At 52.8% G+C, this 115343-nt stretch carries 82 protein-coding genes, 2 tRNA genes and 1 pseudogene (2 of these 85 cut by a window edge); 34 read left to right on the top strand and 51 right to left on the bottom strand.

Annotation, left to right across the window (positions count from 1 at the left end):
• Positions 1-113: the 5' portion of a DUF6268 family outer membrane beta-barrel protein gene (locus tag PLIM_RS22820; protein ID WP_013110346.1), read on the bottom strand. The gene continues 1126 nt to the left of window position 1, outside the view; only the first 113 of its 1239 coding nucleotides appear in the window; the start codon lies at positions 111-113; the stop codon falls past the left edge of the window.
• A 441-nt stretch (positions 114-554) separates the two neighbouring features.
• Here PLIM_RS22820 and PLIM_RS22815 point away from each other — a divergent pair, with 441 nt between their 5' ends.
• The 3 genes from PLIM_RS22815 to PLIM_RS10750 all read left to right on the top strand — a co-directional run bounded on the left by PLIM_RS22815 (position 555) and on the right by PLIM_RS10750 (position 5265).
• Positions 555-1892 carry a protein phosphatase 2C domain-containing protein gene (locus tag PLIM_RS22815; RefSeq protein ID WP_013110345.1) on the top strand — a complete coding sequence of 446 codons (1338 nt, stop codon included), beginning with the start codon at positions 555-557 and terminating at the stop codon, positions 1890-1892.
• Positions 1893-2193: 301 nt separating this feature from the next.
• Complete coding sequence (locus tag PLIM_RS10755; RefSeq protein ID WP_013110343.1) at positions 2194-3726, top strand: sensor histidine kinase; 1533 nt, start codon at positions 2194-2196, stop codon at positions 3724-3726.
• 147 nt (positions 3727-3873) lie between these two features.
• Entirely contained in the window at positions 3874-5265 is a 1392-nt protein-coding gene (locus PLIM_RS10750; protein WP_041403503.1) for a sigma-54-dependent transcriptional regulator, read from the top strand.
• A gap of 79 nt (positions 5266-5344) precedes the next feature.
• On the opposite strand, the gene PLIM_RS22810 is transcribed toward PLIM_RS10750, so the two are convergent.
• Complete coding sequence (locus PLIM_RS22810; protein WP_013110341.1) at positions 5345-7015, bottom strand: PP2C family protein-serine/threonine phosphatase; 1671 nt, start codon at positions 7013-7015, stop codon at positions 5345-5347.
• 513 nt (positions 7016-7528) lie between these two features.
• Between PLIM_RS22810 and PLIM_RS10740 the strand changes: the two genes are divergently transcribed.
• The 3 genes from PLIM_RS10740 to hisA all read left to right on the top strand — a co-directional run bounded on the left by PLIM_RS10740 (position 7529) and on the right by hisA (position 12201).
• On the top strand, positions 7529-10327 hold the full coding sequence (locus tag PLIM_RS10740; protein WP_013110340.1) for a hypothetical protein: 2799 nt from the start codon (positions 7529-7531) through the stop codon (positions 10325-10327).
• 306 nt (positions 10328-10633) lie between these two features.
• Positions 10634-11296 carry an imidazole glycerol phosphate synthase subunit HisH gene (hisH, locus tag PLIM_RS10735; protein WP_041403501.1) on the top strand — a complete coding sequence of 221 codons (663 nt, stop codon included), beginning with the start codon at positions 10634-10636 and terminating at the stop codon, positions 11294-11296.
• A gap of 167 nt (positions 11297-11463) precedes the next feature.
• The gene (hisA, locus tag PLIM_RS10730) at positions 11464-12201 is read left to right on the top strand and encodes a 1-(5-phosphoribosyl)-5-[(5-phosphoribosylamino)methylideneamino]imidazole-4-carboxamide isomerase (RefSeq protein ID WP_013110338.1); all 738 of its coding nucleotides are present in this window, start codon (positions 11464-11466) and stop codon (positions 12199-12201) included.
• 15 nt (positions 12202-12216) lie between these two features.
• On the opposite strand, the gene PLIM_RS10725 is transcribed toward hisA, so the two are convergent.
• From PLIM_RS10725 to tdh, 4 genes are all read right to left on the bottom strand, one after another.
• Complete coding sequence (locus PLIM_RS10725; RefSeq protein WP_013110337.1) at positions 12217-12873, bottom strand: trimeric intracellular cation channel family protein; 657 nt, start codon at positions 12871-12873, stop codon at positions 12217-12219.
• A gap of 28 nt (positions 12874-12901) precedes the next feature.
• Positions 12902-15259: a M60 family metallopeptidase gene (locus tag PLIM_RS10720; RefSeq protein ID WP_013110336.1), complete on the bottom strand. Its 2358-nt coding sequence runs from the start codon at positions 15257-15259 to the stop codon at positions 12902-12904.
• 74 nt (positions 15260-15333) lie between these two features.
• Complete coding sequence (locus PLIM_RS10715) at positions 15334-16518, bottom strand: glycine C-acetyltransferase (protein ID WP_013110335.1); 1185 nt, start codon at positions 16516-16518, stop codon at positions 15334-15336.
• A gap of 116 nt (positions 16519-16634) precedes the next feature.
• Positions 16635-17663, bottom strand: a complete 1029-nt coding sequence (gene tdh / locus PLIM_RS10710; RefSeq protein ID WP_013110334.1) for an L-threonine 3-dehydrogenase — start codon at positions 17661-17663, stop codon at positions 16635-16637.
• A 206-nt stretch (positions 17664-17869) separates the two neighbouring features.
• Here tdh and PLIM_RS10705 point away from each other — a divergent pair, with 206 nt between their 5' ends.
• Positions 17870-18460 (top strand): helix-turn-helix domain-containing protein, encoded by a 591-nt coding sequence (locus PLIM_RS10705; protein ID WP_013110333.1) that lies wholly within the window; start codon positions 17870-17872, stop codon positions 18458-18460.
• 101 nt (positions 18461-18561) lie between these two features.
• A complete protein-coding gene (locus PLIM_RS10700; RefSeq protein ID WP_013110332.1) occupies positions 18562-20682 on the top strand; it encodes an FAD-dependent oxidoreductase in 2121 nt (706 codons plus the stop codon).
• A 268-nt stretch (positions 20683-20950) separates the two neighbouring features.
• On the opposite strand, the gene PLIM_RS10695 is transcribed toward PLIM_RS10700, so the two are convergent.
• Together PLIM_RS10695 and PLIM_RS10690 are read right to left on the bottom strand one after the other, a co-directional pair.
• Positions 20951-21646 carry a DedA family protein gene (locus PLIM_RS10695; protein WP_013110331.1) on the bottom strand — a complete coding sequence of 232 codons (696 nt, stop codon included), beginning with the start codon at positions 21644-21646 and terminating at the stop codon, positions 20951-20953.
• A gap of 56 nt (positions 21647-21702) precedes the next feature.
• Positions 21703-22983 (bottom strand): adenylosuccinate synthase, encoded by a 1281-nt coding sequence (locus PLIM_RS10690; protein ID WP_013110330.1) that lies wholly within the window; start codon positions 22981-22983, stop codon positions 21703-21705.
• 600 nt (positions 22984-23583) lie between these two features.
• Here PLIM_RS10690 and cimA point away from each other — a divergent pair.
• The 4 genes from cimA to PLIM_RS10675 all read left to right on the top strand — a co-directional run bounded on the left by cimA (position 23584) and on the right by PLIM_RS10675 (position 29895).
• Positions 23584-25152: a citramalate synthase gene (gene cimA, locus PLIM_RS10685; protein ID WP_013110328.1), complete on the top strand. Its 1569-nt coding sequence runs from the start codon at positions 23584-23586 to the stop codon at positions 25150-25152.
• A 74-nt stretch (positions 25153-25226) separates the two neighbouring features.
• Positions 25227-28223: a valine--tRNA ligase gene (locus tag PLIM_RS10680; protein WP_013110327.1), complete on the top strand. Its 2997-nt coding sequence runs from the start codon at positions 25227-25229 to the stop codon at positions 28221-28223.
• 33 nt (positions 28224-28256) lie between these two features.
• Positions 28257-28466 carry a hypothetical protein gene (locus PLIM_RS24150; RefSeq protein ID WP_148227073.1) on the top strand — a complete coding sequence of 70 codons (210 nt, stop codon included), beginning with the start codon at positions 28257-28259 and terminating at the stop codon, positions 28464-28466.
• Between the two features lie 313 nt (positions 28467-28779).
• Positions 28780-29895 carry a twin-arginine translocation signal domain-containing protein gene (locus tag PLIM_RS10675; protein WP_013110325.1) on the top strand — a complete coding sequence of 372 codons (1116 nt, stop codon included), beginning with the start codon at positions 28780-28782 and terminating at the stop codon, positions 29893-29895.
• A gap of 50 nt (positions 29896-29945) precedes the next feature.
• Here the strand turns inward: PLIM_RS10675 and PLIM_RS10670 are convergent, their stop codons facing one another.
• The 8 genes from PLIM_RS10670 to PLIM_RS10630 form a co-directional block, all read right to left on the bottom strand.
• Positions 29946-31112 carry an MlaD family protein gene (locus PLIM_RS10670; RefSeq protein ID WP_013110324.1) on the bottom strand — a complete coding sequence of 389 codons (1167 nt, stop codon included), beginning with the start codon at positions 31110-31112 and terminating at the stop codon, positions 29946-29948.
• Between the two features lie 90 nt (positions 31113-31202).
• Positions 31203-32024: an ABC transporter ATP-binding protein gene (locus tag PLIM_RS10665; RefSeq protein WP_013110323.1), complete on the bottom strand. Its 822-nt coding sequence runs from the start codon at positions 32022-32024 to the stop codon at positions 31203-31205.
• Positions 32025-32054: 30 nt separating this feature from the next.
• Positions 32055-32903, bottom strand: a complete 849-nt coding sequence (locus tag PLIM_RS10660; protein ID WP_052301561.1) for an MlaE family ABC transporter permease — start codon at positions 32901-32903, stop codon at positions 32055-32057.
• Between the two features lie 173 nt (positions 32904-33076).
• Positions 33077-35629 carry a DNA translocase FtsK gene (locus tag PLIM_RS10655; protein ID WP_013110321.1) on the bottom strand — a complete coding sequence of 851 codons (2553 nt, stop codon included), beginning with the start codon at positions 35627-35629 and terminating at the stop codon, positions 33077-33079.
• A 390-nt stretch (positions 35630-36019) separates the two neighbouring features.
• Entirely contained in the window at positions 36020-36649 is a 630-nt protein-coding gene (locus tag PLIM_RS10645) for a phosphopantothenoylcysteine decarboxylase domain-containing protein (protein WP_041403497.1), read from the bottom strand.
• 74 nt (positions 36650-36723) lie between these two features.
• Positions 36724-38283, bottom strand: a complete 1560-nt coding sequence (locus PLIM_RS10640) for a hypothetical protein (protein WP_148227071.1) — start codon at positions 38281-38283, stop codon at positions 36724-36726.
• Positions 38284-38656: 373 nt separating this feature from the next.
• Complete coding sequence (locus PLIM_RS10635) at positions 38657-39307, bottom strand: bifunctional 4-hydroxy-2-oxoglutarate aldolase/2-dehydro-3-deoxy-phosphogluconate aldolase (RefSeq protein ID WP_013110318.1); 651 nt, start codon at positions 39305-39307, stop codon at positions 38657-38659.
• Positions 39308-39417: 110 nt separating this feature from the next.
• Positions 39418-39912, bottom strand: coding sequence for a hypothetical protein (locus PLIM_RS10630; protein ID WP_013110317.1), 495 nt, complete (start codon positions 39910-39912; stop codon positions 39418-39420).
• 718 nt (positions 39913-40630) lie between these two features.
• Here PLIM_RS10630 and PLIM_RS10625 point away from each other — a divergent pair.
• The 3 genes from PLIM_RS10625 (at position 40631) to PLIM_RS22805 (ending at position 42797) form a co-directional block, all read left to right on the top strand.
• On the top strand, positions 40631-40984 hold the full coding sequence (locus PLIM_RS10625; protein WP_013110316.1) for an STAS domain-containing protein: 354 nt from the start codon (positions 40631-40633) through the stop codon (positions 40982-40984).
• Between the two features lie 336 nt (positions 40985-41320).
• Positions 41321-41752 (top strand): ATP-binding protein, encoded by a 432-nt coding sequence (locus tag PLIM_RS10620; protein WP_013110315.1) that lies wholly within the window; start codon positions 41321-41323, stop codon positions 41750-41752.
• 205 nt (positions 41753-41957) lie between these two features.
• Positions 41958-42797 carry a SirB1 family protein gene (locus tag PLIM_RS22805; protein WP_013110314.1) on the top strand — a complete coding sequence of 280 codons (840 nt, stop codon included), beginning with the start codon at positions 41958-41960 and terminating at the stop codon, positions 42795-42797.
• A gap of 66 nt (positions 42798-42863) precedes the next feature.
• Here PLIM_RS22805 and PLIM_RS10610 read toward each other — a convergent pair whose 3' ends face one another.
• The 7 genes from PLIM_RS10610 to pheA all read right to left on the bottom strand — a co-directional run bounded on the left by PLIM_RS10610 (position 42864) and on the right by pheA (position 48585).
• Positions 42864-43415, bottom strand: coding sequence for a phosphopantothenoylcysteine decarboxylase (locus PLIM_RS10610; RefSeq protein ID WP_013110313.1), 552 nt, complete (start codon positions 43413-43415; stop codon positions 42864-42866).
• A gap of 285 nt (positions 43416-43700) precedes the next feature.
• A complete protein-coding gene (locus tag PLIM_RS10605) occupies positions 43701-43961 on the bottom strand; it encodes a DNA-directed RNA polymerase subunit omega (protein WP_013110312.1) in 261 nt (86 codons plus the stop codon).
• Positions 43946-44566 (bottom strand): guanylate kinase, encoded by a 621-nt coding sequence (gene gmk, locus PLIM_RS10600; protein ID WP_013110311.1) that lies wholly within the window; start codon positions 44564-44566, stop codon positions 43946-43948. The genes PLIM_RS10605 and gmk overlap by 16 nt, the downstream gene beginning before the upstream one ends.
• 92 nt (positions 44567-44658) lie before the next feature.
• A complete protein-coding gene (locus PLIM_RS10595) occupies positions 44659-45546 on the bottom strand; it encodes a YicC/YloC family endoribonuclease (protein WP_052301559.1) in 888 nt (295 codons plus the stop codon).
• A 185-nt stretch (positions 45547-45731) separates the two neighbouring features.
• On the bottom strand, positions 45732-46343 hold the full coding sequence (gene secG, locus PLIM_RS22800; protein ID WP_013110309.1) for a preprotein translocase subunit SecG: 612 nt from the start codon (positions 46341-46343) through the stop codon (positions 45732-45734).
• 177 nt (positions 46344-46520) lie between these two features.
• Positions 46521-47294 (bottom strand): triose-phosphate isomerase, encoded by a 774-nt coding sequence (tpiA, locus tag PLIM_RS10585; RefSeq protein ID WP_013110308.1) that lies wholly within the window; start codon positions 47292-47294, stop codon positions 46521-46523.
• Positions 47295-47433: 139 nt separating this feature from the next.
• Positions 47434-48585 carry a prephenate dehydratase gene (gene pheA / locus PLIM_RS10580; RefSeq protein ID WP_013110307.1) on the bottom strand — a complete coding sequence of 384 codons (1152 nt, stop codon included), beginning with the start codon at positions 48583-48585 and terminating at the stop codon, positions 47434-47436.
• 590 nt (positions 48586-49175) lie between these two features.
• Here pheA and dnaK point away from each other — a divergent pair.
• Positions 49176-51068: a molecular chaperone DnaK gene (dnaK, locus tag PLIM_RS10575; protein ID WP_013110306.1), complete on the top strand. Its 1893-nt coding sequence runs from the start codon at positions 49176-49178 to the stop codon at positions 51066-51068.
• Between the two features lie 321 nt (positions 51069-51389).
• Positions 51390-54005, top strand: a complete 2616-nt coding sequence (clpB, locus tag PLIM_RS10570; RefSeq protein WP_013110305.1) for an ATP-dependent chaperone ClpB — start codon at positions 51390-51392, stop codon at positions 54003-54005.
• A gap of 115 nt (positions 54006-54120) precedes the next feature.
• On the opposite strand, the gene PLIM_RS10565 is transcribed toward clpB, so the two are convergent.
• On the bottom strand, positions 54121-54597 hold the full coding sequence (locus PLIM_RS10565) for a hypothetical protein (protein WP_148227069.1): 477 nt from the start codon (positions 54595-54597) through the stop codon (positions 54121-54123).
• A gap of 74 nt (positions 54598-54671) precedes the next feature.
• Positions 54672-55343: a site-2 protease family protein gene (locus tag PLIM_RS10560; protein ID WP_013110303.1), complete on the bottom strand. Its 672-nt coding sequence runs from the start codon at positions 55341-55343 to the stop codon at positions 54672-54674.
• Positions 55344-55744: 401 nt separating this feature from the next.
• Here PLIM_RS10560 and PLIM_RS10555 point away from each other — a divergent pair, with 401 nt between their 5' ends.
• From PLIM_RS10555 to PLIM_RS10545, 3 genes are all read left to right on the top strand, one after another.
• On the top strand, positions 55745-57049 hold the full coding sequence (locus PLIM_RS10555; protein ID WP_196349569.1) for a reverse transcriptase family protein: 1305 nt from the start codon (positions 55745-55747) through the stop codon (positions 57047-57049).
• Between the two features lie 58 nt (positions 57050-57107).
• Positions 57108-57875, top strand: coding sequence for a hypothetical protein (locus PLIM_RS10550; protein WP_013110301.1), 768 nt, complete (start codon positions 57108-57110; stop codon positions 57873-57875).
• A 261-nt stretch (positions 57876-58136) separates the two neighbouring features.
• Entirely contained in the window at positions 58137-58748 is a 612-nt protein-coding gene (locus tag PLIM_RS10545; RefSeq protein WP_013110300.1) for a hypothetical protein, read from the top strand.
• Between the two features lie 121 nt (positions 58749-58869).
• On the opposite strand, the gene rho is transcribed toward PLIM_RS10545, so the two are convergent.
• Positions 58870-61257 carry a transcription termination factor Rho gene (gene rho, locus PLIM_RS23680; RefSeq protein WP_013110299.1) on the bottom strand — a complete coding sequence of 796 codons (2388 nt, stop codon included), beginning with the start codon at positions 61255-61257 and terminating at the stop codon, positions 58870-58872.
• Between the two features lie 1209 nt (positions 61258-62466).
• On the opposite strand from rho, the gene PLIM_RS22795 reads away from it, so the two are divergent.
• Positions 62467-66963 (top strand): amidohydrolase family protein, encoded by a 4497-nt coding sequence (locus PLIM_RS22795; protein WP_013110298.1) that lies wholly within the window; start codon positions 62467-62469, stop codon positions 66961-66963.
• Between the two features lie 142 nt (positions 66964-67105).
• Here PLIM_RS22795 and PLIM_RS10525 read toward each other — a convergent pair whose 3' ends face one another.
• The 5 genes from PLIM_RS10525 to PLIM_RS10505 all read right to left on the bottom strand — a co-directional run bounded on the left by PLIM_RS10525 (position 67106) and on the right by PLIM_RS10505 (position 72992).
• The gene (locus tag PLIM_RS10525; RefSeq protein ID WP_196349568.1) at positions 67106-68086 is read right to left on the bottom strand and encodes a thioredoxin family protein; all 981 of its coding nucleotides are present in this window, start codon (positions 68084-68086) and stop codon (positions 67106-67108) included.
• Between the two features lie 357 nt (positions 68087-68443).
• Positions 68444-69121, bottom strand: a complete 678-nt coding sequence (locus PLIM_RS10520) for an anthranilate synthase component II (RefSeq protein ID WP_013110296.1) — start codon at positions 69119-69121, stop codon at positions 68444-68446.
• 108 nt (positions 69122-69229) lie between these two features.
• Positions 69230-70666, bottom strand: coding sequence for an anthranilate synthase component I family protein (locus tag PLIM_RS10515; protein WP_013110295.1), 1437 nt, complete (start codon positions 70664-70666; stop codon positions 69230-69232).
• The gene (locus PLIM_RS10510; protein WP_013110294.1) at positions 70663-72132 is read right to left on the bottom strand and encodes a DUF6513 domain-containing protein; all 1470 of its coding nucleotides are present in this window, start codon (positions 72130-72132) and stop codon (positions 70663-70665) included. Before PLIM_RS10510 ends, PLIM_RS10515 begins: the two co-directional genes overlap by 4 nt.
• A gap of 77 nt (positions 72133-72209) precedes the next feature.
• Positions 72210-72992: an SDR family NAD(P)-dependent oxidoreductase gene (locus tag PLIM_RS10505; RefSeq protein ID WP_013110293.1), complete on the bottom strand. Its 783-nt coding sequence runs from the start codon at positions 72990-72992 to the stop codon at positions 72210-72212.
• A 692-nt stretch (positions 72993-73684) separates the two neighbouring features.
• Between PLIM_RS10505 and PLIM_RS10500 the strand changes: the two genes are divergently transcribed.
• From PLIM_RS10500 to ndk, 3 genes are all read left to right on the top strand, one after another.
• The gene (locus PLIM_RS10500; RefSeq protein ID WP_013110292.1) at positions 73685-74080 is read left to right on the top strand and encodes an ArsR/SmtB family transcription factor; all 396 of its coding nucleotides are present in this window, start codon (positions 73685-73687) and stop codon (positions 74078-74080) included.
• A gap of 236 nt (positions 74081-74316) precedes the next feature.
• Positions 74317-75468 (top strand): glutamine-hydrolyzing carbamoyl-phosphate synthase small subunit, encoded by a 1152-nt coding sequence (carA, locus tag PLIM_RS10495; protein ID WP_013110291.1) that lies wholly within the window; start codon positions 74317-74319, stop codon positions 75466-75468.
• 160 nt (positions 75469-75628) lie between these two features.
• The gene (gene ndk, locus PLIM_RS10490) at positions 75629-76093 is read left to right on the top strand and encodes a nucleoside-diphosphate kinase (RefSeq protein WP_013110290.1); all 465 of its coding nucleotides are present in this window, start codon (positions 75629-75631) and stop codon (positions 76091-76093) included.
• 123 nt (positions 76094-76216) lie between these two features.
• Here the strand turns inward: ndk and PLIM_RS10485 are convergent, their stop codons facing one another.
• Positions 76217-76687, bottom strand: a complete 471-nt coding sequence (locus PLIM_RS10485) for a RidA family protein (RefSeq protein WP_013110289.1) — start codon at positions 76685-76687, stop codon at positions 76217-76219.
• Between the two features lie 361 nt (positions 76688-77048).
• On the opposite strand from PLIM_RS10485, the gene PLIM_RS10480 reads away from it, so the two are divergent.
• Positions 77049-78125, top strand: a complete 1077-nt coding sequence (locus tag PLIM_RS10480) for a TlpA family protein disulfide reductase (protein ID WP_196349567.1) — start codon at positions 77049-77051, stop codon at positions 78123-78125.
• A 28-nt stretch (positions 78126-78153) separates the two neighbouring features.
• Here the strand turns inward: PLIM_RS10480 and PLIM_RS10475 are convergent, their stop codons facing one another.
• The 4 genes from PLIM_RS10475 to PLIM_RS22790 all read right to left on the bottom strand — a co-directional run bounded on the left by PLIM_RS10475 (position 78154) and on the right by PLIM_RS22790 (position 84637).
• Entirely contained in the window at positions 78154-80007 is a 1854-nt protein-coding gene (locus tag PLIM_RS10475; protein ID WP_013110287.1) for a TolC family protein, read from the bottom strand.
• Entirely contained in the window at positions 80004-81449 is a 1446-nt protein-coding gene (locus tag PLIM_RS10470; protein ID WP_013110286.1) for an HlyD family secretion protein, read from the bottom strand. The genes PLIM_RS10475 and PLIM_RS10470 overlap by 4 nt, the downstream gene beginning before the upstream one ends.
• Positions 81450-81561: 112 nt before the next feature.
• Complete coding sequence (locus PLIM_RS10465; protein WP_052301555.1) at positions 81562-83853, bottom strand: ATP-binding cassette domain-containing protein; 2292 nt, start codon at positions 83851-83853, stop codon at positions 81562-81564.
• A gap of 37 nt (positions 83854-83890) precedes the next feature.
• A complete protein-coding gene (locus PLIM_RS22790; protein ID WP_230849440.1) occupies positions 83891-84637 on the bottom strand; it encodes an ArsR/SmtB family transcription factor in 747 nt (248 codons plus the stop codon).
• Between the two features lie 76 nt (positions 84638-84713).
• Between PLIM_RS22790 and aroH the strand changes: the two genes are divergently transcribed.
• Positions 84714-85085 carry a chorismate mutase gene (aroH, locus tag PLIM_RS10455; protein ID WP_013110283.1) on the top strand — a complete coding sequence of 124 codons (372 nt, stop codon included), beginning with the start codon at positions 84714-84716 and terminating at the stop codon, positions 85083-85085.
• A gap of 30 nt (positions 85086-85115) precedes the next feature.
• Here aroH and PLIM_RS10450 read toward each other — a convergent pair whose 3' ends face one another.
• Both PLIM_RS10450 and PLIM_RS10445 read right to left on the bottom strand, forming a co-directional pair.
• Positions 85116-85970: a Swt1 family HEPN domain-containing protein gene (locus PLIM_RS10450; protein WP_041401575.1), complete on the bottom strand. Its 855-nt coding sequence runs from the start codon at positions 85968-85970 to the stop codon at positions 85116-85118.
• 272 nt (positions 85971-86242) lie between these two features.
• A complete protein-coding gene (locus tag PLIM_RS10445; protein WP_013110281.1) occupies positions 86243-87520 on the bottom strand; it encodes an ATP-grasp domain-containing protein in 1278 nt (425 codons plus the stop codon).
• A gap of 449 nt (positions 87521-87969) precedes the next feature.
• Here PLIM_RS10445 and PLIM_RS10440 point away from each other — a divergent pair, with 449 nt between their 5' ends.
• Complete coding sequence (locus tag PLIM_RS10440) at positions 87970-88158, top strand: DUF6800 family protein (protein ID WP_013110280.1); 189 nt, start codon at positions 87970-87972, stop codon at positions 88156-88158.
• A gap of 405 nt (positions 88159-88563) precedes the next feature.
• On the opposite strand, the gene PLIM_RS10435 is transcribed toward PLIM_RS10440, so the two are convergent.
• Positions 88564-90234, bottom strand: a complete 1671-nt coding sequence (locus PLIM_RS10435) for an MFS transporter (protein ID WP_013110278.1) — start codon at positions 90232-90234, stop codon at positions 88564-88566.
• Positions 90235-90516: 282 nt separating this feature from the next.
• A complete protein-coding gene (gene tilS / locus PLIM_RS22785) occupies positions 90517-91626 on the bottom strand; it encodes a tRNA lysidine(34) synthetase TilS (RefSeq protein ID WP_196349566.1) in 1110 nt (369 codons plus the stop codon).
• Between the two features lie 842 nt (positions 91627-92468).
• Here tilS and rny point away from each other — a divergent pair.
• A complete protein-coding gene (gene rny / locus PLIM_RS10420) occupies positions 92469-94010 on the top strand; it encodes a ribonuclease Y (protein WP_041403481.1) in 1542 nt (513 codons plus the stop codon).
• A 161-nt stretch (positions 94011-94171) separates the two neighbouring features.
• Positions 94172-94672, top strand: a complete 501-nt coding sequence (locus PLIM_RS10415) for a hypothetical protein (RefSeq protein WP_013110275.1) — start codon at positions 94172-94174, stop codon at positions 94670-94672.
• 40 nt (positions 94673-94712) lie between these two features.
• Here PLIM_RS10415 and PLIM_RS10410 read toward each other — a convergent pair whose 3' ends face one another.
• On the bottom strand, positions 94713-95873 hold the full coding sequence (locus PLIM_RS10410; protein WP_148227068.1) for a S1C family serine protease: 1161 nt from the start codon (positions 95871-95873) through the stop codon (positions 94713-94715).
• A gap of 183 nt (positions 95874-96056) precedes the next feature.
• Positions 96057-96833 (bottom strand): hypothetical protein, encoded by a 777-nt coding sequence (locus tag PLIM_RS10405; RefSeq protein WP_148227067.1) that lies wholly within the window; start codon positions 96831-96833, stop codon positions 96057-96059.
• A 387-nt stretch (positions 96834-97220) separates the two neighbouring features.
• Between PLIM_RS10405 and PLIM_RS10400 the strand changes: the two genes are divergently transcribed.
• Positions 97221-97292 (top strand) — tRNA-Cys (locus PLIM_RS10400).
• Positions 97293-97556: 264 nt separating this feature from the next.
• Here the strand turns inward: PLIM_RS10400 and PLIM_RS25015 are convergent.
• The 4 genes and pseudogenes from PLIM_RS25015 to PLIM_RS10385 form a co-directional block, all read right to left on the bottom strand.
• Positions 97557-98486 (bottom strand): annotated as a pseudogene (locus tag PLIM_RS25015) (tyrosine-type recombinase/integrase); the annotation flags it as partial.
• 163 nt (positions 98487-98649) lie between these two features.
• Complete coding sequence (locus tag PLIM_RS10395) at positions 98650-98868, bottom strand: helix-turn-helix transcriptional regulator (RefSeq protein WP_013110272.1); 219 nt, start codon at positions 98866-98868, stop codon at positions 98650-98652.
• Positions 98855-100150, bottom strand: coding sequence for a hypothetical protein (locus PLIM_RS10390; protein ID WP_013110271.1), 1296 nt, complete (start codon positions 100148-100150; stop codon positions 98855-98857). Before PLIM_RS10390 ends, PLIM_RS10395 begins: the two co-directional genes overlap by 14 nt.
• Positions 100151-100210: 60 nt before the next feature.
• Positions 100211-100621 carry a hypothetical protein gene (locus PLIM_RS10385; protein ID WP_013110270.1) on the bottom strand — a complete coding sequence of 137 codons (411 nt, stop codon included), beginning with the start codon at positions 100619-100621 and terminating at the stop codon, positions 100211-100213.
• A gap of 464 nt (positions 100622-101085) precedes the next feature.
• Here PLIM_RS10385 and PLIM_RS10380 point away from each other — a divergent pair, with 464 nt between their 5' ends.
• Positions 101086-105720, top strand: coding sequence for a dsDNA nuclease domain-containing protein (locus PLIM_RS10380; RefSeq protein ID WP_148227066.1), 4635 nt, complete (start codon positions 101086-101088; stop codon positions 105718-105720).
• Between the two features lie 876 nt (positions 105721-106596).
• Positions 106597-106662: transfer RNA gene (locus PLIM_RS24145), tRNA-OTHER, on the top strand.
• Between the two features lie 174 nt (positions 106663-106836).
• On the opposite strand, the gene PLIM_RS10375 is transcribed toward PLIM_RS24145, so the two are convergent.
• Positions 106837-107598 carry an HNH endonuclease gene (locus tag PLIM_RS10375; protein ID WP_013110266.1) on the bottom strand — a complete coding sequence of 254 codons (762 nt, stop codon included), beginning with the start codon at positions 107596-107598 and terminating at the stop codon, positions 106837-106839.
• Between the two features lie 347 nt (positions 107599-107945).
• Positions 107946-109058 (bottom strand): prenyltransferase/squalene oxidase repeat-containing protein, encoded by a 1113-nt coding sequence (locus PLIM_RS10365; RefSeq protein WP_013110265.1) that lies wholly within the window; start codon positions 109056-109058, stop codon positions 107946-107948.
• Between the two features lie 492 nt (positions 109059-109550).
• Here PLIM_RS10365 and PLIM_RS10355 point away from each other — a divergent pair, with 492 nt between their 5' ends.
• Both PLIM_RS10355 and glpK read left to right on the top strand, forming a co-directional pair.
• Positions 109551-110555 carry a hypothetical protein gene (locus tag PLIM_RS10355; RefSeq protein ID WP_041401566.1) on the top strand — a complete coding sequence of 335 codons (1005 nt, stop codon included), beginning with the start codon at positions 109551-109553 and terminating at the stop codon, positions 110553-110555.
• 93 nt (positions 110556-110648) lie between these two features.
• A complete protein-coding gene (gene glpK, locus PLIM_RS10350) occupies positions 110649-112220 on the top strand; it encodes a glycerol kinase GlpK (RefSeq protein ID WP_081440250.1) in 1572 nt (523 codons plus the stop codon).
• Between the two features lie 18 nt (positions 112221-112238).
• Here glpK and PLIM_RS10345 read toward each other — a convergent pair whose 3' ends face one another.
• The 3 genes from PLIM_RS10345 to PLIM_RS10335 all read right to left on the bottom strand — a co-directional run.
• Positions 112239-113510, bottom strand: a complete 1272-nt coding sequence (locus PLIM_RS10345) for a hypothetical protein (protein WP_013110262.1) — start codon at positions 113508-113510, stop codon at positions 112239-112241.
• Complete coding sequence (locus PLIM_RS10340) at positions 113510-114697, bottom strand: hypothetical protein (protein ID WP_013110261.1); 1188 nt, start codon at positions 114695-114697, stop codon at positions 113510-113512. The genes PLIM_RS10345 and PLIM_RS10340 overlap by 1 nt, the downstream gene beginning before the upstream one ends.
• 159 nt (positions 114698-114856) lie before the next feature.
• On the bottom strand, positions 114857-115343 hold the final stretch of the coding sequence (locus PLIM_RS10335) for an SPFH domain-containing protein (protein WP_013110260.1). Its footprint extends 641 nt past the window's final position; 487 of the gene's 1128 nt are visible here — the last part of the coding sequence; its start codon lies off the right edge, out of view; the stop codon is at positions 114857-114859.

Genomic DNA, 115343 nt, shown 5'->3' with positions numbered 1-115343 from the left:
TGAGCCCAGGAGGTGCTGGAATAGAAAATTGCTGCGATCAGAGTGATCGACATCAGTGCTGGAGCGGAGTTTGTTCCGCGATGGAAAGCACCCTTTTGATTTGGAGAAGACATGAATCCTGTCCAGCACAACAGTTTGAAGATCATTCAGCACAGGGGAGTTACGAGAAGATCGAGGCCAGGAGAGGAGAGGCGGGGAGAAGCCCAGGGAGAGACAAGCGGAGTTTGGTCATATCAGAAGTTCGCCTGTCCCATCAAGTGAAAGTCACCCGACCGATGCGATTTCAGGTTTATGTAACGGCATTTTCTGCCTGATTGGTTGTGAACTTGAAGGTTGTGTCATGGCGCTGCCACGTCGCTCGCATCATGCCGGTGACGCACTGATGGGCCTCTGGAAATTGTCGGTACAATGCTTACAACCTGAAACTCCAGGAAATTGACGAACTCACAGCTTTACCTGCGGTGATTCTTGCTGTTACAAATAATAGTCTAAACGAGCTGGCGTTCGTTAAATCCAGCAGGTGGAGATCATTTTTTAATTTCAGGAAGCAGGGCATGCTCTTTGAGCAGTCCGTTCAGTTCGCCAGTCTGAGTGATATTGGATTCAGGCGTCAGAATAATCAGGATTCCTTTGCGGTTCACATTTGTAAAGACCGCGAAGACTGGGTTCGTCGCGGCCATTTGTTTGTCGTTTGTGATGGTATGGGTGGTCATGCTGTCGGAGAGTTAGCCAGTAAGCTGGCGGTGGATACGATTCCGCATGCTTTCCAGAAATCTCTTGAACAGGATGTGAAAACAGCCCTCCTCAATGCCATCGTTGATGGCAATCGAGTGATCAATGAGCGTGGCACGCAGAATCGCGAATTTGAAAGAATGGGAACCACCTGTACGGCGCTCACACTGGGAAGTACTGGTGTGCTGATTGGTCATGTGGGGGATAGCCGGGCATATCGGGTAAGAGGCAGTCAGATTGATCAACTGACGGCAGATCACAGTCTTGTCTGGGAAATGATTCAGCAGCGTCGCGTGCATCCCAAAGATGCAAGTTCAATCGTTCCGAAAAACATTATTACCCGATCTTTGGGTGTCGAACCCACAGTCAATGTCGATATGGAAGGGCCCTTCCCTGCACTTTCTGGTGATGTGTATGTCCTGTGCTCTGATGGTTTGACGAACCTGGTAAGTGACCAGGAGATTGGCGTGGCTGTGCGGGAACTGGCTCCTGCGGATGCCTGTCGATTTCTTGTCAATCTCGCCAATTTGAGAGGTGGTATCGATAACATTACGGTGATCGCAGTTCGCCTGGGAGCCATGCCTGAAGGGGTCTCTCTCGATGGAATTCCTGAGAGTGAGTCTCGCGAGATTGATGGACGCTCATTCGCCCGTCTGGCATGGGTCATTGCCATGGTGGTCTCATGTGGTTTTGGAATGAGTCTGGTGATCAATGGGCCTGATTGGCGTGCCGCAGGTTTAGCGTTGATTGGATTATCTGTCTTTCTCCTTGCTGTTGGTTGGATCTTTCGTAAAAACCATGTGAGCCCAACTGATAAAGCGGGGGTTGAGGCCGATTCGATGGCGACTGTGCTCTGGCGGCCTTATCGAACAGCATCGGCTCGCGCGACACCGGAACTCATCGATCGGCTGGCCAGGTTGCATGCTGAATTGCAGAAGGCGGCCCGGGAAGAAGAGTGGTCCATTGATTGGGCTGAACATGATGATCTCATGCAGAAATTCACCCTCGCCACGATGGAGAAACGTCTCAGTCGGGCATTTCGGGATCTGACGAAAGTGATCGGCATGCTGATGAGTGGCGTTCAGGCACAGCGGCGGCGGCTGAAACGTGAGTCTCGCTGGGGGCCGGTACGCAAACCGAATGACACTTCAGGCAGTTGATCTTGGGTGATACTACCGAGTGATCACTGATGAGCAGCGGCTGATTGGTTCTCGTCCTTGTGATTCAGCAAACGGATCCTTACCGGCGGTTGACTGTGTAACAATCGCGGGTCGTAAGAATTCGACAGGCGAGATGATTTCTTCCGGAAATCGGTCTTGCTGGAGTTGGTCATCACCTTGTAATCTTTTCAAATCCATGAAAGCTCATCAGTGATTGGCACAGAAGCTGGTTGCTGCGAGAGAGTCAGGGCAGTTGAATCCCGGGCTTGATGGAATGGCAGGTTTACGGCAAGGAGGCCGGGTGTTTTTAACGCGTTCCATTCGTCGCAAACTGTGTATTGTGCTCTTCATCTCGGGAGGGCTGCTCACCGCTTTGTTTGGAGCCGGATTTCTGGGCCTGTGGTCTTATGGAAGTATGGTTCATGAGATCGAAAAAAATCTGAGGTCGAGTCCTCGTCGCTACGAAGTCCTCGCGGCAACTTCGAGATTGATGGACCCCACTCTGAGGCGAGACGCATTCACGCTTTCGAGGCATTTGGCCGATCTGGAATCGGCCATGGCTGACTACCGCTTGCAGCAGGCGAAGCTGCCGAATTCTCCCGAGAACCGCGAGCAAAGTGCAGTTGCCTTTGCCATTCTCCAGAAAATGGATGCGGATATTGCCCGCATGAAAGATAAGCTGCCAGCTCTTGAGAGTCAGCAGATTGCTTTTGTCGCCCAGCAGGAAATTACTGGGTCGCTGGCTTCTTTGCAGAAGAGTGCAGTCAGTCTTCCCAATCCGATTGAGGGGTTGCAGAAGCTCTGGCAGGATTCGCAATCGACTTATCAGGTCTTCTTCTGGATTTTGCTGGTCGTTGCCCTGTGTGCCGTCGTCGCAATTTTCATGGTGATGCACCTGATGATTCGCTGGATCTTCCTGCCCATAAAAGAACTGCACCGAAAGGCGATGAAAGTTGCTCGCGGTGATTTCAGCGTGCGAGTCAAACTCGACGGGCAGGATGAGATTGTCGATCTGGCACAGGCATTCAATGCCATGACCGAGCGATTTTGTGAGATTAAAGCTGACCTCGACAAACAGGTGAATGAGCGATCGAGACAACTGGTTCGCTCGGAGCGTCTGGCGGGTGTCGGTTTTCTGGCGGCTGGAGTGGCTCATGAAATCAATAATCCGCTTTCGGCCATCTCGATGGCTTCCGAATCGCTGGCATCTCGAGTAGCGGGTTCCAATGGCGAACCATTGTTGATCTCTGCGGAAGATGCAGAAGTCGCGAGGCAGTATCTGGAGATGATTCAGTCCGAGGCGGGTCGATGCGAAGAAATCACTTCAAGATTATTGACTTTTGCACGCGGGCAGGACGCTCCTCGCGGTCGGCAGGATCTGACGAAGATCGTTCAGGACGTCGTGCAGATGGTGGGTCACATGGGGCGTTTCTCGGGACATACGATTGATTGCCGTCCTGTGGAATCGGTCTTCGCTGAAGTTAATGGTGCGGAAATCAAGCAGGTGGTTCTGAATCTTGTGGCAAATGCCCTGGAATCGATGGGCGCATCTGGTGGGAAGCTCAGTGTGGAAATCAAAGAGCTTTCTGATGAGGTTTGTCTGGCTTTTAAAGATACCGGTTGCGGCATGTCGGCCCGCGTCCTGGAGAATCTGTTTGAGCCCTTTTTTACAGAAAGAAAATCAGGGCGTGGGACTGGTCTGGGGCTGTCGATCAGCCACCGGATTGTCGTTGATCATGGCGGGCGAATTGAGGCTCACAGTGATGGTCCTGGCTGTGGAAGTACCTTCCGTGTTCATCTTCCCAAAAGAGCTGTCCAGTCGATGGCGGCATGATGAAAAGCCCCAGTAATCGATGAAGGCGGCATTGCCGGGATTTGTGTCTTCTGTTAACAAGCCGATGTAACAATTTGCCAAATCAGCCTGATCAGGCCCTGAGGCATGATGCCTCTGGAAGGGCAAGGAGAAAGCCCGTTGGGTACGATGACATCAAACAAACTGCGTGTGCTGTTCGTGGATGATGAGGCGGCTATCCGCAGTGTGATGAAGATCGAATTGCCACGCATGGGGCACGATGTCACATTTTGCGAAGATGGTGAATCCGCACTCAAGGTGCTGGAGAATCATACCTTCGATGCTGCGATTGTGGATCTGCGGATGCCAGGGATCAGTGGCTGGGATGTGATTGATCACATCAAAAAAGTTTCTCCGGAAACTGAAGTGATTATCAGTACGGGTCATGGTGATCTTGAGGCGGCCATTCAGGCTGTTCGCAAGGGGGCTTACGATTTTCTGCCCAAGCCCTGCAAGCTGTTTGAGATTTCTGCTGCATTAAAAAGAGTTGCTGAAAAACGGACTCTCACCAATAAAGCGATTGCTCTGGAAACGCGATTGAAGGCGGTCGAAGGAGCACCAGATATCATTGGCAAAACGCCATCGATGCAGCGTGTCAAACGGATGATCGAAAAGATTGCTCCGACAGATTCGGCTGTGTTAATTCTGGGTGAGACCGGGACTGGCAAGGAACTGGTGGCTCGTCGGGTGCATGAGTTAAGCCATCGTGCTCAGATGCCGTTTGTGGCTGTGAATTGTGGAGCGCTCCCGGATAACCTGGTGGAGAGCGAACTGTTCGGCCACCGGAAAGGTGCCTTCACCGGGGCGGATACACCTCGGAAAGGACTCATCGAGGTGGCGAACGGAGGGACGCTCTTCCTGGATGAACTGGGAGAACTCGATAAGTCGATGCAGGTCAAGCTGCTGAGATTTTTAGAGTCTGGTGAAGTTCGTCGTGTGGGTGAGAACGAAGCTTTTCATGTGGATGTTCGCATCGTCTGTGCAACAAATCGTGACCTCGAATCGATGGTTCGCGAAGGAGCTTTTCGGGAAGATTTGTTCTTTCGTGTGAATACGTTCGAGATTCGGCTCCCTCCGCTGCGCGAACGGAAAGAAGATCTTCCAGATGTGTCTCGCAATCTGATTGCCAGACATCTCAAACGGCGTGACGTGCCACCCGAGATTCTGGCACCAGAGACGATCGAAGCATTGCAATCACACGACTGGAGTGGAAACATTCGTGAACTCGCCAATGCATTGGAGCATGCGGTGATTCTGGCTGACGGTGGAGTGATCCTTCCCGAGCATCTTCCCGGCGCGATCACCCGTCAGCGATCTGCCGTTCTGACTGGCAATAAGGCAGTAGAAGCTGCGTTTTCCAGCGGTTCTCCCAAGACCTTGCGGGAGATTGAAATGGAAGTCATCTATCAGGTTCTGGAGAAGCACAAAGGTGACAAAGTCAAGGTGGCTGCCGAGTTGGGCATAGCTCTTAAGACGTTATACAACAAGCTCAACGGTGATCAGACTCGTGCTGCCAGTTGATCACACCTGATTTCACGCCAGATTGGCGGAGCCTGTGTATCCGTTGTCTTGAATCGTAACTCTCTATGACAATCGAGCGTTAGCCTTTCGTGGCATGCGCGAGAGATGCTCCGATATTCAGCGGTATACTCGCTTCCTGCGGAGATCGCTTCAGCAAAAGACAGGTCAGGTCATCCACCGGGCCGCGTTCGCCGGCATGCCTCAGGACAGCCGTTTTGATCACACTCGTGAGGTGTTCAGCCGACTGGCCTTGCCCGGCATGCAGTAACTCGTACAGAGGCTGTGTCCCCAGAGCAAGTCCCGAGGTATCTGTCGTTTCAGTGATGCCATCCGTGTAAAGGAGCAGCAGACTGCCGGGCGGCAATTTCGTTTGTTCTTGAACGAACTGACAATGAGGATCAAACCCCAGCACGGGGCCAGTGGGTGACAGGGCTTGAGTTCCACCATCGGGGAATAGAACAACGCCCGGTTGACCTGCAGCGATGTAACGCAATTCGTGTTCTTCGGGAATCAGTCGAGCAAAAAACAGACTGACAAACCTGTGGCCGAGAATATCTCCATCGCAGAGAAATCGATTGAGACGTTCGGCAATGATCGCTGGATCGTGACCCACACTCAGATCAGCACGTAGAAATGCACGCGTCTGAGACATGAGGATCGAAGCACCCAGGTCGTGACCACTGACATCGGCAATCACCAGGCCAATCGATCCATCGTTATAAACCAGATAGTCGAAGTAATCTCCTCCCACAGCTTCTGCTGGGATTGAAAAACCTGCCACCTGATAGTTCTTGATGACTGGTGCTTCTCTGGGAAGAAGTGCCTGCTGCAATTGGCGAGCCAATTGAAGTTGGGCTTCGGTACTCAACATTTTGGCTTCGACCTGCGAGACACGAGAGTAATCGCAGAGCAGACCAATAAATGGGACGAGATAGCCGACGATCTTCAGATAATGAGCGATGACTGCCGCATTGTCGTCGAACCGGCGAGATCCAAAGGCCATATACATTTGCAGTAGAATATGGGGGATCACGCTCAGCAGCAGACCATGTGAGAACAGGCTGGGATACTGCTTGTAAAAACGTGGTAGAAAAAATATTCCAGTGATGAGGTAAATGATCAATGTGAACGCATCGAGAGGCCTGGGGATCGAAGATGCAGGGAACACTGTTTTGGGCAACTCCGGAATCCAGGCACAGAGTTCGACAATCGAGAATGCACCGAGTCCGAACACGATCGCGGCACAAATCAGAAAACCTGCGTTGCGGTTATTCCTGGATCCACTCCATTCGGGTGTGATGAACCCCAGGGCGAATGGAGCAGTCCCTAAAGTAATGATCAAGGCATAGGTCAGGCGCGTCATGGCATCAGTAAAGTCAGCAAATCGTGAGGGATCTGAAGCCGAGACCAGGATTCCATTGATCGCCAGTGCGTTGGCAGCATCCATCAAACCGCAGAACAACAGTGCTGTCCCAAGAATGGGTGTGGTGACATCTCCCCGGAGACGAAACATGGAAAACGCGCTGACGGCTGTCACAACACCGGTACAAGCAGCTGTCCATGAGAGCAGTGTGACAATGATCTCGCCACGAACCTGCTGAAGGGCCGGCCCTGCGTCAACCGGATTGATGCCCCAGCGAATACCGAAGAGATTGGTCACCAAAGGGAGTGCGCAGGCGATGACTAACCCCATGATGATCGATGGAGGAAGGACATCGGGAGGATTCTGTGAACGATTCCAGCTCGGCATCAGTTGTCTCATCGCATTGAAATCGGCCCCGTGATCGGCAACTCGGTTCCCTTGTAATTTCCAGTTCCTGCAGTGGAATTGCCAGTATCACTTGTTCAGCTTCGCGAAACATTCAACATTCCGTCCCAATCTGTCTCAGGCGTCTCCGGTGCCCATTCATGAGTCCTTCTGATCGATCCTCACTGGACAGGAATTGCCGTCTGCTGTGTGGCAAATTCTGCAAATAAAGCCTGGACACTGTCAAATTTTAACGATCAGGCAAAGAGTAAGGATTGTTCGTCGTATAACGACTTTAGCCAAAGTGCCACCTGAATCGCTCGTGACGCCCGCAGAACCGTGAAATTCGGTTTACTCGGAATGACGATCCAGAACAGTGAGCAGCATTGTCCAGGGCCAGATGTGTGGACGATTGCCGAATGGAACTGAATTGACAGCTCGGGTGCCAGGTGTTGAGCACCTGCACGACGCCAAAATGGTCAATCTGCCTGGTCTGTCGCGAGGAGTGCTTCTGCAATGAAAAAGTCGTCAGGGATGAATGACTATCGTTGGTTATTGACATGCGCAGCCGGGGGCATGCTGGCTGCGGCAACTCCTGCCGATGCACAGATCATCAGGCCTGGGTTCTTGCCTCAAGGGCAGAAAAGTTCGCCGGCTCGAACAACGCCTTTGACCAAATCGGATGACGTCAACTCAAAGCAGCAGACGGCGACGATTCAGCAGCCCTCGCAAGCGGCCAAAATCATTCCAGTGGGAAACAACTCGATTCAGGAAGAGTTAGAAAAACTCTATCGGGAAAGTGGTCGGGAAATGCCGGCCATGACTCTCGAATCAGCTACCCAGCAAACCAGCCCGAATTATCAGCGGCCTGGACAAACGCCGGGAAGTTCCGTCGCTGCCCCTGCTGGATCTCAACCCGCTCCAGCGGCACCTGCGACAAACTGGTATGCTCCAGGAGCGGCTCCAGCAAATCTGCCGCCCTCTGGGACTCCTGCTGTGGCACCTAAGGCAGCGGCAACGGCTCAGCCTGCCCCTGCTCCATCAGGGAATGCTGTTTCGCGATTCTTTAAACGACTGACACCCGGTCGAAAAGAAACCACGCCTGCCAGCTCACAACCTCCTGTACCTCCGGGAGTCACACCTTCTTATTCTGCTTATCAGGCTCCGTCAGTACCACCTGCCGAGTTGATGACGAGTGATGAAGTCCCGCTCCCCTCTGCAGCACCGAGCCGACTGCCTGCCGTGATGGCTCCCCCCCAGATTCAAGCAGCACCTTTGGCTCCCACAACTCGTCCTGTGGTGACATTGCAACGCCCATTACCTGCTCCTCAAAGTCAAACTCTGGGGCAGGTTCCGGCGCAAGCTCCACCACAGGCTGCCCGGGTGAATCCTGTCCCTGCTCCAGTGCCCGCTCCTGTCGCTGCTTCCAGCATTCTGGCGGTTCCGCAAGGGTTATCGCAGACTGTTGCGCCACCGGTGATGGCACCCGTGGATTCGTATGCGATTCCTCCATCGCCAGCACCTCGCCAAGCATCAGTCGCGGCCCCTGTTCAGGTGCCAGCTGTTCAGCCACCAGCCACAACTCAAGTTCCAGTGACTGTCCAGGCACCAGTCATCACCACGCCACAGGCTACTGTGGCAAAGATCCCTGTTGTGCCTGCGATTCCCGCAGTTCCTACACAGCCAGTGCCTCAGGTCGTGGTGCAAACTCCGCCAATGCAAACGCCACCAGTGCAGAATGCGCCAGTCGCTGCTGAACCAGTGTTTTCAATGCCTGTCCCACTCGGCACATTACCAGCCCCTGTTGAACCGACTGTGCAAAATCCTGGACGGATTCCAGCCACTCCCAGCGCAGCACAAGCGGTGCAGCAGCCTGTGGTGACAGAGACCAGGATTCCTGTGAACCAGGCCGCAATTCCTGTCGTCAAACCCGTCGCACCTGCCGTCGAGGCAACTTCTCAAGCAACACCAGTCGCTCAACCGGCAGTGGCTGCAGGACTGGACGATTTCCCAGATCCGTTTACCGAAGTCTCCGAAGCCATGGCGGATCGCGGCTTGCGTCGGGCTGAACCAGCACCACAGACGGCGGCTGTTGCTCAAGGAACCAATTCTGCCGCGCCAGTAAATTCGACAACTCTCGCAGCTGCTCCTGTACAGGCTGTGCCAACGCAGAGCACCACCCTGTCGAACGCGCCTGTGTCGAACACACCTGTGTTGCCAGTGGAAAAAACTCTCGCAAGTCCTGCACCGGTGGCATCACAGGTCGCAACTCCTGCAGCGGCACCAATGGCAGATGAAGTGGCAGATCCCTTCGCGGGAGTCGCTTTACCGCCACCAAGCTTGCCTGCCGCAGCCATCGAGAAAGCACCTGCATTGGCTCCCTCCACAACGACTGCTAAGGAGGCCTTAAAGAATGTGATTCCTAAAAAGCCGGGAGAGCCAGCTCTGGAGGATTGGGAGCTGGAAGATCTGGCCGAAGAGGCTGCCGAACTCGCAGATGAAGCTCGAAAGGCGAGCGAAGCTGCCAAAACTTCAGCAAATCCAACGGATACAGCAACTCCAATTGGCCAACCTGCAATTCCAGTGTCACCTGTCGTTCCACCTGCTGGACGAGCTTTGGATTTGCCTCTGGATACGGCCAAAGATGCGCAGCCAGCGGTTCCTGCCCAGGCACCTGCCCAGTCTCCTTCTCTGGCACCGGCTTTAATGGTTCCTGCAGAAGTCCCTGCTCTGGCGATTCCGCCAGCGGCTGAGGCCGTGCCACCCGCAGCAATTCCCGCTCCGGCATCGCCACCAGCCACGCCACAGACAAAAGAAGTATTACCTGGAACTTTGGCCACAGCCGCTCCGGTAGTTCCAGCAACACCGGCAGTTCCCACAACTCCGGCTGCTCCTGTCCATGCAGCCGTGGCACCGGCTCAGCTTCCAGCGGATGCACAGAACGATCCACGCATGAAGCAGATTTTCGCTCGTGAAGGAGTTTCGGGATTGAAAGGGTTCTGCCCAGTCGCATTACGCGATCAACGCGAATTGAAGGATATTCAGCCACAATTTGCAGCCACCTATCGCGGGCAGAAATTCCAATTCTCATCGGCCGAAGCCAAAGCCCGGTTTGAACAGGAACCCACTCGCTATGCACCCGCTGCTTACGGTGCTGACGTGGTTGTTCTGGCGAATGCCAAAGATGTGGTGGAAGGATCGCTCGATCATGCGGCCTGGTACAAGGGCAAATTGTATCTGTTCAGTGATGCCGAATCGCATCGGCAGTTCGTGATTGATCCCGCGAAATATGCCTCACCTGCCGGGTTGGAATAACTGTCGAGATCACTCCTGCATTGACCTGAGCCCTTTGGGGCGAATCTGTCAGGATCGATCACCCCTTTGGCCGGACCCTGCGACCGGCTGAAGGGGTGATTTTTTTGTGGTCACTGCTCATTCAGAGAGAATGACCTGAACCTTCCGCTTTGTGAAAGATCACATCAGTGCGAAGTGAAAGGTATTTGGAGAAGCTCGCCACGATCCAGTCGCTTTACGCGCGAATTGCCGAAAGCGTATGGTGGTGTTCAGTCATGAGGCCATGGTGAGACCCGTGTGATTGATAAAGTCGCGAAAGACAGTGAAATGATCGGGATTGTCGATTATGGAATGGGGAACCTGAGAAGCGTCCAGAAGGGCTTCGAAAAGGTTGGTTCTACCGCCCATATTGTGAGTACGCCGGCAGAGATTGCTGCTGCTGATCGATTGGTTCTCCCCGGCGTGGGAGCCTTCCGCGATGCGATCAGCGAACTTAAGCGTCTCGATCTGATCCCTGCGATCAAGGAGCATATCGCAGCAGATAAGCCATTTCTTGGGATTTGCCTCGGCCTGCAAATGCTGTTTGATGTGGGATATGAAGACGGCGAATATCAGGGCCTGGGGATTTTTCGTGGCAGCGTACAGCGTTTCGCTTCTCGTGAAGGGCTGAAGATTCCTCACATGGGTTGGAATACCATTGAACTTAAGAAAGCTGTCCCGCAACTGACTGGTATCCCCTCAGATGCTACCTTCTATTTTGTCCACAGTTACTTTGTGGTTCCAGAAGATCCATCCATCATTGCGACAACCACGACACATGGTGAGAGTTTTGTGTCCTCTGTTTCGCGAGGAAATCTGCTGGCAACACAGTTTCATCCCGAGAAGAGCCAGAACGCCGGGCTCAGACTATTGAAGAATTTTGCTCGAGGTCTGGAAGGTCAAGTTTCTGCGGAAACTTCCGATAAGTTGCCAGCCATCTCCGCTCAATGATCTGATGCCTAATGGCAAAAATTGTCTCCGAATACCGGCCGGGAGATGAGGGAGTCTCTTCGGCCAACAGGTCTCCGAGATTGAAGATTCCTGGTCTTTGGTTGACTTCTTCTGGCGCAAGTTGATCTGTCTTTTGAGAATCAGTGTCTGTAGTGAAAGTGATGGGGATGGAAATTCTGCCGGCAATCGATTTGCGTGGAGGCAAATGTGTGCGACTTCGCCAGGGTGATTATGCCCTGGAGACCGTTTTTGGTGATGACCCGGTCGCCATGGCCCAAAAATGGGCAGCCACAGGTGCAGACCGGCTTCATCTGGTCGATCTTGATGGAGCGAAAGCCGGATATCCGGTGAATCATGAAATCGTGAGAGCGATTGTCAGTGAGCTGTCGATTCCCTGTGAGTTGGGAGGAGGTTTTCGTTCCGAGGAATCCGTGCGATTCATGCTGGAAGATGTTGGCCTGGACCGCGCGATTATTGGTACACAGGCACTCAAAGAACCGGCGTGGTTCAAATCGTTAGTGGAAAAGTATCCCGGGAGAATTGCCCTGGGATTGGATGCTCGCGATGGCAAAGTGGCCACGGCAGGTTGGCTCGAAGTCTCGGCCGTTTCGGCACTGGAATTAGCTTCGCAATTTGTCGATCTCCCGCTCGCAGCTGTAATCTATACCAACATTGCCAACGATGGGATGATGCAAGGTGTCGACGAAGGGACCATTGCCGACATGCAGCGTCTGGCCGATCTGGGCTTTTCCGTGATTGCTTCAGGTGGGGTGACGACTCTGGACGATGTGCGGCGTCTGGAGGCTGTTCATAAGCAGCAGCCCAATCTGGTCGGAGCAATTATCGGTCGCGCGATTTACGAAGGAACGATTCGCGTCGAAGAGGCGGTGGCTCTCACGCGCTGATTCGAGCGGTCTGATTCATGCCACTGGTGGAAGCTTATCCTCTGATACGGTGTGCGTGTCTTCGTGCGTGCGGAATTCGGGAAGCCGCCAGCGATATCGAAGAGCAGCCAGTCTCAGGATGAGAATCAAGGCGGAGGAGACGATGAGATTGACGGGGTTGGGCCCCTGCACCAAGTGAAGTGTCAGATAGCAGCAGGCACCGCAAAAGGCTGCTGTCGCGTACCAGTAGAAATCAATGCGGAAGATGCTGGGGAACTCGCTGCAGAGGACATCTCGAATAATCCCACCAGCGACTCCGCTGGTTACGCCCATCACAATGCAGATGATTCCCGCATGCCCCAGCGATAGCGTCTTGGATGTCCCCACGATAGCGACAAACGCCAGTCCAGCGGCATCGGCGAAGATCAGGAGCTTCAGGGGAGTTTTGCGGTAACGTGCCGTCACGAACATCAGGCACGATGCAACCACCACCGTGTAAACAAAATTCGGATCTTTCAACCAGAAGACCGGGACGTCGAGAATCAGGTCTCGTAGGGTCCCTCCGCCAGTCGCAGTGACCATTCCGAGCACCAGAATCCCGAACAGATCGACTCGCTTTCCCCTGCCGGCAAGCACACCAGCAATGGCCCCAAAAGCGACAGAAAGATGCTCAAGAAAATACAGAAACGACATAATGAAGTATCAGGGAACTCGTGGTCGATCAGGTTTGCGAACCGGGTCTCCCAGGTGGCATCCAGGTGGGGAGATCTTTAATCATCTGGCGGGCATTTTCACTCGTGGGGACTCCCCAATATTGGAAAAACGGCCCTAAATTGCGATTCACTTTACGTGAAAACCGCACCATCCACTGATCGCGTTTATCCATTTCCGATTTGGGGTGCTCGTCTTTCTGAAGCTTTTCGTATTCCAGGAAGACATCACGGAAGGGTTGCCAGCCGAATTGTTCCTTGAGTTGGATGTACATGGTCAGAGCCAGGAAAGGATCTTCCTGCCAGGTGCTGAATGGAGCACCGTTCATGACATATTTGCGTTCGCGATTGTCACGCTCAGGCTGTTGAATCGCATCGTGAGAAAAAGCTTTGGGTGTGAGGGTGTCAATGACATACAGAGGTGTGAGGTTGTTCGTCACTTCACCTGTCCCCTGGAAAGTCCAATCTCCCTTTTGGTGATTATGGCCTAACTCGTGATAGAAACCCCAACCCCCTTTGTTCTCAAGGAAATTGAGATCGACAACTTCGGGTGCCGAGGGATTTGTAAAGCACATGATGGGATAACCACTGTGCATGAACCCGGCACTGATCTGATCGTCGAACACAAAGCGCTCGGCATAAGGTCGATTTCTCGAAATTGAATAGAGATCTGCACAGGCATCGAGGACTGCGGCCCAGTGGTTCATGAGCTTATCTGGAAAATCGAGCTTACGGACGAGTTCGCTGGGCACCGTAATGACAAGGTGTCTCGTCTCCAGTTCGGCCCAGGGGGCGGGATAGTTACGAATGGTAAATCGCCAGTCGCTGATATCCGTTTCGCCATGCACAAAATAGGGTGCATCGACCACATTCGAAAACTCGACTTCAAACTTTCCCGCAGGAGTTTTCTGGGGAACGACAACGTAGATTAACCCTCCATAAGCATTGCCAACTTCAAACTCGACTTTGTCGATGGGGAACTGGCGGATGACTGCCGGTGGTCGCCTCCATTCATCTTTCGACCAGAGGGAGTCGGAGTGACTGCCAATCTGGATTTCAAACTTCTGCCCCACAATGTTCCGGGGAACTTTGACCTTTACCAGCGTTCCCGGCGCTGCATACAGCCCTGTGCTTTTCCAGCGAGTGGTTTCGGTGTTGATCGTCACTTTTCGAGTGACCTTTTTAGCATTTGCTGGAACTGCCCCCGGAAAAACCGACGCCGTCGGAGCAGGCTTCATCTCTTCCAACGGAAGCTGCAGGTAGTAACCTGTCTGAAGACCAACCAGCAGCTTGGCGTCGGCCTGTTTGGCTTTGACCGGTTGTTTCGACGTAGGGACTGGGATCTGCTTTTTGAGATCTTCGACAAAAGCAATCAATTGCGAGACCACTCCGTGATCCATCTTCCAGGGAATGCCCACCAGTGCTGGTTCCAGAGTGGAGGCAATCATTGCCATTTCTTCGGCAGTGGGTGGGACTTTCGTCTCTAATGCATCCTTAAGATGCTGGGTGGCATAGCCGGCATTGGAAAACTTTGGAACCGGATTAATGACTTTGAAAATCTCATCCTGACCTTCTTGTGTGGCATCCAGCCAGACTATTCCGGCTTTTGAGAAGAGCTTGTTTGATTGGTTATCCGTGGCGGCGTTGCCCCCTTTGCCATATTGTTGCCACGCCCAGATCAAGGTGACGGAAATCAGTCCTCCGCCGTCCTTGACGAACGCTTCAAGTCCTCGAAGCTCGTCATCAGCAAGTCCATCAGTTTCAGCAATGATGACATCAGCTCCTCGAGTTTGTGCCAGCCAGTTTTTCCCTCCGACTTCAATGGCGGCGATCTTCGCGGACTGTAATTGTTGAAACAGATTTCGCTTCCCCATCACAGCCACCTTCACTGTTCCGGGAGCTTTTTCTTTGTGTCCAGCCCAGGCAATACAGTTGCTGATAAAGCGGCCAGTCATCGTGTGATTGGCTGGGCCTGAGCCAAGCAGATCATTGTGGCAAAGAGCCACAACTCGACCTTTGCCGAACTCAGCCGCCGCCGCTGCCACACTGGTTTTCCCTTTGTTGGTCGAAACCACCACAGGGAAAGATTCGGGGCCATAAGGGAGGATTGTTCCGGGAGCACCACCAATTTTGATCTCAGTGACACCTTCCAGAAGAAAATCCTGGTGAGGCTTCCAGAGTTCTGGATCAAACTTGGAGGTCTCTGTGCGGGCAGGAGCCCCTTTTTTGGATGAGGATTTGGCTGAGGGCTTGGTTGCCGGTTTCGTTGCCGCTGGCTTCGTACCTTGTGATTTTCCTGATTGCGCCAGGAGGTTTTCTGTCCATAGACAGCAGGCGAGGCTCAAAATCAGTACGTGTCGATATGACATGGAAAAACTCCGTCGAAGCCAGGCAGAATCAAGAATCGATTGATGGGGGTAATTCGCTAGCGGGATAACATCGCTTAGACAGCCAGCTCTTTCCAGACTTTAGTAAATGCTGCCGCTGCTGTTTCCAGATCGTGTTGCGAGTGAGCCGCTGAAATCTGTGTACGAATGCGGGCTTGTCCTTGAGGAACGACCGGGTAGGAGAAGCCGATGACATAAACTCCTTCGGCTAGCATGCGATCTGCAAATTGAGCCGCCAGGGCAGCATCACCCAGCATGACGGGGCAGATGGGGTGCGTCCCCGGAAGCACCTTCAGCCCCGCACTTTGCAGTGCATTCCGAAACCAGACCGTATTGGCCTCCAATTGATCACGCAAATGAGTCGATTCACTCAGAAGCTCTAATGCCTTGAGCGAAGCCGCAGCAATGGGAGGTGCGAGAGTGTTCGAAAAGAGGTATGGTCTTGAACGTTGTCTCAAGAGATCAATGATCGGCTGGCGTCCACTGGTATAGCCTCCACTGGCACCTCCCAGGGCTTTACCAAGCGTACCGGTCATAATGTCAATGCGATCCATGACGTTGTGGTATTCGTGCGTTCCGCGCCCGTTGGGGCCAGTGAAACCAACAGCATGAGAATCATCGACCATAATCATCGCATCGTACTTATCCGCCAGTTCGCAGATTGCGGGAAGATTGGCGATGTAACCATCCATGGAGAAAACGCCATCTGTCGCGATGAGGCGAAAACGAGCCCCGGAGGCTTCTTTAAGTCGTTCTTCCAGCTCGGTCATATTGTTGTTGGCATAGCGAAACCGTTGAGCTTTACATAAGCGGATGCCATCGATGATGCTCGCATGGTTGAGTGCATCAGAGATGATAGCATCTTCCGCCCCCAGCAATGTTTCGAACAGCCCGCCATTCGCATCGAAGCAGGAGGAGTAGAGAATGGTATCCTCCATGCCGAGAAACTTGCTGAGAGCACTTTCAAGTTGTTTATGTAGTCCTTGAGTACCACAGATAAATCTTACTGAGGCAAGCCCGTAGCCCCATTCTTCCAGAGCCTTGGCAGCCGCCGCCTGAACTGCGGGATGTTGTGCCAATCCCAGATAGTTATTCGCGCAGAAGTTCAGGACGGGCTTTCCCCCTGCAACTTGAATGCTCGAATTCTGCGGAGTCGTGATGACTCGCTCAGACTTATAAGTTCCGGCACTGCGAATCTGATCCAGTTGCCCGGAGATATGTTCGAGAAATCGTGTGGACATGGGGCGATCTCGGGAAGGCAAAGAGAGAGTCGTTTTAAACAGTTCATATTTACTGAGTAGGGTGCATTCCGTCGGAACTTCATGCACCCTGCTCAATATTCAATGCAAGGAGAGATTTAGGTTTCCCAGTCGAGCACGACTTTGCCGCATTGGCCGCTGAGCATGACATCGAAACCCTTCTGGAATTCGGTGTAGTGGTAGCGATGAGTAATGACGGGGGCGATCTGCAGGCCGCTCTGGAGCATGACGGTCATCTTGTACCAGGTTTCGTACATTTCCCGGCCATAGATGCCTTTGATAGTCAACATATTAAAGACCACGGTGTTCCAGTCGATGGCCATGGATTTTTCAGGGATGCCAAGCATTGCAATCTTGCCGCCGTGAGCCATATTGGCGATGAGACTATTGAAGGCATGTGGATTACCAGACATTTCGAGGCCGACGTCGAAACCTTCCTTCATGCCCAACTGTGCCTGGACGGCAGGTAAGTCCTGCTCCCGTGGATCAACAGCGACGGTGGCTCCCATCTTGCGGGCCAGTTCGAGGCGGTAAGGATTCAAATCGGTGACCACCACATGTCGAGCTCCGGCATGCCTCACAATGGCAGTAGCCATGATTCCAATCGGGCCGGCACCTGTGATCAATACGTCTTCACCGAGGAGGTCAAAGGAGAGGGCTGTGTGAACAGCGTTCCCGAACGGGTCGAAGATGGACGCCACATCCAGGTCTATGTCTGAGGAGTGATGCCACACATTCGACATGGGGAGCGAAATGTATTCGGCGAAGGCACCGGGACGATTGACTCCCACACCTTTAGTGAAGGCACACAGGTGCCTGCGACCCGCGAGGCAATTGCGGCAGCGTCCACAAACCACATGCCCTTCCCCACTGACGATGTCGCCAGGGTGGAAATCGACGACATTCGAACCCACCGCAACGATTTCACCCACGAACTCGTGTCCAACCACCATGGGAACGGGAATCGTCTTCTGAGCCCAGTCATCCCATTTATAAATGTGGACATCGGTGCCGCAGATGCCCGTCTTTTTGACACGAATGAGAACGTCGTTAATGCCGTATTCGGGCTTGGGAACATCTTCCAGCCAGAGTCCGACATCGGCCTTGCGCTTGACCAGTCCGTGCATGGGGTGCTTTCGTATGCTGGGTGTTTAATGAGATCAATAGAATTGATCGTCTGTGTTGTCGCCGAGAATTCTTTGTTTAGTATAGTGGAAATCGTCTCCGGTATGTTAGAATCTGTAAAGCATCACAACAAGCGAAAAATAGAATTATCTCTCGAAAAACATGGAGAGATGGTATTTCGATCCTCAAGACGAATGAAAATTACGCGATGACCTCTCTCTCATCGGATCTGCCCACGCCCAGTGACGCAATTAGTCAAATGCTTTGTCATCGTGTGCGAGAATTAAGACAGCAGAATGGCTGGTCACTCGATCAATTGAGTTCAGCGAGCGGTGTGAGTCGGTCCATGCTCAGTCAGATTGAGAGGAATCAGGCGAATCCTACCCTGGCTGTGACTGCGCGAATCGCTCAGGCTTTCGGGCTGACCATTGGCCAGTTAGTGGAAACACCACATGTGGTTCCAGGTATTCATGTCATTCGAGGGGATGACCCCGCGCATCTGTATCGAAGCGATGAAGATTGCGAGATTCGCACGCTTTCACCTTTGCCGCTGGAAAAGGACGTCGAGTTTTATCAACTTCGTATCAAGCCTGGGCGAGCGTTGCGGAGTGAGGCTCATTTCCAGAAGACCCGCGAGTTTATCACTGTCGAACAGGGGCGAATCTGTATTCACTCTGCCGGTGAACAACGAGAACTTGGCAAAGGAGATTCAGCGAGTTACCGCGCGGATGTCCCCCATGCGATTGAAAATCGAGGCAAAGGAGACGCTTTGACCTTTCTGGTCGTCATTTATGAGTAGGTGTGGAGAGATGTTTTTGGAGTACAAGTCTGTTATAAGCGGGTGTTGATCTGTTAAGTAACTGAGGTTCATTCAGTAACCGCATTCCAGAGGTACTCCCTATGATTTTGCCGCACCGTTTTCGCTTTCCAGTCATTTGGGCATTTACGCTCAGTGTGATCACTCTTCCGTTGGCCAATTCAGTGAGAGGTCAGGTCTCGCCAGGTATAGCCAAAACGTATGACATCGTGGTTTATGGTGGGACTTCGGGCGGGATTGCCGCTGCGATTCAGTCGGCCCGATTGGGAAAATCGGTTGTCGTCATTGAGCCATCGAATCATCTGGGAGGATTAACGACGGGTGGACTCGGTGCTACTGATATTGGAAATAAAGCGGCCATTGGTGGACTCTCGCGTGAGTTCTATCAGCGAGTCGGAAAGTGGTATGCCGACCCCAAAAACTGGGTGCACGAAAGCGCGTCTAAATACAATGAGCGGCGTAAATCGAGTGGTGAGAATGAAATGTGGACCTTCGAACCACATGTCGCGACGAAGGTTTATAAAGACTGGCTGGCTGAATACCCCACGATTCAAGTCGTGATGAATGAGCGGCTCGATCTCAAGAACGGTGTGAAGAAAAATCCCGCAACCAAAGCCATTGAATCGATCAGCATGGAATCGGGGAAGGTATACGCGGGTAAGGTGTTCATCGACGCCACCTATGAAGGCGACCTGATGGCCAAAGCTGGCGTGCCTTATCATGTGGGGCGTGAGGGCGAAAAAGTTTACGGCGAGACACTGAACGGGATTCGCGTGGAAAAATCGACTCACCATCAGTTCACACACAAGGTTGATCCTTATGTGATTCCGGGCAAGCCAGAGAGTGGGCTGATTCCTCTGATTCAGGCCGGCGGCCCTGGAGAAGAAGGTGCTGGTGATCATCGCGTGCAGGCTTACAACTATCGCATGTGTACGACCGATGTGGCGGAGAATCGCCGTGCCTGGCCAAAGCCCGAAGGTTATGACGAAAAAACGTATGAGCTGGTGCTCAGAAACTGTGAGGCGGGTGATCATCGCAAGTCGTGGAATCCTGTCTGGATGCCCAATCGTAAGACCGACACGAATAACAATTTCGCAGTTTCGACAGATTACATTGGGGCAAACTACGAGTATCCCGATGCCGACTATGCCAAACGGCAGGCCATCATCGATGATCACAAGCGATACCAGCAGGGTCTGATGTGGACGCTGGCGAATCATCCCCGCGTACCGCAGGAGATTCGCGATCATTTCCAGAAGTTAGGGCTGGCCAAAGACGAGTTTGTGGAGACCGATAACTGGCCGCCGCAGCTGTATGTGCGTGAGGCTCGTCGCATGATCTCGGACTATGTGATGACTCAGCACAATTGCCAGCGTAAAGTCACAGCCGAAGATTCCGTCGGAATGGGTGCCTATAATATGGATTCGCACAACTGCCAGCGGTATGTGACCAAAGAAGGCTACGTGCGGAACGAAGGCGATATTCAGGTGGGTGTCCCCCCCTACCCCATTTCCTACAAGAGCATTCGCCCGGCGAAAGAGCACGTCACCAATCTGCTGGTGCCGGTCTGCTTGTCGGCCTCGCACATCTCTTATGGTTCGATTCGCATGGAGCCTGTCTTTATGGTGCTCGGGCAGTCGGCAGCGACAGCAGCCAGCTTTGCCATCGATGGCAAAACCACCGTTCAAGATGTGGATTATGCGAAATTGCGGGAGAAGCTGCTGGAAGACAAGCAGGTGCTGGAATGGCAAGGTTCTCGCGGTGGAGCAGCGGGGATTGTGCCAAGTTCATTGCCTGGGGTTGTCGTCGATGACGCGTTGGCAAGAACCAAGGGCGAATGGACAGCCAGTGGTTCGATCAGCGGATTTGTCGGCAGTGGATATCAGACCGATGGAAACGAGCAGAAGGGGGAGAAATCGGCTCTTTTCGAACTGAAGATTCCCAAGACAGGGAGTTATGACATTCGTATGAGTTGGACGCCGAATGCCAACCGCGCGAGTAATGTCCCAGTGGTGGTTGAAGCAGGGACGTTACGAACCGAGACCAGAGTCAATCAGCGAAATGCTGCCGGGAAAGATGGCTTTCATACTCTGGGCCGCATGACGTTAAATGCGGGGCAGACGGTGAATGTCGTCATCTCGAATGACAAGACCGATGGCCACGTCATTATCGACGCAGTGCAGGCACTTCTTGCTCAAGACTAAGGACATTTGTTCGGGTCAGGCGAACGCGTTGAACGAATACTGATGTTTCAACAAAAAGATCCCGGTCAGAATTTTCTGATCGGGATCTTGGCTTGAATGCAGCGAATGAAACTGATTTCAGACGGGTTCCAGTATTCAACTGCGCTCCTTGGTCTGGGGTGGCTGGGGTTGAGCGTCTTCGCGAACCCCCAGTTCGTGCCAAAAATCGCTGGGGGTTCGAAGACTCAACCCCAGCCACCCGCCGCGCAGTTATTTATTGGAATCCGTATTAGACGGGTTCTTCGGGAGAAGATGTGGTCTCGGGTGCTGGTGCTGCTACTGCTTTTCGCCCACGGAGATAACCGGCAGCCAGTTCCCAGGCAATGGGCAGGACAGAGACAATAACAATGCCGAGAACGACCAGCGAAAAATTGTCCTTGACGAATGGCAGGCCGCCAAAGAGATAACCGGCGATCAGACAGGTGGAAACCCAGAGAATACCACCTGCAATGTTGTAAACAGAAAAGACGCGATAGGGCATTTTGCCCATGCCCGCGACAAATGGTGCCACCGTGCGGACAATCGGGACAAACCGCGCGATGACAATCGTTTTGCTGCCGTACTTCTGAAAGAATTCTTCCGTCTTCGTGAGATGTTCGGGTTTGACCAGCCGAAATCTTTTTGCGCTCAGTAAGCGTTCTCCAAACCAGCGGCCGACCAGGTAGTTCACGGCATCGCCTGCAATGGCCGCAATCGTCAACAATATCCACAGGGCCGGCAATGAGAGCGAACTGGCTCCCGCCAAGGCCCCTGCTGCAAACAACAGAGAATCCCCCGGCAGAAACGGCATGAAGATCAAGCCCGTCTCAGCGAAGACGATTGCGAAAAGAATCGCGTAGGTCCAGGTGCCGTAGTTTTCGATGAACCCCTGGAGATACTTATCAAAGTGCAGGACGAATTCGACGATCTGCTTGAGAGAGTCCATTCAAGAGCATCCTGCCTGCGCAAAGAGAAGTTTCAACCTAAAGGAATAGACCAGGATCAGCCAAGAATCGTTTGGGCACGATCCGGGCCGACAGACACGATTTTGACCTGCTTCCCCATCAATTCACCCACGGTATCGATGTACTTCCGCGCCCCAGTCGGGAGATCACCCAGACGGGTGATGTGGCTGATCTCTGTCTTCCAGCCTGGAATGGTGCGGTAGACAGGCTTCGCTGCTGCTAAATCTTCAACGTGAGCCGGGAAATCGGTCGTTCGCTCGCCGTGGATCTCATAGGCTTCGCAGATTTTGAGTTCATCGAGCTGACTGAGGACATCCAGCAGCATGAGGGAAATGCAATCGACGCCGCAGATTTTGGCTCCATGCCCTGCTGCGACGGCGTCAAACCAGCCGCAACGTCTGGGTCGGCCCGTGACCGTGCCATACTCCCGACCCACATCACGAATATGCTGGCCGATCTCATTGTTGAGTTCTGTCGGGAATGGGCCGCCACCAACTCGAGTGGTGTAAGCCTTGACCACTCCAATCATCTGTTCAATCAGACGTTCGGGCACACCACTACCGGGATGAATCCCGGCGGCTGAACTGTTGGATGACGTTACGAATGGGTAGGTGCCGTGATCGACGTCGAGCAGGCTCCCTTGGGCACCTTCAAAAAGGATATTCTTCCCGGCCCCAATGGCTTTGTGAAGCCAGGCGACGGTGTCTGTCACAAACGGCCGCAAAGTCTCGGCATACTGTTGGGTGAGAGTGAAGATTTCGTCAGAAGAGAACGGTTTGAATTCCGGGTCCAGTGCCGAAAGCACGTGATTTTTGGAATCGACAATGCCGGATAATCGCTGCTTCAGACTTTCGGGATGATAAAGATCGCCCACACGCACTGCCTGGCTGCGACCCGCCTTATCGCGATAGCAGTAGCCAATGCCTCTCCCTGTGGTGCCGATGGCATCCTTCTTCTGTGATCGCTCAGCAGCGAGATCTTCAGCTACGTGGTAGGGCAGAATCACATGGGCTCGATCAGAAAGGAGCAGATTCCCTTCGACCTTCACGCCTTGCGAGCGGAGAGTACCGATTTCCTTCAACAATGCTTCCGGGTTCACGACCACGCCGTTGCCAATCACAGCCGTCACACCGGGGCGAAGAATCCCTGTGGGGAGCAAAGAGAGCTTGTAGGTCTGCCCATCGAATTTGACGGTATGGCCCGCGTTATTGCCTCCTTGATAGCGAACGACGATTTCGTGTTCGTCCGTCAGGAGATCAACGATTTTCCCTTTGGCTTCATCGCCCCATTGCAGACCGACAACTGACGTAATTGCCACGAAACCACTCACTCATAAAGCTAATTTGGAAACGGCAGATTTGGGCTGATCCAGCCCCCAGTTCTCAGGCGATCGAAAATCTATTGTGGACTGTCAAGAACACAGACCACGTTTGGCTCTCAGTTCACCCCAAAGAAATCAGCGACAGTTTAGCTGTTACGACATGAACTCGCATCCGACTTTGAAACAGACTCCGGAAAATGAGCGACTGAAGAAAGGCAGATCTTTTGTAAAATCCATTACTTCTGACAAACTTCGCGTCGAAAACGTGGGCTGGAAACCCCATGAACCCCGCGAGGGTTTGACGTGTCTGCCTTCACTGGGTAATCTTCAATGACGTCAAGAAAACGGAAAAAGCATGTCGCTCACATTTGTATACACAGTATCGATTATTGGAATTACGACTTCCGGGGGCTAATGCAACCCAGGCCGTAATGATTCTGCCTGTTTGTGCCCCCGGTTATGCCGGGGGTTATTTTTTGTATGGCATCCGCTTCAGCTCTTCTTCAACAAGGCTGCAGGAGGTGCCCAAGTTCCGAGGCCGGGCTGAGATTAATGAAGTGTTTCATTGAGACAGCCACGGAAAGGGTTTGAGTAGAAATGGCTCGCATCCAGCTTTACGACACCACCTTGCGCGATGGTAGCCAGGGTGAAGGCGTTAACTTTTCGCTGCAGGATAAACTCCTGATTACTCAGAAGCTGGATGAAATTGGTCTCGACATTATTGAAGGAGGTTATCCTCTTTCGAATCCCAAAGATGCGGAATATTTTCAACGTGTGCGGGATCTGCCGCTCAAGCACGCCAAAATTTCCGCCTTCGGCATGACCCGACGCAAGGGCGTGACTGCCGATCAGGATACAGGCATGCTGGCACTGCGAGATGCCAGAACGCCCTGCTGTACCGTCGTGGGAAAGACGTGGGATCTGCATGTCTTTGAAGTTCTGCGTGTCGATGAAGCTGAAAACCTGGCGATGATCCGCGACTCGGTGGCATTTCTCGCAGCCGAAGGCCGGCACGTCATTTATGATGCAGAGCATTTCTTCGATGGATTCAAGGCCAATCCTGAGTTCGCATTGAAGACCTTACGGGCCGCAGCCGATTCCGGGGCAGCTCTGCTCTGCCTGTGTGATACCAACGGGGGGACGATGCCCGAAGAAATCGCGGCGGCGGTGAATGCTGTGCGCAAAGAACTCTCCACTCCCCTGGGAATTCACTGCCACAACGATTGTGAACTGGCCGTTGCCAACTCGCTGATCGCGGTCGATTGCGGAGCGATTCAGGTTCAAGGGACGATCAACGGCATTGGCGAGCGGTGCGGCAATGTGGATCTTGTGAGCGTGGCAGCCAATCTGGCACTCAAGAAACATCACGAGGTGCTCAAGCCCAATGGGATTGTCCATCTGACAGAGCTTTCTCGCTATGTTTACGAAATTGCCAACCTGCAACTTCGGCCAGGACAACCCTTTGTCGGTAGCAGTGCTTTTGCCCACAAGGGAGGGATGCACGTCCACGCTGTCAATCGCCTGGCTCGCAGCTATGAACACATCCCACCGGAGACTGTGGGTAACGAACGCAAGGTGCTGGTGAGTGAGCTTTCGGGCCGCAGCAACATCATCGCCAAAACAACGAAGTACCGCATTGCCGAGGATGACCAACTGATGCGGAACATCCTCGAACGCGTGCAGGATCTGGAGAACATCGGCTATCAGTTCGAAGCGGCCGAAGGATCCTTCGATTTGCTGGTGCGTAAAGAAGCGGGCCTGTACACGCCCAAGTTCCAGCGGCTGCATTATCGCGTGGGGGTCGTGACCGAAGAAGCACAGGTTCCAGTGACTGAAGCGACCGTCAAGCTGCGAGTCGGCGATGAAGTCGAGCACGTCGTGGCAGAAGGTGATGGCCCGATCAATGCTCTCGATACGGCCGTTCGACGTGCGCTTCTGCGTTTTTATCCGGCGCTCGAACAGATGCATCTGGTGGATTACAAAGTTCGCGTCATCAACTCGGCGGAAGGAACCGCGGCACGTGTGCGTGTGGTGATCGAAAGTCGAGATGATCACGATACCTGGAGCACTGTCGGCGTGAGTGAGAATGTGATTGAAGCGAGTTGGCTGGCACTGGTAGACAGTGTCGAATACAAGCTTTTCAAAGACGAGGGCCTGCCGGAGTAGTGGCCCTGCTCGACCTTAAATTCACTGAGATTCATCCCGCCCGGCAGTGCTGCGGCTTCACGAGAGTTTCCCTGATGACGACCGAAATTCCCAAGTCTTACGAGCCGCAATCGATTGAGTCGCATTGGATTTCTTTCTGGGAATCCCACGGCTACTACAATGCTGATCCCAGCGAGACCAAACCGCCGCATGTGATCATGATCCCCCTGCCGAACGTGACTGGGGCGCTACACATGGGGCATGCCCTTAACGGGACGTTGCAGGATCTCATCACCCGCTGGCGGCGGATGCAGGGGTATTCGGCACTCTGGATGCCGGGAACCGATCATGCGGGGATCGCTACTCAGTCGATGGTCGAGAAGCGGATGCTCGAGGAGGAAGGGCTCACTCGTCACGATGTGGGCCGCGAGGCACTCATCGAGCGCATCTGGAAATGGAAGGATCACTACGAGGCCCGCATTCTCGGCCAGCTCAAGCGGCTGGGGGCGAGCTGCGACTGGCGACGGACGCGCTTCACGCTCGACGAGGTCTGCTCGCAGGCCGTGCGGCGAACGTTCTTCAAGATGTTCCGCGACGGCCTCATCTATCGTGGCCAGCGGCTCGTCAACTGGGATGCCTTTTTGCAGACCGCTGTCGCCGACGACGAAGTCTATACCGAAGACATCGACGGGCAGTTCTGGACGTTCAACTACCCCGTGGTTGACGATCAGGGGGAACCAACCGGCCAGCGAATTTCATTCTCGACGACACGTCCGGAAACGATGCTGGGCGATACGGCACTCTGCGTCCATCCCACTGATGAACGCTATACGGCGCTGGTGGGGAAGCACGTCCGGCTGCCGCTCGTCGGCAGGCTTGTGCCGATCATTGCCGATGGACTGCTGGCTGATAAAGAGTTGGGGACGGGCTGTGTGAAGGTGACTCCCGCGCATGATCCCAACGATTACGCCTGCGGTCTGCGCAACAAGCTTCCGATGATCAACATCCTGCGGCCCGATGGCACCATCAATGAAGAAGGTGGCGAGTTCGCCGGGCTGGATCGTCTCGAAGCGCGCAAGGCCGTGGTTGCCAAGATGGAATCTCTGGGATTCTTTGAGAAGGTCGAAGACCGCAAGATTCCCATGAAGTTCAGTGATCGGTCGAAGACGCCCGTTGAGCCGCTGATGTCCGATCAGTGGTTCGTGAAGATGGACGACCTCGCCCAGAAGGCGATCGACGCCGTGACCGATGGCCGCGTGAAATTTTTCCCCGAACGGTACCAATCGAGCTATCTCGACTGGCTTGGAGAGAAGCGCGACTGGTGCATCAGCCGCCAGTTGTGGTGGGGGCACCGGATTCCCGTGTGGAGTAAGCAGTTCGCTAGCGCGGAGGAAGCCGAGTCGTATCTTGCGACTCTTCCCGACAGTTCGGCGGCTGGTGTTCTTTCCGCCAGCGATCCCGCGAGCGTGCTGATTTGCGTGGACGCTTCGGCAGCCGATGGAGAACAGACCCAGAATCAACTCGAAGCAGACGGATTTGAACAGGATCCCGATGTCCTCGACACCTGGTTCAGCAGTGCACTTTGGCCGCATGCGACGCTGGGTTGGCCGAATGAAACGTCGAATCCACCACTCAATGGCCAGCCAGATACAAGCGGCGACGGGAAGAATACGGTCCTCCCCTACTACTATCCGGGCAGTGTGCTGATCACCTCGCGGGATATCATCACGCTCTGGGTCGCGCGAATGGTGCTAGCAGGTCTCTACAACCTGAATGACATCCCCTTCAAACATGTGCATATCCATCCCAAAATTCAGGACGGATTTGGGCAAGGCATGTCCAAGACCAAAGGGAACGGTGTTGATCCGCTGGAACTGGTCGATCGTTACGGCTGCGACGGAACTCGCTTCACGATCGCCTCGTTTGCGGGTGAAACGCAGGACGTGCGCTTGCCGGTCAGCTACGAATGCCCCCATTGCCAGAACCTGATTCCCCAGGAGCAGAAGCACCTGAAGTTTTCGCCCGGAAAGCCGAAGATCAAGTGCCCCAAGTGCAAGAAGGAATCGCAGTACGCCTGCCCCTGGTACACACCGGATGAGGGCGAACTGGTGGCGGGGATTGTTATCGAACGCTTCGAGTTTGGCCGCAATTTCTGCAACAAACTCTGGAACGCCGCCCGTTTCGCCATGCTGAATCTGGAGGGCTACACACCTGCTGCTGTGGCCAAGAGTGAACTGGCGATTGAAGACCAGTGGATCGTCAGTCGCCTGGCGACGGTGACGAACGAAGTGACCTCCCTGCTGGGTGTCTACAAGTTCGATGCGGCAACGCGCGCCCTGCGGGATTTCGTCTGGAACGAGTTCTGCGACTGGTACCTCGAACTGATCAAGTCGCGGTTGCGTGACGAGACGACCAAGCCGGTCGCGCAGCGGGTGCTCGTGCATGTTCTCGATCAGATCCTGCGGTTGTTGCACCCGTTCACGCCGTTCATCACGGAAGAACTGTGGCATCGCCTCGCCGAGATCGCCCCTTCACGCGGCTTGCCTGAACCCCAGCCGGCGGAAGCCGCCTGCATTATCGCGGCCTGGCCCGTAGTGAACGACGCCGACATCTCCCCTCCCCTCGAACAGCGGTTCACCCGGTTGCAGGAGACAATCGGTGCGATTCGGAATATTCGCGCGACCTATGGCATCAGCCTCGGCCAATCGATTGCGGTTCATCTGAAGTGCCGTGCTGAAGCTGCCGCTGACTTTGAGGCCTTACGAGTCCAGATCCAGAATCTGGCCAAAGCGGAGATTGCGGCGACTGGCCCCGAGGTGCAGCGTCCCCCTGCTTCTGCGAGTTTTGCACTCGTGGGAGCCGAGGGCTTCGTGCCGCTGGAAGGCCTGATTGATAAGGCGGCAGAACTGGCCAAGCAGAAGAAAGAGGCCGAGAAGCTGCGCGGCTTCATCGCTTCGACCGAAAAGAAGCTGGGGAACGCCAGCTTCGTCGACAAGGCCCCACCGGAAGTGGTGGCCGAAGTTCGCCAGACGTTGGCGAATCAGAAGAGTCAACTGGCAAGTATTGAAGAGATTATCCGTCAGTTGCAGTGAGTTGTTTGTTGGTTGCGAGTGGATGGTTGTTGGTTGGAAGTGGCGAACACGGGTGGGTTGATTGCCAGCCGTATTGCCAACCATCCACCATCAACCCACGACCAACTACTTCCCCTACCTCCCCGGCAGGAAGCTAGGTCTCGTGGCCTTCTGCGCGGGATTCGTCCCATTCTCGCCGCTTTGCTCGATGAGTTCGGCAGGCGTGGCTGGGGTCAAACGTCCTCGTTTGCCCCCAGGTCATAGGGCGTTGATGTTCATGGCAATCATCATGGGAAGGAACGTGACAGGTGCAATCGTGCTTGCGAACATTGATGACCAGGGGGCGGATGCAGACATCCGACCCCTGCCACCCGGTCGATAACCATCCCCTTCCGCTGTGTTTTGTTTTTTGGGGCATCCAGGGTCATGGCACGCATGGCACGAAAAGTTGAGAATTCTAATTGGAAAATGGTGCATTCCGTAAGAACTCCATGGCACCCTACCTCGGTAATCCACTACGCTACGTGTCTGATTTTCATCTCAACCAACAGACTATTTTCAGCTTGATGAGGGTTGCATGGCCTTGCCTATTTCTCGACGCGATGCATTGAAGACCGCCTGTGTGGCCACTGCCGGTTTGATTTCAGGGGCTCCGTTCGTGCATGCTCAAAGTAAAGCGGATTCTCAGCCGCTGACCACTGGGCAAGGCGATTATCAGTACGCAGTGATTCACAACTGGGCTCAACTTCCCAGCGAGTTTACGTGGCAGACAACTCAGGCCGTGGTGGTGGATAAGAATGGCTTTGTCTATCTGAATCACACGGGTGACTTCAACAAGAAGAATCACCCGAATGTCTTCGTCTTCGATCAGGACGGAAAGTACGTCCGCTCCTTCGGCCAATACTTTCAGGGCGGCGCTCACGGGCTGGAACTTCGTGAAGAGAATGGTGAGGAGTTTCTTTACTTCTCGAATCCCGACCCGGTGCAGTCGATTGCTAAGACCAACCTCAAGGGGGAACTGATCTGGGAACGGTTTGCACCCATGGAATCGGGCATTTATCCCGAGGGTGAGAACACCTTGCCACAGCGTGTTCGTTCTGGTGAAGTTCCTCGCAAAGGAGTGGGTGGACCCAATCGCTATAAGCCGACGAACATTGCCTTTTTGAAGGATGGCGATCTGCTGGTGGCCGATGGATATGGTTCCAATTACATCCATCGCTATACAAAAGACGGCGAGTACAAATTGAGCTTTGCTGGTGCCGGCCCCAGTCCGGGAAAGTTCAGCACCAACCATGGTCTGGCCTTGGAAGCACGACCCGGGAAAGAAGAAATTCTCTATGTGACTGACCGCAGTCGCAACACGATTCAATGCCTGACGCCTGAGGGCAAATTTGTTTCACTCATCGACGGTTTTCAGAAGCCCTGCCACGTCGATTTCTACAAGGATCTGATGCTGGTGCCAGAGCTTCAGGGTCGTGTGACGCTCCTGGATGGCAACAACAAGGTTCTGGCTTATCTGTGCGATGACCATCAGAACGTCAATGCCGGTAAGGTGAATCGAGGTGACGCCAAGCAGTGGGCACCCGGCAAATTTGTCCATCCGCACGATGCCACTTTTGACCATAATGGCAACATTATTGTCAGTGAATGGGTCACAACGGGACGGATTACCTTACTCAAGAAATTGAGTTAATTCCGTCTGTCACAGCTCTCGATGCTGCGGCTTTCGATGATCGTCGCGGCTTATCTTCCCGGCAGGAAACTCGGTCGTACCGATTTCTGCTGGGTTTTGGGGGCTGTTCCGCCACTTTGCTCGATCAGTTCGGTATCGCGCAGGCCGTTGCTGGGTTGAATGGCTCCACCAACGCCGAGAATCTCGGGGCGGCGAGCGACTTTATCACTGAACTCCCGCATGTCCTGAACGATCGGTTCAATGCCGCGCAGGAGGACTGTCACCAGTTGGGCCGAACGGTTCAGGTTGTCGTAGAGCTGGGGATCAGCCGCCAGTTTCTGCAGTGTGCCATCCTGAGTATTCAGGGTCCGGACAAACCGACTGGCATCGGCCAGAAGACGATCCAGATTGGCCAGGCTGGTGTCGAGCCGGACAATCATATCGTTCCCTTTTTTGGCCAGTGGATCGGTGACCGATTCGAGGTTTTTCAGATTCTGCTGCATGCTTTCGAGCGTCGTGCGGGCTACGACAATGGTCTCTCGAGTATCATTAACCAGACGAGGGAGTGATTGAGCGGTCTGCTGGAGTGCTGCTTGAGTTTTGGGATCACCAACAATGCGATTGGCCTGCTGGATTAACTCAGTGGCGGATTTCATGGCCAGTGAAAGTTGATCCAACGAGTCGGCGGCCCGCTCGATGACCTGATCGATGTTCCCGCGTTTGGTTTCGAGAAGATTGTTGACGTTATGGGCGAGTGTGCCCCATTCCTTGCTCGTGGCGGCAAAGGAATCCATCGTGGCGGTGGTCTTGGCCTCAAGTCGAGCGACCAAAGCCATGGGATCACCAGCAGCTTGACCACTGATCACTGCGCCATGTTTGAGTGGTTCTTCCGACAGGCCAGGAATGATTTCCAGATGCCCCTCGCCCAAAAGGCTCACGGCCACCTGGGCAGTGGAATCAATCGGAAGTTTGTGCTTGGCGTCGATTTCGGCAATGACAATCACGCCTCGACGTTTGTTATCCAGGCGGACATCGCGAACATTTCCAATCGTCAGTCCGTAAAGTCGGACGGGTGCACTGGGATAAATCCCCCCGGCCGATTCAAACTGGATGGCGATACTGAAATCTTCATCCCAATAGGAATCCAGTTTTCCCGCGCGAACGAGCAGACCGACACCGATGGCCATGGCCACCAGCACCATCATTCCAACGCGAAACTGCAACTGACGCTCAGACACAACGAGTCTCCCATGACAGACGACTGTCTCGTGTCTGATGTAATGAAAGTTGCAGAATCTGCCGAGAGCAGTTCTGCCGGATTGATGGTTTCAGGCAGCAAAGAGTTCCTGCAGACGTTTCCCGGAGATTCCGTGAACAAAGTCGTGCACACGTTCGTCGGGATGATTAAAGGCCTGGTCGGCTGTCCCTTCAAAAATGATCTGCGATTCGTTCTGAGGGAGTCTTGCCAGAGGAAAGAGCATTACCACTCGAGTGGCTACCCGCTTCACGGTCGTCATGTCGTGGGTCACGACAATGCTGGTGACGGGGCGGGCACTGCGAGCCTGAAGAATCAGCTCGTTGATGACGTCACTCATGATCGGGTCGAGGCCCGTCGTTGGTTCATCGTAGATGATAATTTCAGGAGACATCGCCAAGGCTCTCGCAAGTGCAGCCCGCTTACGCATACCACCAGAAAGCTCGGAGGGAAACTTTTGAGCCGCACTGGCTGGCAGACCAACTTCCCGCAACCTGGTGAAGGCAATTTCCCGCATGTCGGCTTCCGACATTTTCCGGTTCTCGCGTAATCCGAAGACCACGTTCTCATAGACCGAGAGACTGTCGAACATGGCGCCGCCTTGAAACAGGTAACCCAGTTTCAAGCGATCCCGACGCATCTGTTCAGCGGACATCTGCGAGACTGGCTGACTATTCCAAAAGACTTCGCCAGAACTTGGTTCGAGCAGGTTCGCCAGCAATTTGGTCGTGACGCTCTTACCACAACCACTTTCGCCAATCAGCACGAGTGTTTCACCACGATAGACATTCAGACTGATGTCGCGCAGCACCTGCATGGCACCAAAACCACGCGAACAGCCACGCAGTTCGATGATTGGCGCAGATTCTTCAGGTGGAGTGAAGGTCTCAGTCATTGTTGGTGGCGAAGTGGAGTCTCTAAAGGTCTAAAGCAGAGGCGATCGCAGGGATGGCAACAGATGTTGTAGCTGAATAAAGAACACGCCGAGTAAGAAATCCATGGCGAGTACCAGAATGAACGAGCAGACAAAGGCCTCAGTGGCTGCCCGCCCGACACCTTCCGCTCCACTCGAACAATGAAATCCTCGATGGCAGGCCACCAGTGCAATGGCACCGCCGAAGAAGATGCTTTTGATGACCCCGGAGATGATATCCAGTGATGTGATGTACGAATCGGAATAGAACCAGTAGAGATGGCTGCTGATCCCTAAAACCTGCACGGAAAGATACCAGCCAGAAAGCATCCCGATCCCGTCGGCGAGAAGTGTCAATGCCGGGATGAGCAGCACACAGGCGAGAAAGCGAGGGCACACCAGGAACATGACCGGATTGGCACCCAGTGCCTGAAGGGCATCGATCTGCTCAGTGACTTTCATCGTGCCGATCTCGGCAGCCATTGCACTGCCGACTCGTCCAGCAAGCATTGTGGCCGCGAGTACCGGCCCGAGCTCTTTGACAAGCGAGACATTGACGACCGATCCCAGTCGCGATTGTAAGCCGATGGCCGCGAGTTGATCGAACGATTGCACCGCCAGCACCATGCCAATAAAACCTCCTGTGATGAGGATCACAGGCATGCTGCGGCAACCGATTTCGTAGAAAATGGGCCAAAGGATGGCACTGCGAGAACGGCGTGTCGCTAATCCTAAAGCGACCGTCGATGTGAAAATGGCTGCATCACCGACTGTGCGAACAGAAGTGAGCAGCATCCATCCCAGCCAATGGATAGGCGTCGTTCGATCTGTCGGGGGATTTCCAATGAGGCTACTGGCCAATGTCGTTCATCCATGAATGACGCTGTGACTGGATCGGCAGAAATCGCCACTGATTGTCTGGCAAACCACCAAATTCAGCAATACGGATTTGTCATCCGTTCGATGAAGTGCTTCCGCAAGAGAAATCGACCCATGGAGAAATATGATTTTTGGGGGTCGATTGCCTGTGGAAGTTACTTCATGACGCGACGATCTTCCCATTCTTCCATGGTCATGATCACTTCGCGGGCCTGGCTGCCGTTGTAACCGCCGACGATGCCATCTTCGGCCATGAAATCAATCAGCCTTGCACCGCGACCGTATCCGACGCCTAACGCTCTTTGAAGCAGTGAGACACTACCACGGCCTTCGCGAATGATGACTTCCACAGCCTGATCATAGAGATCGTCACGTTCACCGGCACTGGGGCCGCCCGCTGACGCTTTTCCTTCTTTAGCGGCCACTTTCAGTTTCTGAAGTTCAGGATCGTACTGTGTGGGCATGTCTTCAAAGAACTCGATGACTCCGTTGACTTCTTCATCGCTCACATAGGTGCCTTGAGCACGGGAAAGTGTGCTGGTGCCCGGAGCCATATAGAGCATATCCCCGTTGCCCAACAGCTTGTCGGCACCATTTTCATCGAGCACCACTCGGCTATCCATGCGACTGGCGACCTGGAACGAAATGCGTGCCGGCAGGTTGGATTTGATCAGACCGGTGATCACATCGACAGTCGGCTTCTGCGTGGCAAGAACCAGATGAATACCAACAGCTCTCGACTTTTGTGCCAGTCGAATAATGTGCCCTTCGACATCCTTACCGGAGGTCATCATCATGTCGGCCATTTCATCGGCGATAATCACGATGTAAGGCATAGATTCAGGGATCGACTGCGCTTCTTCGGAATCGGGATCGATTTCGAGACGATCCAGAACATTCGCTTTTCCGAGCTTGTTGTAATTGTCGAGATGTCGTACCCCAACGCGTGCCAGGAGGTCGTAGCGCTCTTCCATCTTTTCGACGGCCCAGCCTAACACGGCCTCCGCTTTTTTCATGTCGGTGATGACGGGATGCATGAGGTGCGGAATACGGTTGTAGGGGCTGAGTTCGACCATTTTGGGGTCGATCATCAGCATGCGAACCTGGTCAGGCCGTCGGGTCATCAGGATTGAAAGAATCAAGGTGTTCAGACAAACGCTTTTTCCAGTCCCTGTTCGCCCCGCAATCAGCAGGTGAGGCATCTTGCACATATCAACGACAAGAGGTTTACCGCCGACATCTTTGCCGAGATAGAGCGGAATCCGTTTATCTTCAAAGTCTTTCGGGGAAGACTGAATCAACTCTTTAAGGCGTACCATAACGCGAATGTCGTTAGGGACTTCGACACCGACAGTGTTTTTGCCAGGGATGGGTGCCACGACGCGTACCGATGGGACACGCAGCGCAATGGCAAGGTCATCTGCAAGGGCTGTCACTTTTGACAAACGCAACCCCGCCTCGAGTTCCAGTTCGAACTGAGTAATCACCGGCCCTGTGTCGATCTCGACGACTTTGACATTCAGGCCAAACTCTTTGAAGGTTTTTTCGAGAGTTGCAGCCGAAATCTGGGCTTTCTGAGCGAGTTGTTCATAGGGGAAGGCTTCACTCTCTTCCAGCAGTGCATGTTCGGGCAAGGCATAGCTGACTTGAGAAGCTGTGATGGCCTGAGGCTGGGTGCGATTGACACTGTAGGTCGGTGGTGTCGTCGTCAACGGACTCTGTGAAGTCGTTGTTGATGGTGTTAACGTGACTGGCGGGTTCACCTTGATCACACGTGCGGATTCAACGGAATTAGCTGGCGACGACGAAGCAGCCGTCGGGTCGTCAAAGGCAGCTAATCCAATCGGATCATCTGAATCGGCAACCTTTTGGAAGATTTCAGAGATCGTGGCGGATGGTGATTCGCTGGCCAGTGCACTCACCTGATGGACGTTTGGAAAAGTATTAAGGTCTGCTGCGGGGTTAGCCGCATCTCGCAAGCGTGCGAGAACGTCCTGCGGGCCGGCACTCACTGCAGATGTTGTCTGCATCGAGGTTGCTAAAGTGTGAGCAGTTGGTTTGGCGGAAGTTGTCTTTGCCTTAAAGAGACGAAGATTCAACCATGCGAAGTTGCTGCTGGCTGGCTTGGCCCCCTTCACTTTCGTTCTACGGAAGAAGAGGCTGGCTGGAATCGTAAACACGGAAAGCGCAATGGATCCCAACACCCCGATGAGGCGGAATTCGTCTGTCAGCAACAGGCTGGCCACCATCATGGAAATGAGCAGCGAAAACGTACCCATCCATGTGAAGTGTTGTGAAAGCAGGTCGGCAAAAATGGTTCCGAGATAGCCCCCTGCACCACTGGCAAGACTGGGCCCGCTCCAGGGGATTGCCAGTTGAATCATGGTGCAAACAGCACACAGCCCCAGCAGATAACCAGGGATATGCGTCTGGGCATCGACAGCACTGCTGTTCGTGAATAGCCGAAGATCGATCACCACGAGCATGAGCAGCAGAATCCATGCTCCGTAGCCGAGGTTGCTCAGTAATTGAAAAGCGATGGTTGCGCCCCAGGTACCGCAAAGATTCTGGGTGACGGCGCGAGCAGGATGCACAAGGTGAGAGGCGGCATCGGCAGGGTCATAGCTGACAAGGCTCAGGCCGAGAAACACGGCGAGCGCCAGCAATCCCAAAGCAATCGTGTCATTTCGCAGGCGAGCGAAGTCCACGGCGATTCCAGCAAAACAGGTGATTGAAAACTGCAATTCGTCAGGCTCGTCATTCGATTCGAGGTTCGGGCCGGATGTCTTTCAACGATCTGGCAGAGACACTCAAACGGAGTCCTACGATGCAAAATTACCACCTGCCGTCAGAAATGCTGCCAGAAGGCCACAGACTCGGGCAGAATCTCGTGTGTACTTTAACGGTTATTCCCAATGAGCCGGTGTTATCGACCCGTGCCATGAACTGCTGCAATCATGACGCTCCTCGCAAAGAACTCGGCGAGGTTTTTTTACTCCTTCTCCCGTTCTGACGGGAGAAGGCTGGGATGAGGGAAGCGCAAACGTATCTGGTGGGCGATCAACGAGCGGCTTCATCGCTGGAAGAGTAGCGATGATTTACTGGCGACTCAGATGGGCCTCAATCCATTCGATCAATCGCGCGGCAATATCTGTTTTGCTGCCTGAGTATTGTGCGATCGCGTTGCCTGATGGGGCAATGAGTTCGACGTCATTGGTATTGGAGCCGATGGCTGTTGGCCCATTGAGGACGATGATGTCGCAGTTTTTCTCTTTGAGTTTGCGCAGGGCGTTCTGGTGGGCAAACTCGGCAGATTCGAGAGCAAATCCCATAATCCAGCGATGAGCCTTGGTCTGACCAAGTTCGGCAAGCACGTCTGCTGTTTCGACAAGTTCCAGTTCTAAAGAAACGCCTGTCTTGGCCAGTTTCCCGGAGAATCGCTCGCGCGGCCGATAATCGCACACTGCAGCCGTCGCAATGACACCATCGCATGCTGGAAACGCTTCACGACATGCACCCAGAAGTTCATCAGTGGTTTCCACATGATGAACCTGGCAGTTTCTGGGAGGAGTAAGGCCCACTGGGCCGGTAACAAGAATCACCTGATGGCCGCAGGCAATGGCCGCCTCAGCCAGTGCGTAACCCATGCGGCCGCTGCTGGCATTGGAAAGGTAACGAACGTCGTCGAGGTATTCGCGCGTGGGGCCGGCCGTAATCAAGATTCGCATAAGAATTCCACTGTGCAGGAGAAGGCTTCGATGAAGCATCTTCGTTCAAACACCGGAATTCAACAACCACGCGATTAATCTCGGGGCATGCCGGGAGCCACATCCACGATGCGTGCCGACGGACGCTTAAGGTCAATCACTACGGGTTGAGTCGATTCGGCCTTGGCAAAGTTCCCTGCCGCATCGCGGGCGACCACTCGGACAAAGACCTGTGACGGCCCATTGGGAGGAAGTTCCCAGCGAAAGCTCCCTGTATCTGGTCGCCAGTCGCTGATCAAATTCCACGGGCCAGCCGGTGATGCGGCACCATAGAGCGAAATGGGTGTTTCCGAAAGGTTGGCATCCTGGACTCGCCAGCGGATTGTCACAAGGTTTTGTTGCATCCCCTGCCCTTGTTCAACAGCCAGCAGCTCTAATGTGGGGGCTGTCTGATCGACTTTGACTTGAATCGAAGGGGCTTCACCATTTCGTGGAGGCTCGGCCGATAAACCCGCCCCACTGTGAACTCGAATCTCAAAGCCATAGATGCCATCTTGTGGAACCTGAACATCGAACGGGCTCTTCAAGTCGGCATCTTCACCATAGCGGTACCACTGCTGGCCATTGTTCTGTGTGATAAAGAGTTCAACAGCACTCATCCCCGAGGGCCCAAGGTCGTCGATCTTGTAAGCCAGCTGAAACTTGCGAGTGGCAACAATGCGGCCTTTGAAGAGTGGGTCTCCAGCACCCATCCCAGCCACTTTGGCATTAGTTGGCTGCGGTGTGACTGTCGGTTGAACCGGAGGTTCATCAAAGTTTTCGGCCCCAGTCGTGTAGGGATTCTTCACGATTTCTGGACGAGATTGCACATCACTGGAGACTGGCCGACCCACCATGCCAGTGGATGGCTGGATCATTGGACCTGTCGATAATGCTCCCGTCATCGAGTTATTGGCGGTCTCCGTGGAGATATCGCGATTCATGCTGGCAATCGGTTGTCGAGTGTCAGGCATGGCTGCTTTTCCAGCACCGTCGCCGCCTCGAACTGTCGATTGAATCGTTCCTCGGCCAAGATTACCGGCTTGATCGAGAACTGAGCCACGAACGGCAACAATTCCTCCCTGCGGGACTGACCAGGTTGTTTGACCGGCAGAGCGTGGAGAGACACTCACTGTTTGCCAACCGGCAACACCCGGTTGAGAGTATTCCAGCTTGAGTGTGGAAGGATCAAGGTTCTGGTCGTGGAGATGCCACGAAAGCTGTACCTTGCCCTGCTGGACTTCCTGTAGTGCGAGATCGACACGAGGTTCACGCGTATCGACGATGACCATCAAGCCGGGCTCAAACACGCGGCCATTGGGCTGAAGCTGGTTATCACCATCCAGAGTTTTGACAGAGAACCAGAATTCGCCGTCTCCGGGAGACTGATACTCGAACTTGCCAATTTCCGGATTAATCGATTGGGCCAGACTCCAGGTCGCCCCCCGATCTGATGAAACATACAGCCTCAGTTCCTGCGCATTCATCCTCTGAAGAGCCGCAGGATCGACCTTAAACGGGATTCGAAAACGGTTCTTGGCCGTTACGATCGGATTCGCGGCGGAGGCAAACGTGGCCAGACCTGCCACCAGGCAGAGACTCAGACACGTTCGCACAAAGCTGCCCATTTTTGGCCTCGCTCAACTCAGGATTACCAAATATCAGCTTGTCGAACCTCGAAAGATCAGCAGCATCAATTGGGTTCAACTGGCATTTCACGCCATACAACCGCTAATTCCGCTACATTCGTTTCGTCTGTATCGACTCACTCGCGGTGCCGACTTCATGCAATCCTGATTGTCGATCGAGAACCAGGAGAAGCCTCTCCAGCACCACGAATGCAGTCTAGCTCACGATCCATCGGGTGTTGGCAAACTGTGTACGGTCAGACCGAAGTTTGGTCGAATCTGATTTCTGCAGAACGACTTAGCGTATCGTAATGAGCCGTATTTGCTGAGTGTCTACGGGTGGCGATGATCAATTTCACACTCAGGATTTACGGCGGACTTCAGCATATTTTGCCACAAAAGCGCGAGCCCTCCGCTCGGCTTCCGTGGCATCGCCACTCTGTGCAAGTTTCTGATCGATCAGGCTGGTGGCCAGGCCTACGGCAGCAGCACCTGCATTCACAAATGCCTGGAGAGAGTCGAGAGTGACCCCACCTGTCGGCACAATCATCGCCTGCGGAAATGGTCTGGTGAGTGCTGAGAGAAAGGTTGGCCCGACGGCATCAGCCGGGAAAAGCTTGACCATGGACGCTCCGGCTTCCAGTGCTGTGACCAATTCTGTGGGGGTTAAAATCCCGGGGAGAATCAACTTGTCATATCGATTGGCCAACTGGATGGTTTCGACATTCAGTGCGGGGGTCACCAGAAACTCTGCACCGGCGAGGATTGCCAGTCGTGCTGTTTCCGGGTCGAGAATGGTGCCAGCTCCCACGAGCACCTGTGAGCCCAACTCCTGATGAAGCTGGCGAATGACATCGAGCGCTCCGGGAACGGTCATGGTGATTTCAATGATTTGAATTCCACCACGGTGCAGTCCATGGCACAGCGAAATGAGCTTATCGGGTGAATCTGATCGCAAAATCGCAATTAACCCGGATTCGAGAACTCTCGTCACGCTGGAATGGCGACTCATGAAATCGATCCTTGCATTCATTTCACAACGGTGGGACTGGAACTTAGCGATTTAAACTTTAACGAGTGATGCTCAACTCCCCGATGGGATGATCCGCGTCACGTTCGGGTCTATCCCTGGGCGGCATAGCGTTCTGCGTATTGCACGACCCACTGATCGATGACGTTCTTCAGTTGCTCGGTGTTCACTTCATCGAGGAGATTGAACTCGTTCTTGCGAAGAATTTCTTTGTTGCGAATGGTGCCTCGCACCACCAGATCGATGATGCGTGCAGAGCTGTTGTAGGGCCGCACGAGAATTTCGAGGTAGGAATACAACTGCGTGACATCACGACGAGTGGTGCCGGAGACATCATCACGGCTGGCATGTGCGCCCCAGCCATCCGGCGAAATCACCGTCCGGAAGTTAAATCCCGGGAAGTGCTTGACCATTTTGCGAATTGCCGATTCGATCTGATCGGAGAGTTCGATACGCAAGGCGCCGTGCTGCTGGCGGTAATCTTCGTCCGTTCGAGCTGCTCGTGCTCGTTGTGAGCCCGCCTCTTCCCGCTGACGATTTCCCCTTTGGATGGCTTGAGAAAGGCGTTCTTCAAAATTCTCACTCATGCTCTCGTCCATTCGCCAGAATTTGATCCGTAGACTCTCAGCCGAAGATACAAGCTGTTCGATGTCTTGCCATGTGGCCAAGGTCATCTTGAAAAACATCGTACTGATTGAAGTATCGGCACTGGGGGATGTTGTGGCAACCCGTCAGAGGTGTATTCAGAAGGCTTCGGCGTCAATCGGGTCTGCTGGCTGCCTCAGGGGATTTTGACAGACTGAGGCAGAAATTTGCAAAAATCAGGCAACAAATATTGCGAGATGGTCGTCAGATGAATTGGGAAATTGACAAAAATGGTTGTTATTGAGGTGGCAGGATCGATGTCCTCAAAGGCTGAACATCGGTTGTCATCTGAATCGCAGTTGTCTCCGTCAACCGGAATGGTCAGTCAGGATATGCCCAATCACGTTGCAATCTGCTGGTGACACCTTTGAGGCCGGGTATGAGGGATCACGCTGGCTGGAGCGGATTCTCGGACTCTTTGTTCGCTAAGTTAAAGTCAGAAAACGGGATCAATTGCAGCAGGCCGAGGGGAGCGGTCGTAACCCAAGTCCGGGAAAACGCTTGACTTGCTGAGTCTATGAAACAATGATCCCCATTGAGGCAATTGTTTTATTCCGATAGAGCAGAATCTTTTGAAGTGGATTCGAGCTATATTGGAATTGTTTGCCAGGATCATTCTGGCCAGTTCTGGCTCGGTCTCATTCGAAATCAGGAAAACCCATGTCGAGTACAAGACGTCTGGACATCGAAGAAGTTGGTGATGTCACCGTGGCCAAGTTTGTCGATAAGAAGATTCTCGATGAGACCAACATTCAGTTGATCGGGAATCAGATGTTTGGACTGGTCGATGAAGACGGTCGCAAAAAGATCGTGCTCGATTTTTCCACTGTCGAGTACCTTTCCAGTGCTGCACTGGGCAAACTGATCACGATGGACAAAAAAGTGAAAGCTGCACGGGGTAAGCTGCGGCTCTGCGCCATTCGCCCAGAAATTCTTGAAGTCTTCCAGATCACTCGCCTGGATAAGATTTTCGATATCAAGTCGACTCAGGAACAAGCTCTCGACGGGATGTAACCTGTCGATTTGCGGGTTAGCAATCGTAAACTTGAAGGACGGGACATTGATCGAGAGCAGTGGAAACTGAGTACAATATTGGCCGTGCTCTTCGAACGATCTTTCTTCAAAAGCGATTGTGGTAACAACGTTCACTCAGCAACTCGTCGAAAATGTTCTCATGACGTTGGTGCATAACGCTAACTGCTTCACATTTTCGAATTCAATGGATGTTGCGCTATGAGTGGTTGTCTGCCAGGTCGACATTCTGGATTTTGATCCAGACGATCAATGCCGAGTTGTTTAAGCTCAAGCTTGTCTGGTAATTGCCTGATTCTCTTCGACAGCAGTGATGCCATGCCGATCTATGAACAGTTCGAGATTCAGATTCCGAGTGATACCGCAGAAGGTCAGGCCATTCAGGAGAAAATTATTGCTGCGATGGAAGCAGCGGAGTTTTCTCCTAGAGATGTGTTTGGCATGCGGCTGGCCCTCGAAGAAGGTCTGGTCAACGCCATCAAGCATGGTAATCGCATGGATCCTGATAAAAGGGTGCGAATTGCCTGCACGGTCAGCGATGTGATTGCCAGTATCGAGATCGAAGATGAAGGCCCGGGATTCGACTGGAACGATGTTCCCGATCCGACTGCCGAGGAAAATCTGGATCGTCCCTGTGGTCGCGGCATCATGCTGATGAGAGCTTTTATGTCGAAGGTCGAATACAATGACTCGGGGAATAAGGTAATTCTTGAAAAATTGAGAGTCACCCCGGAAGAGACTGCCAGTTAAGACAGTGTGGTTTGTCGCCTCTCTGAGTTCATGTGGGTGAATAGAAGCCTTTTTCACTTGGGCGTGAGGGAGACATTGCGATACGATACGTAAGAGGGTGACTCTCCCTAGCTGTTCAAGTTGTTTCGTGAAGAGTCTGAATTCCAACAGTTAGCGGTATTTGTCCGAATCATGAATATGTGCTTCTGTGGACGGATGTTTTCCGATGACCCTTAAGCTTGTATTTCCCGATGATGTTGAATTCACCAAGCTGATTCAGCGGGATCGGAATGCCAATCTGACAGTTGCTGCCCTGGAAGTGGCGCGAGAGGCTCAACCAGGTTTGAGCTTTCGACCCACGCTGGAGTGGATCTCCAAGCGTGCTCTTGAAGTACAGTCGATGCTTTCCGGGAAACATGATCCTCGAAATCAATTGCAGGCGCTCGCGCAATGTCTTTCGGGAACACATGGTCTGCATGGTAGTAGTTCAGCCTATGATCAAGCAGAAGCCAGCTATCTCAACCGTGTGGTCAGTACAGGGACAGGATTGCCCATCAGCCTGTCACTGGTCTGGTGGGAGGTGGCCCGGTCGATCGGTATTCCACTTCAAGGTGTCTCTGCACCGCTCCAGTTTCTCTTGAGGCTGGAGAGCGAGGAAGGCCCACTTTTTGTCGATGCCTTTCGTGGAGGACTGATTTTAGATTGGGAAGAATGCCTCGAATGGCTGACCGATTTAAGTCAACTTCCAGAGGACGAAGTGCGGCCGATGATGGATCCTGCACGTCCGCGAGAAATCATGACGCGCATGCTCAATAATCTGAAAGTTCTCCACGTCAAGCAGGGGCATTGGGAACTGGCCCACCAGGTTCAGAGGCGATTGACAGCTCTTCTACCGGGGAGATTTGATCAGCATCGCGATCTGGGCCTCATTGCATTCAAGGCCGGGCATTATGGGTTGGCAGTGCAACTGCTGGAGGATTGCCTGCGCTCTTGTGACGGGAGCGAGCGATCAGTGCTGACCCGCCATTGGCAGGAAGCCGTCCGCTGTCTTTCCGAACGCAACTGAATCTTCGGCAAACGCTGGACAAGATCAAGCGGGCAGATCTCTTGATCAGCATGATCCTTTGAGATTTTATGTGGCCAGGACAGGGAAATGAGCTTGTAGTTTGGCAAGAATTTCTGCAGGTTCAGCCATCCGGCCGCGTCCAATTTGACCGCAGCTTAGCCAGCCTTCCCCGGGTTCAATAACGTGTACGCCATCCTCGCGGAGTTGTTGTACATTGCGAGTGACCGAAGGCTTGGCCCACATCTCGCAGTTCATGGCGGGGGCCACAAACAAGGGGCAGGTAATTGTCAAAGCAAGAGTGCTGACCAGATCGGGGGCAAACCCATGAGCAAGTTGCGCCAGAGAGTTGGCTGTGGCGGGGGCGATCACATAGACATTCGCACGCTGAGCCAGGCCGATGTGCTCACCACGAAAATGCTCCTGTGGAGAGAACATTTCGCGAATGACGGGGCGCCCTGTGAGTGCTTCAAATGTCGTCGGGCCAATGAACTTTTCGGCAGATTCAGTGAGGACTACAGAGACCTGAGCACCGCGTTGAACCAGCTTGCTGCAAAGTTCAGCCGACTTGTAGGCAGCAATGCCTCCTGTCACCCCCAGAAGGACTTCGAATCCAGCCATAGAAAATCCTCCAATCGGGCGGGTTTTCGACAAAACGTCCGGCAAGTCTGCAAGACGCCTGCTCTGTTTAAGTTCTAACCTGATATGGCACGCTGACTTGATGAACCTTTGTTCCAGTATGGCCTATCGGTTCCTTCGCGATTTTTGACATCACATGGATGTATCAAAGGCGGCGAAGTCAGTTCGATGCACCTCACAGACTTGTGCATTTCAGTCGAGAAAAACACCCCGTTTTGCACTGATGGCAAACCGGGGTGAGATGAAAATTATTGTCGGACAAATCGATTACAGATCATCCAGAGAAGGTCCCGCATCCATTTCTCGGGGAACGCTGGGTGCGGTCTGGAGATTTCCGGAAGCATCCAGGAAGATCTTATCCTGCAAGATCTCCTGCACAACGACTTCCATAGGATTCTTGGTCTGGATGTCGACCAGTGGCCTGGCTCCGCGATTGAGAGCCACCATTCGCTTTTGAATCAGGGTGGAGAGTTTAAAGCGACCTCCCACTTTACGGACAATCGCTTCTTCTTTCAGTTCTTCGAGCATGTGCCGGCCTCATTTTGCAATAGTGCGATAATGCGTTGGACTGCTGCATCCAGATGATCATTGATGATCTGGTAGCGATATTGGTCTGCCTGGGCAAGTTCGAGATGAGCTTGCTTCAAGCGCTTTTGAATCGTCTCTTCCGAGTCGGTGCCTCTTCCCCGGAGTCGCTGCTCAATAATTTCTGGTGAAGGTGTTTTTAGAAAAATTGTAATCGCATCTGGGTAAAGCTGCACGACTCGCAGAGCACCTTCCACATCAATTTCCAGAAATGACCAGGAGTTCAGTGCTCGTGCCCGTTCAATTTCCGATACTAAAGTCCCGTACCAGTAACCAGCACCATAGACTTCTGCCGTTTCGACAAACTCCTGCTGGTGGAGCCGAGCCATAAATTCTTCATGTGATAGAAAATAATAGTCTTCGCCGTCGATTTCACCTTTTCGGGGCGGGCGCGTTGTCGCAGAGATCGCTTTGGTGAGCGGAATTGGCGATTGCTCAAGCAGATGGTGGACAATTGTTGTCTTGCCGCTGCCGCTGGGCCCGGAAAGAACGACCACCCGGAAAGGCAGAGAATCCGTGCTCTCTGGACGCTCTGATGCAACTGTCATTGTCTCTGCATCCCGTGGGCTTCAAGGGCGGAAAGTCTATCACTCAGTTCCAACAACTCAGGGCAATTCACTCATCTCACACAGCCGGTTGCCTATTCGACGTTCTGAATGACTTCTCGCATCCGCTCAAGTGCCGCCTTCATTTCCACCACGCAATGTGCAATCGCCGCATGATTGGCTTTCGAGCCAACGGTATTGATTTCGCGGAACATTTCCTGAAGCAGAAATTCGATTTTTCGACCTTGGGAAATCTGATCACACAAGTATTTTTCAAACTGTTCGAAGTGACTTGCGAGGCGGGCGAGTTCTTCATTGATATCGCACTTGTCGGCGAACAGACTCATTTCACGAACCACTTCTGCGGGAGTGACCTGCGTCGCAGAATTCGCGAGCACCTGGTTGATGCGTTCCAGCAGTTTCTCGCGGTATTCCTGAAGAACCTGAGGTGCTGTCTCGCGAACCAGTTGCGATTTTTCAACGATCAGCGATTGCTGTTTGCAGAGGTCGGCCTGCATGGCCGCCCCTTCCCGGCAGCGAAAAGCCTCAAACTCATCCAGAGCTGACGACAGCGCCTGTTTGAGCAATGCCAGGTGCTCTTCGGCTGCTGTGGATGACTGAGATTCATCACTCAAGACACCAGGAAGTGTGAGTAACTCCGACAGTCTGGGAGGCTTGGTCTTCAGCTCTTTTGCCAGAGGTTGAAGTTGCGACCAGTATCCCTTGAGAACATCCTGCTGAATCCGGATGGCAGATGGCAGGCCTCGGCTTTCCAGACGAATGGAAACGTTGACAGTTCCCCGGCTGATTCTGTCGCGCAGTGTCTTCTCGATCTCGGGTTCAAAGACAGCGAAACAATCGGGAGAGCGTAGAGAGAGCTTGAAGTAACGGTTATTGACAGATCGAATCTCGACCATCAACCGCTCTTCTCCGGATTCGGCACTGCCAATTCCGATTCCTGTCATACTCAGAAGCAACGCCATCAACTCCCGACAATAGCTGCTGTCTACCGTCTACAATTGCCAGAAAAACTACTCTTACATCATCCTGATTTTGAGGGAGCGGTTTGAGACCTCGCAATCCTGCCCGCAGTCGCAATGATTCATCCCTGAGCGACAGTTTCAAGCAAAAACTGGTTCACCGAGTAAATCAAGTCTTGTACCAGTGGCTATGGCTTAGGTTCTTCGGCCTTGGGAGTCTCCGTCCCGGTGGCGGGCTCTGCAGGAGTGGTCACTGCTGGGGCAGCTTCTTTACTTGCCTCGACAGGCTTGGTTTCATCTGTCTTTGCTGCAGATGTTTGATCGCCAGTTGAGGTCTCCTTCACGGGGACTTCTGGCGTAGAGGCAGGAGGCGTGACCGTTGATTTCTCTTCCGTCGGCTTGACGTCAGCCGCTGGTGCATTTCCAGCTGGAGTTGTGCCTTCTGCTGGAGTCCTGACTGGTGTCGTACTCTGAGGCTCCTCGGGATCAGCAGGCTTTACGAGGGGATTCGTAATCGCAGAATCGCTGGGCTTTCTCTCAACTCGAGAACCGTCTTTATAGAGTGGACGCGACATGAGCAGGACACAAATGGCTGCCAGTGCAAACCAGACGGCAGCCATCCCGATGGTAATGCGTGTGAACAGATCTCCGGCTTTCACACCCAGAGCACTTTGTCCGCCGGCACCACCAAAGGCTCCGGCCAGACCACCGCCCCGGCCACGTTGCAGCAGGATAATTGCCATCAGCAGCAGGCTCACAAAGCCCAGCAACGTCATCATGAAGTAAATGAGATAATCCATAACTTTGCCTTCAGAACCTCCAGGTGTCCTTTGAGAAGTGATCCCCAAGGGAAATCAGCGAAGAGGATAATAGTTTCAACTCAAGATTGACAGGGAAAGCCTCGGAGACGGCAAATCCACTGTTATCGACTTCAGACAGACATCTACCTCAAAATGGAATCGATCATCAAAGACTGATCAGCGCGAGGCCACTAGGGCCGCAGCCTGCAGGATGGGAGCAAACTGAGCAGTTGTCAGACTGGCTCCTCCGACCAGAGCCCCATCGACGTTCGGCAAAGACATCAAGGCCTCGGCATTGTCAGCCTTGACACTACCGCCGTAAAGAATTCGCACGCTGTCAGCCACTTTGGCACCGTACTGCTTCGTTAACCAGCCGCGAATGAAGGCGTGGGCGCCCTCAGCCTGTTCCGGAGTGGCTGTCACTCCAGTGCCAATGGCCCAGACAGGTTCATACGCAATAACGATCTGACCAAGAACGGCTGCATCCAGATTTGCCAGTCCGCCTGAAAGCTGGGTTTCCAGAACGGTTTCAGTCCGCCCTGCCTGACGATCTTCGAGCAGTTCGCCCACACAGAAAATGACGCCTAAATCTTCGGAAGTCGCAGCTGCGATCTTTTTGTTGATCAGTTCGTCCTTCTCGCCGAGCAGCTGACGCCTTTCACTGTGGCCGAGAATCACCCAGGAGCAGCCAATATCTTTGAGCATTTCAACAGCGGTTTCTCCCGTAAAGGCACCGGGAGCTGCAAACCATGTATTTTGGGCACCAAGCTGCACTTTCGAACCTGCCAGCTCGGCTTTAACGTTGCTCAAATAGACAAACGGTGGGCAAACGGCAATGTCGATCGCATCACCCAGACGCTGAGCTTCGGCAGCCACACCTTTGGCAAGTTCTTTGCCACTGGCAAGGTTGGTATTCATTTTCCAGTTGCCAGCCACAAACAGGCGACGCATAGGTGTTTCCTCACACAACGATAGATGCAGATGAAATCGATAGCTTAAACGTGTTCGTTTGCCTGAAGATCAAAGTCCGCTGCTCAAACTGAGATCAGCATTTTTTCAGATTCAAAATGGCTCTGTTCGTTCAGATATTTCAGTCAATCGGTTCGCTGCAGGGGTAAGAGCCCAGCACTTCGAGGCGAACCGCATGAGTTGTCAGTTCATCAAGTGCTTTCTTGACACGAGTGTCCTTCATGTGCCCCTCGGCATCGATGAAGAAGATGTAACCGCTCTCGGGCCCACGCAATGGAAAGGATTCAATCCAGGTCAGGTTGATTTTGAGCCGTTTGAAGATTTCCAGAGCATTGGCTAGAGCCCCTGGCTTGTCGGCTGTCTGCAGCAGGATCGAGGTTCGATCCTGTCCTGTGGGGGCCATAGTACGGTCGCCAAGCACAGCAAACCGCGTGATGTTCTGCGAGTTGTCTTCAATATTCGCTGCCAGAATTTCCAATCCGTACTCCGTGGCTGCCTGGCGACTGGCAACTGCGGCGGCACCTGGTTTATCACGTCCCAGTTGAGCGGCTGTCGAAGTGCTGGTGACTTCAATCAGCCGGGCTTGAGGCATATTACGACTCAGCCATTCGCGGCATTGCGAAAGGGCTTGCGGTTTACTGTAGATCTCTGTGATTTCTCCACGGGCAGATCGCCCCAGCAGATTGTGATGAATGGCGAGTTGAACTTCCCCGCAGATACGCAGTGGCAGGCGAGTGAACATATCGAGAGTGTCGATGATCCTGCCATCTGTACTATTCTCGATGGGCACCAGTCCGAAGTCGGCATGGCCTCGATTAACCTCTTCAAACACTGCGGCAATCGTATTCACGGGGATCAGATCGGCGGCCTCACCAAAACGCTCAATAGCCGCCATGTGAGTAAAGCTGAACGCCGGGCCCAGATAGGCCACTCGCTGGGTGCGAACCTGGTTGCGAATCGAGCTGAGAACTTGTCGCAGAACGCCTCGTAAAGCATGGGCAGGCAGAGGGCCGGAAGACTTTTCTTCAAGCTTCAATGCGAGGAGATCATCAGCCTTAGGATCAAAGAGCACAGCCTTTTTGTCGGGGGCTGCTTCGAGGAGCTTTAAAGTGGCAGAGGCTCTCTGGTTGAGAAGTTTCACAATTTCACCGTCGAGCTTCTCGATTTCCGTTTCAAGACTCGCTGTCGCCTTGACGGGATTGCCAGCAGTTTTTGCCGATCCGCTGGTGGAGGCTTTCGATGTTTTCTTGGTCGGCTGAGGCTTTGTGGCCATTTCCCGAGTATTCCCGAATGAGAGTGCCTAACCTGAATCCACATTAACACTTAACACTCTGACAGGTCGCGTATCAGTTAAGTGTCACATAACTCGTGAAAATTCAGGACGTTACGCTCTTTTACAGGTCTGTTTCCTGCTTTGTCAAGTTGGCAGAGATTCCGAGACGAACTTACCAACCACAATTCAATAACAGGTGTCAAAATGGCAGTTTTGGCGGGGGCTGTCATTTTGGCGTTATGTGCCAAAGTGGCGGCTACTTAAAGGTCAACGATTCTGTTGTAGGAGTTTCGTTTTTCATAACTGATTGTGGAATAGAAGATTGCATTTAGATCATGCATTCGTTTTGTGTTTGGCGCGATCTTTGCTTACTGATTGTGACCTGACGAAAGCTGCGGGCATGACTGACAGACTTCTGTCGAGACTTGTTTGCTGAGGCCTCTGCATCATGAACAGAATCGAGCGGCCATGGGGTTGCTGGGGTTCAAGGTGAGTCGGAAGTCTTTGTACAGAGTTTTGATGGGAAGTCAGACGCCAGTAGTCAACGTGGATACAACATCTTCAGATCAAGTCATCGAGGAGAATGAGATATGGCCGTTCAGGAAAAAGTGATTGGAATCGACTTGGGGACGACCAACTCTGTCGTCTCCGTGATGGAAGGTGGTGAAGTCAAGGTCATCGCCAATCAGGAAGGGAACCGGCTGACACCCAGTATCGTGGCCTTCACTGATAAAGGGGACAGGCTCGTGGGTGATCCTGCGAAACGTCAGGCCGTCACAAACCCTAAGAATACGATTTACTCCGTGAAGCGTTTCATGGGGCGACGCCACAGTGAAGTCGAGTCGGAAGAGAAACTCGTCCCTTACAAGGTGGTCGGTGGCCCCAGTGAATATGTGCGCGTCGAAGCGGGTGGGAAGGAATATACACCTCCCGAAGTTTCAGCGCTTGTGCTGCGGAAATTGAAGGAAGCTGCGGAAGCTTACCTCGGACACACCGTGACACGCGCTGTGATCACTGTCCCTGCGTACTTCAATGATGCACAGCGCCAAGCCACCAAAGACGCCGGTGAAATTGCCGGGTTGAAGGTCGAACGCATTATCAACGAGCCCACCGCTGCTGCGCTGGCTTACGGCTTACAGACCAAGAAAGACGAAAAGATCGCGGTCTTTGACCTGGGTGGCGGTACCTTTGATATCTCCGTCCTCGAAGTTTCCGGCGATCTCGTCGAAGTTTTGAGTACCAATGGCGATACGCACCTGGGTGGTGACGATTTCGATCAGGCGTTGCTCGATTTTATCGCTGATAAGTTCAAAGCTGAAAATGGGATTGAACTGCGCAAAGATCCGATGGCGCTGCAGCGTCTCCGCGAAGCCGCTGAAAAGGCCAAGAAGGAACTCTCTTCCTCACAAACGACCGATATCAATCTCCCCTTTATTACAGCTGATGCTTCGGGTGCGAAGCATTTGCAGTTGAATGTCACTCGGGCTGAATTTGAAAAGCTGATTGATCACCTGATCGATCGCTGCAAGAAGCCTGTGGAGCAGGCCCTCAAGGATGCCAAACTCAAACCTTCCGACATCGATGAAGTGGTGCTGGTCGGTGGTTCGACTCGCGTTCCTAAAGTTCAGGAATTCGTGAAGAGCTATTTCGGCAAAGAGCCCAATCGCTCGGTGAATCCTGACGAAGTTGTGTCCATTGGTGCCTCAATTCAAGGGGGCATCATTGCTGGCGACGTCAAGGATATGCTTCTGCTCGACGTGACCCCGCTGTCGCTGGGGATCGAAACGGAGGGTGGGATCATGACCAGCCTTGTCGAACGAAACACGACGATCCCGACAAGCAAGAAGCAGGTGTTCTCAACGGCAGCCGATGGTCAGACAGCAGTCACTGTGAGTGTCTTTCAGGGCGAACGTCCGATGGCGCGGGATAATCGTCTCCTGAGCCAGTTCAATCTGGATGGGATCCCCCCTGCACCACGCGGTGTTCCTCAAGTTGAAGTTTCTTTCGATATCGATGTCAACGGGATTGTCAGCGTCAAAGCCAAGGACCTCGGTTCAGGCAAGGAGCAGTCAGTCAAGATCCAGAATGCCAGCGGTCTGGATACTGCCGAGATTGAACGGATGAAGCGAGACGCTGAGTCTCATGCGGGCGACGACAAGAAACGACGTGAACTGGCCGAAGCAAGAAATAAGGCTTCGACCTCGGCATACGAAGTTGAGAAGTTGCTCAAAGAGCATGGCGAAAAGCTCGATGCGGGCTCGAAGTCGGCCATTGAAGCAGCGATCGCTCGCGTCAAGCAGGTTGAAACCGGCGAAGACGTCGCAGCCATTAACACCGCAGTCGAAGCTCTGCAGCAGGCCAGCTATGCCATGGCGCAGCATATCAATGCTCCCGGTGGTGCCGCAGGTGCTGCTGCCGATGATGGTGCTGCTTCCAAGGGAGGCGACGACGTCATCGATGCTGAATTTGAGAAGAAGAGTTAATGCGGCTGAAAGTTGATTGTTGATGGTTGTGATTTGAACCTGTCTGGTGATTTCGGTTGATTCGACAATCCGCCGAAAAAACCGAGATTGGACACGACACCTCAATAAGCGATTTCATCCCGTTTTCGTCGAAATATCCACGACCCTGTGACGCCGAGCGCAAGCCCGGTCGCAGGGTCGTGTCGTAGATACTTTTGGATTTATTCTCAGCCTGTTCCAAGATCGCCATTCAGTTCTCGAAGCTGAATTTCATAGCCTTAGCGAAATACAATCATCACAATTTCTGTCAAGATATTGGCAGCAACATACGGAGAGACATCCATGGCATTCCGAGCCGACAAACTGACTGTTAAAGCCCAGGAGGCACTGCAGGAAGCTCAGCAGCTTGCAGAAAACAACGGGCAACCTCAGGTGCAGCCTTTGCATCTGATCAAAGCCTTGTTGGACGAGTCGAGCGGCGTTGTACGCCCGATTCTCGAAAAAATCGGCGTCCGGCTGACTCAACTCACCAGCCTGGTTGATAGCGAAATTTCGCGTTTACCGAAGGTTTCCGGGAGTTCATCTCAGGTGGGCGCGTCGAGTGCGCTCATGGATGTCCTGAACAAAAGCCAGCAGTTGGCTGACCAGATGAAGGATCAGTTCGTTTCAACCGAACATCTGCTGTTGGCGCTGATCAAGAGTGACGACGTCGCTGGTCGATTGCTGAAAATGAATGGAGTTGAGGAATCCGATGTTCTCAAGGCCCTGCAGTCAATTCGCGGGCATCAGCAAGTGACTGATCAGAATCCGGAAGATAAATATCAGGCCCTCGAAAAGTATGGCAAAGACCTTGTCGCACTGGCTCGATTGGGGAAGATCGACCCCGTGATTGGCCGCGACAGCGAGATTCGTCGTGTGATTCAAGTCCTTTCACGCCGCCGCAAGAACAACCCCGTGCTGATTGGTGATGCCGGTGTCGGCAAGACGGCGATTGTCGAAGGCCTGGCTCATCGCATTGTGCTGGAAGATGTACCTCAAAACCTCAAAAACAAGCGTGTCATCGCTCTCGATATGGGAGCTTTGATTGCCGGTGCCAAATATCGCGGCGAGTTCGAGGATCGACTGAAGGCTGTGCTGAAGGAAGTGACCGAATCCGAAGGGAAAGTCATTCTCTTTATCGATGAGCTTCATACGGTTGTGGGTGCCGGTGCATCGGAAGGGGCTGTGGACGCTTCAAACCTGTTGAAGCCAGCCCTTGCCCGGGGTGAACTCCATTGCGTCGGAGCGACCACGCTCGACGAATACCGCAAATATATCGAGAAAGATCCTGCTCTCGAACGACGCTTCCAGCCAGTGCTGGTCAATGAACCCAGTGTGGAGGATACGATCTCGATTTTGCGCGGGCTTAAGGAACGATATGAGTCACATCACGGGGTCCGAATTACCGACGATGCGATTATCAGCGCTGCCAAACTGTCGGATCGTTACATCGCGGATCGCTTTCTGCCTGATAAGGCCATCGACCTGATCGATGAGGCTGCCAGCCGGTTGCGCATGGAAATGGATTCGATGCCAGCCGAAATCGACGAAGCCACACGAGCATTAACACGCCTGCAGATCGAGGCCACAGCTCTGACAAGAGAAACTTCTCCAGACAGTCAGCAGCGTCTGGCTTCGATCCGAAAGGAGATTGCCGAGAAAGAAGAATCGGTGACGGCTCTCAAAGCGCGCTGGCAGACCGAGAAAGAAGCACTTTCCGGCATTCGCCCCATGAAGGAAAAAATCGAGAAATTGCGAACGGCTTATGAACAGGCTTTTGCTCAGGCCCAGCGGACCAACAATAACGAAGACTTCGTGCGTGCTTTCCAGACGGAGCAGGAATTGAAAGCCGCACAGGCCGCGTTGCAGGCAGCCGAATCGCGAGTAGCCACTTTGGATAACACCCAGCGGCTGCTGCGCGAAGAAGTGACTGATGAGGATATCGCCAGAGTGGTCAGCCATTGGACGGGGATTCCCGTAGCCCGCATGATGCAGACTGAAAAGGCGAAGCTGCTCTCCATGGAAGATCAGATTCATAAGCGGATGATCAACCAGGAAGAGGCTGTCACAGCGGTTTCGAATGCCGTCCGCCGCGCTCGTTCGGGTATGCAGGACCCCAATCGACCGATTGGCTCCTTCATGTTTCTGGGGCCGACCGGTGTGGGCAAGACGGAACTTTGCAAGGCCTTGGCCGAGTTTCTGTTTGATGATGAAAAGGCGATGGTGCGTATCGATATGAGCGAGTTCATGGAAAAGCACTCCGTGGCTCGTCTTATTGGCGCACCACCCGGTTATGTGGGCTACGAAGAAGGCGGCAAGCTGACAGAGGCTGTTCGCCGCAGGCCCTACAGCGTGCTGTTGCTTGATGAAGTCGAGAAAGCCCATCGCGATGTCTTCAACGTCTTGCTGCAGGTTCTCGATGATGGCCGTTTGACGGATGGTCAGGGTCGAACTGTGGACTTCACGAACACGATTATCGTCATGACGTCGAATATTGGCAGTCAACTCATTATGGATCTTTCGGGAACTGATGATGAAGGGGAAATCCACAGCCGAGTGATGGGAGCACTGCGAAAAGAGTTCTTGCCCGAGTTTCTCAACCGCGTGGATGAAGTGATAGTTTTCCATCCCCTCGGAAGAAAGGAAATTCGGCAGATTGTCGATCTGCAGCTTGCCAAACTCATCAAGCGGCTGGCCGAACACGATATTCGCCTCGAAGTCAGCGACAGCGTGAAGGATGTTCTCGCGACCGAAGGTTACGATCCCACCTATGGGGCCCGGCCTCTCAAACGAGTCATTCAGCAAAGGCTGCAGAACGAACTAGCCAACTCGTTACTTTCCGGCGAATTCAGTGAATCGAATGTCGTAAGAGTCGATGCTCATCACGGCGAGTTTACTTTCACGGCCTCCAGAGAATAAGTTATTTTGCCAGCATGTTTTCAACTTCTGCGAAAGCCCGCTCATCGAATCGATGGGCGGGCTTTTTCGTTTTCAACCCAACATGTAGGCAGACTTCCTCGGGTTCGTTTGGAGATCACTTGAGTCTTCGAGGATCCCATTCACCGCAGATCATCGAAAGCAACAGGGGATTGACAACAAACGCCTGCAAGCAAAAGCCACCCACGAGTCCGATAACTCCCAGAATGATCGCGACGAGGATCCCGAGGCCAAGCCCATTAATGACGCCGATGGCAATCCCTGCAAGTATTCCCAAACCGGCTCCGAGCAAGCAGAGTGCGAGCATGCCGTCCCGGCGACCCAGGAAGCGAGCCATTGCCGAGGCCTTTTGCGAGTGCCTGGCGTAGTACTTGGAAAGTGTTTCGTTCGTATCTTCCCAGCGAAATTCACGGACCGGGAAGTAGTCTTCACAGGTCGCACAATAGGTCTGTTTCATATCTGCTAATGGATCTGCCAGTGCCTGAAACTCACCGCCATTCACTTCAGTAGCTGTTTCACAAGTTTTATGAATGTAGCCGCGACTCTGCGGTGTGGGTGTTGATTGAGCAATCACTGCAAGATTCCAACTGATGAACTGAGTTTCTTGAATACTGAATTCATCGATGTTTGTCAGTTCTCTGCAATGAATCAATAGGCGCGAGAATCAAACGCTCCACTCGCGTTCTGCCAGGCAATCAAACCGAACATGATCGTGCCGAAAGGCATGTTTTCAGTGAAGCACCAGACGGCAACAGCCGCTGCGAGAACGACGCTGATCCCGCGGGTGATATCACTGCGCCGCCGGATACGGAACATATCGAGCAGGCCCTGCAGGATGCGGCCTCCATCGAGTGGCAGAATCGGGAGCAGATTCAAGATCGGCCAGAAGATATTGATGATGATCAGATAATTAAACGCCGTCGCTGCGTAAGGCGGAATCTCGACTTGAAAGGCCCGCAAGGCCAATAAAACGATCAGCACGATTCCCAAGAGCAGGAATTGAGCCATCGGGCCCATGAACGACATGATCACAGACCGCCCCGGCGTGTTATTGACGTACCGATCTGAGAAAGCCAGCCCTCCCCCAAAATAGAGCAGGATTGAACTTCGCCAGCCAAACCACTCGGCTGTCAGAGCGTGTCCCAGTTCATGAATGAGTACTGAGAAAAAGACACACCACACCCAGATCAGCACCAGTGGCAGGTCACCTGATCCCCAACCCAGGGCAGCGGCCATCAGCCAGAACATCGGGTTCACTCGAACGGGAATGCCAAAAAGTACAAAGGTGACATCCAGCGGAGTTGGACCTGCAGAAAACATATCGATCGGTTTCTCTTCTCGGTGAGTAATCTTTTGACGAACGATTCGACATAGCATAGTTGAAACGTCTGCTCGTGTATTCCCTGAGAGAACGAGGATTCAAATCCCTGCAGAAATTGTGACACAACGGTTGCTCAAAAAGCCGCTTGGTGAGTCGTGGAAATCCGTGTAAACTCCAGTCGTCGGCCGCCGGGTCGCACAAGAAGAGGCCATATCGCTGAAAAGCCTGGCCGGTGCGGGGTTACCCCGTGCTCGAATGATTGCTCCCATACTGAACTGGAATCCTGTCTACGGTGGTTCCACCGTAGACAGGATTCGAAACAGGCATTGGTTGTGCGACCCGGCGGTCGATTTTTTGGAATTCAATGCGGACGATGCATTGCCAGGTCAAGGATGTCTTCATGGGTTTGTGGAGTTGGTTCTTGAGTTGGTGGCGACCGACAGGTTCCAACCACACGTTGCCGGGCAGCCCTTCTTCGAATCAAGCGGGTGGCCAGAAGCGGCAATGGCTCGGTTCCACAACAACTCCGAAACTTCCACGACTCAGATATCGATCACCCGAAATGGTGCGACAATGGCGCATCGAGGGGCGTGGAACTCAAGTCGATCAGCTTCCGTACGTTTATGCCAGATATGCCCGTACGCGCCGACGTGAGCAGTTTCTGAATCTGCTAACGGATACGCGCGTCGATTTGCTGCAGCAACATCGGTTGCCAGTCCTCACCACTCTTGATGAATTAAGCCAGTTTCTGGGGCTGCCGATCAAGCGGCTGGCCGGATTGATTCACCTCGCCGATCATGGCCGACCTCCCACCGAAAAAAAATCGCATTACTGGCTGAAATGGATCCGCAAAAAGCGCTCGGGGCACCGGCTCATTGAAGCACCCAAACCAGCACTCAAAAGAGTCCAGGAGATCATTCTCAGGCGAATTCTTGATCTGGTTCCCGCACATCCAGCGGCACATGGTTTTGTCCCCGGTTGTGACATCGTCTCAAATGCCCAGTTGCATGCCGGGAAAGCTGTGGTGGTGAAGTTTGATCTGAAAGATTTCTATCCGTCGGTCACATTTTCAAAAGTCGTCGCGATCTTTCGTTCCCTGGGGTACTCTCGCGAAATGGCTTTGTGGCTGGCGCGATTGACAACCTCGGCATTGCCCATGGGTATGGCATTTCCCGATAAGAATCCCTATTCGATTATGCTGTTCACACGGCGTCATTTACCCCAAGGCGCGCCCACTTCTCCGGCTCTGGCGAATCTGGCGACATATTCACTGGATGTACGTCTGACGGGTTTGGCCCGTCGATTTGGTGCGATTTACACCCGTTACGCGGACGATCTCACATTCTCGGGTGATCATCGGTTTTTGAAACAGCTCAAAAGATTTGTGCCGCTGACTGATAAGGTGATAGTGCAGTGCCGTTTTCATTCTCAGCCCGCGAAGCGAAGGATTCTCCGGCAGTCGAATCGGCAGACAGTCACTGGTGTGGTCGTGAATCAGCGTCCCAATTGCTCTCGAAGAGACTACGATCAACTCAAGGCGATTTTGCACAATTGCGTTCGGCATGGTCATCAGACACAGAATCGAGATCAACAGGTTGATTTTCGAGCTCATCTTCAGGGCAGGTTGGCACATATCCGGCATTTGAATCCTGACCGGGGAGTGCGTTTGCAGAAGATTTTTGAGAAGATCCACTGGAATTCATGATCTTTGGCCACGGTTTGTGCGTCGGTAAGTTGGCATCACACTGAAGGAGTTTTTACGCATGCTGGAGTTGCTGCGATTACTGATACCGCCGCAACTACTGGCTCCGATACTGAAACCAGTGACGCGCCTGATCATCGGGTTGATGGCAGTCCCGTTGTTTCGCTGGTTTTTGAAGCGTGTTGTCCGAGTGAACGGGCTTGATCAAGAGCTTGAGCGAGATCTTGAACTCTGGTTCCGTGGAGCAATTCTGCTGCTGGTCGCCTCGGCCAACATGGAGCAGGCCTTCTTTGGCTGGGTGCCACTTGATCTTCGCGAGGAAAAGGGCTGGATGATTCTGGCCGGTCGATTAATGCTCGCGATAGGTGTGATTGAAGGCATGCCTGATCAGGGGCTGTTTGCGATTATTCATCCCGGGCCACCTCCTTTCAAAATGCCACCCCATGGACGTATCAAGGCGTGTTGGAGCTACTTACCGGATTTGATTCGAGGTTTGTTGTGCAAGCACCTCAACCGGTCATCTCCTGTCTTTGCCATTATGGCTGTCTTTCAGGATGGCTGGGTCGGTTGGGTCTGTTATGGTCTGGCGATTATTCAGTACCTGATTATTGGACTGGTGACATCGCGCGATCGAGCGATCGATGTCCTCAATCAATTTGATGAAGCCATTCAAATTCAAAGGGCTCAACTGGCGGATGCCCTGCACCACTCAGCAGAAACTGAGCAACAGCAGAGCGACTATTCGGAATCGCCAAAAAGCACTGAGGGCGCGGCCGTCGAACAGCCAGTGCTTACGCAGACATCACCAGCACCGAATTCTGGCCAATAACCTCTTTACCAAGCCACGACTGGCAGCGCTTTTGCTTCAGAATGGCTCCCGTGCGGCAGTTTCCACCGAAGTTCCGGTATGAAATTGCATATGACCGTTAAAGTTTCTCAAGACGACAGCTCCGAATGGTCGATTTTTATGTTCAGGGGCAAGGTGTATCGACAGCAATTGCTGGAATCTCGGCAGGCCTCAGAAATCACACCGTTGAAATCAAACTGTTGAGTTCTTCAAGGCCCCATGGATCAGTCGGAGTTTAATGACATGCGTCAGTCATGGTTCAATGTCGCCGGCCTGTCGTTATCGCTCCCTGTGCTGGCACTCTCCCTGGGAACCAGTCTGGCTCAAGAGGTCGTCCATTTTCAGCATGACCCGGAACTCGTCCGACCAAAAGTGACGACAGAAAATCTGGTGCAGGAATTGGGCCCGCTCCCGCTCCTGTTTGAAGATCAGACGCCTGCGGGATCGATGAATCCTCCCCCACCAACACAGGTCAGCAGCAACTCGGAATCTGCCAGTTCAAACGGTACTGACGTCGATCGAACTCGGCAGGTTTCATATTCCCAAGCGGGGCAAGAGCCAGCGACAATTCCGCCAGCCAATGCTTCGAATAACGATTTGCCGACGGATCAATCTCCAGTAAAAGCGATAGCATCGCGAAGTGCAGCGGCGGCTTATGAGCAACAGGTCACTCTCGCACGTCGGAAAATTCAGGAGCGTGCAGCGCGTGAAGCTTTGGAGCGTGCCCAGCGATTGGATGCCAGGAGACATCCTGCAGCTCATGCCCCTGCTCGTCCTCCCTTCTTGAACGGAAAAGGCCAGCCCATTTCCACTCATGGTCAGCTTGATCAAGCTCCTCAATTCACGAAATGGTAGTGACAGTTCCCTGTGTGTTCAAAAGATAAGCCCGCGTACTGAAATTCTTCAGTACACGGGCTTATCTGTTATCTGAAACCAGTTTTTTACTGGTGCACCATCGGGAGCAAGGTAAGCCCTGTTAGAGGATTGAACGAACCTTGGCGAGGAACTCTTCGTTGGTTTTGTATTTGGTGAGAATACGAACCATCTGCTCCATCGCTTCCACGGGGCTCAAAGAAATCAGACTGCGGCGGAGCAATGTCACCCCCTCCATCACTTCGGGAGAGAGGATCTTTTCTTCGCGACGTGTCCCCGATTTTGAAACATCGATGGCAGGCCAGATGCGACGATCTGCGAGGTCTCGGCTGAGCACCATTTCCATGTTGCCAGTCCCCTTGAACTCCTGGAAGATCACGTCGTCCATTTTGCTGCCGGTTTCGACAAGTGCCGTCCCGACAACAGTGAGTGAGCCCCCTTCTTCGAAACGACGGGCCTGGCCGAACATCTTCTTGGGAATATCCATGGCCTTGATGTCCAGACCGCCGGACATTGTGCGACCGGTGTTCCCTGTCCATTTATTGAAAGCGCGGGCCGTTCGGGTAATCGAATCAAGCAGAATGAAGACATCCCGTCCTGCCTCGGTGAGCCTTTTGGCCCTTTCAAAGATCAACTGGCTGACGCGAACATGGTTTTCGACTTCACGATCCATCGAGGAGGCAATGACATCCCCGCGCACGCGACGACGCATTTCTGTCACTTCTTCAGGACGTTCGTCGATCAACAGCACAATCAGATAGATCTCCGGATGATTCTTGCTGACGGCATCGGCAATCTCCTGCAGCAGCATGGTTTTACCACTGCGGGGCGGAGCCACAATGAGTGCTCGCTGACCTTTACCGATCGGTGTCAGCAGATCCATGATCCGCATAGTGATCGGGGTGGGCCCTGTTTCAAGGCGGATCTGCTCAAAGGGATTGATTGGTGTGAGATCGTCAAACCCCTTGATTTGTGCGTAATCTTCGGGTGTACGGCCATCGATATACTCGGTTGTTCGCAGACGCGGGCCCTGCCCCCGGCTGCCCTGAACCATATCACCCTGGATCAGTACACCTTCACGCAGACCAAACTTCTGAATGATGGTGGCTGACACAAACGGATCGGTTTCCTGCGAGACATAACCGGCTTTCGGGTCGCGCAGGAATCCATAGCCTTTGGGGTGCAATTCGAGCACGCCACTGGTGGGCTCAATCACTTCCGGCCCGCGCGGAGCAGAGTTGTAATTGCGATCCTGAGGATTTTGTGGACCTCGTCGCGATTGATCATAGGGACGATTCCCTCCCTGATTTCGCTGGTGACCACCTTGTGAGCGATTGTTGTTGTTCCGGCCGCGGGGATTATTATTTCCCTGAGGAACGAACTGTCCGCGGGGTGCCTGTGGGCCCTGCAGGCCACCATCTGGGCCACCGCGACCACGACGGCGCCTGCGGCGACGACGGCGACCTCCATCATTTGGGTCGCCTCCCTCATCACCTTCGTTGAATCCACCATGGCGACGCGCGGGCGTGCCATCGTTCGGGTTTTCGCCCGAAAAGCCTGATTCATTAAAGTTTTCAACCGAATTGCTCTCATCGCGAGAGCCTGACCTTGGCCCCTCATCTTCACCACCGGCGCGATTGTAAGCCTCTGAAGAAGACTCACCAGAACGCGGTGCTGGTTCAAAGTCACTGGCTTCCGATCTGTCACTGGCTTCTGATCGATCTCGACGTGCGAATGAAGTTGGTTCGTCGGCAGGTCCGTCTCCGCGACTCTGGTATCGACTTGATCTTTCGCCACCAGTTCTCGCTGCCGACCGGCGTGGCCGCTGAGTGCGGGAAGAGGCTTCATCTCTCGGCGGAAATTCACCTTCATTCGAGGGCGAAGATCTCGATGCACCAGCCGATTTTGATGGCGAGTCGACGTCATCCAGGCCAGAGCCGAAGTCGCTGTCTTCTTGGGCTCTGGGAGTATTTTGAACTCTGGGGGTATCTTGCGTTCTAGGGGCATCATCCGTTCTGGATTCTGCTGATGTTTCGCGAGGGCTTCGAGAGGGAGCACGTCGGCGCCGTGTTGCAGCCGGTTGCTCTTCGCTCGCTGGGAATGCATCAGCACCAGCATTGTCGGGCGACTTCCGGGATCGAGTCGATGGTGTGAAGTCAGATTCATCGACGGGATCGTAGAACATGGCACTCCCGGCTACGGGCGCTGGTTCGATATCGACCGGTACCGGTTTGCGGCGTGAAGGTCGTTCGGCACGGGGAGCCGATTCGCTGGTCGAAGAATCGCCAGCGCTGCGGGAGCCTGTCGATGTGGCCCGAGGAGTCCGCGTCCGTTTTGGCTTGGGAGGTTCCTCGCCATCAAATTCGCGATGGAGCCCTGCGACTTCCTCAAAAACCTCTTCAATCACAGGCTTGGGTGTCTCAGTCGAGTTCTCGACATCGTCTGAGCGGCGGCGCGTTGGGCGTCGTGCCCCTGGGCGTTTTTCAGTCATGCGTAATCTCTAAGTTTCAATCTCAAAAAGTCGACATGCACGAGAGGTAATCTCAGTCGTACACATCACAGCAACAATTGAGCTGCAGCCCGAATTCTGGAGGAGATCCACCATTGATCGATTCGTGCGACAGACTGAGGTCAGGAAGTCGAGGCATGGATCCTGCCTTCCTGGTGAATGACAATTTCGAAAACATTTGCTCACAGGCAAATCTTTAATACCGATACCAATGTCTCTAAGCAGAACAGGAATGTGTGACAGTCTTCATGGTGATCGACAATCGGCAGTTCGCTTCAAGTTCAGATCTAATGAATATTGGTCTCATCATGAATTGGCATGTTCCGAAAGAGTTCAGAAACCATGTGATCCGGACTTATCTAACCCCTGTCACGATCCAGAAGAGAACCACCCAGAAGAGAACCACTGAGGCGATTTCTCACAGCCAAACAACTGCCAGAGGAAGAGTTGATCAGCAAATCGAGCGATGTTCCTGTAATGCCGATTGCCTGTAATACTGATAGCCAGTCATGCTGAATTTCAGTGATCCCGGAATTCCACTGAAAAGTACATTCAGGCAGATGATATGCTGCGCCAGCTACAGATCTGCTGCCTGATATGGAAGATGTCCTGTCCCTGAACCTGCATGGATCTGGCAACAAACGTCAGCCAGGGATAAAACCACCATCCAGACAGCAAGGAAACAACCAACATATCCCTAGAACAAAGAACACGAGTCAGTTCTCAGCAATTCCATCGCACCATCTGAAATCGCCATGCAACCTGAAGGATTTTGAAAACTCAAAGCTGCAAGATCTGCTCACGAATCGATGACATTTTCTGGCAGAACCCGCCAAAGAAAGGCTCTGTCGGAAAACTTACGATTCTCAACCTGACACATCGCTGTGTGGAGGTGAGAGTCAGCAGACAATTGGGGACATCAAAAATGACGATCACCCGGAGACAGTGGTCATAGACCTGCTAAGCCGACTTGGAAAATCGACTTCTGTTAGCTGATGGTATCGGCGATTACGAATCTGTCAATCGTAAAGTCTTGCCCCTGATTGAACTTTTTCAATTCTATTGCAGATTCCACACTGGAAAACCCTCAGGTTGAGGTCGTATTTTCTCTGGTAGACGAATTTGAAGCTGGGGGAGTTGCGCGAACTCTTTCTCCTGTATCGTCTTCATCGATTCTAGAAGGGGTTGGGTTTGTCTATTCTCGCCATCGTTTTTAAACGCCGGGTTTTCTGCGCACCAGCAATTCTACAGCGGGCATTGCTCACTGGCTTAATCCTCACCGTCACCGGAGGAACTGCTCAGCTGACGGCTCAGGAAGCGGTGCCGCATCCCTTTCGGCAGCTAGCCATTGAAGGAGGCATCTGGCATCTCAATACGCCGGACGAAAAAGTCATGGCCGACGCTTCGGCTAAGACTGAAAAGAGCCGGCTGATTCTCTCCCGGGATGGTGTGATTACGGATATCAGTCAGAACAGCGTGATTCCTCCCGGTACATCGATCCTTAATGCCGCTGGTTTGCACATCTATCCGGGATGGATTAACGCGGGCCTTCCCAGTGGCCTGGAGCAGAATATACCTCTCATGCCCATGCAGGAAATGGGGCTGGAACAGACTTCCCTCGCCCATCTCCCCAGTGATCTTCGCACCGGATTTACTCCTGATTTCGATGTTATGTCCCGGCTACCCCGAGAATTTGCCGGTACTTCGAAGCTACGCGGAGCGGGTTTTACGACAGTCGCGATCTGGCCTTCGGGGAGAATCTGTAGTGGCCAGGGTGTGCTCCTCCAGTTGGGCGATAAGCCACCCCGTGAAGAATGGTTAGGTACTGGCGCAGGACAGGTCTTTGAATTCTCGCCGCAGTCGTTTGGTGTCTATCCATCCACAGTCATGGGTCAAGTGGCTCTTTTCCGTCAGGTCTGGCTCGACGCCATGCGACACGAGCAGCATTTGAAATTAGCTGCCAGCGGAACCCCGGGGCTCAGTCGTCCACCCAAAGATGCCGGTTTGGAGTCGCTGATCGAGTTCAAGAAATCGGGGCGGCCGGCGGTCATCATTGCGGATACGGCCAACGACATCGAGCGCGCGATTCGACTGGGTGAAGAGCACGGCCTTAAAGTCATCATCTGGGGTGGTAAAGAAGCCCGTCAGCAGATCGAACTGCTCAAATCGACACAGACGCCGGTTATCCTCGCACTCAATGCCGATGATGCACCAAAAGTCGAAGAGTCGCCTGCAGGTCTCGCGGGACGAGGCAAAAAACCTCCCAAAGACGTTCAGGAAAATTCACTTCTTGAATACCAGGAGGAACTTGATCTGGCAGGAACACTTCTTCGCAGTGGAATCAGAGTGGGTCTCTCCAGCCGGAGATTCAGCGACCAACCACAGAAGTTTCTCGGTGTGATTCGGAAAATGATCGAGCGCGGGCTCAAAGAGGAAGAAGCAATTGCCCTGTTAACTTCGGAACCGGCGCAGATTCTTGGTCAAGAACAGCAACTGGGTTCGATTGCTCCGGGGAAGCTGGCCAACTTTACGATTCTCAATGGGCCAATCTCAAACGCTAAAAGCGTGGTTCGATATGTTGTCATTGGAGGCCGGGTCTTCGAGTTTTCTCACGAGGCCAAGCCACTGAGTGAGTCCGGAAAAGCCGACGACGGCAAGGCTACTGGCAGTGATTCGAACAACGCAGGGCTGGTGAGTGGTGAGTGGCGTGTGAAGAGTACTGCCACAGAAAACTCACTGATGGCCACGTTATCGATTGTGCAGACGGGTGATCGATTGACGGGTCGATTCTCCAGTGAACAGGGAGATGGTCGGATTAAACAAGGGACGGTCAAAGGCCAGGAGGTCGAGTTCGTGGTCTCGATTGGGGCTGGTGACCGGGATGTGACCTTGGAATTCAAAGGGACTGTTCGTGGCAACACGATGACAGGCAAATTGAAATCGCTCTTTGGAACAGCGATTGACTTCACTGCCGAGCGAAAGCCTCAATCGACAAAGATCGATGGGAGTGCCGCTTTGCAGGCGATTGAAGTCACCACGATCGAAGAATCGGGTGATTCGAAGAATGAGAAACCACAAAAACCGGCAGATGCTTTGAAACCGATGCATCTGGAGACCGCCCAAAGCGAAAAAGATGCTCAAGAGAAAGTGGCGGTTGCCAAAAAGCCTCCCGTGGAACTGAAGGCCGATCGTCAAAGACGTCCCCCGTCAACGGGTGGAAACGTGCTGATCAAAGGCGGTACTGTGCTGACTGGGACGGGGCAATCGCTCGCAGGTCATGCGGTGTTGATTCAGGCGGGTCGCATCACGGCGATTGGAACAGACATTCCTGCTCCCGATGGTACGACGGTCATTGATGCCACGGGCCAATTCGTCGTTCCCGGCCAGATTGATACGCACAGCCATATGATGATGGGCCGCGGGCTGGGAGGAGTGAATGAAGCCACCAACTCGATCACCTGCGAAGTCCGTGTGCGGGATATTGTGGATGGTACAGATCCTGATTCGTATCGCTGGCTGGCGACAGGGTTGACCACGGCCCGCCTGCTCCATGGTTCGGCGAATACAATCGGCGGGCAGGACGCGGTCGTTCAAATGAAGATCGGGGCATCCACCCACGATCATCTCTTCCCTTTCTCTCGCCAAGGTGTGAAGTTTGCCTTGGGGGAAAATGTGAAACGCAAAAATGGGCGTTTCCCGAATACGCGGCTGGGAGTCGAAGCTACGATCACCAGGGCTTTTGTCGAATCGCTCGATTATCGCTCCCGCTGGATGGCTTATGATCGGCTCTCTGCAGAAGAAAAGGCCAAAACTCTTCCACCAAGGCGCGATCTGCGACTGGAAGCCTTATCAAAGATTCTGGCTGGCGAGATCCTGATCCACTCGCATTGTTACCGGTCTGATGAAATCCTCATGCTGCTCCGGGTTGCCAGTTCCCACGGAATTCGCATTCAATCCCTGCAGCATGTCCTTGAGGGATTCAAGATTGCTCCGGAAATTGCAGCCCATGGGGCCAGCACCAGTACCTTTGCTGATCACTGGGCCTACAAAGTGGAAGCTTATGATGCCACCCCTTACAACGCGGCTATGTTGCTGCAGGCGGGGGCCAGTGTGGTGATCAAGAGTGATTTCCCTGTCACTCCCAATGCTCTGAACCATGAGGCCGCAAAATCTATTAGACATGGAAATGTGCCTCCGGAAGTGGCACTTCAGTTTGTGACGAGAAATCCCGCTCGAGAGCTGGGAATCGATGAGCATGTGGGGACCATCGAAGTCGGCAAACTGGGCGACGTTGCGATCTTCAACACGCATCCCATGAGTGGATTCTCCCGTTGCGAGAAGACGTTCATTGGTGGCGAGTGGTACTTCGATCGATCCAGGCAACCGGCAGTCATGTCGGAGGTAGCTGCCAAAGCCTCTGAAAAAATTCCGGCACCAGAATGGCCTCCTGCGGAAAAGCGTTTGCCAGTGATGGAATGGCCTGAAAATCTGGGCAACGAATATCTCCTGGTCAATTGTGAGATTCATCCCGTCGATCAAGCGAAAATCAAGCAGGGAATGATTCACATCAAAGAGGGAAAGATTCTCGCACTGGGTGAGAAGCTTGAGGCCGAACCGTCTATTACGAGAATTGATCTCCAGGGAAGACGAGTTTTCCCGGGGATGATCGATGCCAGCACAACTGTCGGAATTACAGAGATCAGCCAGCTTTCCGTCACTTCGGATTACTCCGAGATTGGTCAGTTCCAACCTGATCTCGCCGCAGCAGCGGCTGTGAATCCTGACTCTGAGCATATTTTCACCGCAAGATCAGGCGGAATTACTCTGGCGGGTTTGAGTCCCCAAGGTGGTCGCATCAGCGGGCAGAACTCGATCATTGCTCTCCAGGGCTGGACATCGGCTGAGATGACACTTCTTCGGGATGCGGGTTTGCAGATCCAGTGGCCAGGTGGCGATTCAAATGAGGGAGCAATTCGTGAATTGAAAGCGATGTTTACTGCTGCCCGAACGTATGCAGCAGCGATGTCGAAATCACCAGAATCTTTACTGACGCAAAGGGATCTGCGCCTGGAGGCGATGATCCCCTATGCCTCTGGCGAGAAGAAGGTGTTTATCGAAGCCAATACAGAGAAACAGATTGCGGAAGCACTCCTGTTTATCGAAGCAGAGAAGCTCCAGGCCGTGATTACCGGTGGGGCAGATGCCTGGAAACTGGCTGACGAACTCGCAGCCCGGAAGATTCCTGTGATTGTGGGTGGCGTCATCCGGCGGCCCATTCACTCCTGGGATCCATTTGATGCCTGTTACGCCAATGCCGGGCGTTTGCACGAAGCCGGAGTCAAGATTGCGTTTCGTTCCGATGGGGCACCAGATAGTCGCAATACACCGTTCCATGCGGCTACATCCGTGGCTTACGGATTGCCGGAAAATGAGGCCATTAAAGCGATCACGATTTCTGCCGCCGAGATTCTGGGAGTCGGTGAGCTGACCGGATCGATCACGCCCGGTAAGCGAGCCGATCTGGTGATTGCTGATGGCTCAATTCTTCTGCAGGGGACGCAGATTCATGGCGTTCTGATCGGGGGATCTGCAGTGCCGATTGATTCCCGACAACATCGTCTGGCAAAGAAGTACCAGGCTCGTTTGCCCAAACCTGCCCAGGGTGGTTTTGAAGTGCGAATTCCCTGAAAAGGTCGGTTCAGAATCTGTGCAGAAGGCGATCGCCTGAGCAGAACTTGTCTGCACAGATCTGGTGCTGAAAAATCACACAGGTGAGATCACGTGAGGGGGTGTGATCTCACCTGGGTATTAACGATCGATGCCTTGTGTTTTAACGGACTTCGGTCTTCGCAGGGTTTTCAGCCTGACGAGTTGATTCTGAGGACTCATCGGGCAGGGCCTGAACGAGACGTTGCACATCGGTCCGTCGAAGAACTTGCTCGGTTCGCATGTAACGACGTGGGTTCTCTTTGAATCGATCACGCGATTCGCGAGAAACGAAGAGGAAGAGACTGTCATCATAAAACGCTGCGAACTGAGTTGAACCACTGACGGCTTTGGTAGTGTCCCACAACACGACGGGATCACATCCCAGAAGTTTCGGTGCAAACTGTTCGGGTGTCAGTTTGAAATCGGCCAGCTCTTGTTCTGTAGCCATGAAGTAGGTGATTCCCTGATGATCCCACGCGAAACGGCTGTCACCTCGCATCCATTGTCTGGCTCTTTGCAATGCCACCGGACTGAATCCATCCAGTCCAACATCATCAGCATTGGCCATCGATTGTGAAGGGGCCGATTTCCGCTCAAAATTCTGATTCCCGGGAAGTGTCGCGGGTACTTTGTTCTGCATTCGTTGGGCAGGTGCAGCCTGGGCCAGGCTCATCGAGTATTTTTGAGCCACTCCGCCAATCATCGAAGTGTAAGCTCCGACATCGAGATAGTTCTCGGAATGCAGGAGAACCTTGCCATTTCGAGGATCGATCATGACATCGGCAGGTAACCCCCGGACGCCATACTGTTGAACGAGTTGTGGATTCTGATCGGAGTCAACTTTCACAGCAGCCACAGAAGTGCGCAAAAGCTGTTGAACTTGAGGATGAGGAAAGACACCCCGCTCCATCTGTTGGCATGGCCCGCACCAGGTGGCTGAGAAATGCAGCAGCACAGGTTTGTTTGTGCGGCTGGCTTCCTGGAGTGCTGTGTTATAGCTGCCCAGCCACACACTTCCCTGCCCTCCCTGTGGATGTCCTCCCTGTGGATACTGTGCCCAGGCCGATTGTGTTGTGATGAAGATCAGCAGAACCAGTCCCATCGATCGCAGGCCCTTCTGGAAGGCCACGATTGGGTTGGAACAGAAGTGGGATTGTGAATCCTGGCTCGAACAGTGCAGACATGAAGAGAGCATGAGTGGGCGGCTCCGAAGACAAATCCGATTTGCAGCATTCGCACTGCAACCACTCAACCTTGCCTCATGAAAAAGTTGCCGACGTCAGGAAGTTTCTTCGGTGAAGAGAAAGTCGAGAGAACTCGACGGAGACTGAGTTTTGCTCTCTTTAAGGGCGCTTTGGCGCATAAGTAGAATTGGAGATCTAGGTAGAGTTTGACGACCGCCCAATGGTGTTTCTTTTACGATGAAACGATCTTGAGAAGGATCGATCAGAAGCATTTTTCACCAGAAGACAGCCGCTCTGCCTGCCACGGAATTGCCTGTTTCCGGTGGTTGGGACTCAACTTTTGATTCGGCAAGATGATTTGACGATGGGAGTTTGGCCAGGCTTAGGAAGTTGGACAATAATCGGTGGCCACCTTGTGTCAGTATCGATTCCGGATGAAATTGCATGCCAAAAGTGGCATGGGTTCGGTGGCCAACGGCCATGAGCACGGGGGTATCGTGAGGTGCGTCGAGAGTCCATGCCAAAGGCTCCAGTTCGTCTGGTAAATCATGATGATCAATCACCAGTGAGTGATAGCGGCCAGCTTGAAAAGTTTCTGGCAGACCATGGAACAGAGCGTGGCCATGATGAGTGACGCTTGATGCTTCTCCATGGAGGGGACGATGTGCCCGCACGACTTTGCCGCCAAAAGCGGCACCAATCGCCTGGTGCCCCAGACAGATGCCGAGTATGGGAATCTTCCCTGATAGCCGTTTGATAACTTCCAGAGAAATCCCCGCTTCTGTAGGTGAGCATGGGCCAGGAGAGATGACAATGGCAGACGGGGCCAGTTCGATGATCTGCTGGATCGAAAGGACATCATTTCTGACGACACGAACGTTCTGGCCAAGCTCGACCAGATAGCGGGCGACGTTTTGAACGAAGCTGTCATAATTGTCGATGATCAGCAGCATGTGGCACTTATCAGGCGTGGTCGATCGGCGATCTATGGTGGTCAACGTGGCATCACGAAAATAGCATCTCTTGCCCTACAGAAGGAACAATTCGGCGCAAATAGGTCTTTACTCGCTCGAATGGGGGCGAGTCAGAGCCGCAAGCATTCCGGAGGCTTTGGTTAATGTCTCCTCGAACTCTTGAACCGGGTCGGAATTGACGACAATGCCACCCCCGACTCCCAATTGCAGCCAGCCCTCGCTCGCGATGAATGTGCGAATGAGAATACTGCTGTCGCACCAGAGATCGGGGGTCATGTAGAACAATGTTCCTGTGTAAGGGCCTCGTGTGGTGGGTTCCAGTTCAGCAATGATTTCCGTCGCTCGAACTTTCGGTGCCCCCGTGATCGAACCGCCGGGAAAACAGGCCCGCAAGGCGTCCCAGGAGTCAAAAGGCTCGGAGAGTTCTCCCGTGACAACACTCACGAGATGTTGAACTGTCCGATAGGTTTCCACTTCGCATAATGCAGGAACGTTCACACTTCCAGCACGACAAACCCGTGAGAGATCGTTCCTCAGCAGATCCACAATCATCACATTCTCGGCTACATCTTTGCGGCTTTCTCGCAATTCGTCGCGTAGAAATAAATCCGCTTCAGCACCTTGCCTCCGGCGTGTCCCCTTGATGGGGCGTGTCTCAACGCTTTGCTTTTCGATCTTGAGAAATCGTTCAGGAGAAGCACTCAATAACGACCATTTGGGCCTTTGCCAGAATGCCATGAATGGCGAGGGATTGTGCTGACGGAGCCTCTCCCAGATCTGCAGGCTGGGTATGGTTTGTGGAGTCAATAGACGCTGGGTCAGGTTGGCCTGAAAGATGTCGCCGGCCCGGATGTACTCGATCACACGATCTACAGCCTGAAGATAATCCTCCCTGCGAAAGTTACTCCAGATGTTGTCGTGTCCAGCTAATGCAAACGACGGTGCAGAGAGGCTTTCCAAAGAGCGATAGCTTATGTCTCCCTTTGGAGGAATCTGGGGAGTTAGATCAGTGACCTTCTGCTCAAGCAAATTCATAAATTGTCGGGCCCGCGCTGTCGCTCTTGTTGCACGAGCAGCCGGTTTGATTTCGGGCCAGCCTTGAGAGATCAACCAACCTCGATTCTCAATATGATCCCAGGCAAAAACGACATCGTAAAAACTCATCGAGAAATCCGGGATGAGAAAGTCGCGATGTCTGGCTGACGGCATGCGGTCAAATGCCCGGCCAGCTTCATAAGAAAGCACTCCGGCAAAGCCACCCTGAAAAGGTGGGAGTTCCGGCTGACGCTCGAAGGGCAGATTCTTCATTACCTTGGCGATGGGGCTCAAAGGATCTGTCGAGGGTTGAACGTTGTACTCATCGCTTAAGAACCAGGGATCGGCCATGACATACGAGTACCTGCCCAGATGGGCGTGTTGAACAGCACTTTCGAGTACGCACAGTGCATCGAGTGAAGCCAGTCGATGGGTCACGAATTGGGGGTGCATTTCCGCAGACAAGGGAATGACAACAGGGGGGATCATGCAGGACGTTCCTCCTGTCTTTGATTTTCTAAGGTCATGTCCTGAGATCGATCCTGCTGCTGACGCCGTTCTTGCTTACGACGTTCTGTGGCACTGATTTCGGGTTCGGTGAGAAATCCCCAGCGGAGAGATTGATCCTGCTGGTAATGTTTACCAAGTGTTAATGCGGTCTTGGCTTTGCAGAGTTCATAGCCAAGGTAAAAGGCATGTTCGGCAGTCAAAGTTCCCACACAGGCGATCATCCGATCATAGACTTCGTATGGGTCATTCCCATGCCAGTACCCATCACGATTAAATAGGTGGATCTCACCCCGCTCGGCAAAAATGCGAAAGTTCGGGTCTGTGACCAGCTGCCTTAAATGAGCCAGGCCTGCTTCGCCCTGCTCTTTCAGTTTAGGGTCCCGCAGAAGAACAAGGCTTCCGCCCAGATGCTTGGGCACCCGTTGTTGTTCAATTGCGAAATGAGTCAGCCGCCGGGCAATCTCAAACTCCCGAATGGAAGATCGACTCCAGTTGATCACTTCGGTTGTCAGGATGCTTTCAATCCGCCACTCGGTACATAAGGCTGCCAGAAGAAAGTTGACACCCGAACTGTCCACTTCGGTCATCTCTGTCAGGTTCCCCACCCCCATCATCATTTTATCAGCGGGGAACTGCTGGCGTGTTTGCCGATAGCGACTGATGGATTCTCCAAATCCAAATCCGATGGGTTCCAGAATGGGGTCGAGCCGAAAAGGAGTCCCTGAACTGACAAATGCCTCGCGCGTGGTGATCAGCGTCTCCAGATTCTGAGGATGATCAGGAACCAGGACAAATTCAGCCCCGGTGGATTGTGCCCAATCGCGATTCGATGAATTGGCACTTAAGACCAGTTTGACTCCTGAGGCGACAGCCCGCAGAACTTCGTCTTGTGAGAAACTGTCGATCGACAGTCGTAACCCGTGGTTTTGCAGTGATCGAATCGTTGCTTCAAGGTTGGGCCAGGCCACACCGGGAAGACAACCGAGATCAATCACGTCAGCACCTGCTTCGCGATAAGACTCCGCTTGCCTCAGAATCTGATCCAGGGAGAGTCGGGGGGCATGATTAATCTCCGCCAGTATCTCAATTGCATGTTGCGTGAGATCTGGCGGTGACTTCTGATCGTGTCCAAAGAACTCGGGCAGGTCGAAAAGATCTTTTGGGCCGCGGATGGCCGGGAAACCCAGAAACTCATTCAATGGGTTTAACTCCCCCTCGACGGATCCCGGAAGGATCGCCTGATCGAATGCACCAGATTCAAGATGCGATTCTTTGAGTTTTCGCAGAATCCATGGTGTCGTCATCAGTGCGGCGACCGTGATCCCCAACACGCAAATCTCGAATTCAAAATTGGCTTTTTTAGAAAGGGGAATGAGCGTCTGACGAAGCGAATGCTCTGCCAGTTTGCCAGTGATGAACAGCAATCGTGGACGAGGTTTTTCCAAGACGAAGTCACGTCATTCCAAAAGATGTTCAAACGAATTCAACTCGGCAGATTCTGAATTTGAGATTAACAATTGTATCAGCGGATGGCCCCGCCGTTGACGTTTATCACTTGTCCCGTGATAAAAGAGGCTTCCTCGCTGACCAGAAATCGGACAGCACGGGCAATATCCTCTGGCAATCCCCATCGTTTCAGGGGAGTTTCACGAATGACCCGCTCCTGCCAAACGGGGCTGGCAGTCACTCCCCAGGCGGTTTTTATCCATCCCGGAGCGACACAATTCAAACGGACTTCAGGGGCAAAACTGACTGCCATCGAGCGGGTAAAACCCATGACAGCATTCTTGGCTGCTGCGAAAAGTTCACCGCTTTCTCCCTCCATACCGCGATCTGCCTGATCCCAGCCGATGTTGATAATGCAGCCCCTGCCCCGTGATTTCATACGCGTGGCGATCTCGCGGGAAAGCTGGTAAGTAGCGCGCACATCAACGGAGTGCAAAAGATCAAGTTTATTGACTGGCGGGAGGCGAGCTTCTTCGGTCGTGAGGAGATCCACGCCGGCATTATTGATCCAGATATCAATAGATCCCATTTCTGACCATGCCTGTTCGGCCAAGGTTTCGGCCGCATCGTTGTTCCGCAGGTCTGCCTGAAAAATATGCGTTGTTCCTCCTTGCGAGTGGATTGTCTTTCGGATTTGCTCAAGTGAATTGATCGACTTTCGGGTGTGCAAGCCGACGGTGGCCCCTGCTTGAGAAAGTTCCAAAGCAATTGCCTTTCCAATACCGGATGAACTCCCGGTGATGACTGCATTCAGCCCGTGTAAGCTGCAGAATGCTTTCTTTTCAGGCATATTTGTCATCGCTGACGTGCTCCACCGGGGAAGAAAAACCTCGTGAAAAGACCATGAGAAGGGCATCATAACAGGCAGCGAACATATCCACACAACAGAGTGTCCACATGTGTGGCACACAATCTGCTGTTAAAGTTCGATGTCGGAACAGAAAAGATGATCTGTCACAAATTCAGTGATCGTTTATGAAGGTGTTTTAACATCAATCACGACAGAGATTTACATTTCTACCACTTTTGGGAGAAATGCTTGTTGTGGCGAGAGTGTTGTTGACGGACTGTCCTCCAGGTTGCAAAATACGTTGGAGAAACAATCAGTCATGCGACATATTTAGGAATACTGATGTTCGTTTGGCAGATTTCATGTAATGGGATAATCTGAAATCGCTAAATCCTTGCAAGTGTTTTGAGCAACTGTAAGGCAATGGTCTCAGGAAATGCTGAATAAGTTTGAACAGACTTGCTGAATTGCTGCAGGTGAGCTCAACAGATCAATATAAATTGTTGTGTGGGTTCATCGAAATCGGTGTGAAAACTGAGATTGTGGTTCTGGTTTTTTGATCGATGTGTTTGATTCCAGGCACCAAGTTAACTCTGGGTGCTGATGGATTTGGAATAGTAAAATTTTGACCTGACTGATTTCACCCGCCGAATGGATCGGCGTCACTCAGTCATGGTCCTTTTAAGTAGAGAGCGAATATAATGATTTCGAACGTTGCCGAACCTTTGGTCGAAAAAGGTTCATCCTTCCCCGATCTGTCGACTCAGCTTGAGAAAGACCTCGTTCAGGTCTTTAAGCTGTTGGCCGATGAAACTCGCCTGCGTATCCTGATGTATCTGATGAAAGATCAGGAATTGCATGTGACTGCCCTCTGCGAGCGCCTGGGTCAGAGCCAGCCAGCAGTCAGCCATCATCTGGCTTTACTTCGAGTAGCCGGTCTGATTGAAGCCCGTCGCGATGGTAAGCACAATTTCTACAGTGTGCGCCAGAAGCATTTCCACCGCATTATGGCTGAACTCTTCTCCAGCATTGGAGATGGCGAGCGTGACCGAATCCGCTTCAAGAACTTCGTGCTGTCACAGGAAGAGAACGCCTAAGGTGCTTCCAGTCCGGGGATGATCCTGGATGTGATGGGTCAGATACATTGAGACTTGAGGTTTTGCTTACTTCAAAGGCTCGACAAAATGAGAGGAACCGTAGTGAAAACACTGCGGTTCCTTTTTTTACATTCATGATCGCGATACGCTTTGATAACGCTTGGAATCTGTGTGATGTCTTGAACTTGATCAAAGCCATTTTTTAAGGCTTTCCAGGAAAGGTGAGGCGCTGTCTGATGTCCCAAGAGGCTAAGTCTTCAGCTTGTCTGGCATTGGCAGACGGATCTGTTTTTTTTGGCTCTGCGTTCGGTGCCTCGGGTGAGGTCACTGGCGAAGTGGTTTTTAACACAAGCATGACAGGTTATGGCGAGATTCTGACGGACCCCTCCTATTGCGGTCAGATCGTGACGATGACCTACCCGCTAATCGGGAACTACGGCATCAACTTCGAAGATGTGGAAAGCAATGGTCCTCGTCTGAGAGCTTTTGTGGTTCGGGAATTGTGCCGAGCCCCGAGTAACTTTCGTTCAGAGCTTTCTCTGGATGATTATCTCCGCAAAGCCGGAGTTATTGGCCTCGAAGGGATCGATACCCGCTCGCTGGTTCGCCGCTTACGCAGCCAGGGATCAGTCACGGGTGTGCTTTCGACTGTCGATCTCGATCCACAGTCGCTTATTGCCAAAGCCCAGGCTGCCCCCAGCATTGTTGGTCAGGATCTTGTTCAGGAGGTCATGCCCGCTGCGAGTTTTGCCTGGACTGAAAGGCTGGGTAATTTCGCGACGTTGGCTCCGCAGGATTCCCAACCCACCCGCTATCACGTCGTCGCAATTGATTACGGCATGAAGTGGAATATCCTGCGACATCTGACCCAGGTTGGTTGTCGTGTGACGGTTGTCCCGGGGACTTCCACGGCAGCAGAAATTCTGGCATTGCAGCCGGATGGTGTCTTCTTGTCGAATGGCCCTGGTGATCCTGAGCCGCTGACTTATGCGATTCGGACAATTCGCGAATTGCTGGGTAAACTCCCCATCTTTGGCATTTGCCTGGGACATCAACTCCTCGGGCTGGCTGCTGGAGCGAGAACCTATAAACTGAAATTCGGTCATCGCGGTGCGAACCAGCCAGTGATGAATCTGCGGAACTCGAAAGTCGAGATTACCTCGCAGAATCACGGTTTTGCGATCGATGCTTTGACTTTGCCAGCGAATATCGAGGTCACTCACCGGAATCTGAATGATCAGACAATCGAGGGGATGCGACTGACCGATCAACCCGCTTTCAGTGTGCAGTATCATCCTGAAGCTGCTGCGGGGCCACATGACAGTGCGTATCTTTTCGAAGAGTTTTGCAGCCTGATGGATCTGTCGGTCGAGAAAATGAAGGCTTGACTCTGCATAGTGCCAGCTCAGGAAGCAGCGGGAACAATGACTGCTCGCAGAGAACACCTGACGATCGATACGCTGGTTTGGCCTATCGATTCACACATAGTTGCTGGAAAAATTGACTTGTCTTTAACTCACATTCTTTAGTCTTTGGGATTCGAAAGAAATGCCTACGGAACGTACTCTTGTCCTGCTGAAGCCAGATGCTGTTGCCCGACGCCTTGCAGGGCCGATTCTCACTCGTTTTGAGCAGAAGGGCCTACGCATTGCAGCTCTGAAGCTGATTCAGGTTACCCCGGAACTGGCCAAGAGGCACTATGCCGAACATGTCCAGAAGCCATTTTATCCCATGCTCGAAAGCTTCATTACTGCTGGCCCGACAGTGGCTTTGGTTCTTGAAGGCAAGTCAGCGATTAGTGTTGTTCGAGGCATGATGGGCCCGACCAATGGTCGCGATGCCGCCCCGGGAACCATTCGTGGCGATTATGGGACGAGTCGGCAGATGAACCTTGTTCATGGAAGTGATGGCCCCGAAGCGGCCGCGAAGGAAATCGCGATCTACTTTCAGCCGCATGAAGTGGTGGATGCCACTGAGCCACTTGCGCCATGGTTGTCGGCTGGTGACGAGTAAATCATATCCCTCATGGCGGAGCAGTCCCCTTTCGACTGCTGATGATAAATTTCCAACGCGTGTGACTCAGGATGACGTTGAGTCACACGCGTTGTTCATTGGCGGTTATTACTCGCCGAGAAGTTACTCTGGCTTGATGGAAACCCAGACTGCGACTTCGACAGCCGCATTCAAAGGAAGTTCGCTCACTCCGACAGCGACTCGGGTGTGTCTGCCGGCTTCTCCAAAGATTTCGAGCATCAGGTCGGAAGCACCATTCACCACTGCAGGTTGAGAACTGAAACCTGGCGCCGATTGCACAAATCCGTCAATTTTCAGTATCCGCTCAATGCGATCAATCGAGCTAAGTGCTTTTTGCAGGTGGGAAAGTGCATTCAGTGCACATTGCCGGGCGGCTTTGGCGGCATCTTCGATAGAAACTTCTGAGCCTACTTTGCCAGTATGCAGCACCTGGCCATTTGCCATGGGTAACTGACCGCTGGTGATCGCCATCTGGTGTGTGATCGTGACCGGGATGTAAGAGGCAATGGCCACTGGTGGTTGTGGCAGTTCGATCCCTAACGTTTTGAGACGCTGGGTGTATTCATTCGACATCGAGTTGATTCCTTGAGTGCTGCTGATGCTGAGTGCCGTGAGCTTGCTGCTGTATTCTTTCCAGAACTGACCAGCACGAGTATCCGGGATTCTCAGCTTGATACGGTAACAGCATCACAACTGCTGCCTGAGATCTCCGCAAGTGACTCACATGCCGAGTCTTTGCGAAATGGATGGTTTTTGAGAATTGTGTTTGCGATGTTCACCGGGCAACGAAATGATACAGAGGTCGTTGTTGGATCAATGGCTGTCGATGAATCGGGCGAGATGTCCGTATGTTGTAGATGCCGCAAAGAACGCGACTGTTGATGTCCTTCCGTGTCCACAGGTGTGAGTGAGTCCGTCGATGATCGCAAAAAACATGACCAGTAAGGCCGGTTGGACCGGTGTGCTGTTGGCCTTCGTATTCGTTCTGCTGGTGGCTGATTCTCGTAAGGCTCTGGCCCAGCCCCCCTTGCCTAAAAATCCGGGTCAGTGGGTCAATTCACAGCCATTGAGCTACGAACAGCTTCGTGGGAAAGCAGTTTATCTGGTGTTCTTCGAAGAAACCTGCCCCAAATGTCGGGCCGCCTGGCCCGATATCCTTTCGGCTGCTAAATCGAATGAAAAGCTGCCTGTTGTCTTCATCGCAGTGAACTCTGGAACACAGCGAGCGGAAGTCGAGCGATATGCTCAGCAGGTAAAAATCAACTGGCCGATCATCGTCGATACGGATCGCAGCTTTGAAAAAGAATTCGCCAGCAGTTCCGTGGGAGAAATCAGCCTGCAGAACATTCGCCAGATTCGCGGAATCAGCGCTGCTGGGAAAATTGAGAGCTTGCCTTACGACGACTACAGCGATGCCATCAAGGGACTCGCCCAGGGTGCCACATGGAAAGTCGAACGTGCGGAAGTCCCACCGGAAATGATTCCTCTGTGGCAACAGGTTGAATTTGGTGCTTACGGCGGTGTTGCCCAGCCACTGAAAAAGGCGGCCCTTTCCAATCGCCCTGAGGTCAAATCGGTGGCAGAAAAAATGCTCGCAGTGGTCGATGCCGAGCGGCAGGAATTAGAAAACGAAGCATTGGCTTCCGCCGAAGCGGGCAACAAGTTCAAGGCTTATGAGCTACTGCTCAAATTGAACGATACTTTTAAGGGCTACCCGCTTTCAGATGGTGCTGCCAAGTTAAAGAAAGATCTGCCGAAAGATCCCCAGGTGAAATCTGGGCTGGCTGCGCTTAAGCAGATTCAGAATATTGAGCGACAGCTGGCCAATGCCAAGCCCCAGCTTAAGGAAAAGCTGGGTGAACAATTATCAAAGATGGTCACTGATTATCCTGAAACACAGTTGGCCACTCATGCGGCGGCACTGCTTAAAGGAGCCGGTTTAGATGTTCCAGAGGCAGGTGGCGCGGCAGGTTCGCAAAATCCCCCTGCCATCAAATCGGGAACCTTTTAATTCGACTATGGGGGGCTTTGTTGACTCATTAGTTGGCGGGAACCAGGATTTCTTCGGGGAGTTCAGCCGCAGTTGCGGCCTTATAGTCAGCCTCTGCGGCGAAGTAACCTAGCAGGGCGAGAACTTCCTGAACACGAGCATCAAAGGTGGCCTGCTCGCGCAGGTTCAATCTCAAGAGATCGCTCGCGCCCTCATTTAATCGAATGGTTTCAAATCGTTGCATCTCTTCGTTGAGACGGACAGAAGCACTGGCCTGACCAATGGCACGATAGGCATTTTCCAGGGCAATGACGGCAGTGCGAACTTCGACGGAAATTTTATCAGCCGTGAATTGGCGTTTGGCCATATTCTGAGCCAGCTTCCCTTCGACCATCATGATTTTGCCGTTGGCGTTTCGACGTTGCAGAGGAACGGTAAACTGCAAGCCGGCTTCTCCCTGGAAGGGACCTTTATCATTGATCGAGCTGGTTGGCCCGCCGACATCTTTTTTGGCCAGGACATGGGCACCCAATGTGGGTAACAGTTCGTTCTGTGCCTTTAATAACTCGATAGACAATTGCTGACGGTCGAAATCGAGTGCCAGCAATTCCGGCCGGCGAGAGGTAGCGAAGGCAATATCGGCTTCCAGTACCTCGGGTGTCACCAGCATCGGAGTTGGAAACCTCGCAGGCAGCATGCTGTTGGAAGGGATAAAGGGATTGCCAGCAGCATCTCTCAAATAGAGTGAGAGCTTGACGGCCGAGCTTTGAAGCTTTTGTTCCGCTTCAATCAGCTTGACCTGTCTGGCAACAATTAAACGCTGGTTATCAATAATGTCTGATTCGGGACGATCACCTTCCTGGACTGTCGCGCGGATCTGTTGATCTCGATCCAGTGCCAGTGCCTGCAGCTCACGAGCCACTCGCAGCCCCTGCCCTGCGGCCACCCATTCCCAATAGGCAATTGTACTATCACGAATAAATTGCAGGAGCTGGGTTTTAATCTCTGGTTCGACTTTTGATTGACCAACCTGAGTAATCCAGAGTTCAGCGCGGCGTTTATCAATCGCACGGTTCTGCAAAAGTGGGATCGCCAGGCCAGCCATGAACTCGCCCCCATCGTTGGTTTCGCGATTTCCGTACCATGGTTCAAAGTTACCACGACCCGCGCGATACCCGGCAATCACTTCTCCACCATTCTGGAGCACGGGCTGGGCAATATCGACACCATTCCGATACGTCTGGTAGTAACCCAGGGGCTGGTTATTCAAATCAGCATTCAGCTTGAGGTCGAAAGCTCCCTGGGCAGCGAGATTGGCTCCATTGGCAATATTGCGGCCATAAAGTGCATTCCTTAAAAGAGGAAACGACATGTAGACCGAGTCGATGACACTGTTGAGTACCAGGGGTGGACTGACTCGCTCATCACCTACGATAGGAATCTCATCGGCATTCCCGGGGCTGGGAGGAATCTCCTGGCGGATCTTTCCGGGGAGCAAGGATCCCTCCATAAACTCATCGCCTCCACCGGCGGGAGGTGTGCTGACTTGACCTGGTGGGGACGATGCTCCCTGTAAAGCAGCGGTCTGCTCAGCAGCCGTTGCACCTGCAGGTTCTGCATCCAGCACTTCAGAATTGGCAAGTTGAATCGTGGATGAGGTCTCTTCCGCAGGCACCGGATCTTCTGGAATTTCAGGTGGGAAGGCAGTTTTGTTGGTTGTGTATCGAGAACTGGTCTCTTTGCCGGTGGTGTTTTCTTCGGAGATCTTGTGATTGGCGACGGTCGATTTCTCGACCGACGACGATGCTGGTGAGATGGAGCGAACCACACTTGTACGAGCGGTTGAGCATCCGGCTATCACCAGGCAACCAACAAGCATCCATGCTTGTCCGGATCGCGTCATTTTTTCCCTCGAAGAAGTTTGTCGTCCGTTGAACTCTTATAATCATCCAGTTGAATAGCGGGTGGGAATCCGTTGAGTTGTCTCCAGAGTTCCTGCCCGATCGTGACCCGATCCAGCAACACCCAGGCTCTGGCCCGAATCCCTTGCCTCAAGACATTGGCTGTGGGCCACGGCCTTGTTTCATCCGGATCAGGCAATACCAGCACTCGAAATTTACCAATTCCATCATCCATCGAATCGACGACAGCGACAACACCACCGAAGGTACCGACTGCGACTGAAGGCCAGCCGGAAAATTGAACCGCAGGCCAGCCTTCAAATTGCAGTCTGACTTTGCGATGCTGGCCATCTTTAGAAAGTGAGGCGACCAGCGGTGCATCGTTTCCATCGACCTTGATCTCGACAGCGCGATCTGCTGTTAATGGAACGAGTTCCAAAAGCGGCGTGCCTGCCGAAATAATTTTTCCTCCCTGAAAGTTTGTCAGTCGCAGGACATACCCATCAATCGGGGCTACCACCGACTGTACTTGCAACTTTTGTTTAGCTTGGATATCGGCGATCTCCTTCTCGGTACTGGCGATATCTCCCAACGACTTCTGATAAACGGCCCGTGCTGAGTCAATCTTGGTGATCGCCTCACGAATCTTGTAAAGTCGCTCGGCCTCTTTAGCCGACAGCTCGCTCTTCGCTGCTTCAACATAAGCATTGGCCTGTGCCAGTTTCGCCTGTTCCTCTTGAGCTTTTCGCTCAGCAATTTCGACTTCGTATCGAGATTCCACCTTCTGTTCAAAGAGCTGAATGCGTCGAATGCGATCCTTCTCGGCCTGCTCATAGGCGGCGGTCGCTGCTTTCAGGTTCTGCTGCTCAGCAAGCAACTTCTGCCCAGCCATTTTAATGAATTCATCCTGGGCAAGTTCCGTCTGGTTGCGAATGGCTTCAAACGCTTGAACCTGTTGTTCGTAGGCAATGGCAATGGTCTTTTCGGTCTCGAGTTTACGCTGAGTGGCCATGAACTGTTCTTCGAGGCGAAAAATCAAAGCCGAGTCGATGACCTCAATATCCATGAGGACTTCGCCTTTTTTGACGATCGCCCCTTCCACCAGCTCGGCACGAATATTCGTGATGCGACCTCCGATGGGAGCATCGATTTCCTGCAGGCGATGATTGGGATCATAAGTGATCACTCGCCCGGAACCGACAACGGATTGCTGCCAGGGGGCGAACATCATGACAATCAGACTGATGGGCAACGCCCACAATAGTGCTGTCGAGATCCAGCGAATCGTACTGATCGGCTGGGCCAGTTGGAGTGCCGGAAAGTTCTGGGCTTGCCACGTTTCGCCGACGTTCCATAGCCCCAGGGTAGTGTCATGCTGATCATGATGCCCACCAGCGGGCACAATTGTGCCTTGGGGTGTGGTACTGATTTGTGTGGAAGCCATGTTTCACTCCTTCCGAGCGAATCGTGGATGATGTTCGTGATGCAGGTCTGGTCCGTTATTCAGTCAGGACATCTGGAACTTCTTATCTGGAAATGAAGCTCGATCTGGCATTCTAGGTCGCAGGTAAGGATGGTTGACGAGGTGCTTCCAAAGGTCGAGATTCGGCACTGTCCATCTCGATGGTCTGGTCGCACAGCGCGGCAATATCGGGCCGGGAGGTGGCGATGATCGTGGTCCACGTTCTGTCTGGCGCAAAGAGGACGCCCAGTAAACGCTGCCGCAAGTGGTCGGGCAAGCCATCCAGCCATCCGTCAATCAGAAGCAGACGCGGAGAGCCTGCCATGGCTCGTGCGAGCATCAGTTGCATCTGCTCTGTTGAAGAAAGCGGGTCGCCTTTGGCCGATAGTTCGGTATGGATACCACCGTGTAAGGTTTCAATTCGAGCCATGAGTGCGACATCTTCGAGTCGTCGCTTGACGGTCTGATCACTGACGTCGGGTCGATGCAAATGGACGTTGGTGGCAATGGAAGCAGACAGAATCTCAGGCATCTGGACGAAAGCCACCTGTGATCTGACAAGATCTTTACGAAGATCATTCAGTGGTAAACCATCGAGCTCGATGATTCCCTCGAATTCGTAGGCCTCACCTGCCAGGGCCGAGAGAATTTTTGACCGATGCTCCGGCTGATTATCCAGAATGGCCAGCGATGAACCCGGAGTCACAGCACATGTCAAATGGGGAGTCATCCAATGACCGACACCGGGCGAATGGCCCCACGAAACATTTCGCATATCGAGAGCGATCGGTTTGCGTGATTCGGGCAACAAGACCCCTCTTTGCTGGGTCACAGGCAGGTCGAACAGATGGCCCAGTTTATTCACCGCTGCCATGAGATCGAACCACTCTTCAAGGTGCTTGCCCAGTTTCAGAAACGAACCCACAATAGTGGCGACGATCAGTTCGGCAGCAACCAGTTGGCCGAGTGTCAATTGTTCTCGAAGTACGAGATAACCACCCAGACCCAGCAGGGCGGTTGCTGCCACAGCCTGGAGTATCGCTAGAGCAATGTATTGCCTGAGAACAATCGTAAAGTGACTTTGCCTCGCATTGAGATAACGTGTGCATAGCGCATCGCTTCGTTGCCAAGCCAGAGCAGCACCATCAGGAGTACGGAAGATTGCGGGGACGCGAACCAGTTCTTCGAACCAGGCTAGTGCCATGTATTTATTGTTGGATTCTTCGATGGAAGTTCGCACCCCTCCGCGCCCCATTGTCAAAATGATGATCGACAACAGCACAATCAGGACAAGGTCATAACCGAGAAGAAACGGATGATAGAACGCCATCAATGTCATACCGACAATTGTCGCCAGAATGATCGCTAATCCATCCACCAGCAGGCTGCTGATGACTTTCTGAAGTGTCACCACTTCCAGAAACCGATTGACGAGTTCCTGTCCGTCATGATGCATCCATTCCGATTCTTTGACACGAGGAAGCCGCCATGCCAGATCCGCAGTAATGCGCGTGAACAGGCGGCGCTGGATCACTTCTGAGATGTAGATCTTCAGAATCTGGAAGGCGCCGAGCAGACTTAACAGCCCCAAAAGGATAATGCTCAGAACGATAATTGGCTGGAAGACACCACCAAAAGTCACCGCGCGGACGAGTTGTTGAGCCGCCAATGGAGCCGAGACTGATAACAGGCCAGCCGCACATGCCATCAGGAAAATCGTCCAGATTTCATTTTTTTCTGGCGCGATCATGCGCAGCAGACGTTTCCAGGGAGGCTGGTGGTGCTCGTGGCCGGCACCCAACCCATCGATATTGGGCTCAAAAACGACACAGCGCACAGCAACCTGTGGAAAACTCTGGACGAAATTGAGCCAGGGCAGATCTTTGCCGTAAAGATCATTAGCAAACTCCATGGCCAGCGTTTTTTTTCGTCCCGAGACGACGAACAGCCTCTCAGCCAGTTCTGGTGCGGCTTTCGAAGATGGAGCTGAGGCGTTTGGAATTGGCACAGTTGGAATTGGTTCAGTGCGACAAAGGGCGATACCACCATGTTTCGCAAGTGCATGAACTTCACTGATCGTCAGATCCATGAGCCGGATGGCCAAACCATGAGACCTGGCAACTTCGATGGCCCACTTCCACCACTTACTGTCGAAGTCACCCTGCCAGCACCGGGCGGCTGCTTCGAGTTCACGTTGAACGATCAGAGGTTCCCACGGATTTTCGGTGAGTCTACCGAATTCGACCAGTGCGCCGGCTAAAGCCGCACCCTGACTCGTTCCGGATGAGAAGCACTCGGTTTCATCTCCGTAGTCGTTTCGATCAGTCTCCGCGTGGCGGAGTTCCCCCGGCTCAGCTCTCGATGTCGAAGATGATAATCTGCTCACAACCAATGCTCTCCAGGAGATTCAATTTTGATGCAAATTATGTCGGCTGGGTCGTGGAGGAGTCTGACAGATCCATCGGTTTGTCGACCACAACCGTTTCTGAATAATCTGTTGGATTGAAATTGCGATGTTCACCGAGTGAAGTCTGTTCCGGCAAGCGATCGCCTGACATTCCATTAGATCGTGATGGCTCCGGCTGAGGGACGACCTTCTGATGCAGAACGTGTGCCTCCCAACTCATCGACGAACTGGCATTTGTGGATGCATTGCTACTTGTCCCGGAGTTCTCTATTTGATCGGGTGTGGGTTGATCGAGGAACACATTTCCCATTCTCAGCCACTCGGCGAGCCGGGGATTTGCCAGCCGGTAATAAACATGCCTGCCTGAACGGCGTTCTTTGAGCAATTTGCGCGTTCTTAAGAGTGCCAGGTGTTGTGAAACACCGGAGTGGCTGATTCCTAGCAACTCTTGAAGAGCATTGACATTACGTTCACTGTCGCGCAATTCTTCCACAATCTGGACGCGGCAGGGATGCGACAGGACTCCAAGAAGCTCAGCCATTTCCCTGGTAGCAACAGTCGAGGACGGCATCGATCGACACCTTTCGATGTTTGAATCTGTGTACGGGTTACTGTTACGACTGTAGATACGTTGATCGGCGTTAGAAAGATGACAAAATCGTAAGAAAAAGTTTGGCAATGACAAGTTGAACAAGGTTGTCATGCTGGCTGCGGCAAGAATTGCTGAACAAGCCTGTGGGTGGCTGTCGGGCAGGATGGTCAATCGTTACGATCTGCAACGATTGATTGAATGTCTGCGGATCGAATGTTCAAGCGAGTTCGAGAGGGAGTGGGCTGAGATGTCCGTCAGAGGAATTCGTGGTGCAACCTGTGTGGATTGCGATAATCCTGAACTGCTTCTGGCTGCGACTCGAGAACTCCTGGCAGAACTGCTTCAGCAGAATGAAATCGTCGATTTCGACGAAATCGTTTCAGCGATCTTCACGACAACCCCCGATCTCACCTCGACATTTCCGGCCGAGGCGGCTCGCGCTCTCGGGATGAGGCAAGTGCCACTCCTGTGCGCATCAGAGATCGCAGTTCCCCAGGCGTTGCCACGTTGTATTCGTGTGTTATTGCATGTGAACTCAAGTAAGGCACCCAGTGAAATTGTGCATGTCTACCTGGGAGAAGCCAAGAAGTTGCGTCCCGATATTCAGAGTGCGCAGTAACTCTTACTCGCACTGTGGATGAGCGAACGATCAGCGCGGAACTTTGGAAATCAGTTCCAGAGGATTTGCACTCTGGTCAATCATTTCCAGTGTCTCGTGAGCGAGCGTCGCATCAGCCTCTTCCCGAGGATCGAGAATTTGAGCTCGTCTATGCCGATGTGCAGGCGATTGTTCACAGTACGGGCAAGATTCTGTGTAGATGACCCTGCGGCAATGAGCACATTCATGGACGCCAAAGACCGGAATTGCAGCACTCAGACGCTGATAGATGAAGTAACCAAAGGTAAAGATCACGAAGGCAATCAGCAGTAATGTGGCCAGCCAGTGACGCTCCCACAGAAAGCTCCACAACGTTGTGACCAATGCAAAGCAGCAGAGACTGTAGAGTGCGATGTCGAGCAGACGCCGTCGATTGAACCGAATTCTGGCCAGTTCGCGATTGACGCGATGCCCGAATTTCTGCCGGAGTGCATCGACCTTTTCATCTTCTAACTGAGTCGCCCGCTGGGTGTGGCCTGTCGCCACCAATAACCGCTGAACGCTATCGAGCACTCGGTAGGCATCGTCTTCAGTGAGAAACGACTGATGAGCTAACTGATTACGAAACTCACGCAGTTCGCTGATCAGGCTCCGTTCAAAGATTCCCAACTGATGGCGAAAGCAGTGATTCCACTGTTCCCAGACCACATTCAGCAAGATATGGGGATCTGACAGCGGATCGGAAAATCTGGCAGAGGCCATGTTTCGATCACCGCGAATCTGCGCAAGAATGACTTCTTCGACTCGATGTCCATACGACTTGCTCAATTCCTGTCGAATGAATGGGGTCCACTCTTCGACAAGGATTTCGAGGGCCAGATGGATGCGATCGGCAGGTGTGGGCACGATGAAGACTTTACTGCGACAACGTCGCACTCACGGAGGGATCGATTTCGGACAAATCGGAGGGGCTGTTCAAGCTCGCGATCAATCAGGATTCGATGGAACAGCATTCGTCTCGCTATGATTGTGGTCATCAACAAGATGTCCAAGGGCCACTCTTGGAACAATCTCGGTGTAAAGCCTGATAATTCCGGGAAGTATCGCCGAATGTAAGGCTTATGACTGATGATCTAAAGATTCATGCTGTATGAATTCGTCTGAAAGTAGGGAGGTCGTCAGGCAAGCTTCAGCTCGGGAAAATGAGTCGTCAGTTGAGACCAATGCTCTGCGCATTGTCGGCGGGCATCGGCAATCGAAGAACCCCATCCGAAGAGGGTGCAAACCGGGTATCCACTGGAAATGAGACTTCCAGGCATGGGGATATCGGCAATCACTTGATGAGGTGATGCTTGTGGAAGGAATTTGCCAGAATGCGATTTCAACCAGGGAACACGCAAATCCGGCGCATTAAAGGCTTCCCCTGCATAGACGATCTGCTTGCAACCGAAGTCGGGGCGCTGCGAATGATCCCCACCTGTTGTTTTTTTCCTGGAAGTTGCGGACACATCTCTCAAACAAGGTGGCATCAGTTCGCTCTGCCAGGCCCTGAGATGAAGATCCATCAGCGATGCGGGATGGCCGACTGTTCCTTCCAGAATTTCACAACTCGCCGTGTAGCGCGGGTTGATTTCGATCGGTCGCCACGACTCATCGCAGCGAATGCCATCAATTCCCAGAATTCCCGACAGGCCCGTCGCTTTGACAATCGCGTTCGCCAGTGAACAGGCCAGCTCATCGATCGGTGGGGGAACAGTGATCGGGCCCACGGAGCCGCGATAACCATATTTTCCCCAGGGAGTGCCCATCAGACCTTCAGTCCAACCGATTCTCTCCACATGGGTTGAACTCGCCATGAAGATGCAGCTTTGCGGAACCCCATGGACTTTTTCCTGCAGGTATTCAAGCTCATCAAGCGAATGAGGGAAGCTCTCTTCCATGATGTCGGCTTGAGAGACATCGCGAACATTGAACCCTCCCCCGGAGTGCAGCGGTTTACGAATCAACTCTTGAACTTTGGATAGATCGATTTGAGTCGCTGGTCGTAATTCGGAAGGTACGACTGGGCCGGGAAGGATCACCGCCAGAGGATTCCCACCGATACTGGCAAACGTTTCCTGCAGAAAGCGGGGATCACGAATCCGTTTGAGAAGCCGGGGTGAAACTCCAAGCAGCGGAATCGAGCATTTGTCGGCTTGCTCTGAGAATCTCGATGCATCTGCGGGCCAGTTCTCAAATGGGCCTGTGTATGTCCAACCTTGCACGTGTTCGACATGGGCGAGATCAAAAGACCAATTCTTGGTTTCTGCGGGAAGTGACTGCCAGATCGATGATTCTTGAAGATCCAGATCTCCGTACTGGTCATAGGCGATAACTTGCCACCCGCCACGCTGAGCCGAGTCCGCTGCAGCACGCACACTTCCCCCTGCGATCAGAATTTTGGGGGTCGTCTGCATGAAGATCACATTTCTTGAATTGTGGTTCAGAATGCGAAAGTGGAACTGATCATGAAAATAAGTGTTCTTATGAATATTTTCTGGTGGTCAGTTTTCGGCATTTGGGTGGTTCGCAAATGAAGTTACGGGACTCCTTTCGCCGCCGAAATGGAATTGTCGTAAAAATCGTCGTGTTTCTGGGATAGGCATTCACTTGTTCTGCGTGAACTTAGCTGCTATTTTTCGCAAATGCGGAAACGTTGTCGCTGAATATTTGCGGTGGAGTGCAAACATGGTCTACCGACCACGAACAAAATTGGTGAAGTTGAGGAAGTCGATTCGCTGCCCCAAGTGCGGCAAGCTGGTTGGTTTTGCCATTCGTTGCAAGACTTGCCACAAGAAGCTTCGGTAGTATCTTTCCCATTGGATTGTTTGGTGTTTTTCTCAACTTGACCTGAACTGGATTTCAGATGCCTCGTACAGAACGTGACCGTGAGTTGGCCAAGCGTCGCCAGCGTAAGGCCAAGATCAAGAAGCTCGAAAAGAAGTACGCAGCTGCGACCTCAGCCGCCGACAAGGAACTCATTGTGGCCAAGGTTCGCCGCATGAGTCCCATGCTGAACTTTGTCGCTCGCGTTGAAGGAACCGAAGCCAAGTAGCACCATTGGCATTTGCCACTGTGCTCGCTTGTTTCAGTGGGCTCGCTTGGTTCCGAGGTGTGTAGAAGGTCTGCTATAAGCCGCTGTCACCGGCTCACATGATGACAACTTCAGGGTGATGCCAGAATTGGCTTCGCCCTTTCTTCATTTTGGGGTCTCCTGGCGGCTATCCAATTATTGAGCTGTGCGCTGTGGAAGAATCCAACAGCATTCCACTCATTTTGGCCCTGTGATCAGCTCTCGGCCCTGAGATCAGCCATGCCCGCGTGGCCATTGTTGGAGCACAAAACAAAACGGCCTCCACATATCGAACTCAGTATGTGGAGACCGTTGAGTGGCTCAGTTCTCAAATCCCAAGGCGTCTGGAAAACGAATCCAGACGCCACGGGTCGAGTATTGGCGCGATTAACTCTCAGCAGTGCCAAGATCTGTGCCGGTATGCACATTGTCTTTGGATGAGAGATCCTTGAGAGTCAGTGGGCGATAACCACCAATGCTCTTGAAGTAGATCATCAGGCAGAGATAGATCGCTGCCATGGTCGCCGGGATCGCTGAATCTGCCACGAGAGTCTTTCGATCACCAGAAATGCTGGCTGCCACCACGATTTTGTCGTCTTCAGTTCTCTGATCAGGTTTCTTTTCCTGGATTGCTCCCAGTTTCTGGCCATCAATCCCCTTGGCTGCCGGGAAGAAGAGGAACGTGCTCTCTTTGGAGGCTTTGTATTCTTCAAACAGAGCTGGTTTTTCGGCTTTCAAGGCTTCACCTGCAAATCGATCTTTAGCATAGCCCAGACCTTGCGATCCCATCAGACCGGCGGACAGCATCCCGATACCACCCATGATACTGATGGCAACAGCACCCGTTCGTGGGAAGCGGTCACTGGTCACAGCGAGCATTGTGGGCCAGAAGAATGTTTTGCCAAACCCGTAAACTGTCAGTGCCAGCAGAGCCATGGTGAATGAATCGACTCGACTGGTCAGATTCAAACCGATGAAAGCCAGGATCGAGCAGACGAGGAGAATTCCCACAGGTGAAAGGCCCATCTGCTTCTCAATAAAGTGAGCACAGAATCGCAAAGCAAACATCACAGCGGATGTAAACACGAAGAGAATCTTTCCTTCCTGGGAGGTGAGGATGTTTCCCGTAATGTTCTGAATCCAGCCATCGGTACCAAGTTCCACGGCACCAACCAGAGCGTGAGTGACAAACAGTACAAAGAGCAGGAATGACCCAAGGCTGAATTTCGTAATCACGCCGACCGCAATCAGGAGTGCTCCACCGATGCCGTATCCCACATAACCTGCCATCGGCGAGCCTTCGGCAAACAAGGGCTTGAGAACATCCCCAAAGAAGAGCGAAAGCAGATAGCAGACCACGAGTCCACCGAGAAGACCCACATCCTTGAGCATTTCACCCAATGAGAGTCCTTGCTTGGAAGCTTCGCTTTTCGGCATGGCCTGTCCCAGAAACATCAGCCCATAGACCACTGTGGGTAACAGGAACAAAGCTAATTGATACTTCCAGGGGACGTTGAACATATCGTCCAGCACCCAACCGGCAGCCGCTCCAATGATCATCCCGGCAGGCCAGCTTGCATGCAGAATATTGAGATAATGCGTGCGGTCATTTGGAAAGACTGTAGCCACCAGGGGGTTAGCGACGGCTTCCAGCGTTCCGTTGGCAATCGCAAAGATGAACGTTCCCCAGAACAGGAAGTTAAAGGCGGTTGCCTGGCCAGCTGCAATGGCGGCTGCGTCTCCCGTGGGAGTGACTGCTGCAAATGTGACGAAAGCTGACAGCACATGAAACGCAAAGGCGGCTACGACGAGTTTGCCATAGCCAATCTTATCTGCGATCACGCCACCGATAATGATGCCGAAACAGAACCCGGTAAATCCCGCACCACCAATCACACCAAGCTGAGCATTGGTAAAGCCAAATTCCCTGCCCCAGTTATCGAGAATCCCTCCACGAATTGCGAACCCCACACCGGCGGCAAGAATTGCTGTGAATCCAGCCCAGAGCAGGCGGTGAGCATTCGGCGCAGCACCTGCGGTCATCGTCGCAGAAGTCATTACGGATGTTCCTCTTGAAAGGCTCGGCAACAGGAGACAAGAAAGGACTGAATTGTCCGTCATTCACAAGATCAGAAGCTAATACCGGCTCGTAAGGCAGGCTTTCCAACACGCTGATTCGAGACGAGCAGTCATCACCACCGTTCGATGGAGATTTTCGCCGCATCGTATCGACGTTCGTGCATGTTTTCCATGTTGAGATCGTGGATGTCAATCATTTCATGACACAGTTTCGCCGGAATGTCAGGAAACTGGGAATCAAACAGGTCTGGTAACGAATTGTCATCGGGCGGTTTCTTCCCAATGGATCGGCGTCAAAGAAAACCAATCGCGTCGGCGTGTCATACGGATCCCCCCCGGAAAGTCTCCTGATAAAGGTTGCTTGTACTCTCCCAGAAACTCACAGAGGCGTTCCAGATGTCTGGCTGCCAGACCTTTTCTTGGCCACTGATTTCTAATCCAGATCTGCTTAAACGCTTCTCGCTGGATGATTGGTTGTCGTTTTCCCCACGGTGCAACCTGAAATTTCCCCAGGCTGCCTTCAAGCACACTCTCCTTTAAGAGTTCGTCTGCCAGGTTCTGCAGAAGCGTTTCCACTTCCTGGCTGTGCTTTGCCAGTTGAAGAAGACTTTGCGCTGATGTCCGCTGGATTCCCATTTTGATCAGAGCATCGTCCAGCGCAGGAAGCACCAGTTGCCTCAAGGCGTTTCGTGTCCAGACGGTTTCGTTATTGGTGCCGTCCTCCCGCCAATCTTGTCCGATCTCCACGAGAAATTGGCGAAGGGTTGATTTGTTCAAGCTCAATAGTGGTCGTTCCAGTGTCAGCGATGGCTTAAAGGGCTGCGATCTCCGCATACCTGCCAGTCCACTGAAACTGCTCCCTCTGAGCAGGTGATGCAGTACGGTTTCGGCTTGGTCATCGGCATGATGGGCTAGAACAATACATTTTGCCTGATGTTCCCCAGCGACTCGTCTCAAGAAGTCGTAACGAGATCGGCGGAGTGCTTCTTCAGAAATCGAAGCATGATCGATTTCACCAGCCCCCTGCCCCGCTTCGCTCTGCCGATCACCGATCCGTACATGCAGTTGCTCCTGAACAGCCAGTTGCTTCACCCACTCTGCGTCCTCGTCAGATGCTTTCCCTCTCACCTGATGATTGAAATGAGCAATCAGCCAGTCCGATTTTTCTGGGAAACCGTGATCCCGTCGCCACTCATCGAGCTGCGAAACCCACAGGAATCCGTGCAATAAAGCCAGGCTGTCGATTCCTCCCGAGACAGCCATCACCAGACGAGAAGATTCTCGTTTTGAAGAGACACAAGACTTTACCCACCAGTCACAAATTGCGGCCACGACAAGGCGCGCGGCTGTGCCGGTGGAATCATCAGACATGTGGGCGGATGGATTCATTAAGCATCGCCAGTGCCCGGCTCCAGACGTGGGAAGAGCCTGACGGGGCTTGAGAATGTTGAAACTGTTGATCGCTACGGCGATTTGATTCGTCGTGCCGACCTGTTACTATAAGGCTTACGGTGGTTTTCTGAAATCCTCAGTAACCAATGTAAGTGTTTGATTTGTAAATGCTTGCAACGTGTGTTCGCAAGCAGTCATCAACCAGATAAAGCGATTGCAGATGGATTGTTGAATGCAGTGGGGGCAGTAAACGAATCTCGGAAAATTTTTGACGATTGAAGGGGCCATATCTGGCGTGATTTGAGTGTGTTGTGGGGAATCGTATTTGAAACTCCAGTTACAGTTTCAGGTGATCAGCCTCCACTCATTGAGAAGAACACCGTATGGCAGTTTCTCGACGCACTTCTACCAGTTATTTCGAAGTCCGCTGGCAAATCATGGCTCAGATCTGACTTACGCCGAGAACAACCTGCCGAAAAGATGGATCATTTTGGAAATTGACTGTCATCGTTGTGAATGCTTGAAGAAGGCACACAGTTTGATTTGGTAAGCAGTTCCAGATTTCTGTTCGGTTATGGAAGTCTCATTGTAAGAGTTGGTATTCCCGACTCAGGCAGATCGGATTGATGAACTCGTTGTAAAAACTGTGTTTGTGAAATGATCAGCTGGTTCCTATATCGTCGAAAATCATCAATGACTGTTGAAGCTCCAATGAGTGGTGATTGATTGTCTTTGGTTCCCTTCAGACAGATCTGATTCGTTTCTCCGCCTTTTTCATTCAAGAATTCATTTGTCAGCCGACAAAATTTAAGGGCTGCCAAGTGGAAATAGTCATTGCAGGCATTCTCGGGTTGCTACTCGGAGCAGCAGCGGGATACTTCGCTGAACGAGTTGTTCGTGGTACTGCGTTCAAAACCCGTGCAGAGATCGTCGCTCAGGCCGAGCGTGACGCCGAGAACTTGCGAAAAGCTGCCGAGCTCTCTGCCAAAGAAGAACTTCTTAAGCGTCGAGAAGAACTTGACCGTGAGCTTTCAGCACAGCGAGATGAACTTCGACAGCTGGAGCGGGCTTTGGATAAAAAAGAAGCCACGATTCGCGAGCGCCAGGACGAGTTCGCCAAGCGAGAAAGAATGCTGGAGACCACTCAAACCAAGTTGGCAGAACGCGCCAAAGTGGTGGAAGCTCGTGATCGAGAAGTCGAAAAAATTCTCAAGCAGGAGCAGGAACAACTCTACAAGATCAGCGGCCTGGATCGCGAATCTGCCGTCCGAATGCTCCTGGATCAGCTCGAACGTGAACTCAAGAACGAAACTGGCGCTCTCGTAATGAAACACGAGGCCGAAGTGAAAGCCCAGAGCGAAAAGCAGGCTCGGGAGATCATTGGTATGGCCATTCAGAGGTACGCCTCAGCCCATACTTCCGAATCAACGGTTTCCACAATTGACATCCCGAATGATGAAATGAAGGGGCGAATCATTGGTCGCGAAGGCCGCAATATTCGCGCCTTTGAGAAGGCCACCGGAGTCGATGTGATTGTTGATGACACACCGGGTGTGGTCGTTGTTTCAGCTTTTGACAGTGTTCGCCGGGAAACAGCCAAGCTCGCACTGATTAAACTGATTCAAGATGGTCGCATGCACCCCACGCGCATCGACGAAATCGTGCTCGAAACTCAGAAGGAAATGGAAGAATATATTCTTCGCCAGGGAGCTGAGGCTGCACAGGAAGCCACGATTCCTAACCTCCACGAGAAACTGCTCGCACTCATGGGGCGACTTCACTTCCGTACCAGCTACAGCCAGAACGTACTGCGGCATTCGATTGAAGTTTCTGCACTCACAGGCATGATGGCAGAGCAACTGGGGCTGGACGGCAATCTCGCCCGCCGCTGCGGCTTCCTGCATGATATTGGAAAGGCCGCCGACCATGAAATGGAAGGTGGTCACCCGGCTGTGGGTGCCGAATTGCTCAAGCGGTATGGCGAACGTCCCGAGGTGATCCATGCCGCACGCGGCCATCACGACGATATTCGTCCTGATTACATCTACACAGTTCTGGTGGCGGCTGCCGATGCCTGTTCGGCTTCTCGACCTGGTGCACGCCGCGAGTCGCTTGAGCGATACGTCAAACGTCTGGAAGAACTGGAATCGATTGCCTGTGGATTTCCAGGTGTCGAACAGGCTTATGCAGTTCAGGCGGGCCGGGAAATCCGCGTCATTGTGAATCCGCAGGATGTGAATGATCGCGAAGCGGCCCGTTTGTGCCGCGATCTGGCAACAGCCATTGAACAATCTCTCACCTACCCTGGGGAAGTCAAAGTCACTGTCCTGCGTGAGACACGAGTCATTGAATACGCACGCTAAAACAGGGTTGGAAACACTATCTTTCGAAATGACGGGTTTTCGTAGGACTGTGTCTTCGAATCAGTGCGACGAACTGGCTCGCCGATTGTCCAGTGATTGCTTCTGGTTTCGCCAGGACGATGTGCTCTCGTGGAGCGATTCACTCAAGGGTGATTCACAAGATGGCTTTGTCGAGTGATAGCGAGCGGGAGTTGACGGCCTATCACGAGGCGGGTCATATCTTTGTAGGGATCCTGCATGGCGGAAGATTGAAGCTTGCCAGTCTGGAACCGGAAGAAGACGAAGGTCCACGTCGATTTGGTGATACCACGATTGCCTGGCGAAAATCGATCCGGGAGCGCAGCGATTTTCCCCTGATCTTATGCGAAGTTGCCTTGGCAGGGCCGATGGCAGAAACAATCTACAGCGGAGATGAGACTCACCCCGCGCATGTACCGCAATGGCAGCCCGACTGGCGAAATGCTCTGCAAATGGCCGAAAGGCTCATGCCCGATCTTCGCAAACAGATCGAGTTTCTCGAAGATCGATGTGCGAGACTCCATCGATTCTTGAGGGAAGACCACCACTGGACAGCCATTGGCGATATCGCCGATCTGCTGATGTGCAATGACGTTGTTGAGCACGATGATGTCATCGATCTCATTCAGCACTGGCGCCGTTAAGTTTGCTCAGTTGCACCTTGTGACTTTCCATAGATTATGTCTACGGATTATCGAGTTTGAGGGAGATGCTCTTCAAATCACCGTCTCGAATCACTTTCACCTGAATGACCTGATTGATCTTAAACCGTTCCATAGTTCGAAAGACATCCATTTCTCCAGTGATTGGGAAGTCATCCATCTGGACAATAATGTCGCCAAGAATGAGATCGCCATCCTCATCGCTCCACATTGGGCGAATCCCTGCTCGTGCTGCTGCACTGTTTTCGATGACATGTTTCACCAGTGCACCCGAGGTAACTCCGAGACGCCGAGCAAAGGTATCGTACATGAAAATGATCCCCAACTCGGGGCGTTCGTTCCAGCCATGCTTGATCAGTTCTGGAACATAGGCATTCACTGTATCGACAGGTATGGCAAACCCGATGCCCGCCGAGCCACCTGAGTTGCTGAGAATGGTTGTGTTCACACCGATCAATCGCCCGGCACTATCCAGCAGTGGCCCACCTGAATTTCCCGGGTTGATGGCTGCATCGGTCTGAATCATGCCGCGAATCGTCTCTCCCGTCGCCCCGGGCACATCGCGGCCCAATCCACTGATGACACCGGTCGTCAACGTGTGATCGAAGCCAAAGGGATTACCGATCGCGAAAACCTTTTGACCCACCTGGAGATCATCAGATGTTCCCACAGGAATTGGACGCAGACGGCTGGCAGGTGCCTTGATCCTCAGGACCGCCAGATCTCGATCCGGTTCATAACCCACGAGTGCCGCATCCCATTCTGAGTTATCAGCGAGAATTACCGTAGCAGATTGTGCATTGCGGATGAGGTGATAATTCGTGACGACATGCCCCTGATGATCCCAGACGAATCCACTTCCGGTACCACGCGTAATCTGCACAGGATTGGGACTCGCCTGGGCTCGATTCACTGTCAGACTGCTGATGTAAACCACACTGGGAAGAGATTCACGAAAGATCTCGATGGTGGTCTTTTCATCGTCAGACAAATCACCGCGAGGAGTGATCGGGCGGGAAACGGCATTGACCCAATTGCGACTGAAAGGCCAGATTCCAGCAGAACTTAACGCCCACAGGCCACCAGAAAAGAGCAACAGAGCCACCAGCCAGTTACTGACACCGGTACCGTTCTGAGGAGAAAACCGTTGTCTGAAATCATCATCAAAAGCCACGGCTGGCATCCTCTGGGTTTGGCAGCCCATCTCAATCAATCACAAAGTGTCAAATGCGACTGTGAGCCGATAAGCGACAGTTCTATTCATTATTAGGACAGTCGCCCTTGAATGCTATCGCAAACCGGGAAGGGAGTTGAATCCAACGCGATACAACTTTTGTCGATGGAATGGCCTGTTAGAAATCGATGCTCAACCAGCGATGGGTTGCATCTTCTCCATCAATGTCTCGAAAGCTTTCACGAGTCTCCGTTGAGACTTTCCATCGAGGTACTGAAATTCGCTGATCACCTCATCCGAAAGCAGTGCTGAAAATTTCTCGCAGGTTGAGGTTAACCGTTTGAAAATCTGCTCGGCACTCGGCGGCACACGTTCATCGAGGGAACTCGCTTTATCAGGAACTGTCACTGCACCAGCATTGAAGGGTGCATAATCCCCAGTTTCTCGTGCAAAGCTGGAAGCGGTTGGATCTGTCTGCACTCCTGAACCATTGCCAGGGACAGCGCCATCAAATGGTGCCTCTTCTCCATCGATTGGCATGCGGACAGCCACAGATTCGCCTGCCAGCAGCATGTAAGGTTCATCATCCGCAGGAAGGCTCAGGTCTTCACCCCTTTGGGCCCTTCTCCAGGCTTTCATTTCCGCGACTGTGGCCTGAATTTCATCAGCCCATTGCAGGCATTCCGCCGCATCATCCCATGCCACAGCCGAGTAAAAATGAGACCATTTCAGGTGCGGGTACTGACCACGGACATCCCCAAAAGTTTCCCAGACGCGACGACGCTGATAAACCTGATCAGGACTTAAATGAACCAGATTGGCGAAGTCGGCGTCAGTTCGACCTTTGGCGAATTTGACAGTCCACTGGGCAGCACATTCCCCCACGGTCCAGTTGCATTGACTGACCGCCTCCTGGGCAATCGAAATCAATTCCTGTTCGCTGGAAGCAGTGGCATGTGCTGTCGACATGAAATCACCTTGGTTATTTCTGAGCATGGCAAGAACCGGCCATCGCTGATCGAGGGCCCCAGACATTTCGCCATTACTCAGAAGTTATTCCAGCGGCGACGAAACCTCCAGTGCCCGCATCCTGTTTCCAAAGAAACGACACTCTCGCTTTTCTGGCAGGCGGTCAACTTTGCCGAAAGGCGAAGGGCTGACTTGCTTGACCCGTGGGACTCGAAAACCTACATTTCGGGAGTGGGAAATGTGACGAATCCGCAAATTTTGCGTGTTGGGTAAAGTTGCCAGCTTTTGCTCAACAAATCACTTACGGAGTTCCGATATCAGATCCTGCCATGGTCGATTGAGGATCGAGAGCGTCAAAGCGATCGAGTCCAGTAATTGCCAGACAACGGCGCCGTAGCCAAGTGGCTAAGGCAGTGGATTGCAAATCCACCATCCCCGGTTCGAATCCGGGCGGCGCCTTTTGCGGCCAATCGTGGCCACCGGCGGACAATCAGCGCCTAACTTCTCATTCACAGAGGAGTTAGGCGTTTCGCATTTCCGGGGTGCTTCCAACACTCCACTGCCACCCGCGGACACCACAGGACAGGCTGGGACAGGTGTTTGTGCAAGATTTGGTACAAGCGGCGGTACAAGAAATTTGTCTTCCTGGGCGCGAGCAGTCGCTGGAGATTGAGGAACTGGAAGACTGGTAACTGCTTCCTGAATCTCTGAATTGTCCAGGTGGGCGTAACGATCCATCGTGAGGCGGATTGTCGAATGACGGGCCAATTTCTGCACCACCTTCGGTTTCACTCCACCGGCGACCAGTTGGGTAATGAACGTATGCCGGAGAGAATGGAAGTCGAGTACCGCCCCTTGCGAATCTTTAGCGTCGATGCCGGCTGCTTCGAGGTCACGCGAAAGCATCAATGCGGCTTTGTTCGGCCATCGCCCAGGCCAAAGTTTTATTGCAGGGTTCACAGATCGTTTGACGGCCAGCCAACCCATGAGTTTTTCAACGGCGAACGATGGGAGCGGCAAGACATCCCTTCGTCGTCGCTTTGAATAACCGGCTTCGACTGTGACAGATGGAGAAGAGTTGCCTAGGTCGAAGCTGTGGCAAGTCAGACTGGCGAGCTCAGAAGCTCGTAAACCAGTCGCATAGGCCACCAGGTAAAGCATCGCACGATCTTCCGCAGGAACGCCGAAGTCTTTGCCAGTGCGGGTGGCTGTGATCAGTCGCTCGATCTCACCAGGAGTTGCTGAGCGACGAGGCCGAGTTGTCTCGCCATCGAGCACGCGAACTGGTTCGGCGAACTCGAACGGATTGGAAGGGGCGCGGCCATCGCGTTTTATCCAGTTGCAGAACTGCCGCAAGACTTGGAGATAGTAGTTACCAGTGCGGGCAGACACTCCCCTTTTGCGCAGCTCCAGCAGCCAGTGATTGAATTTCCCGTGGCTCAGGTCATCCCAGGAGTGGAATTTGCATTCGGTGAAGATCTTGGTGAGACGTGCTCGCGAGACTTCCAGATGTTTCGAGGAAACACGCTTCACTTCGAGTGATTGAATGAAGGCTTCGAGGTGCTCGATGATCGGTAGTCGCCGGGAATCTTCAAATGGGTCACAGAGCCCTGCTTCGCCTCTTTGAACCCGTTTGACACGCTCATTGAGCATGGCATTCGCGGCGGCTTTGTCGGTCGACAACGGCACGCGAACACGCTGCCCATGGGCATCCTGATATTGCCCGTACCACTTCTTGGATTTGACGAGTTCACGCTCGCCAGTTTTCGGATTCTTTCGGGTATATGTGGGTTTGAAGAGACTGGCCATGCTCGACTCACTTCATGGGATTGGATGATCTTCGATTGGGGCAGCCCTGCTCCACCCAGGCGAGAACATCTCGAAGAATCCAACGGACTGATTTCCCGATACGAATGGCTGGAAGAACTTTTCCCTCAGAGACAAGTCTCCTGAGAGTCCGCTGTGAAATCGCCAGCATATTAGCCAGTTCTTCTGCGGTGATGAGCTTGAGATTGGAATAATTATCGTGGTCCATCGACATCCTCCCGATCGACTTCCCAGTTTGACTGGTAACGGTGAGAATCCATGGATTGATTCTCCGACTTCGCTTTCATTTCGCCTTTGAGTTTCCAATCGGTATCGGTGAAGTTGTTCCGTTCAGAGAGTTCCTTCAACCAATTCTGAGCATCGCTTAGATTCTTGATTGGGTAGCCGCTTTTGGCTGCTGAAGTTGTTAGGAAGCCGGAGATCATTTGATGAGCTCTGCGATTATTGAGATTTCCTCGGTCGACTCGCTTGAGAGGGGTTTGGGAAGTCCCTGCAAATTGTTGAAATTTGTGGATAACGGCCGCCCACAAAGGGTGAATGGTGGCACGTGATTGATGATTATTGGCCCGATCAGGAACCGAAGTTGTGAATCCAAAGTGAGGATTTGGTTCAAACTGAGTCACTCGGCGAATGATGTCTGGCAGTCGTTTGACGGCTTCGTCCAGTGTCTTGATGCCGAATAGGGCGAGGTATTCCTTTCTGATTTGGTACTCAATCCTCGTAGCACTGGAGGGAATCTCACCGCCCCAGCGATTGGCATACATCTCGAGTTGATACGCTTCGGATTTCTTCGATAACTCTGTGAGTTTGTCATAAACACGAATCTGAATGCCACTGGATGAAGTGGTTCCAAATCCAGAAGTGTTGCCCGCGGATCGATAAAGAGCGTAGTCGCGAGTTGATCCAACATAGTATCCACTTAAAAGGAGTTTGCAGAAGGTCAGGCAGAGATCTGGATACAGTGTATCGAGGCACAGATCGATTCTTCGGATCCATCGATCGGTGAATGTTCCACCGAAATATGTCAGAACATCTTGGATTCGTTTTTCGGATTCAGGAACACCCAGAAGCAGGCATGCCTCGCCAGGTATTGTGTAAGCAAAATTGGAAAAAAGTCGTGACTGTCCGCCTTGGGCACCCAGGGCGACAGAAATTCCTTCACAGCTCAGCTGGTAACGATAGTAGGCTCCTTTGCCACCGCCCCGCCCTTTGGCCATCACTTGCCAGACGTTATTGCCAATCTGGATGAACTGAGGTTGCTTGGTGTCTTGAGATGCGGCTCTCAGTTCCTCCAGCTTCGGAAAAAACTTTCCGCAGGCTGACTTTGAACTCGTGCTCCAAAGGGCACAGGCTCCAACTTCCCACCAATCGATAGCGACAATTCCTGATATGGATTCAACAGGTTGGCTAGTTTGCAGGTGCGTGTTACTTGAGGCCGCACCTGCTGCCATCGTCAGAGAATCATTCTCAAATTCAGTTTCGTCATCCATGACGCTAAATGCTCCAAAAAGTGTTGTGATGAAGACCAAGGCTTTTGAACGCAGTAAGGCTTAAAAATCCTCGCGAACCACTCGACGCTCTGTGAAATCGAGAATGAAGTAAACTTCCCCTTCTTTGTCTTCTAGGCTCGATTCTCCGTTTGTCATCGCGAGGTATTCCTGCTTCTCCTCTTCAGACGGCAAGAAGTTATCTTTGCCTGCCCAGACAACACCAGGTTGCCGTTTGACTTGGACAAACTTATTGCCTGGAATGAAGTAGGGTTCGCCAGGATGAACATTTTCTGTGGCCCAACGGGCCAATCCGTGCATCAGTTGATTCACACTGATTTGAGCGTCTTCTGACAGTTTCCTGATCTTTTCGAGGACGTCGGCGTCGAATCGGAGTTCCACGCGAGCCTTGCCGCTTGCTTCTGGGCTACTCGCTGGTTTGGGGGGAGTCATTGCGGATTGCTTCTTTGCCATGGGTTGCCCTTGTCAACGTGTGACGAACAGTGTGACGGAAATAGTACCGTCATATGTGACGATGTCAATAACGATTTGTTGCTCGCTCAGCTCGCGTTGCGGTTCGCTCCCGCTCGCTCGTTCCGCGTACGCTACACTCCTCGCTGCCGCGAACCGCAACACGAAGGCAAGACGGGTCAGCGAGCGTAAAACGCCTCAACCCAAGCTGGCACATTTGGGTGTGCCCGACGCTTGGGCCGAGGGTGACCAGGGACGGATTGTCTGAATAGTCAGCTTAGGAGAAAGGTCGAAAGAAAGTGATTGCACGTTTCCAGGCGGTTGGAGGTAATTGATGTCTGCTGCCTATTCAAAATCTGCGCAGTTGCTAATGAAGACAGTGAATCATGAGGTAATTCTTGTTAAAAATCGTATTTACTCGTGGTCAGGTTTTACATGCCAATAACACAATCTTCGTGGTTTGGTAGATGACGACTGGACAACGAAACTTCTTCAACTTGCCTTATAGTTTAGGTTTTCCAATGCCTCGACTCGCCGGTGAAGCTGCAAAACTAGGTGATCACTATGAAGCGGTCTGGACCGTTGACGCTGTTCTTGACCTATTTGAGGGCCGATTTAAGTCGATCACTGTGGAGCCATTCGGCGACGAATCGGTCGGCGTGGAATTCCACCTCGAAACGAATGATGGCGCGTTCCAATTCCATTCTGTGAAACGCCAGAAGCAAGGCGGGGATTGGTCCGTTGCCGATCTGTGTCGACAAGACAAGAACACCGGCAGAAGCATTCTTGGAGATCTACTTACCAAGCGGATTCAGTGGCCAAACGCCGAAACACGATTCGTATCCGCAACTGGTGCGAACGAACTTCGCGAACTGGAGGAGCGTGCGAAGACGCCAACAAATGTTGATGAATTCAGGAACATTTTGACGGGGAAACTCCGATCAGAGTTTGATGCGCGAATCGTTCCGATCTGTGCCGGAGATCCTAACTCCGCATTCGCGGCGCTGAAAACGCTTGAAGTCATTCCACGCGGCCACAAGGACTTGACACGCTCCGTGAAGCGACGAATCGATGGACTCTTCAACCGCACAGACGGTTCACGTCTAGATGCCGACGATGTCCGTCGAATGATCGTAGAGTTCATTCTTGAGAACCTTGGTCCAAAAATCGACAGAGACCGGCTTCGTTCGTTTTTTTACGAGAAGGGAATTGGAGTTCAGAATTGGAAATTGGACACCACGATCAATGATGCGGTCACCGCGGCAAATCGCCGCTATCTCTCGGTCACGGAAACCGAACTCATCAACTCCGCACAGATAACTCGTGATGTTGTCGGGCAAATAATCGACACGATCACAGGGGCGGAATCGCGCGGAGTATTGCTGGTCGCACCGGGTGGATTTGGAAAGAGCTGTGTTTTGGCTCAGTGCATAGCGCAACTCTCGACGAGCAACATGCCACATCTGTGTTTGAGGATGGACTTGTTCACACCCTGCCATACTGCGAGCCAACTCGGCGAGCAGATGGATCTGCGCGCATCCCCGGCAGTCGTCCTTGCGGGAATAGCGGATAACGCTCCGAGTGTCTTACTTATTGATCAGCTGGATGCAATGAGTCTCGTCTCGGGACGTAATCCCCAAATGTGGGAGGTGTTTCGTGATCTATGTGAGGACGTCAAAAACTATCCACAGATGAAAATGATTCTGGCATGTCGTGAGTTTGATCTTGAACATGACCATCGTTTGCGAACCTTGGATAATTCCAAATCGGGGTTCTCCAAAATTCCGCTTTCAAGGCTTACCGAAGCTGAGGTCCATGCCTCACTGGGTTTGGCAGGACATGGAGAAGTGAAGCTCAATCAACAACAGCTTGAAATCCTGGGCACTCCGTTTCATCTTCTGCTGTTCTTGCAGGGTGATCCGACCCGTGGCTTCAACACAGTCAATGAATTGTACGATCGGTATTGGGATCGCAAACAACAGAACTTGAGGACGAATCTTGGTGGCGAACCTCGCTGGAACAAGGTGATCGATGCCTTGACGGCCAAAATGAGCGAACAGCAACTTCTGTTCGCGCCGATATCAGTTACGGACGAATGGCAGCACGACGCCCGAGCCATGGCTTCCGAACATGTCCTGATTGAGGTTCCGAACAAACGCCACTATCGGTTTTTCCATGAGTCTTTCTTTGATTACGCATTTGCCAGACGATTCTGCGCCTCGGGGCAAAGCGTCATCGAACTTCTCGAGTCATCCGAGCAGCATCTGTTCCGCCGCGCACAGGTACGTCAGATTCTGGCGTTTCGTCGAGAAGAGGATTTCAGCCAGTACATCAACGACATTCGTAGCATCCTTGAGTCGCCAACTATTCGCTTTCACATCAAGCGGATGGTTGCGTCTGGTTTCAAGCAAGTTGGCCAGCCGAGTCGGGAGGAATGGCAACTACTTGAAGCGTACGTTTTGGATGGCGACCTTTCCCGGTACGTCTCTGCTGCTCTACGTGATCACATTGGATGGTTCAATTTACTAGACTCGCTTCATGTATTCAAGAATTGGCTCGCGTCCGACGATTCCCGGTTCAATAACGCAGCGATCTGGTTTCTCGAATCACACCACCTGCATGATTATAGATCTGCAGAAATTGCCCGACTAATTCGTCCGTACGTGACTCGCGACGGTGATTGGCGGCAGCGAATCCAACGGATAATGTCTTGGGGGCAAGCTCACAAAAGTGATGAAATGGCTGCGATCTATCTCGAACTGATCGAGAAAGGCGACTACGACGACTATGAGAGCAGAGTCAGCGGAGGGGACTTTTGGAGCCAGCATTACAATGCAGAGAACGAGTCACCCCGATTCGTGATCGATGTGCTGGCAACATGGTTCGATCGGGCAGTTCAACAATTTGACGATGGCGTGACGTGGAATTTTCTCGACAAATGCCGGCTCAATCATTCGCACACTGGTGCAATAATGGTTGGTAAAGCAGCTGCCGATGAACCAGAGTACTTCGTCGAACGAATGCTTCACCGTGTTCGTGCGACGGTTTTGGAGACTGAAGTTCGCGGTGCGGGCATCCTGAATAATCGTGCTTGGCCATGGCTTTCGAACAATGGCGATCCATTCGATATAAATGACTCTGTCCTAATTTCATTGCGAAAGTCGCTCCAGCATCTAGCGTTGCACAAGGTTGATGCGTTTCGGCGCCACGTGGCCACGATTGAGACACATTCACATCAGACGTTCGGGTATTTGTTACTTCGATCATGGGCTGAGAATCCCGAGGAATTTGCAAACGACTGCGCCGAATACTTTGTTGCCGACCAACGCCGACTCAACATCGGTTATGGAAGCTGGTCGGGCGGTGGAGACGGAACGGGCGAGAGTGCGATCAGTCGGATTGCCTTAAAAGCGATCTCGCCAAAGTGCTCTTCTGAATTGTTTCAGCAACTGGAGTCGCAAATCATCGGTTTATGCGACGAATATGAGAAGAAAACGCCGCGATGGCGAGGCTCGTCCGAGTTACTCCTGCTTCGCTCGCTCGACCGCTTACGTGTTTCTAACCGTGTCGCACTCAGGATCGAGGAACTAGAAAGGAAGTTTCCGAGGCTGTCGGATGCTATTGTCAAAGAGGACAACACGAGTTTCGTCAGCAGGGTGGGCCCACCTATAGAGCAAGCAAGTGCAGAAAAGATGACGGACGACCAATGGGTCTCCGCGATGAGAAAGTATGACGGCAAGACCGATCGATTCGGAGGCGGTCCGGAAGAACTTTCCCGCTTATTGGAAGAGTTCACCCGCAAAGAACGAACCCGGTTTGCCTCCTTGGTTACGAAGATGCCCGTCGATGTCCATCCGCTATATTTTTCAGCCATTCTAAACGGTCTTTTCGGTCGCTTTGGAAATCTCAGCGAGGAAGAAAAGAAAGTTGATAATGAGCAGATCTCTGCATTTCCAACAGAAATGTTTTTGACTGTAGTTTATCGTGTTCACGATTTGCCAAATCGACCGTGTGGATCGGCGATTTCAAATTGTATCCGTAGGCTGTCCGCTCGATCGCTACCGCTAAGAGCTCTAGAGATTGTGTGCTATTACGCTACCAAAGACCCCGACCCGTGCACCGATATCTGGCAGGACACAGGTGATGGGAAGAATTATTACGGAGGCGATCCTCATTCGCACGGCATCAATAGCGTGCGCGGGCAAGCGGCCGAAGCGTTGTCGTCTCTTCTTTTTAATGACTACACTCGATTCAATTCACTTCGTCCCACGTTGGAATTATTGACTCAAGATCCAATCATATCTGTACGGACGTGTGCAATAGATACATTTCTGCCGCTTCTCAACTTTGACCGCGACACTGCGGTAGAATTATTCTTGAGAAATTGCCGCCAGTCTAAAGACATTTGTGCAACATATCCCTTTGATAACTTCATCTACTATGCAATTTACTCTCATTACACCCAACTCCGTGAACTGCTTCGATATGCGCTGTATTGCCATAACTCTAAAGCTGTTGAGAATGTCGCCCGTCGCATTGTTGTGGCTGAACTTCAAGGTGTTGCGATAGGAACTGATGGGGATGATATTCGATCTGGCAGTGTTACTATGCGAAAGGCCGCTGCCGACGTTTATGCGAGAAATCTCTCAGAAGAAGTTGTTGGAAACAAATGTGCTGAGCGACTGGAAGAGTTTCTCGCCGACGAATCTGAGGACGTCCGTCAAGAAGTGTCTAGTGCGTTCTTCAATATGTCGGGTGAAAGGCTGTTACAGTTGGAGGATTTCATAGCCCGGTTTGTCGAAAGCCGCTGTTTTGAAAGTGATCCCTACCGCCTGCTTCACGCTCTCAATCAGTCAAGGGTTCAGCTTCCTCATATTATTTGCCGTGCTGCGGAACGAATTCTCGAATTTCTTGGCGAAGATGGAACACACGTCGCTAGTCGCGGGGCGATGTCGGCAAGCGAGATTTCAACACTCATCGTGCGTCAGAACGAACAGGCGACTGACGACGCAATCAAGAAATGGTGTTTGAACTTAATCGATGAAATGGAACGAGTTGGCTTTCTCGGTATTGGAGAGGAACTGTCAAAGGTTGATCGCTGATTCTGATTCAACCCACAATGGACGGACACCTTCGTTACAAGGTAAGAAGATTAATGAGAGTTTATACGGCTTTCTGCTGAGCCTATCTGAAGAAGCGACGCACGACGACTTGAAACAGGCAGAGCAATCAAGAGTTTTAGTCCTGTCTAATAGAAGGTTATCTCTGTGTGAGGTCAGTATTTCATCTATACAAATTCGTTTCAGCGGACTCTTCTTGGCATATTCTTCTAACTGACGCGACGAGCTATTGTGATGACCATTAAGGATGCGGAACCTCGACATATTGCCGTTCATAGGCCGAGTGAGCAACTATTGCCGGAAAATGGCGATTATGTTTCTCGATTCTTCATAAAAAAATGAAGAGACTTGAGATTCATTCGATATTTCTAGGCGATGGGTCGATGTAAGATGCGAGAAATTCTTTTTCCGTCAAGTTGTGTTTCTTCCTTTCCGATGTTGATGTTAGCTCGTCATGGCTGACGCGCATTAACTCCTTAATGGAAAGGATTCCAAATGTCTCAGGAACTGACAGTTGACGGACTCGTGTGGGGTATTTTCTGGGGCGTCATTTGGAGTTTCTTGTCCACGCCGTTTGGTTGGGCGACTCTTGCGATATTCATTTTGGGCTGTGCAGCGAACGTGCTGTCCACAGAGAGAAAGTAGCTGACAGTTAATTCTTGCCAGGTTACTAGCTGCAGGGAGTCATTTGGGATTCTGTTCAGTTAGTTCAGACCGCACGATGAGCAGAACAGTTTTCCTCGCGTAGTCGGGTAACATCGGCCACGCCATGATAATCTCGGACAATGCTGCCTGAGAGTTGGTACAAGGGGCGGTACAAGCAACTGATGTGTTGTTTTGTAAGTTCTTTTCTGGAATGGTGTTATGTAAACTGGTTGATGGATTGCAAATCCACCATCCCCGGTTCGAATCCGGGCGGCGCCTTTTGCGGCCAATCGTGGCCACCGGCGGACCATCAGCGCCTAACTTCTCATTCTGTGGGGAGTTAGGCGTTTCGCATTTCCGGGCATCCACATGCACTCCACTGCCACCAGCGGACACCTCAGGACAAGGGCTCAAGACTCACCTATTGATGCTCATCATCTGAGTTCGATGAATCTAGGGTTGGAAAACCTTAGCCCTATGAAAGCGAATGGCCTCTGGGTCCGGTCGGAACCTGGATGGTATGGCGAGTGGACTTCCCTCGATTTCATCCAGTGAGCACTTCAGCTTCGCGTCTGCCACGTTGTCGATCAGGCGTCGTGAAACGATCACACGCAAGTTGTCATCCAGCGAAAACAATCCCCGGTCGAACGCTCGGTCTAAAAGTGCGTTGAGACACAAACCATTACGGGGGTCGGCACGACGCTCTATGGATTCGCTCCATGGAATGATGTGACTCGCCGTCAGGAGTTCGGCACCAGCGACTCCTGAGATCGCGCATCTGGAGTTGTAGGTAGTCAACACGGCAGCCCGGAAGAAGGACTGAACCCGGCGTGTTCGCACGGTTCGCTCGAAGTCGGTCGGGCCCGTCGGCAGGCGGAGATCTGGCAGGTCAATTATGGCGACACCTGCAATTCGTTCAGCAGCCTCTTCCGCTTCGGAAGCTAGGCCCTCAGCATTGGTTAAGAACTCCATCCAGATTTCGCGATCTGCATTGCTGAGATTCGATAAGCCACGAATTCCACGAGCTTGAAGTTCGGGATCAAGGTTCGCGAAGTTGCATGCCTTCATTGCCAACGCATTAGGCGTGCGACCTATGAGTTTTGCGAGTTCAATGATCTCTGGGTTGAGTCGATGCAACTTCCCGAACGGCAGCCGTAAATAGAGCCGAAGTGCCAAAAGGAGTTGATCACGAGTCCAAAGATCAGTGCGAGCCATCTTCGGTTTCTTATTGAGTCTCAATAGCTGTTCAAAGCCATTCTGAAAAACGATTTTCTCAAGTGGTGGGAATAGGCGGAAAAACCTTCTCCCAGGCCTCCCGGGCCGGCGAATAGATCGATGATCGGGATAGGGGTCTTTCGTGACATGATCCTGGAGAAGATACTTCGTACTGACGCTTTGTCCAAGTGGATCAGCATGCTCTCTGGGCCAGTTAACCTGTCGCTGAACAGGCTGTGGCTCAGATCCTTTTACGGGAGAGCCCTCCGGGAGAGCTCGATTTCAAGTGATGCAAATGTCGTCAAAAAATGAGTTGAATCCAGCACATTTCTCCCAGCGCTGTGCCACTAGAGATCGGACATGGGGAGCGATCGCCGGGGGGCTTGCAGTGTAAGAAGTGCAGCGGCTGTGCAGAAGGTGCGGGACGTAATGCAATGGTGTCCGGTCCAGCTTCCGTCCCGGTTCTGATGTTTAACCAATCGATTGCAGACGAGTGGGTACCATTGTTGCCAGTCTTCGCGTTGTTCTTGAAGCAGGCATTCTGTCATCAAGTAAAACGCCAGGTATTCTTCGCCACCTGCGTGGAGAAAAGGTCGATCATCCATTTTGGCGATCTCAATCATCTGACGGACGCATTCGATGTACGCCGCCTCATGTCGATGCTTCGTGGAATGCAGGACCCGGATGGTGGAGGCCGTCTTGTAGAAGTCGTGCATCCAGTTGGTTTCCTGCTGGCTTTTAATTTGCAGCTTTTTGAGCAGAGCCTGTCCTGCCAACTCAGCCGAGGCCTGCACTTTGATGCCGCAAGAACTGGAGGCTCTGAGAGATTCCCAGCCCATGACAGTTCCTAAGATTGGGGCCCAACTTTCTTCACCCCAGGTGCCGTCATCTTTCTGGCTGCTGGCAATGACATCGATCAGTCGTTCGAGTTTCTCGCGAATCTCACGATCGTAACTGCTCGATTCTCCGAGAGTCTGGCTGAGAAACAGTGCCGCAAAAAAGAGGTCGGCGTGGCGTCCAATTTTTCTTTGTACCAGAGAAAGCTGTACCGCTCGATTTTTGGAAGGTGGAAAGTCATCGATTCTCATGAGCATGATTTCGAGTATCTGCCGAAGTTCAGCCGAATGCCGACCGCCCCGTGGAGTGTTCCCCTGAGAAAGCAATGCCAGACCTGTGATCGCAGTGCAGCTCAGGTCAAAGGGTTGATCGATATCCGGGCCAACACCGCGACGATTCAAGGCGGACATTAGCCAGCGTGTTCCTTTGTCGATGGAATTCTGTGTTTCATGTGAGACTTGCGACGCCGTGGATCGCTCACTTTTTGCCGGAGCGGCTGCTTGAGTTTCAGAGCGATCCGCGGGCATCGTCTCGAAGCTGGTTTCAATGATCTGGGCCGTTTCAGTCGTCTGCCATAATGCCCAACCACACATTCCCAGTGCTACAACGAGCAGGAGTCGCATGTTCAAATTCCTTTTTGGAGGTCGAAGGAGTTTCGAAGCAAAACCTGATCCGCTTGAATCAACGGAATGAAAATTGTCCGAAGACGAACCGCGAACTGACTGATGAAAAATGTGATCCGTATGCGTCTAAAGCCGTTTTTGAAGAGATTCGCAGTGGAGAACTTCTTTTTGATGACACGGCATCCTTGGAATATCCTTGTTTCAATCTTGGCATGGCGTAAGGTCTTGCAGCGCCCTGCTATAATATGTGTCATCTGGTTGTTACATTTTGTGACGGGTTGTGATTCCCAGCCCAAAGAGGATTTACCCACCACCAGCGATAGAAGTTTCCGGACTGTTTCGGAGGTGGCAGCAAAGCCAACCAAAGCTTCAAGTGATTCTGTACCAGACCAAAGGTATGAGCGCTGTCTGAAGGCATGGAAACATGGCGTTCGATGGTTATTAAATCAGCAGCAGGCCGACGGCGGGTGGCACTCTGAGGTCTATGGAGTTATGCAGGGAGGAGTTGGTCAGACGGCACTAACACTCGATTTGCTGACTCGAAGTGAAGGTGTCGAAGGAGTGATTCCTCCGATCGCCATTCGGCGGGGGATTGACTTTCTCACCAAGCATGTTGATGAAATGGGATTGGTTCAGGGTCCCGGCCGGGCGGCTGATTATCCGGTTCATGCCACTGCACTATTGCTTCGGGCATTAAGCCGAACCCATGCCGTGGAAAATTCTGATCTGAGCCGTCAATTGACAGCGGCACTCCAGGCCTCACAACGGATTGAGGCCCAGGGCTGGATCCAAAGCGATCCGGATTTTGGGGGGTGGGGGGCACTCAATGACCGTGCTCCACAGATAGACACAACTTCGGAACGATCTCATCGCGAAGGGAGTCCATCCAATACTTCTGTGACCCGCATGGTGCTGATGGCGCTGGCTGCAGCCGATGGCCTGACAACGGACATCACACGGGATGCCGAGACGTTTCTTGGTAGATGCCGGGTGAATGATCCCTTGCAGAGGGGAGTGACGGTGTATTTCTTTACCCCTGATCCCATAAATACACTGAATAAGCGAGGTTTTGAAATCAGTGCTGACCAGCTTCCCCAGGCCAGACCTTATCCTACAGCGACCTGGGACGGGTTAATGGCCAGAAAGATCTGTTTGCAAAAGCAGTTCCCTGAGCTTCATCGACCGACTGTCGAACCCGGCTGTGCGAAGCCACTCCCCTTCTCTACGGTCAACGAGGGCGAGTCATTCAAAAGTCCCGATGGGGATGCAGGTCTGGATTACTACGAAGCATCGCAGTGGGCTGAATTGAGAGTGGTCATTCCATCAATCATCGACTCCGCTGAGTGGGACGAGTTAATCCGGCGGGTTCTTGATCGACAGCGCGCTGATGGTCGATGGGAAAATGATCAACGTGAAATGCGGGAAGACGACCCGTTAATTGCCACACCTTTTGCGCTCATGGCACTGGGGCAATGGCTGAGCGAACACCATCAATAAAAAGTCACCGCTTTGTGGTTGCTTGCGTCATGACTGTTGATTCGAATCTTGTGAAAATGTCTCACCTGAATCACTGGCTCATGAGAATCAACTATGGACGAAAATACTTCCGCCTTTCCTCGGGATGTTCCCGTTAGAAGTCAGACAAGTGAATTGAGTGGCGTGCAAAAATCTGCAAGAAAGCAGGCAGATTTCATCCTCGCTCTCGACCAGGGGACGACTTCGAGCCGGGCGATACTGTTTGATCGGGACGGAAAAGTGGCGGGGCGGGGGCAGGAGGAAGTCACGCCGCTCTTCCCTTCACCCGGGCACGTCGAACAGGATCCGAACCAGTTGTGGCTGACGACGTTGAGCAGCACCCGTAAGGCGATTGATGCCGTGGGTGCTGCTCCCAGAGAGATTTCTGCGATTGGTCTGACCAATCAACGGGAAACGACCATCATCTGGGATCGGCACACCGGAGTCCCAGTCACCAATGCTGTCGTGTGGCAAAGCCGCATTACCTCGCCAGAATGTGCCCGGCTCAAGGCGTTGGGCCACGAGCCACTCATTCGAGAAAAGACAGGGCTGGTTCTCGATCCTTACTTTTCGGCTACTAAAATTTCTTGGATCCTGGATCAATCCCCTGCCCTGCGCCAACGGGCAGAAAATGGGGATCTGTGCTTTGGAACAGTCGATTCGTTTCTGCTGTGGCGGCTGACTGCAGGTCAGGTGCATGCGACCGATGTCACCAACGCCAGCCGGACATTGTTGTGGAATCTGCACGAGGGAGCATGGGATCAGGAGTTGTTGAAAATCTTTCGAGTTCCCCAGGCCATGCTGCCGGAGGTGAAGCCATCGAGCGGCCTGTTCGGCATGACGGATCGCAAATGGTTTGGCGAGGAGTTACCCATCACAGGGATCGCGGGCGACCAGCAGGCGGCTACTTTCGGCCAGCAATGCTTTACCCCTGGACTGGTCAAGAACACCTACGGGACTGGTTGCTTTGTGGTGATGAATACCGGCTCTTCCATTGTGCCCTCGAAGTATGGCCTGCTGGCCACTGCCGGTTGGAAAATGTCGGGACAGACAACCTTCGCGCTGGAAGGGGCGATCTTTGCGGCGGGTGCGGTCATTCAATGGTTGCGAGATGGCTTGCAGATTATCCAGCAGGCGAGTGACAGCGAGCAACTGGCGAGTCGAGTGTCTGACAATGGAGGCGTCTATCTGGTGCCGGCGTTTGTTGGTCTGGGAGCCCCGTATTGGGATGCTGAAGCCCGGGGAGCGATCTATGGGTTGACTCGCGGTGCCACGAAGGAACATGTATGCCGGGCGGCTCTTGAGTCGATCGTATTGCAGACGCGCGATGTGGTGGAATCCATGACGTGTGATTCGGGATTATCGATTCCTGAATTGCGGGTTGATGGCGGGGCAACAGCGAATAACCTGCTGATGCAGATGCAGGCCGATATTCTGGGGATTCCCGTGCAACGACCGCAGATTCTCGAAACAACGGCACTGGGAGCCGCTTATCTGGCGGGACTGGCCTCGGGCTTCTGGCCACAGTTGGCCGATTTATCACATCACTGGCATGTGGATCGAGTCTTTGAACCGCGCATCAGCGTCGATCATCGCGAAACGTGGTATGCCGGCTGGAAGAAAGCGATTGAGCGGACGCGGTCTTAAAGTCGATCCATGATCGAGTTATTGACAACTCCAGGTTCGTACTGCCGACCAACGTGAACTGGGGTGTCCTAGGGCGACTAGCGGGCTGTCGAGCGCATACACCTCGATCAAGTGCTCTATCACTGCCATCGAGAATGATTTTTGTGGTGGCATGGGAGCTTTGAGTTCGGTGAGAGTCCAATGATTCAAAGCCAGCCGGTGGAGATGATCGAGATCGGCGCAGGGGCCTTCGGGGAGTCCTGGCTCGACCCACTTTTGCAATGACGGCGGGAGTTTTTGCAGGTCGTCTTCGTTGAGGTAAAGTGCAACTTTATCACTGCGCATCGAATAGACCGCCCAGCCTGTCCACGGGGCACCGAGCTCAAACAGAACCAATAGCGCGGGGAGCCAGAGGAGACTTCCCATTACCAAGTGACGAACATTTTCTGGGAAAGAGAAGAGCGGCCTGGATGGAGTCTGTAGACTCTCAACCTTTGGCAAAAGTGGCTCGCTCTGCCGTTTTGATTTTCGAAGCTGGCGATGCTGTACCAGAAGACCAAAAGCAATTCCCGCACAACTGATGTTCCACAGGAGCACCCCCGCGCTGTGGTTCAATCCCCTCGGGCCGAGAGCTGAGATCAGCAGGCCATGCATGATCATCGCCAGGATCAGTCCCACGGTGCGCGTACGAGGGATGGCAACCAGTATCCCTACCAGCAGTTCACCAGCGGGGAGAGCCAGACTGAGTGTATGCCAGGTGATGGGTGACCACAGCCGGGAGATCGCGCTCAGCCCCAGTGACTGCAGCAACCCACCCAGAAGCGTGGGGCCCAGTTCATGGGCAAAGGCCAGGTCGAGTTTCGAGATTCCCGAGCAGATATAAATTGTCGTGAGGATCACGAGCCACCAGCGGCTCGCGGTTCGAGGCGAAAAGAGCAGCCAACTCAAAACGATCAAACCGCTATGCCAGACCCAGGGCTGCAGTCGTTGCTGACTGGCCAGCACCAGCCAGCAGGTGCTGCACAAGACCGGAATGCACCACCACGTCTTTGGGTTGGGAAACAAAACTCCTGCCAGCAGACCGATGAATAAAACCATGGTTGCGACAGGATCGACCCACGGCGAAAACTTCTCGATGAGAGGCACATACGGGATCGTAGGAAATTCGTGAACACCCCACCACAAAGGCCAGGTGGCGAGAATCATGAGGAGCCACCAGCAGCACACCCAGCGGATCAATAGGTCCGGAATATTGATCCCAGCCGCCATACCTTTACTTGGCGAGGTCGTTGCAGATGAAGAGGTCTGCATCACTTTTGTGTCAATGCAAACAGAGTCAATGCCGCGGCTGCCGCAGCGAGGATGGCCAGAGTAATCTTGATCCAACTGTAAGGGCGATCGCCACTCACTTCGCCTGTGACGGCATTCACCATGACGGGGTAGGTCTTGTCGCGATAGCGGTAGGCCAGCAACCAGACAGGCAACAGAAGGTGTTTGAACGTGAGTGCCGTAAACTGAGTTTTCAGGTCATGGACACGTTGCTCGTCGCCACCAATCCTTTGGCGGGTTTCGGCCATTAAGGCTTGCCGCATTCTTTGCTGGCCCAGTTCGAACGATTGATCGAGCGGAATGTCATACGTTCTCGCAAAAATTCCAGCCATGGCATCGGGGGTAAAGGGGACGCATTTTTCCAGAGGCCAGGGTTCCAGATGCTGAGCAAGATCATGTCGCTGCGAACGAATCGCGAGAATCAGCACATCGTCAAAGAATCGCTGGAACTGACCGGAAGCGTAAGACCATCTTGTGCGGGTTTCAGTGCGTCGATCTTTACCAGTTCCGACAGTGACAGTGTAGCGATCGCCACGTTCGCCCTGATAACGATTAAATGTCATGGCATCGAATGTGAAATAAGGGAGATAAACGCCTTCGAATTTCCCTTTGGCTCCCAGTTTCTTGAAATCGTTAGGAGCGAACCAGCGGGATTGAACCCACTGCTCGATACAACTGGCGGCTTTCTCGCGAACGATAAAAAAGGGAAGCACCCCATCGACCGGAATGCGAGCTGCGGATTTATGGACATCATTACGTTGAATTGGGCTGCCGCAGTAAGGGCAGCGGCTGCTGGTGAGAGTGCCCACGAAGAGGACGTTTGCGCCGCAACCATCGCAATGAACTTCCTGGTCGCCGACGGTGGCACTATTGACCTCTCCTTCCGCGGATTCGAGATCTCCATGCTGCTCTTGCAATCGCTCAAGCATGGCGTCGAGATCCTGCTCGACGATGGCAGCATCGGCAGGGATCTCCAGTTGTTCCACATGATTGCAAAATGGGCACTGAAGCTGCTGGATACCAATCCGGAATTCGAGATCAGCCCCGCATTGACTGCAAGGAAAGACACGAGCCTGACCATCGTTGATGACTCGTGAGCTGCCTCCAGCCGCTGGTCGCTCGGGTTCAGGTTCGGGCTCGAAAGTCGTAATCGGCGTTGGATCAGACATGCTGCTTGATGCACCTTAAGTGCGTGGCTTTGCTTGAAAGTCTTCCACAGAGGGTGAGGCTTGGCGACATCGAGCATTCCAGCGACTGGGTTTCAGCCAGCCGCTGGAAATGAGTGGATATTGCCCGCATTCATCGAGAGCTGGAACTGCACGGGACGATCACGGAGTGGGCGGGAGTGGAGGCGGGCCACTCTGGAACAGGCTGGCCAGAGGTGTCTGGCCGGCTGGCTTCCACTGATCCATACCTGTGCTCCAGACAAGACTCTCAGCCGAGAGCTGGCCTGTCTGAATGGCCTGTTGAACCTGAGCGGGTGTGTAAGGGCCCAGCGATTGTCCATTCAACGCGACGTGCCACTGCACAGCACCGGGCAATGGTGGCGGGCTGCCCACATTCGCTGCAGCAGCAGGGCCACTAACTCCGGGTGCGACATAACCCGGCTGATTCATAAAACGACTGGCCATGGCAAAGCCCATCCCCATGCCCAGTCCGTCCCCTGCTCCACCATTCGGATTGTTTGCAGCATCTCCCATCGCTTCGCCGAACTTGTACTGCTGGAACTTGTTCATATCTCCAATGACACCCATACTGCTGCGGGTATCGAGCGCCTTTTCGACCGCTTCCGGGAAGGAGATATTGACGATCTGC

It is taken from the genome of Planctopirus limnophila DSM 3776 (genome assembly GCF_000092105.1).
In the GTDB taxonomy this organism is placed as follows: Bacteria; Planctomycetota; Planctomycetia; order Planctomycetales; family Planctomycetaceae; genus Planctopirus; species Planctopirus limnophila.
The sequence above is the reverse complement of the archived record's forward strand: the minus strand, read 5'-3'. Positions and strand labels throughout refer to the sequence as shown.

Excerpts from the sequence above, each read along its gene's own strand:
- PLIM_RS22815 (WP_013110345.1), top strand. The coding sequence starts at position 555 with ATGCTCTTTGAGCAGTCCGTTCAGTTCGCCAGTCTGAGTGATATTGGA.
- PLIM_RS10750 (WP_041403503.1), top strand. The coding sequence starts at position 3,874 with ATGACATCAAACAAACTGCGTGTGCTGTTCGTGGATGATGAGGCGGCT.
- PLIM_RS22810 (WP_013110341.1), bottom strand. The coding sequence starts at position 7,015 with ATGCCGAGCTGGAATCGTTCACAGAATCCTCCCGATGTCCTTCCTCCA.
- PLIM_RS10740 (WP_013110340.1), top strand. The coding sequence starts at position 7,529 with ATGAAAAAGTCGTCAGGGATGAATGACTATCGTTGGTTATTGACATGC.
- hisH (WP_041403501.1), top strand. The coding sequence starts at position 10,634 with ATGATCGGGATTGTCGATTATGGAATGGGGAACCTGAGAAGCGTCCAG.
- hisA (WP_013110338.1), top strand. The coding sequence starts at position 11,464 with ATGGAAATTCTGCCGGCAATCGATTTGCGTGGAGGCAAATGTGTGCGA.
- PLIM_RS10725 (WP_013110337.1), bottom strand. The coding sequence starts at position 12,873 with ATGTCGTTTCTGTATTTTCTTGAGCATCTTTCTGTCGCTTTTGGGGCC.
- PLIM_RS10720 (WP_013110336.1), bottom strand. The coding sequence starts at position 15,259 with ATGTCATATCGACACGTACTGATTTTGAGCCTCGCCTGCTGTCTATGG.
- PLIM_RS10715 (WP_013110335.1), bottom strand. The coding sequence starts at position 16,518 with ATGTCCACACGATTTCTCGAACATATCTCCGGGCAACTGGATCAGATT.
- tdh (WP_013110334.1), bottom strand. The coding sequence starts at position 17,663 with ATGCACGGACTGGTCAAGCGCAAGGCCGATGTCGGACTCTGGCTGGAA.
- PLIM_RS10705 (WP_013110333.1), top strand. The coding sequence starts at position 17,870 with ATGACCTCTCTCTCATCGGATCTGCCCACGCCCAGTGACGCAATTAGT.
- PLIM_RS10700 (WP_013110332.1), top strand. The coding sequence starts at position 18,562 with ATGATTTTGCCGCACCGTTTTCGCTTTCCAGTCATTTGGGCATTTACG.
- PLIM_RS10695 (WP_013110331.1), bottom strand. The coding sequence starts at position 21,646 with ATGGACTCTCTCAAGCAGATCGTCGAATTCGTCCTGCACTTTGATAAG.
- cimA (WP_013110328.1), top strand. The coding sequence starts at position 23,584 with ATGGCTCGCATCCAGCTTTACGACACCACCTTGCGCGATGGTAGCCAG.
- PLIM_RS10680 (WP_013110327.1), top strand. The coding sequence starts at position 25,227 with ATGACGACCGAAATTCCCAAGTCTTACGAGCCGCAATCGATTGAGTCG.
- PLIM_RS10675 (WP_013110325.1), top strand. The coding sequence starts at position 28,780 with ATGGCCTTGCCTATTTCTCGACGCGATGCATTGAAGACCGCCTGTGTG.
- PLIM_RS10665 (WP_013110323.1), bottom strand. The coding sequence starts at position 32,024 with ATGACTGAGACCTTCACTCCACCTGAAGAATCTGCGCCAATCATCGAA.
- PLIM_RS10645 (WP_041403497.1), bottom strand. The coding sequence starts at position 36,649 with ATGCGAATCTTGATTACGGCCGGCCCCACGCGCGAATACCTCGACGAC.
- PLIM_RS10635 (WP_013110318.1), bottom strand. The coding sequence starts at position 39,307 with ATGAGTCGCCATTCCAGCGTGACGAGAGTTCTCGAATCCGGGTTAATT.
- PLIM_RS10630 (WP_013110317.1), bottom strand. The coding sequence starts at position 39,912 with ATGAGTGAGAATTTTGAAGAACGCCTTTCTCAAGCCATCCAAAGGGGA.
- PLIM_RS10625 (WP_013110316.1), top strand. The coding sequence starts at position 40,631 with ATGTCGAGTACAAGACGTCTGGACATCGAAGAAGTTGGTGATGTCACC.
- PLIM_RS10620 (WP_013110315.1), top strand. The coding sequence starts at position 41,321 with ATGCCGATCTATGAACAGTTCGAGATTCAGATTCCGAGTGATACCGCA.
- PLIM_RS22805 (WP_013110314.1), top strand. The coding sequence starts at position 41,958 with ATGACCCTTAAGCTTGTATTTCCCGATGATGTTGAATTCACCAAGCTG.
- PLIM_RS10610 (WP_013110313.1), bottom strand. The coding sequence starts at position 43,415 with ATGGCTGGATTCGAAGTCCTTCTGGGGGTGACAGGAGGCATTGCTGCC.
- PLIM_RS10605 (WP_013110312.1), bottom strand. The coding sequence starts at position 43,961 with ATGCTCGAAGAACTGAAAGAAGAAGCGATTGTCCGTAAAGTGGGAGGT.
- gmk (WP_013110311.1), bottom strand. The coding sequence starts at position 44,566 with ATGACAGTTGCATCAGAGCGTCCAGAGAGCACGGATTCTCTGCCTTTC.
- PLIM_RS10595 (WP_052301559.1), bottom strand. The coding sequence starts at position 45,546 with ATGGCGTTGCTTCTGAGTATGACAGGAATCGGAATTGGCAGTGCCGAA.
- secG (WP_013110309.1), bottom strand. The coding sequence starts at position 46,343 with ATGGATTATCTCATTTACTTCATGATGACGTTGCTGGGCTTTGTGAGC.
- tpiA (WP_013110308.1), bottom strand. The coding sequence starts at position 47,294 with ATGCGTCGCCTGTTTGTGGCTGGCAACTGGAAAATGAATACCAACCTT.
- pheA (WP_013110307.1), bottom strand. The coding sequence starts at position 48,585 with ATGGCCACAAAGCCTCAGCCGACCAAGAAAACATCGAAAGCCTCCACC.
- dnaK (WP_013110306.1), top strand. The coding sequence starts at position 49,176 with ATGGCCGTTCAGGAAAAAGTGATTGGAATCGACTTGGGGACGACCAAC.
- clpB (WP_013110305.1), top strand. The coding sequence starts at position 51,390 with ATGGCATTCCGAGCCGACAAACTGACTGTTAAAGCCCAGGAGGCACTG.
- PLIM_RS10560 (WP_013110303.1), bottom strand. The coding sequence starts at position 55,343 with ATGTTTTCTGCAGGTCCAACTCCGCTGGATGTCACCTTTGTACTTTTT.
- PLIM_RS10555 (WP_196349569.1), top strand. The coding sequence starts at position 55,745 with ATGGGTTTGTGGAGTTGGTTCTTGAGTTGGTGGCGACCGACAGGTTCC.
- PLIM_RS10550 (WP_013110301.1), top strand. The coding sequence starts at position 57,108 with ATGCTGGAGTTGCTGCGATTACTGATACCGCCGCAACTACTGGCTCCG.
- PLIM_RS10545 (WP_013110300.1), top strand. The coding sequence starts at position 58,137 with ATGCGTCAGTCATGGTTCAATGTCGCCGGCCTGTCGTTATCGCTCCCT.
- rho (WP_013110299.1), bottom strand. The coding sequence starts at position 61,257 with ATGACTGAAAAACGCCCAGGGGCACGACGCCCAACGCGCCGCCGCTCA.
- PLIM_RS10525 (WP_196349568.1), bottom strand. The coding sequence starts at position 68,086 with ATGGGACTGGTTCTGCTGATCTTCATCACAACACAATCGGCCTGGGCA.
- PLIM_RS10520 (WP_013110296.1), bottom strand. The coding sequence starts at position 69,121 with ATGCTGCTGATCATCGACAATTATGACAGCTTCGTTCAAAACGTCGCC.
- PLIM_RS10515 (WP_013110295.1), bottom strand. The coding sequence starts at position 70,666 with ATGATCCCCCCTGTTGTCATTCCCTTGTCTGCGGAAATGCACCCCCAA.
- PLIM_RS10505 (WP_013110293.1), bottom strand. The coding sequence starts at position 72,992 with ATGACAAATATGCCTGAAAAGAAAGCATTCTGCAGCTTACACGGGCTG.
- PLIM_RS10500 (WP_013110292.1), top strand. The coding sequence starts at position 73,685 with ATGATTTCGAACGTTGCCGAACCTTTGGTCGAAAAAGGTTCATCCTTC.
- carA (WP_013110291.1), top strand. The coding sequence starts at position 74,317 with ATGTCCCAAGAGGCTAAGTCTTCAGCTTGTCTGGCATTGGCAGACGGA.
- ndk (WP_013110290.1), top strand. The coding sequence starts at position 75,629 with ATGCCTACGGAACGTACTCTTGTCCTGCTGAAGCCAGATGCTGTTGCC.
- PLIM_RS10485 (WP_013110289.1), bottom strand. The coding sequence starts at position 76,687 with ATGTCGAATGAATACACCCAGCGTCTCAAAACGTTAGGGATCGAACTG.
- PLIM_RS10480 (WP_196349567.1), top strand. The coding sequence starts at position 77,049 with ATGACCAGTAAGGCCGGTTGGACCGGTGTGCTGTTGGCCTTCGTATTC.
- PLIM_RS10475 (WP_013110287.1), bottom strand. The coding sequence starts at position 80,007 with ATGACGCGATCCGGACAAGCATGGATGCTTGTTGGTTGCCTGGTGATA.
- PLIM_RS10470 (WP_013110286.1), bottom strand. The coding sequence starts at position 81,449 with ATGGCTTCCACACAAATCAGTACCACACCCCAAGGCACAATTGTGCCC.
- aroH (WP_013110283.1), top strand. The coding sequence starts at position 84,714 with ATGTCCGTCAGAGGAATTCGTGGTGCAACCTGTGTGGATTGCGATAAT.
- PLIM_RS10445 (WP_013110281.1), bottom strand. The coding sequence starts at position 87,520 with ATGCAGACGACCCCCAAAATTCTGATCGCAGGGGGAAGTGTGCGTGCT.
- PLIM_RS10440 (WP_013110280.1), top strand. The coding sequence starts at position 87,970 with ATGCCTCGTACAGAACGTGACCGTGAGTTGGCCAAGCGTCGCCAGCGT.
- PLIM_RS10435 (WP_013110278.1), bottom strand. The coding sequence starts at position 90,234 with ATGACTTCTGCGACGATGACCGCAGGTGCTGCGCCGAATGCTCACCGC.
- tilS (WP_196349566.1), bottom strand. The coding sequence starts at position 91,626 with ATGTCTGATGATTCCACCGGCACAGCCGCGCGCCTTGTCGTGGCCGCA.
- PLIM_RS10415 (WP_013110275.1), top strand. The coding sequence starts at position 94,172 with ATGGCTTTGTCGAGTGATAGCGAGCGGGAGTTGACGGCCTATCACGAG.
- PLIM_RS10410 (WP_148227068.1), bottom strand. The coding sequence starts at position 95,873 with ATGCCAGCCGTGGCTTTTGATGATGATTTCAGACAACGGTTTTCTCCT.
- PLIM_RS10405 (WP_148227067.1), bottom strand. The coding sequence starts at position 96,833 with ATGTCGACAGCACATGCCACTGCTTCCAGCGAACAGGAATTGATTTCG.
- PLIM_RS10395 (WP_013110272.1), bottom strand. The coding sequence starts at position 98,868 with ATGGACCACGATAATTATTCCAATCTCAAGCTCATCACCGCAGAAGAA.
- PLIM_RS10390 (WP_013110271.1), bottom strand. The coding sequence starts at position 100,150 with ATGGATGACGAAACTGAATTTGAGAATGATTCTCTGACGATGGCAGCA.
- PLIM_RS10385 (WP_013110270.1), bottom strand. The coding sequence starts at position 100,621 with ATGGCAAAGAAGCAATCCGCAATGACTCCCCCCAAACCAGCGAGTAGC.
- PLIM_RS10380 (WP_148227066.1), top strand. The coding sequence starts at position 101,086 with ATGACGACTGGACAACGAAACTTCTTCAACTTGCCTTATAGTTTAGGT.
- PLIM_RS10375 (WP_013110266.1), bottom strand. The coding sequence starts at position 107,598 with ATGGCTCGCACTGATCTTTGGACTCGTGATCAACTCCTTTTGGCACTT.
- PLIM_RS10365 (WP_013110265.1), bottom strand. The coding sequence starts at position 109,058 with ATGCGACTCCTGCTCGTTGTAGCACTGGGAATGTGTGGTTGGGCATTA.
- PLIM_RS10355 (WP_041401566.1), top strand. The coding sequence starts at position 109,551 with ATGCAGGGAGGAGTTGGTCAGACGGCACTAACACTCGATTTGCTGACT.
- glpK (WP_081440250.1), top strand. The coding sequence starts at position 110,649 with ATGGACGAAAATACTTCCGCCTTTCCTCGGGATGTTCCCGTTAGAAGT.
- PLIM_RS10345 (WP_013110262.1), bottom strand. The coding sequence starts at position 113,510 with ATGCAGACCTCTTCATCTGCAACGACCTCGCCAAGTAAAGGTATGGCG.
- PLIM_RS10340 (WP_013110261.1), bottom strand. The coding sequence starts at position 114,697 with ATGTCTGATCCAACGCCGATTACGACTTTCGAGCCCGAACCTGAACCC.